At 61.8% G+C, this 113,450-nt stretch carries 104 protein-coding genes, 1 tRNA gene, 1 pseudogene and 2 riboswitches (1 of these 108 only partly in view); of the genes and pseudogenes, 42 read left to right on the top strand and 64 right to left on the bottom strand.

Annotated elements, in window-relative coordinates:
• Nucleotides 1-957 carry the 5' portion of an AraC family transcriptional regulator gene (locus BLO97_RS01250; protein ID WP_170867274.1) on the bottom strand. It extends 9 nt beyond the left edge of the window, so the window shows 957 of its 966 coding nt (coding positions 1-957); the start codon lies at nt 955-957; the stop codon falls past the left edge of the window.
• Between the two features lie 184 nt (nt 958-1,141).
• Here BLO97_RS01250 and BLO97_RS01245 point away from each other — a divergent pair, with 184 nt between their 5' ends.
• Together BLO97_RS01245 and BLO97_RS01240 are read left to right on the top strand one after the other, a co-directional pair.
• Nucleotides 1,142-2,326 (top strand): aldo/keto reductase, encoded by a 1,185-nt coding sequence (locus BLO97_RS01245; RefSeq protein ID WP_092344503.1) that lies wholly within the window; start codon nt 1,142-1,144, stop codon nt 2,324-2,326.
• A 233-nt stretch (nt 2,327-2,559) separates the two neighbouring features.
• A complete protein-coding gene (locus BLO97_RS01240) occupies nt 2,560-3,285 on the top strand; it encodes a hypothetical protein (RefSeq protein WP_170862002.1) in 726 nt (241 codons plus the stop codon).
• Here the strand turns inward: BLO97_RS01240 and BLO97_RS01235 are convergent.
• From BLO97_RS01235 to BLO97_RS01195, 9 genes and pseudogenes are all read right to left on the bottom strand, one after another.
• On the bottom strand, nt 3,282-4,073 hold the full coding sequence (locus tag BLO97_RS01235) for an alpha-hydroxy acid oxidase (RefSeq protein ID WP_092344501.1): 792 nt from the start codon (nt 4,071-4,073) through the stop codon (nt 3,282-3,284). The two genes, BLO97_RS01240 and BLO97_RS01235, sit on opposite strands and share 4 nt — an antisense overlap.
• Nucleotides 4,074-4,152: 79 nt before the next feature.
• Nucleotides 4,153-4,326, bottom strand: a complete 174-nt coding sequence (locus tag BLO97_RS01230) for an EamA family transporter (protein ID WP_139197635.1) — start codon at nt 4,324-4,326, stop codon at nt 4,153-4,155.
• A gap of 66 nt (nt 4,327-4,392) precedes the next feature.
• Nucleotides 4,393-4,586: pseudogene (locus BLO97_RS31820) on the bottom strand (hypothetical protein).
• A gap of 63 nt (nt 4,587-4,649) precedes the next feature.
• Nucleotides 4,650-4,725, bottom strand: a tRNA-Gly gene (locus BLO97_RS01220).
• A gap of 63 nt (nt 4,726-4,788) precedes the next feature.
• Nucleotides 4,789-5,349, bottom strand: coding sequence for a CDP-diacylglycerol--glycerol-3-phosphate 3-phosphatidyltransferase (gene pgsA / locus BLO97_RS01215; RefSeq protein ID WP_018608070.1), 561 nt, complete (start codon nt 5,347-5,349; stop codon nt 4,789-4,791).
• Nucleotides 5,350-5,381: 32 nt separating this feature from the next.
• Nucleotides 5,382-7,205 carry an excinuclease ABC subunit UvrC gene (gene uvrC / locus BLO97_RS01210; protein ID WP_092344499.1) on the bottom strand — a complete coding sequence of 608 codons (1,824 nt, stop codon included), beginning with the start codon at nt 7,203-7,205 and terminating at the stop codon, nt 5,382-5,384.
• A 2-nt stretch (nt 7,206-7,207) separates the two neighbouring features.
• Nucleotides 7,208-7,849 (bottom strand): response regulator transcription factor GacA, encoded by a 642-nt coding sequence (uvrY, locus tag BLO97_RS01205; RefSeq protein ID WP_003200277.1) that lies wholly within the window; start codon nt 7,847-7,849, stop codon nt 7,208-7,210.
• A gap of 126 nt (nt 7,850-7,975) precedes the next feature.
• Nucleotides 7,976-8,410, bottom strand: a complete 435-nt coding sequence (locus BLO97_RS01200; protein ID WP_092145659.1) for a GNAT family N-acetyltransferase — start codon at nt 8,408-8,410, stop codon at nt 7,976-7,978.
• 7 nt (nt 8,411-8,417) lie between these two features.
• Nucleotides 8,418-9,179 carry a carbon-nitrogen hydrolase family protein gene (locus tag BLO97_RS01195; protein ID WP_092224031.1) on the bottom strand — a complete coding sequence of 254 codons (762 nt, stop codon included), beginning with the start codon at nt 9,177-9,179 and terminating at the stop codon, nt 8,418-8,420.
• Between the two features lie 416 nt (nt 9,180-9,595).
• Here BLO97_RS01195 and BLO97_RS31530 point away from each other — a divergent pair, with 416 nt between their 5' ends.
• Both BLO97_RS31530 and BLO97_RS01190 read left to right on the top strand, forming a co-directional pair.
• Nucleotides 9,596-9,748 (top strand): hypothetical protein, encoded by a 153-nt coding sequence (locus BLO97_RS31530; RefSeq protein ID WP_003200270.1) that lies wholly within the window; start codon nt 9,596-9,598, stop codon nt 9,746-9,748.
• Between the two features lie 47 nt (nt 9,749-9,795).
• The gene (locus BLO97_RS01190) at nt 9,796-10,863 is read left to right on the top strand and encodes a 3-deoxy-7-phosphoheptulonate synthase (protein WP_092224029.1); all 1,068 of its coding nucleotides are present in this window, start codon (nt 9,796-9,798) and stop codon (nt 10,861-10,863) included.
• 225 nt (nt 10,864-11,088) lie between these two features.
• Here BLO97_RS01190 and BLO97_RS01185 read toward each other — a convergent pair whose 3' ends face one another.
• Nucleotides 11,089-12,150 (bottom strand): hypothetical protein, encoded by a 1,062-nt coding sequence (locus tag BLO97_RS01185; protein WP_256571527.1) that lies wholly within the window; start codon nt 12,148-12,150, stop codon nt 11,089-11,091.
• A gap of 325 nt (nt 12,151-12,475) precedes the next feature.
• On the opposite strand from BLO97_RS01185, the gene BLO97_RS01180 reads away from it, so the two are divergent.
• The 6 genes from BLO97_RS01180 to BLO97_RS01155 all read left to right on the top strand — a co-directional run bounded on the left by BLO97_RS01180 (nt 12,476) and on the right by BLO97_RS01155 (nt 19,408).
• Nucleotides 12,476-13,354 (top strand): esterase/lipase family protein, encoded by an 879-nt coding sequence (locus BLO97_RS01180; RefSeq protein ID WP_092145655.1) that lies wholly within the window; start codon nt 12,476-12,478, stop codon nt 13,352-13,354.
• Nucleotides 13,355-13,450: 96 nt separating this feature from the next.
• The gene (locus tag BLO97_RS01175) at nt 13,451-13,732 is read left to right on the top strand and encodes a peptidylprolyl isomerase (RefSeq protein ID WP_003200262.1); all 282 of its coding nucleotides are present in this window, start codon (nt 13,451-13,453) and stop codon (nt 13,730-13,732) included.
• A gap of 126 nt (nt 13,733-13,858) precedes the next feature.
• A complete protein-coding gene (locus BLO97_RS01170; RefSeq protein ID WP_092344497.1) occupies nt 13,859-15,727 on the top strand; it encodes an extracellular solute-binding protein in 1,869 nt (622 codons plus the stop codon).
• On the top strand, nt 15,727-16,785 hold the full coding sequence (locus tag BLO97_RS01165; protein ID WP_063321975.1) for a microcin C ABC transporter permease YejB: 1,059 nt from the start codon (nt 15,727-15,729) through the stop codon (nt 16,783-16,785). The genes BLO97_RS01170 and BLO97_RS01165 overlap by 1 nt, the downstream gene beginning before the upstream one ends.
• The gene (locus BLO97_RS01160) at nt 16,785-17,807 is read left to right on the top strand and encodes an ABC transporter permease (protein ID WP_063321976.1); all 1,023 of its coding nucleotides are present in this window, start codon (nt 16,785-16,787) and stop codon (nt 17,805-17,807) included. The genes BLO97_RS01165 and BLO97_RS01160 overlap by 1 nt, the downstream gene beginning before the upstream one ends.
• Before the next feature lie 26 nt (nt 17,808-17,833).
• Nucleotides 17,834-19,408, top strand: coding sequence for an ABC transporter ATP-binding protein (locus BLO97_RS01155; protein WP_092345078.1), 1,575 nt, complete (start codon nt 17,834-17,836; stop codon nt 19,406-19,408).
• Nucleotides 19,409-19,413: 5 nt separating this feature from the next.
• Here BLO97_RS01155 and BLO97_RS01150 read toward each other — a convergent pair whose 3' ends face one another.
• The 3 genes from BLO97_RS01150 to BLO97_RS01140 are packed head-to-tail and all read right to left on the bottom strand — an operon-like array spanning nt 19,414 to nt 21,634.
• Nucleotides 19,414-20,277, bottom strand: a complete 864-nt coding sequence (locus tag BLO97_RS01150; protein WP_092344495.1) for a class I SAM-dependent methyltransferase — start codon at nt 20,275-20,277, stop codon at nt 19,414-19,416.
• A gap of 26 nt (nt 20,278-20,303) precedes the next feature.
• Nucleotides 20,304-20,684: an antibiotic biosynthesis monooxygenase family protein gene (locus tag BLO97_RS01145; protein ID WP_092145647.1), complete on the bottom strand. Its 381-nt coding sequence runs from the start codon at nt 20,682-20,684 to the stop codon at nt 20,304-20,306.
• A 56-nt stretch (nt 20,685-20,740) separates the two neighbouring features.
• Nucleotides 20,741-21,634 carry an NAD(P)/FAD-dependent oxidoreductase gene (locus tag BLO97_RS01140; RefSeq protein ID WP_092344493.1) on the bottom strand — a complete coding sequence of 298 codons (894 nt, stop codon included), beginning with the start codon at nt 21,632-21,634 and terminating at the stop codon, nt 20,741-20,743.
• A gap of 108 nt (nt 21,635-21,742) precedes the next feature.
• Between BLO97_RS01140 and BLO97_RS01135 the strand changes: the two genes are divergently transcribed.
• The 5 genes from BLO97_RS01135 to BLO97_RS01115 all read left to right on the top strand — a co-directional run bounded on the left by BLO97_RS01135 (nt 21,743) and on the right by BLO97_RS01115 (nt 28,604).
• A complete protein-coding gene (locus tag BLO97_RS01135) occupies nt 21,743-22,390 on the top strand; it encodes a TetR/AcrR family transcriptional regulator (RefSeq protein WP_092145643.1) in 648 nt (215 codons plus the stop codon).
• Between the two features lie 175 nt (nt 22,391-22,565).
• Nucleotides 22,566-23,981: a sigma-54 interaction domain-containing protein gene (locus BLO97_RS01130; protein ID WP_092344491.1), complete on the top strand. Its 1,416-nt coding sequence runs from the start codon at nt 22,566-22,568 to the stop codon at nt 23,979-23,981.
• Between the two features lie 301 nt (nt 23,982-24,282).
• Nucleotides 24,283-25,674: a GntP family permease gene (locus tag BLO97_RS01125; RefSeq protein WP_063321983.1), complete on the top strand. Its 1,392-nt coding sequence runs from the start codon at nt 24,283-24,285 to the stop codon at nt 25,672-25,674.
• A gap of 7 nt (nt 25,675-25,681) precedes the next feature.
• A complete protein-coding gene (locus BLO97_RS01120; protein ID WP_092344489.1) occupies nt 25,682-26,458 on the top strand; it encodes a 3-hydroxybutyrate dehydrogenase in 777 nt (258 codons plus the stop codon).
• A gap of 190 nt (nt 26,459-26,648) precedes the next feature.
• On the top strand, nt 26,649-28,604 hold the full coding sequence (locus BLO97_RS01115) for an acetoacetate--CoA ligase (RefSeq protein ID WP_092344487.1): 1,956 nt from the start codon (nt 26,649-26,651) through the stop codon (nt 28,602-28,604).
• A 167-nt stretch (nt 28,605-28,771) separates the two neighbouring features.
• Here the strand turns inward: BLO97_RS01115 and BLO97_RS01110 are convergent, their stop codons facing one another.
• Nucleotides 28,772-29,887 carry a PilT/PilU family type 4a pilus ATPase gene (locus BLO97_RS01110; RefSeq protein ID WP_092224007.1) on the bottom strand — a complete coding sequence of 372 codons (1,116 nt, stop codon included), beginning with the start codon at nt 29,885-29,887 and terminating at the stop codon, nt 28,772-28,774.
• A 132-nt stretch (nt 29,888-30,019) separates the two neighbouring features.
• On the opposite strand from BLO97_RS01110, the gene BLO97_RS01105 reads away from it, so the two are divergent.
• Together BLO97_RS01105 and BLO97_RS01100 are read left to right on the top strand one after the other, a co-directional pair.
• Nucleotides 30,020-32,557 (top strand): hybrid sensor histidine kinase/response regulator, encoded by a 2,538-nt coding sequence (locus BLO97_RS01105; protein WP_092344485.1) that lies wholly within the window; start codon nt 30,020-30,022, stop codon nt 32,555-32,557.
• Between the two features lie 48 nt (nt 32,558-32,605).
• Entirely contained in the window at nt 32,606-32,881 is a 276-nt protein-coding gene (locus tag BLO97_RS01100; protein ID WP_003182808.1) for a peptidylprolyl isomerase, read from the top strand.
• 147 nt (nt 32,882-33,028) lie between these two features.
• On the opposite strand, the gene BLO97_RS01095 is transcribed toward BLO97_RS01100, so the two are convergent.
• The 16 genes from BLO97_RS01095 to cobW all read right to left on the bottom strand — a co-directional run bounded on the left by BLO97_RS01095 (nt 33,029) and on the right by cobW (nt 49,424).
• Nucleotides 33,029-33,946, bottom strand: coding sequence for a sugar kinase (locus BLO97_RS01095; RefSeq protein WP_092145628.1), 918 nt, complete (start codon nt 33,944-33,946; stop codon nt 33,029-33,031).
• A 140-nt stretch (nt 33,947-34,086) separates the two neighbouring features.
• Nucleotides 34,087-35,304 (bottom strand): amino acid deaminase, encoded by a 1,218-nt coding sequence (locus BLO97_RS01090; RefSeq protein WP_092344483.1) that lies wholly within the window; start codon nt 35,302-35,304, stop codon nt 34,087-34,089.
• A 41-nt stretch (nt 35,305-35,345) separates the two neighbouring features.
• Nucleotides 35,346-36,110 (bottom strand): IclR family transcriptional regulator, encoded by a 765-nt coding sequence (locus tag BLO97_RS01085; protein WP_063321989.1) that lies wholly within the window; start codon nt 36,108-36,110, stop codon nt 35,346-35,348.
• 165 nt (nt 36,111-36,275) lie between these two features.
• On the bottom strand, nt 36,276-36,665 hold the full coding sequence (locus tag BLO97_RS01080; protein ID WP_092145622.1) for a RidA family protein: 390 nt from the start codon (nt 36,663-36,665) through the stop codon (nt 36,276-36,278).
• A gap of 25 nt (nt 36,666-36,690) precedes the next feature.
• The gene (locus tag BLO97_RS01075; RefSeq protein WP_092145620.1) at nt 36,691-37,482 is read right to left on the bottom strand and encodes an amino acid ABC transporter ATP-binding protein; all 792 of its coding nucleotides are present in this window, start codon (nt 37,480-37,482) and stop codon (nt 36,691-36,693) included.
• Nucleotides 37,479-38,141: an amino acid ABC transporter permease gene (locus BLO97_RS01070; RefSeq protein ID WP_028236639.1), complete on the bottom strand. Its 663-nt coding sequence runs from the start codon at nt 38,139-38,141 to the stop codon at nt 37,479-37,481. The genes BLO97_RS01075 and BLO97_RS01070 overlap by 4 nt, the downstream gene beginning before the upstream one ends.
• A 9-nt stretch (nt 38,142-38,150) precedes the next feature.
• On the bottom strand, nt 38,151-38,813 hold the full coding sequence (locus BLO97_RS01065) for an amino acid ABC transporter permease (protein ID WP_018608019.1): 663 nt from the start codon (nt 38,811-38,813) through the stop codon (nt 38,151-38,153).
• A gap of 54 nt (nt 38,814-38,867) precedes the next feature.
• A complete protein-coding gene (locus BLO97_RS01060; protein WP_092223999.1) occupies nt 38,868-39,716 on the bottom strand; it encodes a transporter substrate-binding domain-containing protein in 849 nt (282 codons plus the stop codon).
• A 322-nt stretch (nt 39,717-40,038) separates the two neighbouring features.
• On the bottom strand, nt 40,039-40,380 hold the full coding sequence (locus tag BLO97_RS01055) for a YdcA family protein (protein WP_092145616.1): 342 nt from the start codon (nt 40,378-40,380) through the stop codon (nt 40,039-40,041).
• Between the two features lie 78 nt (nt 40,381-40,458).
• On the bottom strand, nt 40,459-40,740 hold the full coding sequence (locus BLO97_RS01050) for a type II toxin-antitoxin system RelE family toxin (protein WP_092145614.1): 282 nt from the start codon (nt 40,738-40,740) through the stop codon (nt 40,459-40,461).
• Nucleotides 40,730-40,978: a type II toxin-antitoxin system Phd/YefM family antitoxin gene (locus tag BLO97_RS01045; RefSeq protein ID WP_063321995.1), complete on the bottom strand. Its 249-nt coding sequence runs from the start codon at nt 40,976-40,978 to the stop codon at nt 40,730-40,732. The genes BLO97_RS01050 and BLO97_RS01045 overlap by 11 nt, the downstream gene beginning before the upstream one ends.
• A gap of 66 nt (nt 40,979-41,044) precedes the next feature.
• The gene (locus BLO97_RS01040; RefSeq protein WP_092344481.1) at nt 41,045-42,691 is read right to left on the bottom strand and encodes a phospholipase D-like domain-containing protein; all 1,647 of its coding nucleotides are present in this window, start codon (nt 42,689-42,691) and stop codon (nt 41,045-41,047) included.
• Nucleotides 42,692-42,744: 53 nt separating this feature from the next.
• The gene (locus BLO97_RS01035) at nt 42,745-43,356 is read right to left on the bottom strand and encodes a vWA domain-containing protein (protein WP_256571518.1); all 612 of its coding nucleotides are present in this window, start codon (nt 43,354-43,356) and stop codon (nt 42,745-42,747) included.
• Nucleotides 43,357-43,409: 53 nt separating this feature from the next.
• On the bottom strand, nt 43,410-44,408 hold the full coding sequence (locus BLO97_RS01030; protein WP_092344479.1) for a magnesium chelatase ATPase subunit I: 999 nt from the start codon (nt 44,406-44,408) through the stop codon (nt 43,410-43,412).
• Between the two features lie 174 nt (nt 44,409-44,582).
• Entirely contained in the window at nt 44,583-48,356 is a 3,774-nt protein-coding gene (gene cobN / locus BLO97_RS01025; protein ID WP_092344477.1) for a cobaltochelatase subunit CobN, read from the bottom strand.
• A 3-nt stretch (nt 48,357-48,359) separates the two neighbouring features.
• On the bottom strand, nt 48,360-49,424 hold the full coding sequence (gene cobW / locus BLO97_RS01020) for a cobalamin biosynthesis protein CobW (protein WP_092223991.1): 1,065 nt from the start codon (nt 49,422-49,424) through the stop codon (nt 48,360-48,362).
• A 97-nt stretch (nt 49,425-49,521) separates the two neighbouring features.
• A riboswitch (cobalamin riboswitch) is annotated at nt 49,522-49,737 on the bottom strand.
• Nucleotides 49,738-49,935: 198 nt separating this feature from the next.
• Nucleotides 49,936-50,159, top strand: a riboswitch (cobalamin riboswitch).
• A gap of 99 nt (nt 50,160-50,258) precedes the next feature.
• On the opposite strand from cobW, the gene BLO97_RS01015 reads away from it, so the two are divergent.
• From BLO97_RS01015 to cobM, 4 genes are all read left to right on the top strand, one after another.
• The gene (locus tag BLO97_RS01015; RefSeq protein WP_092145605.1) at nt 50,259-50,447 is read left to right on the top strand and encodes a CbtB domain-containing protein; all 189 of its coding nucleotides are present in this window, start codon (nt 50,259-50,261) and stop codon (nt 50,445-50,447) included.
• Nucleotides 50,448-50,458: 11 nt separating this feature from the next.
• Nucleotides 50,459-51,154 carry a CbtA family protein gene (locus BLO97_RS01010; protein ID WP_063322000.1) on the top strand — a complete coding sequence of 232 codons (696 nt, stop codon included), beginning with the start codon at nt 50,459-50,461 and terminating at the stop codon, nt 51,152-51,154.
• Nucleotides 51,151-51,555: a cobalamin biosynthesis protein gene (locus BLO97_RS01005; RefSeq protein ID WP_092344475.1), complete on the top strand. Its 405-nt coding sequence runs from the start codon at nt 51,151-51,153 to the stop codon at nt 51,553-51,555. The genes BLO97_RS01010 and BLO97_RS01005 overlap by 4 nt, the downstream gene beginning before the upstream one ends.
• 77 nt (nt 51,556-51,632) lie before the next feature.
• Entirely contained in the window at nt 51,633-52,379 is a 747-nt protein-coding gene (gene cobM, locus BLO97_RS01000) for a precorrin-4 C(11)-methyltransferase (RefSeq protein ID WP_092344473.1), read from the top strand.
• 200 nt (nt 52,380-52,579) lie between these two features.
• Here the strand turns inward: cobM and nfuA are convergent, their stop codons facing one another.
• The gene (gene nfuA, locus BLO97_RS00995) at nt 52,580-53,164 is read right to left on the bottom strand and encodes a Fe-S biogenesis protein NfuA (protein ID WP_092344471.1); all 585 of its coding nucleotides are present in this window, start codon (nt 53,162-53,164) and stop codon (nt 52,580-52,582) included.
• Between the two features lie 115 nt (nt 53,165-53,279).
• Nucleotides 53,280-55,571 carry a fatty acid cis/trans isomerase gene (locus BLO97_RS00990; RefSeq protein ID WP_092223985.1) on the bottom strand — a complete coding sequence of 764 codons (2,292 nt, stop codon included), beginning with the start codon at nt 55,569-55,571 and terminating at the stop codon, nt 53,280-53,282.
• Nucleotides 55,572-55,727: 156 nt separating this feature from the next.
• Between BLO97_RS00990 and metH the strand changes: the two genes are divergently transcribed.
• Nucleotides 55,728-59,438 (top strand): methionine synthase, encoded by a 3,711-nt coding sequence (gene metH, locus BLO97_RS00985; protein ID WP_092145595.1) that lies wholly within the window; start codon nt 55,728-55,730, stop codon nt 59,436-59,438.
• Between the two features lie 167 nt (nt 59,439-59,605).
• On the opposite strand, the gene BLO97_RS00980 is transcribed toward metH, so the two are convergent.
• Complete coding sequence (locus BLO97_RS00980) at nt 59,606-61,078, bottom strand: reprolysin-like metallopeptidase (RefSeq protein ID WP_092344469.1); 1,473 nt, start codon at nt 61,076-61,078, stop codon at nt 59,606-59,608.
• A gap of 230 nt (nt 61,079-61,308) precedes the next feature.
• Here BLO97_RS00980 and BLO97_RS00975 point away from each other — a divergent pair, with 230 nt between their 5' ends.
• On the top strand, nt 61,309-61,527 hold the full coding sequence (locus BLO97_RS00975; protein WP_072347696.1) for a DUF2970 domain-containing protein: 219 nt from the start codon (nt 61,309-61,311) through the stop codon (nt 61,525-61,527).
• A 54-nt stretch (nt 61,528-61,581) separates the two neighbouring features.
• Here BLO97_RS00975 and BLO97_RS00970 read toward each other — a convergent pair whose 3' ends face one another.
• A complete protein-coding gene (locus tag BLO97_RS00970) occupies nt 61,582-62,709 on the bottom strand; it encodes an ABC transporter substrate-binding protein (protein WP_092344467.1) in 1,128 nt (375 codons plus the stop codon).
• 503 nt (nt 62,710-63,212) lie between these two features.
• On the opposite strand from BLO97_RS00970, the gene BLO97_RS00965 reads away from it, so the two are divergent.
• The gene (locus BLO97_RS00965) at nt 63,213-64,871 is read left to right on the top strand and encodes a nitrite/sulfite reductase (RefSeq protein ID WP_092145591.1); all 1,659 of its coding nucleotides are present in this window, start codon (nt 63,213-63,215) and stop codon (nt 64,869-64,871) included.
• Nucleotides 64,855-65,349: a DUF934 domain-containing protein gene (locus tag BLO97_RS00960; protein ID WP_063322008.1), complete on the top strand. Its 495-nt coding sequence runs from the start codon at nt 64,855-64,857 to the stop codon at nt 65,347-65,349. Before BLO97_RS00965 ends, BLO97_RS00960 begins: the two co-directional genes overlap by 17 nt.
• 123 nt (nt 65,350-65,472) lie before the next feature.
• Here BLO97_RS00960 and sohB read toward each other — a convergent pair whose 3' ends face one another.
• The gene (gene sohB, locus BLO97_RS00955) at nt 65,473-66,504 is read right to left on the bottom strand and encodes a protease SohB (RefSeq protein ID WP_063322009.1); all 1,032 of its coding nucleotides are present in this window, start codon (nt 66,502-66,504) and stop codon (nt 65,473-65,475) included.
• 226 nt (nt 66,505-66,730) lie between these two features.
• Between sohB and BLO97_RS00950 the strand changes: the two genes are divergently transcribed.
• The 4 genes from BLO97_RS00950 to BLO97_RS00935 all read left to right on the top strand — a co-directional run bounded on the left by BLO97_RS00950 (nt 66,731) and on the right by BLO97_RS00935 (nt 70,669).
• Nucleotides 66,731-67,441, top strand: coding sequence for a histidine phosphatase family protein (locus BLO97_RS00950; protein ID WP_092145585.1), 711 nt, complete (start codon nt 66,731-66,733; stop codon nt 67,439-67,441).
• Nucleotides 67,442-67,492: 51 nt separating this feature from the next.
• Entirely contained in the window at nt 67,493-67,807 is a 315-nt protein-coding gene (locus tag BLO97_RS00945) for an SCP2 sterol-binding domain-containing protein (RefSeq protein WP_063322011.1), read from the top strand.
• A gap of 216 nt (nt 67,808-68,023) precedes the next feature.
• Nucleotides 68,024-69,742: a hydrogenase maturation protein gene (locus BLO97_RS00940; protein WP_092344465.1), complete on the top strand. Its 1,719-nt coding sequence runs from the start codon at nt 68,024-68,026 to the stop codon at nt 69,740-69,742.
• 63 nt (nt 69,743-69,805) lie between these two features.
• Nucleotides 69,806-70,669, top strand: coding sequence for a LysR family transcriptional regulator (locus BLO97_RS00935; protein WP_003200177.1), 864 nt, complete (start codon nt 69,806-69,808; stop codon nt 70,667-70,669).
• Between the two features lie 179 nt (nt 70,670-70,848).
• On the opposite strand, the gene BLO97_RS00930 is transcribed toward BLO97_RS00935, so the two are convergent.
• Complete coding sequence (locus tag BLO97_RS00930; protein ID WP_072347631.1) at nt 70,849-71,088, bottom strand: DUF465 domain-containing protein; 240 nt, start codon at nt 71,086-71,088, stop codon at nt 70,849-70,851.
• 217 nt (nt 71,089-71,305) lie between these two features.
• On the opposite strand from BLO97_RS00930, the gene BLO97_RS00925 reads away from it, so the two are divergent.
• The gene (locus BLO97_RS00925) at nt 71,306-71,827 is read left to right on the top strand and encodes a DUF4142 domain-containing protein (RefSeq protein ID WP_092344463.1); all 522 of its coding nucleotides are present in this window, start codon (nt 71,306-71,308) and stop codon (nt 71,825-71,827) included.
• A gap of 217 nt (nt 71,828-72,044) precedes the next feature.
• Nucleotides 72,045-72,698, top strand: a complete 654-nt coding sequence (locus BLO97_RS00920) for a Pr6Pr family membrane protein (RefSeq protein ID WP_092344461.1) — start codon at nt 72,045-72,047, stop codon at nt 72,696-72,698.
• A 59-nt stretch (nt 72,699-72,757) separates the two neighbouring features.
• On the opposite strand, the gene BLO97_RS00915 is transcribed toward BLO97_RS00920, so the two are convergent.
• The 8 genes from BLO97_RS00915 to BLO97_RS00880 form a co-directional block, all read right to left on the bottom strand.
• Nucleotides 72,758-73,039, bottom strand: a complete 282-nt coding sequence (locus BLO97_RS00915; RefSeq protein ID WP_170862004.1) for a hypothetical protein — start codon at nt 73,037-73,039, stop codon at nt 72,758-72,760.
• A gap of 96 nt (nt 73,040-73,135) precedes the next feature.
• Nucleotides 73,136-75,247, bottom strand: coding sequence for a PAS domain-containing hybrid sensor histidine kinase/response regulator (locus BLO97_RS00910; protein ID WP_092344459.1), 2,112 nt, complete (start codon nt 75,245-75,247; stop codon nt 73,136-73,138).
• Nucleotides 75,248-75,522: 275 nt separating this feature from the next.
• On the bottom strand, nt 75,523-78,621 hold the full coding sequence (locus tag BLO97_RS00905; RefSeq protein ID WP_218189600.1) for an error-prone DNA polymerase: 3,099 nt from the start codon (nt 78,619-78,621) through the stop codon (nt 75,523-75,525).
• Entirely contained in the window at nt 78,597-80,018 is a 1,422-nt protein-coding gene (locus BLO97_RS00900; RefSeq protein ID WP_092344457.1) for a Y-family DNA polymerase, read from the bottom strand. The genes BLO97_RS00905 and BLO97_RS00900 overlap by 25 nt, the downstream gene beginning before the upstream one ends.
• 7 nt (nt 80,019-80,025) lie before the next feature.
• On the bottom strand, nt 80,026-80,658 hold the full coding sequence (gene imuA / locus BLO97_RS00895; protein ID WP_063322020.1) for a translesion DNA synthesis-associated protein ImuA: 633 nt from the start codon (nt 80,656-80,658) through the stop codon (nt 80,026-80,028).
• The gene (gene lexA, locus BLO97_RS00890; RefSeq protein WP_013692700.1) at nt 80,658-81,275 is read right to left on the bottom strand and encodes a transcriptional repressor LexA; all 618 of its coding nucleotides are present in this window, start codon (nt 81,273-81,275) and stop codon (nt 80,658-80,660) included. Before lexA ends, imuA begins: the two co-directional genes overlap by 1 nt.
• 171 nt (nt 81,276-81,446) lie before the next feature.
• Nucleotides 81,447-82,418 carry a Gfo/Idh/MocA family protein gene (locus BLO97_RS00885; protein ID WP_092145569.1) on the bottom strand — a complete coding sequence of 324 codons (972 nt, stop codon included), beginning with the start codon at nt 82,416-82,418 and terminating at the stop codon, nt 81,447-81,449.
• Nucleotides 82,419-82,509: 91 nt separating this feature from the next.
• Nucleotides 82,510-83,547 carry an AraC family transcriptional regulator gene (locus BLO97_RS00880; RefSeq protein ID WP_092344455.1) on the bottom strand — a complete coding sequence of 346 codons (1,038 nt, stop codon included), beginning with the start codon at nt 83,545-83,547 and terminating at the stop codon, nt 82,510-82,512.
• Between the two features lie 205 nt (nt 83,548-83,752).
• Between BLO97_RS00880 and BLO97_RS00875 the strand changes: the two genes are divergently transcribed.
• Nucleotides 83,753-84,697, top strand: a complete 945-nt coding sequence (locus BLO97_RS00875) for a SphA family protein (RefSeq protein ID WP_072347648.1) — start codon at nt 83,753-83,755, stop codon at nt 84,695-84,697.
• Nucleotides 84,698-84,913: 216 nt separating this feature from the next.
• On the opposite strand, the gene BLO97_RS00870 is transcribed toward BLO97_RS00875, so the two are convergent.
• The 3 genes from BLO97_RS00870 to BLO97_RS00860 form a co-directional block, all read right to left on the bottom strand.
• Entirely contained in the window at nt 84,914-86,212 is a 1,299-nt protein-coding gene (locus BLO97_RS00870) for a D-arabinono-1,4-lactone oxidase (protein ID WP_175489828.1), read from the bottom strand.
• 115 nt (nt 86,213-86,327) lie between these two features.
• A complete protein-coding gene (locus BLO97_RS00865) occupies nt 86,328-86,699 on the bottom strand; it encodes a c-type cytochrome (RefSeq protein WP_092344451.1) in 372 nt (123 codons plus the stop codon).
• 174 nt (nt 86,700-86,873) lie between these two features.
• Nucleotides 86,874-87,758, bottom strand: a complete 885-nt coding sequence (locus BLO97_RS00860; protein ID WP_063322025.1) for a LysR family transcriptional regulator — start codon at nt 87,756-87,758, stop codon at nt 86,874-86,876.
• 130 nt (nt 87,759-87,888) lie between these two features.
• On the opposite strand from BLO97_RS00860, the gene BLO97_RS00855 reads away from it, so the two are divergent.
• Together BLO97_RS00855 and BLO97_RS00850 are read left to right on the top strand one after the other, a co-directional pair.
• Nucleotides 87,889-89,532: a GMC family oxidoreductase gene (locus BLO97_RS00855; protein ID WP_092344449.1), complete on the top strand. Its 1,644-nt coding sequence runs from the start codon at nt 87,889-87,891 to the stop codon at nt 89,530-89,532.
• Between the two features lie 135 nt (nt 89,533-89,667).
• The gene (locus BLO97_RS00850) at nt 89,668-91,290 is read left to right on the top strand and encodes an MFS transporter (RefSeq protein WP_092145559.1); all 1,623 of its coding nucleotides are present in this window, start codon (nt 89,668-89,670) and stop codon (nt 91,288-91,290) included.
• Nucleotides 91,291-91,331: 41 nt separating this feature from the next.
• Here BLO97_RS00850 and BLO97_RS00845 read toward each other — a convergent pair whose 3' ends face one another.
• The 5 genes from BLO97_RS00845 to BLO97_RS31525 all read right to left on the bottom strand — a co-directional run bounded on the left by BLO97_RS00845 (nt 91,332) and on the right by BLO97_RS31525 (nt 96,113).
• Complete coding sequence (locus BLO97_RS00845; protein ID WP_092344447.1) at nt 91,332-93,812, bottom strand: TonB-dependent siderophore receptor; 2,481 nt, start codon at nt 93,810-93,812, stop codon at nt 91,332-91,334.
• 97 nt (nt 93,813-93,909) lie between these two features.
• Nucleotides 93,910-94,869 (bottom strand): FecR domain-containing protein, encoded by a 960-nt coding sequence (locus BLO97_RS00840; protein WP_092344445.1) that lies wholly within the window; start codon nt 94,867-94,869, stop codon nt 93,910-93,912.
• The gene (locus tag BLO97_RS00835; protein WP_092344443.1) at nt 94,866-95,387 is read right to left on the bottom strand and encodes a sigma-70 family RNA polymerase sigma factor; all 522 of its coding nucleotides are present in this window, start codon (nt 95,385-95,387) and stop codon (nt 94,866-94,868) included. The genes BLO97_RS00840 and BLO97_RS00835 overlap by 4 nt, the downstream gene beginning before the upstream one ends.
• Nucleotides 95,388-95,501: 114 nt before the next feature.
• The gene (locus BLO97_RS00830) at nt 95,502-95,909 is read right to left on the bottom strand and encodes a response regulator (protein ID WP_063322031.1); all 408 of its coding nucleotides are present in this window, start codon (nt 95,907-95,909) and stop codon (nt 95,502-95,504) included.
• 57 nt (nt 95,910-95,966) lie between these two features.
• Complete coding sequence (locus BLO97_RS31525; protein WP_175489819.1) at nt 95,967-96,113, bottom strand: hypothetical protein; 147 nt, start codon at nt 96,111-96,113, stop codon at nt 95,967-95,969.
• 38 nt (nt 96,114-96,151) lie between these two features.
• Here BLO97_RS31525 and BLO97_RS00825 point away from each other — a divergent pair, with 38 nt between their 5' ends.
• The gene (locus tag BLO97_RS00825; protein WP_092344441.1) at nt 96,152-98,098 is read left to right on the top strand and encodes a DNA topoisomerase III; all 1,947 of its coding nucleotides are present in this window, start codon (nt 96,152-96,154) and stop codon (nt 98,096-98,098) included.
• Between the two features lie 672 nt (nt 98,099-98,770).
• Nucleotides 98,771-99,100: a hypothetical protein gene (locus tag BLO97_RS00820; RefSeq protein ID WP_063322033.1), complete on the top strand. Its 330-nt coding sequence runs from the start codon at nt 98,771-98,773 to the stop codon at nt 99,098-99,100.
• A 62-nt stretch (nt 99,101-99,162) separates the two neighbouring features.
• On the opposite strand, the gene glsB is transcribed toward BLO97_RS00820, so the two are convergent.
• Complete coding sequence (glsB, locus tag BLO97_RS00815; protein WP_092145549.1) at nt 99,163-100,071, bottom strand: glutaminase B; 909 nt, start codon at nt 100,069-100,071, stop codon at nt 99,163-99,165.
• A 288-nt stretch (nt 100,072-100,359) separates the two neighbouring features.
• Here glsB and BLO97_RS00810 point away from each other — a divergent pair, with 288 nt between their 5' ends.
• The gene (locus tag BLO97_RS00810; protein ID WP_092145547.1) at nt 100,360-100,554 is read left to right on the top strand and encodes a hypothetical protein; all 195 of its coding nucleotides are present in this window, start codon (nt 100,360-100,362) and stop codon (nt 100,552-100,554) included.
• Between the two features lie 9 nt (nt 100,555-100,563).
• On the opposite strand, the gene BLO97_RS00805 is transcribed toward BLO97_RS00810, so the two are convergent.
• Nucleotides 100,564-101,583: a hypothetical protein gene (locus BLO97_RS00805; RefSeq protein ID WP_092344439.1), complete on the bottom strand. Its 1,020-nt coding sequence runs from the start codon at nt 101,581-101,583 to the stop codon at nt 100,564-100,566.
• Between the two features lie 140 nt (nt 101,584-101,723).
• Between BLO97_RS00805 and BLO97_RS00800 the strand changes: the two genes are divergently transcribed.
• Nucleotides 101,724-102,131: a YkvA family protein gene (locus BLO97_RS00800; protein ID WP_092223952.1), complete on the top strand. Its 408-nt coding sequence runs from the start codon at nt 101,724-101,726 to the stop codon at nt 102,129-102,131.
• Here the strand turns inward: BLO97_RS00800 and BLO97_RS00795 are convergent.
• The 8 genes from BLO97_RS00795 to BLO97_RS00760 all read right to left on the bottom strand — a co-directional run bounded on the left by BLO97_RS00795 (nt 102,118) and on the right by BLO97_RS00760 (nt 108,453).
• Entirely contained in the window at nt 102,118-103,524 is a 1,407-nt protein-coding gene (locus tag BLO97_RS00795; RefSeq protein WP_092344437.1) for a saccharopine dehydrogenase NADP-binding domain-containing protein, read from the bottom strand. The genes BLO97_RS00800 and BLO97_RS00795 overlap by 14 nt on opposite strands.
• Before the next feature lie 132 nt (nt 103,525-103,656).
• Complete coding sequence (locus tag BLO97_RS00790) at nt 103,657-104,157, bottom strand: YciE/YciF ferroxidase family protein (protein WP_072407072.1); 501 nt, start codon at nt 104,155-104,157, stop codon at nt 103,657-103,659.
• 177 nt (nt 104,158-104,334) lie between these two features.
• Entirely contained in the window at nt 104,335-105,264 is a 930-nt protein-coding gene (locus BLO97_RS00785) for a ZIP family metal transporter (protein ID WP_092145539.1), read from the bottom strand.
• Nucleotides 105,265-105,368: 104 nt separating this feature from the next.
• On the bottom strand, nt 105,369-106,250 hold the full coding sequence (locus tag BLO97_RS00780) for a manganese catalase family protein (protein WP_072347677.1): 882 nt from the start codon (nt 106,248-106,250) through the stop codon (nt 105,369-105,371).
• A gap of 264 nt (nt 106,251-106,514) precedes the next feature.
• On the bottom strand, nt 106,515-106,892 hold the full coding sequence (locus BLO97_RS00775) for a con-10 family general stress protein (RefSeq protein ID WP_092145537.1): 378 nt from the start codon (nt 106,890-106,892) through the stop codon (nt 106,515-106,517).
• Between the two features lie 423 nt (nt 106,893-107,315).
• Nucleotides 107,316-107,564: a metallothionein gene (locus tag BLO97_RS00770; RefSeq protein ID WP_092145535.1), complete on the bottom strand. Its 249-nt coding sequence runs from the start codon at nt 107,562-107,564 to the stop codon at nt 107,316-107,318.
• A 33-nt stretch (nt 107,565-107,597) separates the two neighbouring features.
• Entirely contained in the window at nt 107,598-107,870 is a 273-nt protein-coding gene (locus tag BLO97_RS00765; protein ID WP_092145533.1) for a hypothetical protein, read from the bottom strand.
• Nucleotides 107,871-107,943: 73 nt separating this feature from the next.
• Nucleotides 107,944-108,453: a ferritin-like domain-containing protein gene (locus BLO97_RS00760; protein ID WP_092145531.1), complete on the bottom strand. Its 510-nt coding sequence runs from the start codon at nt 108,451-108,453 to the stop codon at nt 107,944-107,946.
• A gap of 193 nt (nt 108,454-108,646) precedes the next feature.
• On the opposite strand from BLO97_RS00760, the gene BLO97_RS00755 reads away from it, so the two are divergent.
• The gene (locus tag BLO97_RS00755; protein ID WP_092145528.1) at nt 108,647-109,486 is read left to right on the top strand and encodes an NAD-dependent protein deacetylase; all 840 of its coding nucleotides are present in this window, start codon (nt 108,647-108,649) and stop codon (nt 109,484-109,486) included.
• A gap of 19 nt (nt 109,487-109,505) precedes the next feature.
• On the opposite strand, the gene BLO97_RS00750 is transcribed toward BLO97_RS00755, so the two are convergent.
• On the bottom strand, nt 109,506-110,411 hold the full coding sequence (locus BLO97_RS00750) for a LysR family transcriptional regulator (protein WP_092145526.1): 906 nt from the start codon (nt 110,409-110,411) through the stop codon (nt 109,506-109,508).
• Nucleotides 110,412-110,579: 168 nt separating this feature from the next.
• Between BLO97_RS00750 and BLO97_RS00745 the strand changes: the two genes are divergently transcribed.
• From BLO97_RS00745 to BLO97_RS00735, 3 genes are read left to right on the top strand one after another with little or no spacing between them, the layout of a single operon-like run.
• On the top strand, nt 110,580-111,278 hold the full coding sequence (locus BLO97_RS00745) for a CoA transferase subunit A (RefSeq protein ID WP_063322042.1): 699 nt from the start codon (nt 110,580-110,582) through the stop codon (nt 111,276-111,278).
• Nucleotides 111,279-111,313: 35 nt separating this feature from the next.
• The gene (locus tag BLO97_RS00740) at nt 111,314-111,979 is read left to right on the top strand and encodes a CoA transferase subunit B (RefSeq protein ID WP_003180355.1); all 666 of its coding nucleotides are present in this window, start codon (nt 111,314-111,316) and stop codon (nt 111,977-111,979) included.
• 11 nt (nt 111,980-111,990) lie between these two features.
• Nucleotides 111,991-113,172 carry an acetyl-CoA C-acetyltransferase gene (locus tag BLO97_RS00735; protein ID WP_092145523.1) on the top strand — a complete coding sequence of 394 codons (1,182 nt, stop codon included), beginning with the start codon at nt 111,991-111,993 and terminating at the stop codon, nt 113,170-113,172.
• The last annotated feature ends 278 nt before the right edge of the window (nt 113,173-113,450 follow it).

Below are 113,450 nucleotides of genomic sequence, written 5' to 3'. Positions count from 1 at the left end.
CCGTGCGCGCTTGATGTCTCTCGAGGGAGGCGCTCCAAAGCGCCGGGCATATTCGCGGCTGAATTGGGCGACGCTTTCATAACCTACTCGCAACGCGGCGGTGCTCACGTCTATCCGCTCGGTCAACATCAGGCTACGCGCGGCTTGCAGCCGTAGCGATTTTTGATACTGAATGGGGCTTGTGCCTGTCAGCTTGCGAAAGCGGTGATGCAGCGTGGAGCTGGCCATGCCTGATCGTTCGGCGAGGTCGGCCACCTGCAACGGTTTATCGTAGTGATATTTTAGCCATTCAACGGCTCTCACGATGCCCTTATCCCGGTAACCATCGCGAGTGACGCTACGCAACAAATCCCCCGCTTCACTGAGCAGCAGCCTGCCGTATATCTCCCGCTTGATAAGGCCCGACATCAAGCCTGCTTCAAGCGGCCGTTCGATCAGCGTGGCGAGTCGAGCGAACGCATCGAGCATCTCGCTCGTCGCCACCCCGGATACGAAGCCCCGCGCCTCAGTAGCCATTTCCTGCTTTGGCGGTTCGAGGGTCAGGATCACTTCATTGAGCAGGGAAAAATCGAGCTTCAACACAACGGATAAATAGGGCGTTTGCTCGTTAGCCGCGGTAACGCGAGCCAGTGTGGGAATATCGACCGATGTGACGAAAAACGCCCCTTGCCCGAAATCACAGGCTTCCTCGCCGAACGAGATCTCCTTCGCCCCCTGCAGAATGATGGCCACGCAAGGCTCATAAATGCAGTACGTGGGCGTACCTAGCTCGGCTATTCGATAAAAGCTCAAGCCTGGAATCGACGTTTCGCAAACCTCGCTCAAGCCAATCTGCAGGGTGACTTTTTCGATAAGCCGTTGGAGCGCCTGGAAGCGTTCGGTGAACTGCACGGGATCGCGCAAGGTCAGGGAATGCACACGGCTGAAACCGAACTGCGAGAAGGAACCGCTCGTCATCACATGCCCCCCAATCTACGGAAGGTTCGAGTCTGCTGAGAATGCGTGACCAGCACAAGCGTTCGGCAGGATTGTGCAAAAGATATGGCGCATTAGGGTCACCCGGCCAACCCTCGTTGTTCTAACTTTTACGCGTACCGGCTTCGATGATCCCGTGAAACCTTGGTCGCGAAAGGAAAGTTGGATGGACAGACGAGATTTTCTTACCTATTCGGCAGTGGGTACTGTTGCAGCCGCTTTGCTGCCCGCATCGAGCATCGCAAGTTCGCTGGCTACGGCCCCGGTGCCCTCTTCGCTGAAGGAGCCTGGAAGCGTGATGCGTACCGAAGGACGGATCGTGCGCGCAGACCTGCCCGTCAATTTACCCTCGCATACAATGAGGTACATGACGCCTCAACGCTTTGGCATGGGCGGGACGCAGATCGGCAATATCTTTGCGCCGATCAGCGACGAGCAGGCGGGTTCGGTTCTGCAGGCAGCTTGGGAGGCAGGTGTAAGGCTTTACGACACCTCGCCGTTCTACGGGTTTGGCTTGAGTGAGTATCGTCTAGGCCGCTTCCTGCGCGGCAAGAATCCAGACGACTATGTGGTGTCCACCAAGGTCGGCCGCGTATTGACGGCCGCTGGTGGCCAGCGCGCGGACCATGCTATCTGGAAGTCGCCGGCGCCCTTCAACTACCGATATGACTACACCGCGGCAGGCGCGCGTCGTTCCGTGGAAGACAGCCTGCAGCGGCTGGGGCTGCCGCGTATCGATATCGTCTTTATCCATGACATCTCGCCAGATAACACCGAACTGGAAGGCGGTTGGGAAACGGCGTATCGAATTGCGCGCACAGGGGCGATGGTTGAGCTGGAAAAAATGCGCGATGAGGGGCTCATCAAGGCATGGGGCTTCGGAGTCAATACGCCGAATGCCGTGGTTCAGGCAGTAGCCGGTTACGACCCGACTCCCGACATCGTATTGCTTGCCTGCCAGTATTCCCTCCTTGACCACGGCGAGGCGTTGCGCAACACCTTTCCGGCGTTGAGCAGGAAGGGAACCAGCGCCGTGGTTGGAACACCACTGAACGATGGATTTCTGGGAGGGCGCAGCCGCTATAACTTCAGCCCGGACCTACCTGCCGGAGCGGTGGAAAAGCGCGCGCGAATCATGGCGGTTGCCAGCCGACATGGCATCGACATTCATACTGCCGCCCTGCAGTTCGCGGCCGCACATCCGCAAGTGTCTGCGATCATTCCAGGTGCCCGCTCGCCGGGACAGATCGTTTCCAATGTGCAGGCGATGAAGGTCGGTATCCCAGCAGCCTTTTGGGAAGAGCTGAAGAGCCAGAGCTTGATCGATGCTCAAGCACCGGTTCCTTCCTAAGGGTCTACGCCCGTGCTACCTGCTGATGTGAGGCTATCGTCGCTAGCCTCATTGAACCCATCCTCAGCGAAGCAGATAGCAGTCAGCCTTACTAGAGCTTTACCGAAGCACGTTTGAAAGATTTATCGCGGCAATCACTTATACCCATAACGTTGAGAATTAAAGGACCTTATTCTCCAGTAAACAAACTGCGCACGCGTTCAAACAAGAACGCGGGCCTAAGGTCGTAATAAATGAACATACGAACGTCTCTCATGATTGTCGGCGGCCTACTTGCGTTCTCCAGCAGTGGTCACTTATTCGCGGACACACTTGCGTTTAGCGTTCCATTGCCTGAGCCATTCCCGCAGATAAAGGTTCTGACGGTTCTTATAGGCATACATCTGCTCGGCATGTGCTTCGGTCTCGGCGGGGCGACGATGCTCGACCTCTGGATTTTGCGTTGGATGCGCAGGGGCAGCCTCCCCGTTGAAATCGGACGCACTTTTCACTTCATCAGCGACGCGGTCACTCTTGGACTATGCCTCCTGTGGCTCTCAGGCCTTGGTTTCCTTGCCCTTTACGCGATAGAGTCACCGGGAAAGTTTGAAAATCCTAAACTCTGGGCGAAGGTCATTGTGGTGAGCGTCCTGACCCTAAATGGAATCATCATTCACGCGTTTGTGTTGCCAGAAGTACTACGCGACATGAGTCGGCCCCTGCTCTTTGGCGTGTCCCGCAAAAAAGCAGCCTTGTTTCTCGCCTCCGGTGCAGTTTCGGGTGTGTCTTGGTACACGGCTTTTGCCTTCGGCATTTTTCGTGAGTTAAATAATAGTGTCACACTCTCTCTGTTGGTCATTATGTGGCTTACGTTGATAGTGGCCGCCGCGCTTGCAGCCATTTTACTTTATACCTTCCTGAAGCCGTTGTTAGAAGTTAGAACCCACTGGAAGGCAGATGGCGATTTAGGTGAACTTTAATTCGTTAGTTCGATGATGCTAGCGCCGGACCACTGCTTGCGGATCTGGCGTACGTGCTCCCAGTTCAAGTGGCCGCGGTCAGTGAAGTCACGCACAACGCTTGCAGACAAGACCGGCGCTCCGCGTGTCGCGTAGTTATTCTCGAAGTGAGGCATTCCATGCTTCACAAGCGTGCGCAGGAAGGTTCCAAACAACCAGCGCGGATGCGTCAACCCTTGGTAAGCCAGCGCAACGCTTGGCCGAAGAGGAGTGGAGAACCCTGCTCGCACATTATTTTCCCTATTCGCCTTCACTGGCGTGTCGACCGTAATGACCAAGGTCTTGACACCGGCCTTGCGCACACGCTCGATCAGCGGCGCAATTTGTGCTGTATCGCCGGGCAGGTAGGCCTGAAACCAGATATTGGGGGCGGCATCGACCACCTCTTCCAAGCGTATCAGCGAGGAGCTACTCATCACGAACGGCACATTGGCCGCCGCTGCCGCCTGCGCCAGAGACAGATCGCCCCGATAACCAGTCAGCGCGGCAATCCCCATAGGCGCGATGCCTACCGGCGCGCTGTAGCGATGACCAAACAGATCGACGGAAATATCTCGGGTTGATACATCCACCAAAACATTGGGCCTCAGGAAATAGTCGTCGAACACTTGAAGATTGGCATGGAGCGTCAGGTTGTCCTCGACACCGCCCTGCACGCAGGCGTAAAGCGGTTTGGGCAGCAGCTTGCGAGCGCTGATTTCGAAGTCAGCGAGTGAGAGGTGACGGGATCTCGACAGCGTGGAGCGCATCGCTTAGCTCTAGCGCGAGCGACAGGCCTGCCACTCCACCTGAAACCTACCCGGTGATCGAGCCAGCGCCCAAGGCAAGTTAGCCTGGTTGTCTACTGCCCAGCACCAACGCAATGCCCCCCAGGACCGCCACGGATGCTACGACCAGCCTGACGCCCAGGCTTTCGCCAAGAAAGACGATGCCCGCCAGCGAGGCCAGTATGGGCACGCTCAACTGCACCGTTGCGGCTTGAAACGCGCGAGAGTAACTCAAGGACTTGCGCGTGCCGGCGGCGACCTGAGCCGACGTTTGGTAATAATGAAAAACCGCAGACCACCGTTACGTATCCAGGTTCTGCGCAAGATAATCCACCAGCTCGAGCGGACTCCGGCTGTCGATCACCTTGTAGATCAAATCACGCTTGCTGCGAGGTAACTTCTTGACCACGCTCCTCGCCGAAGCCTGACGGCTTCATCTGTTCCGTGAATACGTGCCGCGAGCAGCAGCACGAGCCTGGCGTCAGTGTGGTTCAAGGCAAGACCCAATTTCTCAGTGCAAAAAAAAGCCACTCATCTGAGTGGCTTTTTTCTGAATCTTGGAGCGGGAAACGAGACTCGAACTCGCGACCCCGACCTTGGCAAGGTCGTGCTCTACCAACTGAGCTATTCCCGCGTCTTGGTGTGGCGCATTCTATAGATTCAGATTACGCCGTCAACCCTTTGATTCAAAAAAGTTTTATTTCGGCTCTACATCCGTCCGCAGATGCGGCCAGGCGGCGCGCAAGTATTGGACCATTGACCACAACGTCAGCCCAGCGGAAACCAGCAGCAACGCGTAACCCAGCAGCACCCAGAAGCTGAAATCCGACGGGTTGGCCAGCAGGATCACCAGCGCGAGCATCTGCGCGGCGGTTTTCCATTTGCCGAGGTTCGACACGGCGACCTGGGCACGGGCGCCCAGCTCGGCCATCCATTCACGGAGCGCCGAGACGACGATTTCGCGACCAATGATCACCGCCGCCGGCAAGGTCAGCCAGAGGTTGCCATGTTCCTGCACCAGCAGCACCAGGGCCACCGCGACCATCAGCTTGTCGGCCACCGGGTCGAGAAAGGCACCGAACGGCGTGCTCTGCTCAAGGCGTCGGGCCAGGTAACCATCCAGCCAGTCCGTCGCGGCGGCGAAGGCGAAGACCGAGGCGGAGGCCACGTAGCTCCAGTGGTACGGCAAATAGAACAGCAATATGAAGATCGGGATGAGCAGGACGCGTAGGACGGTAATCAGGTTTGGGATATTCATCGGCACAACTGGCTACGAGGTTGACGGGCATTCTACTCGCTATGCAGGTTTGCATAAATCGACTCTGCGAGCTTTTTACTGATACCGGGTGCTTTGGCTATCTCCTCGATGCTGGCACGAGACAGTTCCTGCAATCCACCAAAATGTTTCAACAAGTCGCGGCGTCGCGTCGGGCCGACGCCTGCCACACCTTCCAGTGTAGACGTCCGGCGCGTCTTGCCACGGCGGGCACGGTGTCCGGTGATGGCGAAACGGTGGGCTTCGTCGCGAATCTGTTGGATCAGGTGCAGCGCTGGCGAATCGCCCTTGAGAGTGAATTCATGGGCGGCATCGTTCAGGTACAAGGTCTCGAAACCGGCCTTGCGCGTCGCGCCCTTGGCCACGCCTAGCAGGATCAGGTCCGGGACCATCAACTCATTGAGCACATCGCGAGCCATGGACAACTGGCCTTTGCCGCCGTCCACCAGGAGGATGTCCGGCAACTTGCCCTCCCCGTCCTTCAGCTTGCCGAAGCGCCGCATCAACGCCTGATGCATCGCCGCATAGTCATCGCCCGGCGTGACGCCTTCGATGTTGTAACGGCGGTAGTCGGACTTGATCGGGCCTTCCGGACCGAACACCACGCAGGACGCCACGGTCGCCTCGCCGCTGGAATGGCTGATGTCATAGCACTCCAGCCGCTGCGGCGGCTCGTCCAGGTCCAGCACTTCGGCCAAGGCATCGAACCGCGCCGCCACGTGTTGGCGGTTGGCCAAGCGTGCGCCCAGCGCCTGTTCGGCGTTGGTCACGGCCAGTTGCTGCCAACGGGCTCGGGTACCGCGAACACGGTGGCTGATGGTCAGTTCACGACCACGGAGCTTGTCGATGGCTTCGATCAGGGCCGGGAAGTCCTCATGGACCACGTTGACGATCAGCTCGGCAGGCAGGTCGCGTTCCGGACTGCTGATGTAGTACTGGCCCAGAAACGCCGCCATGACCTCGGACACGTCTTCCTCGATGCCCACTTGAGGAAAGAAGTTCTTGCTGCCCAGCACCCGACCGCCGCGCACACTGATCAAGTGCACGCAGGCGCCGCCCGGGTTGATGAACGCGGCAACCACATCGACATCGCCACTGCCGCCTTCCATGCTTTGCTGGTCTTGCACGCGGCGCAGCAGGCCGATCTGGTCCCGCAGCTCGGCGGCCCGTTCGAATTCAAGGTTGACCGCCGCGTCCTCCATGGCTGCCGACAGCTCATCGGTCAGCGCATTGCTGCGCCCCTCCAGGAACATCACCGAGTGACGCACATCCTCGGCGTAGACCTGCGGCTCGACAAAGCCCACGCAAGGCGCCTTGCAGCGCTTGATCTGGTACTGCAGGCAAGGCCGGGTGCGGTTCTTGTAGTAGCTGTCTTCACATTGGCGAACGAAGAAGGTCTTCTGCAGCAGGCTGAGGCTTTCACGAATCGCCCCGGCGCTGGGATAAGGGCCGAAATACCGACCCTTGGCCTTCTTGGCACCCCGATGAATGCTCAGGCGCGGAAACGCCCCGTCGGACAGAAACACGTAGGGGTAGGATTTGTCGTCGCGCAACAGGATGTTGTACGGCGGGCGCCATTCCTTGATCAGCGTCTGCTCGAGCAGCAGGGCCTCGGTTTCATTGGCGGTGATCGTCGTTTCGATTTGCGCGATGCGCCCCACCAGGGCAGAGGTCTTCGGGGCGAGGCCGGTCTTGCGAAAGTAACTGGCCAGGCGTTTCTTGAGATTCTTGGCCTTGCCGACATAAAGCAGGCGTGCGTCGCCATCGAACATGCGGTACACGCCGGGGCGACCGCTGCAAGTGGACAGGAACGCGCTTGGATCAAACAAATCAGTCATTTTCAGGCGCTGGCATCGACCATGCCGTGGCGCACCGCCAACAGTGTCAATTCGACGTCACTGCTGATCGAAAGCTTCTCGAAAATACGATAGCGGTAGGTGTTGACGGTTTTTGGCGACAGGCACAGCTTGTCGGAGATGATCTGCACCTTCTGGCAACCGACAATCATCAGCGCAATCTGGATTTCCCGCTCCGACAGTGCATCGAAGGGAGAATCGTTGGTTGGCTGGAACGACTTGATCGCCAATTGCTGAGCGATTTGCGGGCTGATGTAGCGTTGCCCGGCAAAAACCAGACGAATGGCCTGGACCATCTCGTTCAAGCCAGCGCCCTTGGTGAGGTAGCCTGCCGCGCCCGCCTGCAACAGCCGGGTGGGAAACGGATCCTCCTCGCATACGGTCACCGCGACCACCTTGATGTCAGGGTGACTGCGCAGCAGTTTGCGCGTGGCCTCAAGGCCGCCGATGCCAGGCATCTTGACGTCCATCAACACCACGTCGGGCTTCAATTCGCGCGCTTTGATCAGGGATTCTTCCCCGGATTCAGCTTGGCCAACTACCTGCAGGCCATCGATGTCAGCCAGCATTCGTGTAATGCCCGTACGGACGAGATCATGGTCATCGACCACTAACACCCTAATCAAGCAGACACCTCACGATTTGGTCTTATTTGGGTTGCACAACACCTTAGCAAAAAGCGTCCAGCAGACCTAGCGCAAAGGAACAGATAAAAGTTACAACACATCTTTATTGGCACAACGTCCGAGGCTTCAAGCACCGGCGTCTCGCTGCATCCTCAGGAAATATTCGTCTTCGCCCACGACGCGCAGGCCCATGCGTTCGTACAACGCCCTGGCCGGATTTTCCTTGAACACCGTCAGGCGCAGCGCCGGGCGACGCTCCAGGCCCACCAAGCCCCAAACCTGTCCGATCGCCCAAGTCCCGGCGCCCTGCCCACGAAACGCCTCGTCGATCTGCAGCTCCCGGATATACAACGCCCGGGCGTCACGACTGAGACTGACAAAGCCCAAAACCTGACCGGCACGACTGATTATCCAGTTCTGGCGAATGATCCAGGCCAAGTCGAACGCTTCGTCCTGCCAGAGCAAATCATGCTTGAGGTAATAAGCAAGCATGTTGTCGCAGGTCAGCTGCCGGGCGAAGTCAATGTCCCCTGCCGTTGCCGCACGCCACTCGAAGCTCATGGACACCTCATCCAAGCACTGCCACCGGCACGACTTGTCCTGCCCAGCCGTTGACTTCGCGGCGGGCGATCACCAACAGCTCGCCCGCGCCGGGCGCTGCCGCGAGCAGCGAACCGTCCGGCCCCCAGATGGCACTGCGACCAGCCGATTCCCAGCCTCCGGTGGCGCCGCCATGATTGGCCATCAGCACGGTCATGGCATGCTGCCGGGCATATCCTTGCAGCAATGCCGTATCGGACACGTAGCCAGCCTCGGTGATCAACACCCCCGCCGCATAGAGCGTAGCGCCCTGCCCAGCTGCCGCGGCAGAATGGCTGGCGTGGGAAAAATCGGCGCATACCGCCAGGGCGATGCAATCCTGCCCCATTGTCAGCATCGAGCCACCATGCCCCGGGGCGAAGGCGACTTCTTCCCCTGGGTGCAGATGCTGCTTGCTGTAGACCCCGAGGGAGCCGTCGGCACCGAGGACCAACGCACCGATCAACACCGGGGCGTCCGCCGACAGGCGAATCGGCATGCCCACCACCGCTGTCAGGCCGAGCTCGCGGGCCAAGTCGCGCAGCGGTTGCAATATGGCATCCTCCGGCAGGATGGCCAGATCCGCCGCCAGGCCGCCTTCGTAGCCGGTGAGTGATAGCTCAGGAAACACTAACAACTGCACGCCCTGTTCAGCGGCCGCCTGCATGAAATGCTGATGACGCAGGAGGTTGGCGCGAACGTCCCCCGCGATGGAGATCGACTGGGCGGCGGCGAAGGCTGGAGCGGTCATGGATCATCCTTGGTAGGCGCTGCAAACCTGAAGTTTGTCATAAAGCCCAGCGGACTCAAGCCGGGACGAACAATTGCATGCCCTCGATAGAATTTTCTGATTGAACCGGCGCCCCGCCCTCTAGTAAGCTCAGGGCCATTCATCGGAGACAGACCATGTTCAACGCCCTCTCATCGCTTCAAACCGCCAGCGCCCCGCGCTCGGTTGCGGCTGCCTGGGCGAACAGTGTTCAAACTCCGGTCAGCTTTTATTTTGGGTATTGGTTTAGCCACTGGCGCGCCTGATACCCAACCGGCGCCCACTTTAAACGGGTCGCCTTCCAGAGTTTTCCAAACCCCCGGTCGGCCTCCCGACCGGGGGTTTTGTTTTTTCAGGCCCCACACATTTGCGACACCAGACAACTTGAGGATTGAGCCATGAACTACGCCACTTATTACCGTTACGACAGTTTTTCCGCCTGGCGATTTACCAGCCACCGCTCGGGACAGCCTGCCGCCTCCGATCGGTCACCTACCGGTGGCAAGCCTCAATTGCGGGCCAATCCGGCCAATTGTCGAACACCCCACTAGGACCGGCGCGCGGGAACGAACCCGCCGCCCGTCCAGGAAGCCAGATCATGAATTCGTCCGTCTCCGCTTTGCCGCTGTCCACGCTCAACCCTGCCAACGAAGCCCTGACCCTGCGTCTGCCGAGCTCGTTGCAACTCAAGCACCAATTGCCGCTCAGCACCGCGTTGAGCCAGCAAGTCAGCGCCCATCGCCAGGCCATCCGCGCGATCCTCGACGGTGAGGACTCCCGCCTGCTGGTCATCGTCGGCCCCTGCTCGATCCACGACCCGAAGTCCGCCCTTGAATACGCCGCCAACCTGGCTCGCGTGGCCCATGAAGTGAGCGACAGCATGCTGCTGGTCATGCGCGCCTACGTGGAAAAGCCCCGCACGACCGTAGGCTGGAAAGGCCTGGCCTACGATCCTGGCCTGGATGGCAGCGATGACATGGCCGCGGGCCTGACCTTGTCCCGGGAACTGATGCGAGAGATGTTGCAGCTTGGTTTACCTGTCGCCACCGAACTGCTGCAACCCATGGCCGCCAGCTACTTCGATGACCTGCTCAGTTGGGTCGCCATCGGCGCACGCACCACCGAATCGCAGATCCATCGGGAAATGGCCAGCGGCCTGGGCATGCCCGTGGGGTTCAAGAACGGCACCGACGGCGGGGTCGGCATCGCCTGCGATGCCATGCGTTCTGCTGCCCATCCCCATCGGCATTTCGGCGTAGACAGCCAGGGGCATCCGGCGATCATCCAGACGCCGGGCAACCCCGACACTCACCTGGTGCTGCGCGGTGGTCATCGCGGGCCGAACTACGACCAACAGAGCGTCACGCAGATACACCACGACCTGACCCGCCTCAAGATACCGGCCCGGATCATGGTGGACTGCAGCCACGCCAACAGCGGCAAAGACCCGTTGCGTCAGCCGCAGGTGTTCAATGACGTGCTGGAACAACGCCTGCAAGGCAACCGCGCCCTGATCGGCATGATGCTCGAAAGCCATCTGTTCGAAGGCTGCCAACCGCTGGGCACATCGATGCGCTACGGCGTATCGGTCACCGACGGTTGCCTGGGCTGGGAATCCACCGAGCAGTTGTTGCGCCAGGCCCATGGGAAATGGCTGTCCACTTAAGACTTTCCTGGGTTATGTGGCGAGGGAGCCCCCGCAGCCTGCGATGAGGCTGCGCTGTCGCGCAGAGCACATGCCGGTAAATCGGCAAATAATTTATCTTTAAAATCAATTAGATAAATTTTGCTCTACAAGAGTTTGCTTCCGCTTGAGTGCGAAGCGCTCACACAAAAGGGCTACTGCGCAGCCAGCGGGAGCAAGCTCCCTCGCCACGTTTTTTTCATCTACTCAACTCTGCGCCTTGGAACGCACCTGGACCGCGACCCAGTCGGATTGCTGGCTGACATCATCCAGGCGCTCGACCTGATAAAACAGACGCACCGATCGGTCGCGCTGCTCCTGCCAATACGCCGCCGGCACGACGAAGCTGACCGGCTGACCGGTCGTGTCCTCGGTGATTTCCCGCTCTTCGACATGGGCATAGTTGCCATTGCACTGGAACCAGACCAGCTCGCCCGCCTCAAGTCCAGCACCGTCAATGACGACCGTCAGCCCACCCTGAAGCTCATCGACCTCCACCACCCCCTCCGCCACCCCCAGGATCCGAGGCGCCTTCAGCGCTGGGCGCACCAGAGGGCCTATGTGCAACGACAAGGGCTCGGCGCGGCGTACCGAATGTCCGTGGCGGACGACATAAGCCAAGCTCAGTCCGTGGCCGACATGGGGCGCGATTTGCGAATGATCGATCCAGAACGATACCTCGCGACCGATGGCGTGGGCCTCTATCTCCAGCACATCGCGCCAGAGCGCCTTATCCTCCCGACTGGCGATCAGAATCAGGCGGTCCCCTACGGCCATTCTGGGATAAGGCCGGACGGTCAAACGCGTGCCTTCTGGCACCCGGGCCGGATCAAGGCTGCCACCCACCGCATCGTCGGCAACGGCGGCCAGCAGTTGCAAGGGTGCATCGCCGATCTGCAGTTGAAGGGGCTCCGAGTCCAGCGTGGCCGGCAATTGCTTGCCAGTCACTCGATAGGAAATCTCCAGCGAGCCGCCATCCAGCTCGGCGATATGCCGCTCTCGTACGACGAAAACGACGTCTCGCCCAACCTGGCGCTCCGTCACGAACCGGCTTTCTTCATGCCAGTAGGGCTGGGCGTCTGAATTGAGCCCTAGCCAACACAGCGACACCTCATCCCCACACGCCATCAGTGGATAAGGCTTCACGGTGATGACCGCTTTCCTCCAGGCGGGGTTGATCACCCCGCCCTTGGCGGCAGGCAGAGAAGGCGCCAACAGCCTCGCTGGCGATCTGAGCTGGGGTGGTTGGGCGGATCGGTAAGTAGTCATGCGTGGTTCCAGTCCTTGGATGAAGGCTCCGCCACACGACGGCGCCCGACACAGCCATTAAAACCCGACCGCCTCGCCCCCCGCAGTCAGACAAAACAACGGCATCAGTGGTCCTTGGCGCTTGAAGCTGTAGCTGCAAACCCACAAGGGCCATCGGAAGTATCCAGGCACCTTTGGCGCCGCCGGGCTTCTTGTCCGATTCTTCCCACTTTTTTTATTCCAGTTTCAGTAAGTCACTGCGGTTTCTTCCTACACCGCCCAACAAAAGCCTGCATTAGAGTGAGGTCGCAATCTCAACGTGAACCTCTTCGAAAAAGGTACGAACATGCAACGGAATGCAACCACTCAATTCCCCATCCTGCTGGTCCATGGGTTGTTCGGGTTTGACAGGATCGGCGGCTTCGAACTTTTCCATGGCATCAAACAGGCACTGCGCCTCGCCGGTGCCCGGGTGTTTATCCCCTACCTGTCGGCCACCCATTCCAATGAGGCCCGCGGCGAGCAGTTGCTGGCGCAGATGGACCTGATCCTGAGCGGTACCGACACCACCAAGGTCAACCTGATTGGCCACAGCCAGGGTGCGCTGGCCGCCCGCTATGCCGCCGCCCTGGCGCCCGGCCGGGTCGCCTCGGTGACATCGGTCAGCGGCCCCAACCATGGTTCCGAACTGGCCGACTTCCTGCACAAGGCCCTCACCCCGGGGCGGCTGCCGGGCCCCGTCGCCAGTAAAGTCGCCACGCTGTTCGCCGACTTCATCTCCTTGCTCGATGGCCAGCCTCAGCTCCCGCCAGCCGCCGTTGCCGCGCTGGCTGCGCTGACCACCGAAGGCGTCGGCGCGTTCAATGACAAATACCCCCAAGGCCTGCCAAGGCATTGGGGGGAAAGTGGCCCGAACAAGGTCAACGGTGTGCGCTACTACTCCTGGAGCGGCACGTTGCCAGATGCACAGGAAGAAGGACGCCCGGCCATGGACCCTGTGCACGCCTTCTGCCGCGCCTTTTCCGAATACTTCATTACCGAAGCCGGGCAGAACGATGGCATGGTCGGACGCTTCAGCTCGCACCTGGGCAAGGTCATTCGCTCCAACTATCCCCTGCACCACATGAGTACCCTCAACCCGGCGACCGACCCAGTACGCCGAGGTACCGACCCGACGGAGCTCTACCTGCGCCACGCCGAGCGCCTGCGCAAAGCCGGCCTTTGATCGCCGGACCCAAGGTTTTGACGCAATTTTGACAACAACCCGTTCATGAATCCGGTAGGCTCAACACCTTTAAAAATATCGAAAGGAATTTCCCCCATGGCCAAAGCCACTGCCCGCCACATCCTGGTTTCCACCGAAGACAAGTGCAACGAACTCAAGGCCCAGATCGAAGCCGGCGCCGATTTCGCCGAAGTTGCCAAGGCCAACTCCTCCTGCCCGTCCAGCCGTCAGGGCGGCGACCTGGGTTCGTTCGGCCCGGGCCAGATGGTCAAGGAATTCGACACCGTGGTATTCAGTGCCCCGATCAATGTGGTCCAGGGCCCGGTCAAGACCCAGTTCGGCTACCACCTGCTGGAAGTCACCAGCCGCCAGGACTGATCCCGATTTATCGACATGACGGCCCGCCCTTCGGTGGGCCGTTGTGTTTGGGTCACACGGGGCTGGCGATCCAGGCGCCGCTCGCGTACAACTCGTGTCATCGATCACCCGGCTTTAAGGCTGACAATGCGACTGGCGTTCCCTTCCCTGCTATTGACTGCCGTGGTCCTGCTGACAGGCGCCGTCGGCGTCGATGCAGCACCGCAACATGCCCTGACCGTCTATGGCGAACCGGCCAAATATGCCGAAGGTTTCGGCCACTTCGCCTACACCAATCCCCAGGCCCCCAAAGGCGGGACCATGCGCCGCTCGGCCATCGAGATCGGCCACTTCGACCATATCTTGCCCTACATCGACAAAGGCATCGGCGTCAGCCAGATCGACGGGCTGCTCTACTCGCCACTGGCCCAACGCTCGCTGGATGAGCCCTATACCGTCTATGGCCTTGTGGCGCAGAAAATGGAGCGGGCCGACGATGGCCTGTCGCTGCGCTTCTACCTGAACCCCAAGGCCCGCTTCGCCGATGGCAAGCCCATCACCGCCCAGGACGTGCGCTTCAGCTTCGAGCTGTTGATGACCCAAGGCAGCCTGCGCTATCGCACCCAGTTCGCGGCGGTCAAGGACGTCGTGATCGAGGAAGAACGCACCGTGCGCTTCAACTTCAAGAACAACGAAAGCCGCACCCTGCCCCTGGACATCGCCACCTTGCCGGTCTTTCCCGAACATTGGTGGAAGACCCGCGATTTCGCTAACGGTGGCGGCTACGAGCCCCCGCTGGGCAGTGGCCCCTACCGGGTAAGCAAAGTCGATTCCGGGCGCAGCATTACCTTCAAACGTAATGCCGATTGGTGGGGCAAGGATCTGCCGGTCAGTCGCGGCCTCTACAATTTCGACCATTTCAGCATCGAGTATTTTGGCGACACCGATGTGGCCCGCCAGGTGCTGCGCGGTGGCGCCTATGACTACAATCGCGAGTTCTCCGCCACCGGCTATGCCATCGGCTATGACAGCCCGGCCCTGCAGGACGGTCGCCTGCAAAAGGCTCACCTGGCCACCCAGGCTCCCCAGACCGCCCAGGGTTTCGTCTTCAACCTGCAAAAAACGCAGTTCCAAGACCGCCGTGTGCGCCAGGCCCTGGCGATGCTCTGGGATTTCGAATGGAGCAATCGCCAGATGATGCGCAACGTCTATGTGCGTCAGCAGAGTTACTTTTCCAACACTGACCTCGCCGCTCGAGAACTGCCCGATGCCGGCGAACTGGCGATCCTCGAGCCGTTGCGCGGCAAGATTCCCGACGAAGTCTTCACCCAAGTCTTCCAGGCCCCGAAAACCGACGGCAGTGGCGTGATCCGCGACAAACAACTGCAAGCCCTCGCCTTGTTGGAACAGGCCGGCTGGAAACCCGACGGCGACCGCCTGGTGAATGCCGAGGGCGAGCCGCTGAGCTTCACCTTCCTGAACAGCCAGAACGGTATCGATCGCCTGCTGCTGCCCTACAAACGTACCTTGGCGCAAATCGGCATCGACATGAGCATTCGCCGCATCGACGCCTCCCAGTACGTCAATCGCCTGATGAGTCGCGACTACGACATGATCATCACCGGCTACCCCGTCAGCACCTCGCCGGGCATGGAACTCTACAACTACTTCGGTTCGGCGGCCGCCAATGATCCAGGGGCCAACAACTACATGGCCTTGAAGGACCCGGCGGTGGACGCGCTGATCGACGGCTTGGTCAAGGCCAGCACCCAAGCCGACATGCTCCGCCATGCCCACGCCCTGGACCGGGTGCTGCAATGGAATTACTACTGGATTCCCAACTATTACCCGCCGGGCAGCTCGACCGTGTGGTGGAACCGCTTCGGCATCCCGAAAGTACAGGCCAGTAATGACGAAGCCATCGAAAGCTGGTGGGAAGTGAGCCCCACACCCTTGACCAACGAGCAGATGCGCGCCGAACTTATCAAGCGTGGCACACCCGGAGGGCGGCATTGATGTGGGCCTATATTGCGCGGCGTCTGCTGCTGATCATCCCCACGCTGGTGATTATCCTGCTGGTGAACTTCGTCATCGTGCAGGCCGCACCCGGCGGGCCGGTGGAACAGGCTATCGCCCACCTGCAAGGCATCGGCGGCGCCAGCGTCGGCGGTTCAAGCAATACCATGACCAACAGCTCCCGCGCCAGTCGCGGCCTCGATCCACAGTTGATCAAGGACATCGAAAAACAATACGGCTTCGACAAACCGGCCCATGAACGCTTGTGGCTGATGCTCAGCAGCTACGCCCGCCTGGATTTCGGCAAGAGCTTCTTCCGTGGCGCCACGGTCACCGATCTGATCCTGGAAAAGATGCCAGTGACCATTTCCCTTGGGCTCTGGGCAACATTGATCACCTATCTGGTGTCGATCCCCCTGGGCATCCGCAAGGCGGTGCATCACGGCTCGGCATTCGATGTGTGGAGCAGCACGGCGATCATCATTGGCTATGCGATGCCGGCGTTCCTCTTCGCGATGTTCCTGATCGTGGTGTTCGCCGGCGGCACCTCGCTGAACTGGTTTCCGGTGCGCGGGCTGGTGTCGGATAACTTCGAGTCGCTGTCGACACTGGGCAAGATCGCCGACTACTTCTGGCACTTGGTGCTGCCGGTCACGTCGCTGGTGATCGGCGGCTTCGCCACCCTGACGATCCTGACCAAGAACTCGTTCCTCAATGAAATCACCCGCCAGTACGTGGTCACCGCGCGAGCCAAGGGCATGAGCGAACGCCGGGTGCTGTACGGCCACGTGTTCCGCAACGCGATGCTGCTGGTGGTATCGGGTATTCCCCAGGCGTTCATCAGCGTGTTCTTCGCCGGTTCCCTGCTGATCGAGGTGATTTTTTCCCTCGACGGCCTGGGACGCATGAGCTACGAGGCCGCAGTCTCCCGGGATTATCCGGTGGTGTTCGGCTCGTTGTTCATTTTTACGCTGTTCGGCCTGCTGATCAAACTCGTCGGCGACCTCTGCTACACCCTGGTGGACCCGCGCATCGACTTCGCCGCGAGGAACGCCTGATGTTCAAGTTTTCACCCTTGGGTCGCCGACGCTTCGAGCGTTTCAAGAAAAACCGTCGGGGCTGGTGGTCGCTGTGGCTGTTCATCGGCTTGTTCATCCTGACGTTGGGCGGTGAACTGATCGCCAATGACAAACCGCTGGTGGTGAGCTACCAGGGCTCGCTGTATTTCCCGGTGTTCAAGCGCCATACCGAACAGGAATTTGGTGGGCAGCTGCCGTTCCAGGCCGACTACCGCAGCAGCTACGTGCAGAACCTGATCCACAAGGACGGCGGCTGGCTGTGGTTCCCACCGATCCCGTTCAGCGACGATACACCCAATTACGACCTCAATCAGCCGGCCCCGAGCCCACCCTCGACCGTGAACTGGCTGGGCACCGATGACCAATCCCGGGACGTGCTGGCCCGGGTGATCTTCGGTGCGCGAGTGTCGATCCTGTTCGCCCTGGCACTGACCGCCATCAGCACGCTGATCGGTATCGCCGCCGGTGCGTTGCAGGGCTATTACGGTGGTTGGGTGGATTTGCTCGGGCAACGCTTGCTGGAAGTCTGGTCCGGGCTTCCGGTGCTCTACCTGTTGATCATCCTGTCCGGCTTCGTGGAGCCGAACTTCTGGTGGCTGCTGGGGATCATGGCGCTGTTTTCCTGGCTGGCCCTGGTGGACGTGGTCCGTGCCGAGTTCCTGCGCGGGCGCAACCTGGAATACGTCAAGGCGGCCAGGGCCCTGGGGCTCAGTGATCGCAAGGTGATCATGCGGCATATCCTGCCCAACGCGATGAACGCCACCCTGAGTTACTTGCCCTTCATCCTCACCGGGGCGATCTCGACCCTCACCGCCCTGGATTTCCTCGGCTTCGGCATGCCGGCCGGCAGCGCGTCGCTGGGGGAACTGATCGCCCAAGGCAAGCAAAACCTGCAAGCGCCGTGGCTGGGGCTGACGGCATTTTTCACCCTGGCCCTGATTCTTTCCCTGCTGGTGTTTATCGGCGAGGCGTTGCGAGACGCGTTCGACCCACGCTCTTGAAAACAGCCATGAAGCGAAACCTTGAGATGAGCGACAACCTGATCGAAATCCGTAACCTGAGCGTGGCCTTCAACGACCAGACGGTGGTGCGCAACCTGTGCCTGGACATCCGCCCCGGCGAGTGCCTGGCGCTGGTGGGCGAGTCGGGCTCGGGCAAGTCGGTGACCGCCCATTCGATCCTGCAATTGCTGCCCGAGAATGAAGCCCACACCAGCGGCAGCATTCGCTATCGCGGCCAGGAGCTGGTGGGGGCCGACACCCAGGCTCTGCGGGAGCTGCGCGGCAATCGGATCGCGATGATCTTCCAGGAGCCAATGACTTCGCTGAACCCGCTGCACAGCGTCGAAAAGCAGATCGGCGAAACGCTGATGCTGCACAAGGGCCTGGGGGGCAAAGCCGCGCGCCAGCGGATTCTGGAACTGCTGACCCTGGTTGGCATTCAAAACCCTGTCGAGCGACTCAAGGCCTATCCGCATCAACTGTCCGGCGGTCAGCGACAGCGGGTCATCATCGCCATGGCCCTGGCCTGCGAGCCGGAACTGTTGATCGCCGACGAACCGACCACCGCGCTGGACGTGACCGTGCAGCGCAAGATCCTGCTGCTGCTCAAGTCCTTGCAGCAACGGCTCGGCATGTCCTTGCTGCTGATCAGTCACGACCTCAATCTGGTGCGCAGCATTGCCCAACGGGTGTGTGTGATGAAGGCCGGGGAAATCGTCGAGCAGGCGCCGTGCGAAACCCTGTTCAGCGCACCGAAACATCCCTACAGCTGTGAGCTGCTGCACGCCGAACCGGAAGGCGAGGCCCTGCCCCGGGACGACCGCGAGGAAGTGTTGCAAGTGCAAGACCTGCGCGTGAGTTTTCCCCTGGGCGGTGGGCTGTTCCGGCGCAAGGAATACCTGCGCGCCGTGGACGGTATCAGCCTGAGCATCCAGCGCGGCAAGACCCTGGGCATCGTCGGCGAATCCGGCTCCGGCAAGTCCACTCTCGGCCAGGCGATCCTGCGCCTGATCGAGTCCGAAGGCAGCATCCGTTTCCAGGGCCAGGCCCTCGATCATCTGTCGCAAAAAGCCCTGCGACCGTGGCGCAAGCAGATGCAGGTGGTGTTCCAGGACCCGTTCGGCAGCCTCAGCCCACGCATGTCAGTGCAGCAGATCATCAGCGAGGGCCTGGAGGTCCACCAGCCTTCCAGCCCCGAACAGTGTGAAGCCCGAGTGATCCAGGCCCTCAAGGAGGTCGGCCTCGACCCTTCGACCCGTCATCGCTACCCCCACGAGTTCTCCGGCGGCCAGCGCCAGCGCATCGCCATTGCCCGGGCCCTGGTGCTCAAGCCAGCGTTGATTTTGCTGGACGAACCCACCTCGGCACTGGACCGCACCGTGCAGAAACAAGTCGTCGCCCTGCTCCGTCAGCTCCAACAGAAGTACGACTTGACCTACCTGTTCATCAGCCACGACCTGGCGGTGGTCCGCGCCCTGGCCCACGACATGATCGTGATCAAGGACGGCAAGGTGGTCGAGCAAGGCGCCAGTCATGACGTGTTCGACTCACCCCAGCATCCCTATACCAAGGAGTTGTTGGCGGCGGCGCATCCGGGGTAATCCTGTCAGCTTGCAGGATTGCGTGCCGTGACGATCCACGCCGCGCCGTCCATCATCACCGACCGCTCACCAGGGAGGCCCGCGAAGGCGGAACGAACCGCGGCCCAGGCGCGGGTGCGGATGTCGTCGGACTGATCAGCTAACACAAGCGACAATGGGCCGCCCTCGAACGCCATCTTCACCGCGTCGTCGATCGCCGCGTCCCGCGTCCCGCCCTCACCGAACGGGATAGAAGCATCGAAGGGCGTGATAGCGATATCGGTGAAGCCGGCCGCCGTCAGGATGCGTGTCACCCGCCCACGGTCGCCGAACGAGAACGGACCGGGTGCTTCGGGACCGGGCGGCGCGGGTAGCGGGACGATGTCCTTGATCGCGCCCATCGGCAGGCGTAGCCAATCGTTCTCGGCCACGCCGCGCCAGCAGACGAAAGCGACTCGCCCGCCCGACCGGAGCGCGCGTCGCATATGGGTGAAGGCCCCTGTCGGATCGTCGAAGAACATGACTCCGAAGCGCGAGAACAGGATGTCGAACGCGCCCTCGGGCAGCTCGGCGCTGCTGGCGTCGGCTACCCGGAACTGGGCCGGCGTATCCTGTGGCGCCAGCGCGCGCGCTCGGCCGATCAGCGGTTCGGATATGTCCACGCCCAGCACATGGCCGCCCGCACCGACGCGGCCAGCCAGTTCCAGACTCGACGCGCCCGCGCCGCAGCCGACGTCCAGCACGCGTTCGCCCATGGCGGGCGCGGCGGCTTCGATCGCGGCCTGGCCGAATACCGCAAACATGGCGTCGAGCCGGGCCTGGTTGGCGGCCCAGTACTCACCGCTTTGGCCATTCCAGTCGGCGACTTGATGGGCATTTTGCTCTGTCATGACATCTCCTCGTCTTGAGTCGTTCTTCAGGCCACGCAAAAGCCGGGGACGGCGACCTTCTGGAACAGGTGCGGGCTGGCTACAACGGATGACGGATATGCAGGAAGTTTCGCGAGGAACGCGGGATCAGTGAAGGCGGCGCGGACCGCCTCGGTGGATTCCCACACCACATAGTTCAGGTAAGTCGGGCTATCGCCGATCGCTCGATGCAGTTGCATGGAAATGAAGCCCGGTTGCTTCGTTATGACTTCGGCAGCTGCCTTGAAAGCGTCCAGGAAGCCCGCTTCATCGGCGGGATCGACGACCATGAAGAGGTTGATAAGCACGAGAGGCGCGGCCGCGATACCGAGTTGGCGGTCAAATGGAAATTTCTCGTCTAGAGGTTTGAATGGTTTTATGGCGGGCATGGCGGCGCTCCTGTCTATTGTGCAATTGAAACTGGGGAGATCGATGCTGCTTGCCCTCAAACCAGCATCGACTGCTGAGCGGAGATGCCCGCCGTCGCGCCTTGCCATGATGCCGTGGTGACCGAGGGCATTGCGGGGTTGGCGAGGTCGCCGGCAGCGTAGATGCCGGGCACGCTGGTTTCGCGGCGCTCGTCGACCTTGAGGACGATGCCCTGGGGCGTTTCGACCGTGGCGAGACCCAGCGATTCATGCAGGCGTGCGGACGGCTTGTTGCGCGGATGCGCGAACAGGATGTCGACCGCGACAGAGGGGCCGGCGTCGAGCCTGACGGTGGCGTTATGGGTCTCGTCATGGTCGATTTCGGTGATCCGGCCATCGACGACAGGGATGCCACGGCGCGCCAGATCGGCCCGGATGTCGGGTGAAATGTCGTGACCATTGGCGAAGACCGTCAACGTGTCAGTCCAATCGTGGTACAGCCTGACGTAGTTATGCGACATTGGGCCGGACCAGACAAGGCCCCAGTGCCGACCGGCAACTTCAAAGCCGTCGCAATAAGGGCAAGGCACGATGGAGGAGCCCCAGCCTTCGGCAAAGCCGGGAACTTCAGGCATCTGGTCGGCAACGCCATAGCTCAGGATCAGGCGGCGCGCCCTGAGGGTTTCGCCCTCGCTCGTGAGGACGGAGAAATCATCGATGGCGCCGGAGACGCTCTCGGCCCGGGCATTGACCAGTTGGATCGTGGGATAGCGCGCCAGCTGCTGCCGCGCCTCGACCAGGATCTCCAGCGGTGGCTTGTGGTCGTGGCCGAGCACGCCATGGGAGTGGTCGGCGAAGCGATTGCGCGGCAGGCCGGTGTCGAGAACGATGACCTTGCGGCGGGCACGGCCGAGCTGCAAGGCGGCGGCGAGGCCGGCAAAACTGCCGCCGATGATGATGACGTCATTCATGGTGATGGGCTCCGCGCTGTGGATGAAGGGAGATTGGCTTGCAACTTTAAGATACTTTGAAGTACCGTAATTCAAGAATTAGAATACTGTCAAGTACTGGAATTTTTTATGACCGAAAACAACCAGACCCGGCGCGGCCGTCCTGCCAACGAGGCGCTTGGCCAAACTATAGTCGACGCTGCGGGCGAACTTTTTGTGGAGTTGGGTTTTCAAGCGACGACCATGGACAAGGTCGCCCAGCGGGCGAAGATCTCCAAGCTCAGCATCTATCGGCACTTCGAGAACAAGGAGGCGCTGTTCAGTGCGGCCATCGCGGCCCACTGCCATCAATTTGCACCGCAGGCCCTTATTGAAGGCGTCGGCGGTTCGGCGGCAGATCAGCTCATGGCGGTGGGAACATCCCTGCTGCGCACGTTGTTGAGCCCCGACGTGCGCAGTGTCGAAGCCATGATCATGGCCGACAAGACGAATCAAAAATCGTTAAGCAAGCGCCATTACGAAGCCGGCCCCGCCTATGTCATCGCCCAGATCGAGGCCCTGTTGCGTCAGTTGCACGCGAAGGCGGTGCTGAACGTGCCCGATCCTCTGGGGTCCGCCCGCTTGTTTGCCGCGCTTTTCAAAGGATCCGATCTCCTGATGATCGCGCGCTTCGATGAGGCCAGAGCAGAGGACGACAACGAAATCGAATCCTATTGCCGGTCGGCCGTCGCCATGTTCATCGCCGCGCACGGTGGTAACGACCACGCGGGCGGATAAGTATTTGATTGCTCCGGGCGGCTTGGCCGGGGCCGTCCATTTGGAGAGCTTCTAACCGTACAAGTTAGCTAGAAAGCAACAGCGGCGCTTCGATCCTGGAATTTCCCCCGGCATAATGCGGCTCTTGGCACCCGTCCATGGCTGCCGGCAAATCCCTCCTCTCTGGAAATGCCCGATGAACCCCACCGAAAGCCTCAAGGACTACAAGCGCGTACGCACGCTGGCGATCCGTTCGTTATTCGAGATCATCGAGCAGTCCAGCGAAGGCACGGTGATTGTCGACCGTGACGCGAACATTGTCTGGATGAACGAACGCTACGCCCGGCGCTTCGGCCTGAACTCGGCGCATGAGGCGATTGGCCGGGCGTGCGAAAGCGTGATTCCCGGCAGCCTGTTGCGCGAGGTTGTGCGCACCGGGCGCCCGATCCTGCTGGACATGCAAGACACGCCCAAGGAGCCGTTGGTGGTGATGCGCCTACCGATCCACGACAGCGCGGGTGCGGTGATCGGTGCCATCGGCTTTGCCTTGTTCGATGAGTTGCGCAGCCTGTCGCCGATGCTCAAGCGCTACCTGAGCATGCAGGAAGAACTGGCCTCCACCCGCTCGCTGCTGCGGGCGCGGCAGACCAAGTACAACTTTGCCCATTTCATTGGCACCAGCAACGCCGGCCTTGAGGTCAAGCGTCGTGCCCGGCGCAGCGCCAGCGCCGATTCGCCGGTGCTGCTGCTCGGCGAAACCGGCACCGGCAAGGAACTGCTGGCCCAGGCCATCCACAGTGCTTCGCCGCGGGCGCACAAGGCGTTCGTCAGCATCAACAGCGCGGCGATTCCTGAATCGCTGCTGGAAGCCGAATTCTTCGGCACCGCGCCAGGGGCGTTTACCGGGGCCGACCGCAAGGGCCGCGCCGGTAAACTGCAGATCGCCCAGGGCGGTACGCTTTTCCTCGACGAGATCGGCGACATGCCGCTGCCGCTGCAAAGCAAGCTGCTGCGGGTGCTTCAGGAAAAGGAATACGAACCGGTGGGTTCCAACGAGGTGCTGCAAAGCGACGTGCGGGTGATCGCCGCCACCTCCATGGACCTGGAGGCGGCGATCAAGCGCGGAGAGTTTCGCGCCGACCTGTATTACCGCCTCAACGTGCTGCCGATCCACGTTCCGCCCTTGCGTGAACGCCTGGATGATTTGCCGGCCCTGAGCGAAGCGATCCTGGAAGAGTTGCGCAGCCAGCACGAACTGAACCCCACCGCCCTCGCCCTGCTACGCCAACACGCCTGGCCGGGCAACATCCGCGAACTGCGCAACGTGCTGGAACGCGCCGCGTTGCTCAGCGACGACCTGATGCTCACGGCGGCGGACATCCGCGCGGCCATCGGCACGTTCATACCGGTAACCCGCCCGGCGAGTCCGAGCCTGGAGCCGTTGCCGCAAGAAACTTTCAGCCAGGCCCGGGCACGCTTCGACCGACAGTTGATCGAAACCACCCTCGCGCAATGCGGGGGCAAGGTGGTGGAAGCGGCCGAGCGGTTGGGGTTGGGGAGGTCGACGTTGTACAAGAAGATGGTGGCTCTGGGGATTGCAGAGTCTCAATAGAGAGACTTCATTCTCAAAATATAGACCTGTAGTTTTGGAGCGCTTTGCACTCATCGCGAGCAAGCTCGCTCCCACAGGGATAGGAGTTCCTCTGAAGTACGCGGTCAACTGTGGGAGCGAGCTTGCTCGCGATGAGGCCTGCACACTCCACAAAATTCTCAAAACAGAGACATACCTCTCATTCGCGCCCTACAATCTCAATTAATTCCCTTATATTTCAGTCAGTTACATACCTGGCACAAAACTCGCTAAAGCCCCTCCCACAGCTTCATCACAACAATAACAATCCAGGAGACACACCATGAGTGTGATCATTGCGTTGGCAGCCCTCGCGCTGCTGATGGTCGCCGCCTACCGTGGCTACAGCGTTATCCTCTTTGCCCCCATCGCCGCCCTCGGTGCCGTCCTGCTCACCGACCCGTCCGCCGTCGCCCCCGCATTCACCGGGGTGTTCATGGAGAAAATGGTCGGCTTCATCAAACTGTATTTCCCGGTGTTCCTGCTCGGCGCGGTGTTTGGCAAGCTGATCGAGCTGTCGGGGTTCTCCCGCTCCATCGTCGCCGCGGCGATTCGTCTGCTGGGGACGCGCCAGGCCATGCTGGTGATCGTGCTGGTCTGCGCCTTGCTCACCTATGGCGGCGTGTCGCTGTTCGTGGTGGTGTTCGCGGTGTACCCGTTCGCCGCCGAGATGTTCCGCCAGAGTAATATTCCCAAGCGCTTGATCCCGGCCACCATTGCCCTGGGCGCGTTCTCGTTCACCATGGACGCCCTGCCCGGCACGCCGCAGATCCAGAACATCATCCCCAGCACGTTCTTCAACACCACCGCCTGGGCCGCACCTTGGCTGGGTGTGATCGGTACGATCTTCGTGTTCAGCCTCGGCATGCTGTTCCTGCAGCGCCAGCGCAACAAGGCCCAGCGTGTGGGCGAAGGTTACGGCACCGAACTGCGCAACGAGCCGGAAACCGCCGAAGACATCAAGCTGCCGAACCCTTGGATCGCCGTTTCGCCACTGCTGGCGGTGGGCATCATGAACCTGCTGTTCACCCAGTGGATCCCACAGTGGTACGGCAAGACCCACAGCCTGGCGCTGCCGGGCATGGCGACGCCAGTGACCAGCGACATCGCCAAGCTCACCGCGATCTGGGCAGTGCAGGCGGCGTTGCTGGTGGGCATCATCATGGTCCTGATATTCGGTTTCCGGGCCATTCGCAGCAAGCTGGCCGAAGGCAGCAAGAGCGCCGTGGGCGGTGCATTGCTGGCGGCAATGAACACCGCTTCGGAATACGGTTTCGGCGCGGTCATCGCCTCCTTGCCGGGCTTCCTGGTACTGGCCGACTGGCTCAAGAGCATTCCCAACCCACTGGTCAACGAAGCGGTGACCGTCACGCTGCTGGCGGGCATCACCGGTTCCGCCTCGGGCGGCATGAGCATCGCTTTGGCGGCGATGTCGGAAAGTTTCATCAGCGCCGCCCACGCCGCCAACATTCCCCTGGAAGTGCTGCACCGGGTGGCCGCCATGGCCAGCGGCGGCATGGACACCCTGCCCCACAACGGCGCGGTGATTACTCTGCTGGCGGTGACCGGGCTGACCCACCGCGAAGCCTACAAAGACATTTTCTGCATTACGCTGATCAAGACCCTCGCGGTGTTCTTCGTGATCGCTGTGTTCTACGCCACTGGCATTGTGTGAGGTTCGTATGACAACCGCTCTTTCGGGCAAGACCGCCCTGGTCACCGGTTCTACCAGCGGCATCGGCCTGGGCATTGCCCTGAGCCTGGCCAAGGCCGGGGCCAACCTGATCCTCAACGGCTTTGGCGATGCCTCGGCGGTGATCGCCGAGGTGAAACAGTTCGGCGGCAAGGTCGGTCATCATCCGGCCGATGTCAGCGACCCGGCGCAGATCGCCGACATGCTCGCCTACGCCGAGCGCGAGTTCGGCGGCGTTGACATTCTGGTGAACAACGCCGGGATCCAGCACGTGGCCGCCGTGGAAGATTTCCCCGTGGAGCGCTGGGACTCGATCATCGCCATCAACCTGTCCTCGGTGTTCCACGCCACCCGCCTGAGCCTGCCGGGCATGCGCGCCAAGGGCTGGGGGCGGATCATCAACGTCGCCTCGGTGCATGGCCAGGTCGGCTCGGTGGGCAAGGCGGCGTATGTCGCGGCCAAGCATGGGGTGATTGGCCTGACCAAGGTGGTTGGCCTGGAAACCGCCACCAGCAACGTGACCTGCAACGCCATCTGCCCGGGCTGGGTGCTGACGCCACTGGTGCAAAAGCAAATCGATGATCGCATTGCCGCCGGCGTCGATCCGCAACAGGCCCAGCATGACCTGTTGGCCGAGAAACAGCCGTCCCTGGAATTCGTCACCCCGCCGCAACTGGGGGAACTGGTGCTTTTCCTATGCAGCGAAGCCGGCAGCCAGGTGCGCGGCGCGGCGTGGAATATTGATGGTGGGTGGCTGGCTCAATAACCCCACAATCCTCTGGCAAACGCGGTTTTGTGGCGAGGGAGCTTGCTCCCGCTGGACTGCGCAGCAGGCCCATTAGGCGGCCGCTACGCAACCGAGCGGGAGCAAGCTCCCTCGCCACAGAAGCGGTTCTCGCCATAAATAACGCCTTGTGCTGCAATGTTTATAAGCCCGAAAAAACAAGAGGCACCCCATGTCCGACATCCTCTGGCAACCCAGCCCCGAACGCATCGCCCAGTCGCGCATGAACGCCTTTCGCCAGTTCGTCAACGCGCGACATCACCTGCAACTGCACGACTACCCCGCCCTGCACGCCTGGAGCATCGACCAGCGCGAAGCCTTCTGGCAGGCCATTGTCGATTTTTTCGAGATCCACTTTCACCAAGCTCCCGACGCGGTACTGGTGGAGGGTGCGCAAATGCCCAGCGCCCAGTGGTTCCCTGGCGCCACCCTGAACTTCGCCGAGCACCTGCTGCGCCGCCGCGATGACGCCGTCGCGGTGGTGGCGCTCGACGAAAACGGCAGCCAGGAACAACTGACCTGGGCCGAACTCGCCGCCCATGTCGCTGGCCTGCAAACAAGCTTGAAAGCTGCCGGCGTCACCCAGGGAGATCGAGTCGCCGCGTGCATGCCCAACACCTGGCAAACCCTGGTCGGCATGCTCGCCACCACCAGCCTGGGGGCCATCTGGTCGTGCTCGTCACCGGACTTCGGCACCCAAGGGGTCATCGACCGCTTCGGCCAGATCGAACCCAAGGTGCTGATCACCTGCGCCGGTTATCGCTACGCGGGCAAGGTCATCGACCAGCGAACCAAGGTCAACGAAATCCTTGAACGTTTGCCGTCATTGCAGCAATTGATCGTACTGCCTTATGCCCAGCCTGACGCCTGCGTCGAGGACTTCAAGACCCCGGCCGCTGTCGCGTTGTGGAACGACTTTTATCAGAGCGGTGGCGAACCGGCGTTCGTCAGCGTGCCCTTCGACCACCCGCTGTACATCCTGTATTCCAGCGGCACGACCGGCGTGCCGAAATGCATCGTCCATGGCACCGGGGGCGTGCTGCTGCAACACGTCAAGGAACATGGCCTGCACGTCGACCTCGGGCCCGAGGATCGGCTGTTCTACTACACCACCTGCGGTTGGATGATGTGGAACTGGCTGGTGTCGGCCCTCGCCGTGGGCAGCACGGTGGTGCTCTACGATGGTTCGCCGTTCCACCCCGGTCCCGAGCGCTTGCTGGACCTGATCGACCAGCAGCGCATCAGCGTATTCGGCACCAGCCCCAAGTTCCTCGCCGCCCTGGAAAGCGAGGGCCTCAAGCCCCGCCAGACGCACCGTTTGGACAGCCTGAAAACCCTGCTCTCCACCGGTTCGGCACTGGCGCCCCATAGCTACGATTATGTGTACCGCGACATCAAGGCCGATGTCTGCCTGGCCTCGATGTCCGGCGGCACCGACATCGTGTCCTGCTTCGTCAACGGCAACCCGCTGTCACCGGTACGCCGGGGCGAAATGCAGGGCAAGAGCCTGGGCATGGCCGTGCAGGTCTGGAACGAGGCCGGCAATCCGGTCATCGGTGAAAAAGGTGAGTTGGTGTGCACCCGGCATTTCCCGGCGATGCCCATTGGTTTGTGGAACGACCCCCGGCAGGAAAAGCTTCGCGCCTCCTACTTCGCCCAGTTTCCCGGCGTGTGGGCCCAAGGCGACTACGCCGAAGAACTGCCCCACGGCGGTTTCCTGATCCATGGCCGCTCCGATGCCGTGCTCAACCCAGGCGGCGTGCGCATCGGCACGGCAGAAATTTATCGGCAGGTGGAAAAAGTCGAGCAAGTGCTGGACTGCGTCGCCATCGGCCAGCGATGGCAGGGCGATGTCCGGGTGGTGCTGTTCGTGCGCCTGCGCGATGGCGTGACGCTGAATGAAGCCTTGGCGCAACAGATCCGCCAGGTCATCCGGGCCAACACCACACCGCGTCATGTGCCGGCGAAGATCCTCGCGGTCAGTGATATTCCACGAACCATCAGCGGCAAGGTGGTGGAGTTGGCGGTGCGCAACGTGGTGCATGGCGAGGCGGTGAAGAACACCGATGCCCTGGCCAACCCCGAGGCGTTGGAGCAGTTTCGGGATCGACCGGAGCTTGCCGACTGAGCGCAACAGGCAGTTTTGTGGCGAGGGGATTTATCCCCGCTGGGGCGCGAAGCAGCCCCTGAATCTGACACCCCGGCATGTCAGACTGATTGAGCCAACTGTATCGGGACTGCTTCGCAGTCCAGCGGGGATAAATCCCCTCGCCACAGGGGTGGTCCCCGACACGATCAGTCCATAAGCCCCCACTCACCCGCCGCCGGATCGGCCGGTGGCACCGCGCCCGACTCGGTATGCAACTTCAACCGCAACCGCAGGTTGTTCGCCGAGTCGGCATTTTTCAGCGCTTCTTCCTCATCAATGGCACCTTCGACCACCAGGTTGAACAAGGCCTGGTCAAAGGTTTGCATTCCCAGTTCCTCTGACTTTTCCATGATGCCCTTGAGCTCGCCAAGCTCGTTGCGCCGGATCAGGTCGGCCACCGTCGGCGAACCCAGCATGACCTCCACCGCCGCCCGCCGCTGGCCGGTGCGGGTACGCACCAGGCGCTGGGAGACAAACGCCTTGAGGTTGTTGCCCAGGTCATTGAGCAATTGCGGCCGGCGTTCTTCCGGAAAGAAATTGATCACCCGGTCCAGGGCCTGGTTGGCGTTATGGGCATGCAAGGTGGAAATCACCAGGTGCCCGGTGTCGGCGAAGGCCAAGGCATGCTCCATGGTTTCCCGATCACGGATTTCGCCGATCAGCACCACGTCCGGCGCCTGGCGCAGCGTGTTTTTCAGGGCCGCATGGAAACTGCGGGTGTCGACACCGACTTCCCGTTGATTGATGATGGATTTCTTGTGCCGATGGATATACTCCACCGGGTCCTCGATGGTGATGATGTGGCCGCTGCTGTTGCGATTGCGGTAATCGATCAGCGCCGCCAGGGAGGTCGACTTGCCCGAGCCTGTCGCACCGACGAACAGCATCAACCCCTGTTTCTGCATGATGGTGTCTAAAAGCACTCGAGGCAGTTTCAGGTCTTCGAAGCGCGGGATGTCCAGCTTGACGTTGCGAATCACCATGGACACGTCATTGCGCTGCTTGAAGATATTGACCCGGAACCGCCCGACGCCGGCCAGGGAGATCGCCAGATTCATTTCCAACTCCCGATCGAACTCAAGGCGCTGTTCGGCGTCCATCAGAGACCCGGCGAGCCTGGCAATGTCGCCGACCTTGAACGCCTCGTTACCCAAGGGTTTGAGCACCCCCTCGAAACGCGCGCATGGCGGCGCCCCCGTGGACATGTAAAGGTCGGAACCATTCTGGCTCGCCAGGATTCGCAACAACGGATCGATTTCCATGGACTGAAACTTCCGCGAGACACCAATGAAACAAGCTGAGCCGAACATGAACCTCTTCAGACCCACCTGCACTTACGTTCCTCAAAGGATAGTAGACGCCGTGGTACAGACACGACAGCCAGGGGTCGCCTGATGCACGCGACACCCGCCGGCAGCGATATACAACGCCTGATCAGCCAGGCGGACTGGGCCCTGACCCCGCTGGGCGCTGCCCAGAACTGGCCCCAGAGCCTGCGCACCGCCGTGGACATCATGCTCCATTCGCCCATGGCGATGGCCTTGCTGTGGGGACCGCAGCTGTCCCATCTCTACAACGACGCCTTCGGCCGACTGGCCGGTGACAAGCACCCCCGGGCATTCGGCCAACCGACCCATACAGCATGGCCCGAACTCAAGAGCTCGACCGAAGGGATTTATCACCGGGTGTTGCAAGGCCAGACACACTCCTGCCGCGACCAGCAATGGCGCGTACCCTTCGCCGGCCGTCTCTGTGATGTCTGGCTGGACCTGACCTACAGCCCGGTGCGTGACGAAAGCAACAGCGTCGCCGGCATCCTGGTCACCGCCATCGAGACCAGCGAACGCCGCCGCCTGGCCATGGAGTTCGAACGCCGCTCCGAGGCCAGCCTCAAGGCCCAGCACGAAAGCGAAGAACGCCTGCAATTGGCCCTGGCCGCCGCCGATGCGCTGGGCACCTGGGATTGGGACATCAGCGAAGACCGCTTTATTGCCGATGCACACTTCGCCCTGTTGCATGGCGTCGACCCCAGCCTGTCACGCCAGTTGCCTATCAGTGCCTACCTCGAAGGCGTGCACCCCGAGGACCGGGCGATGGTTGCCCGCAGCATCAAGCACTGCATCACCCATGGCACCGAATACGCCGAGGAGTACCGACTGCTGCAGCCCGACGATGAGTTGCGCTGGGTGTACGTGCGCGGCCGTTGCTACAAGGATCGCCACGGCCGACCCAAGCGTTTTCTTGGCGCGGCGCTGGACCTGACCGAACGCAAGCGCACCGAGCAAGCCCTGCGCCAGAGCCAGACCGAGCTGCAGTTGATCATCAATGCCATGCCGATCCTCATCAGCTACGTGGACCGCGAAGAGCGTTTCCGTCTGAACAATAGCGCTTACCTGGACTGGTACGGCCTGACCCCGCAGGAGCTCTACGGCAAGACCATCCGTGAAGTGCTCGGCGAAGAGGCCTATGCCGCCCGCGCCCAGCAGATCGCCGATGCCCTGGCCGGCAAGCCGTGCAGCTTCACCGTGCAGATGGACCATCGCGACGGGCGCCCGCGCCATTCGCTGATCAACTACCTGCCTCGCCATGGCGCGGACGGTGCGGTGAACGGTTTCTACATCTTCGTGATCGACGAAACCGAGAGCCGAAAAACCGAGGAGGCCCTGCGCAACCTCAACGAAACACTGGAAGAACGCGTCATCGCCCGTACCCAGCAATTGGCCGAAGCCAATCACCGCCTGCAAAGCGAGATGTTCGAACGCGAGCGCGCCGAAGAAGCCTTGCGCCATGCGCAGAAAATGGAAGCCGTCGGCCAGCTCACGGGCGGCATTGCCCATGACTTCAACAACATGCTCACCGGCATCCTCGGCAGCCTCGACCTGATGCAACGCTACATCGCCGCCGGCCGCGCCGCCGAGATCGGGCGCTTCACCGAAGCGGCGGTTTCCTCGGCCAACCGCGCGGCGGCCCTGACCCATCGGCTGCTGGCTTTTTCCCGGCGCCAGTCCCTGGACCGCAAACCGCTGGACGCCAATGACCTGGTGCATTCGCTCGAAGACCTGCTGAGCCGTACCACCGGCGATCACATCGTGCTGCGGCTGCAACTGGCCAGCGAGCTGTGGCCGGTCAACACCGACGCCAGCCAGTTGGAAAACGCCCTGCTCAACCTGGTGATCAACGCCCGCGATGCCATGCCCGAGGGCGGCGAATTGATCATCGAAACCGCCAATGTCTATCTCGACGGTACGGACATCAACACCCTGGAGCCGGTCAAGGCCGGGGATTACGTGATGATCGCCGTCAGTGACAACGGCAGCGGCATGACCCCCGCCGTGCTGGCCAAGGCTTTCGATCCGTTCTTCACCACCAAGCCTATCGGCCAAGGCACCGGCCTGGGCTTGTCGATGATCTACGGCTTTGCCCAGCAGTCGGGTGGACACCTCAACCTGGACAGTGTGCCGGGCCAAGGCACGCGGGTGCAGTTGTACCTGCCGCGCTTGCACGCTTCGTCGACCCAACCACCCGAGACGCCAGAGACGGTCGTCGTTCCGCCGGCCATCGCCGGGGAGACCGTGTTGCTGGTGGAGGATGAACCCGCCGTGCGCATGCTGGTGCTCGACCTGTTGCAAGCCTTGGGCTACACCGCCCTGGAAGCACGGGACGCCATGACGGCCCTGCCCATGCTGGAATCGGACCAGCGCATCGACCTGCTGGTGACCGACGTCGGGCTACCGGGCATGAATGGCCGGCAACTGGCGGAAATCGCCCGCCAGCACCGCCCGGGGCTGAAAGTGCTGTTCATGACCGGTTACGCGCAGAAAGCCGCCGAACGCCAGGGGTTCCTCGAACAAGGCATGGACATGGTCGCCAAGCCGTTCACCCTGGATCTGCTGGCCAACAAGATCCGGACGATGATCAACCATGGCAACTGACTTGAGGCATAATCGCCGCCCCGTCGCACCGTTCAGGTCACCGCAGCAATGAAAGCCCAAGCCCGCCATATCCTGGTGAAAACCGCCGAAGAAGCCGAACAGCTCAAGCAACGCATCGCCAAGGGCGAAGCCTTCGATGTGCTGGCCAAGAAATACTCCACCTGCCCTTCGGGCAAACGCGGCGGCGATTTGGGTGAGGTAAGGCCGGGGCAGATGGTCGGCGTGATCGATGCGGTGATTTTCAAGAAACCGCTGCGGGTGGTGCACGGGCCGATCAAGAGCAAGTTCGGGTATCACCTGGTGCAGGTGTTCTACCGGGATTGAAACGATGGTGTGTTGCGAACACCGTCCCTGTGGTGAGGGAGCTTGCTCCCGCTCGGCTGCGCAGTAGCCGCCAATCGCTTATTGGGCCTGCTTCGCAGGCCAGCGGGAGCAAGCTCCCTCGCCACAGGGAAAGCAACTTTTGTGCCGTCAGTCCTTGGGCATCAACGCCCCCGGTACCTGGATCACCCGGCTCGCCAACAGGTGCCCTGCCTCGGCCGCCTCCGCCGGGCTGCCGCCCAGCAAACGACTCGCCAGGTACGCAGCACTGAAGGAGTCTCCCGCCGCCGTGGTGTCCACAACGCGCTCGACCCGCAAGGCAGGGACTTCATAGGACTGGCCGTCGCAACGAATCAGGCAGGCCTCGGCACCGCGCTTGAGTACCACCTCGGGGGTGCCAAGCTGCGCATAGGCGGCGAACACCGCTTCGCTGTCGGCATGACCGAACAATGCCTGCTCGTCCTCTACGGTCAGCAGCGCCAGTTCCACATAGGGCAAGACGCTGCGATACGCCACCCGCGCCGCTTCGATCGAGGCCCAGAGCCGGGGCCGGAAGTTATTGTCGAACACCACCAGCGCCCCGCGCCGACGCGCTTCGACCAGGGTTTCGATGAGTTTGCCACGCCCCTGCTCGCCGAGCACCGCCAGGGTTACGCCGCTGAAGTACAGCACCTCGTAATCCGGCAATGCGGCCAGGATCGGTGCGGCGGCCGGGGTGGTAAAACAATCGCGCACCGCCGCCTCGTTGCGCCAGTACAGGAATCGCCGCTCCCCCGCCGCGTCAGTCTGGATGCAATACAAACCCGGCAGGCGTCCAGGCAAGCGCTGGACCCGTTGCAGCCCGATGTTCTCGGCGGCCCAGTTTTCACACATGGCATCGCTGAAACTGTCATCGCCCAGGGCCGTGACGTAATCCACCGTGCCCCTGTCGCCCAAGGCGCGGGCCAGGTACACCGCGGTGTTCAGGGTATCGCCGCCGAAGCTTTGCAGCAGGCTGCCATCGGCGCGTTGTTGCAGTTCGATCATGCATTCGCCGATCAGCGCGATGCGGGGTTTGGGGTTGCTCATGGATGATCCTGATAATTCAGCGGTGTCTGGCAGGCCGCTATCGCGAGCTCGCTACCACAGGGAGATCACAGATTCTGTATTCACAACAATCCGGTGTGGGAGCAGGCTTGCTCGCGATAGCCGCGACTCGATCTCAAGCCTTAGAAACAAGTCTCCATGCTCTCGACCACCCGCAATTGCTCATCCACCAGGCATCCCACCCGCCACTTGTCGAACGTCAGGCACGGGTGTGAAGTACCAAACGAAATGATGTCGCCCACACGCAGCTCAACCCCTGCCGCCACATTCATGAACGCATGCTGGTCCATCACCGCCGTCACCTTGCAGCCACTCACATCGTCACCCGCCACCGTGTCCGATCCGGGCCGGTAGCGCTTGAGCGGCACCGGTAATCCGGCGTCGTAGGCCACGTCGCGCTTGCCCAGGGCGATCACCGCGAAGCCCGGCTCCGGCAGCGATTGCACATGGGCCCAGACTTCCAGCGCCGGGCGCAGGCCTTCGTGCAAATCGCTGCGCCGCTCCAGCACGCAGCACTGGGCTTCTTTGTAGATGCCGTGGTCATGGGCCACGTAACTGCCGGGACGCAGCACGCTGAGGAAACGCCCATGGGCATTCTGGGCTTCGAAGGATTCGGCGATCAGGTCATACCAGGCCGACCCCGAGGCGGTGATGATCGGTTTGTCGATGGCGAAGGCACCGCTGTCCTGCAACTGCACCGCCAGCCGTACCAACGATGCGGCGAATGCGCGGATGCCACTGATGGCGTGGTCGCCATGGATCACCCCTTCGTAGCCTTCGATACCGGTCAACGCCAGCGCCGGTTGACTACGAATCGCCTCGGCCAGGGCCAACACCTCAGCCTCGGTCCGGCAGCCACACCGACCACCGACCACGCCGTACTCGATCATCACGTTCAGCTTCATACCGCGCGAGGCGAAGAACGCCCCCAGGTCCGCGACGTTGTCCGGATGGTCGACCATGCAATGGAATTCGAACGCCGGGTCAGCCAGCAGATCGGCGATCAGCGCCATGTTTGGCGTGCCCACCAATTGGTTGGCCATCAACACTCGGCGCACACCATGGGCATAAGCGGCACGGGTCTGCACGGCGCTGGCGAGGGTCAGGCCCCAGGCACCGGCATCGAGCTGGCGTCGAAACAGCGCCGGGGTCATGCTGGTCTTGCCGTGGGGGGCCAGTTCGGCGCCGCTGTCGGTGACGAACGCTTGCATCCAGCGAATGTTGTGCTCCAGCGCCGCGCGGTGCAACACCAGTGCCGGCAGGCTGACGTCCTTGAGCAAATGAGCGCCGACGGTGGCCGCCCCCTTCTCTACGCCAGCATTGGGAATGACAGAAGACATGTTGGTACTCCTCGCACGCGACCGCTCGCAGCCACGGTTATCTATTCATTGATGCGCCGGGCCAGGTTGTTGGCGCTTTCGATCAGCACCCGGCGGTAGTCGGCGTAATTGTTCTTGGCGTCGGCCCGTGGGGCGACGATGCACAGGGTGGCGATGGCCACGCCGTCGGGGTTTTTGACCGGTGCGGCAAAGCAGTGGGTGAAGGTGTCGGCGACACTGTCGAAGGAGAAAAAACCATCGATGCCGGCCTGGCGGATTTCCTTGAGGAATTGCTCCAGAGGCAGGCGATCTCCGTCCGGCAAAATGAAGTCGTCAGGGTCGATCAGGTCGACGATCTGCTGGTCACTCAAATGCGCCAGCAGCAGACGCCCGGACGCCGTCCACGGGATTGGCGCATTTTCCCCGATGTCCGATGAAATGCGAAAATGCCGCTCGCCTTCCTTCATCAGCGCGACGGTGTATTTGCGCCCGTTGAGCAGGCACATCTGCGCCGTTTCCCGGGTCTGGCGCACGATCTCCTGCAAGGCCTGGTCAGCCTCGCGGCTCAGGTCGAAATGCCGCAGGTGTGCCTGCCCGAGAAAATACAGCTGGCGGCCCAGGTAGACATGGCCGTCCTTGCCCACCGGCTCGAGGATGCGGCGTTCCAGCAGCGACGCCACCAGTTCATAGACCGTGGACTTGGGGCTGCCAATGCCGCTGGCAATATCGTTCGGGCGCAGCGGCTGGCCGATTTCCTTGAGGAAGTCGAGGATATCGAACGCCCTATCCAATCCTCGGGCCCGGCGTTTGATGGTGTCTTCGGTCATGTCTTCGGTTCCTGAAGTTTCACTCATAGTCGCATGTATCTTTATTGTGGCGAGGGAGCTTGCTCCCGCTGGCCTGCGCAGCAGGCCCAATTTCTTGCGACTGCTGCGCAGCCGAGCGGGAGCAAGCTCCCTCGCCACAAAAGCGAATTCGCCAGAATATCCTGTTCACCCTTTTTTCTTGTAGGCCACACAATCGATCTCGACCTTGCAATCGACCATCATGCTCGCCTGCACACAGGCCCGGGCCGGGGCGTGTTCCGGGCTGAAGTACTCGCTGAACACCTTGTTGAAACTCCAGAAATCCCGCGGGTCATCCAACCACACGCCGCAGCGCACCACGTCCTTGAGGTCGTAACCGGCCTCTTGGAGAATCGCGATCAGGTTCTTCATGGTCTGGTGGGTCTGCTCGACGATCCCGCCGACAATGATCTCGCCGTTCACCGCCGGCACCTGGCCGGACACGTGCAGCCAGCCATCGGCTTCCACGGCGCGGGCGAATGGCCGTGGCTGACCGCCGCCTGCGGAGCTGCCGGTGCCGTAGCGCGTAATGCTCATGGGTGTTTCTCCTTACTGAATAAAATTAAAAACGGGTGTTCTTGAGGAATTCCGCCAGGCGTGGCGACTGTGGCCGTTCGAACAATTCCTTCGGTGGCCCTTGCTCTTCGATGCGGCCCTGGTTCATGAACACGATCTTGTCGGAGACCTCGAAGGCAAAGCGCATTTCGTGGGTCACCAGCAGCATGGTCATGCCGTCTTCGGCCAGGCCCTTGATCACGTTCAGCACCTCGCCGACCAGCTCCGGGTCCAGGGCCGACGTGACTTCGTCGAACAGCATCAGGCTGGGGTTCATCGCAATCGCCCGGGCAATCGCCACGCGCTGCTGCTGGCCGCCAGACAACTGGCCGGGAAAGTGATCGCGCCGCTCCAACAAGCCCACCCGCTCCAGCCATTTCTCGGCCAGGGCCACCGCTTCATCCTTGGGCAGTTTTTTCACCTTGAGCAGGCCCAGGGTGACGTTCTGCAACGCGGTCAGATGGGGAAACAGGTTGAATTGCTGGAAGGCCATGCCGGTCATCGCACGGTGCCGGGCGATGACTTTTTCGGCGTGGCGCACACGCTTGCCGTCGATGTCGTCGTAACCGATGGACTCGCCGTCGAGCATGATCTGCCCGCCCTGGAATTCCTCGAGCATGTTCACGCAGCGCAGCAGCGTGGTCTTGCCCGAACCGCTGGAACCGATCAGCGTGACCACGTTGCCGCGCTGCATGCTCAGGTCCACGCCCTTGAGCACTTCCAGCGGGCCGTATTGTTTGCGCAGGCCGCGAATGTCCAACAGCGGTTGGGTGTTGGAAGGAGTCGAAATATCAGTCATGGCAAGGCCACCCGCTTTTCAATGTGCCGTCCGAGCAATTCGATGGCGTAATTGATGATGAAAAAGAGAAACCCAGCGAACAGGTAAAACTCCAGGGTCATGAAGGTCCGGGCGATGATCTGCTGGGTGCTGAGCAGCAATTCGGCGACGCCGATCACCGACAGCAGGGTCGAGGCCTTGACGATCTCGGTGGAGGAATTGACCCAGGTCGGCAAGATTTGCCGCAAGGCCTGGGGCAACAGCACATAGCCCAGCGACTGGTAAAACGTCAGGCCGATGGCCTGGCTCGCCTCCATCTGCCCACGGGGCAAGGCCTGCAAGGCCCCGCGCACGATCTCGGCCACGTGGGAGCCGCAGAACAGCGTCAAGCCCAGCACGCCGGCCTGGAACGCGCCGATCTGCCAACCCAGGGCCGGAGCCATGTAGAAGCAGGCCAGCACCAGCACGAACACCGGTGTGCCGCGAATCAGGTCGACGTAGAAGCGAAACGGCGCGCGCATCCAGGTCCGGCCATAGGTCAGCACCAGGCCGGCCACCAGACCGATCAGCGTGCCCAACACAATCGCCAACAGCGAACACTGCACACTGGTCAGGAAACCGGCCCACAGGGTGTCCCGGGCGACCCACAACTCATGCAACCAACTGGGTGATTCGTACATGGGAGACTCCTAACGGCGGATCGCCAGGCGCTGCTCGAAATACCGCAGCACCATGGCAATGAGGTAACAGGCCGCGACATACAGGGCCGTGGTCACCAGCCAGGTTTCGATTACCCGGTAGCTCTCCACGTTGATCTTGCGGGCGTAATAGGTCAGCTCCGGCACGGCAATCGCCGCCGCCAGGGAGGTGTCCTTGAACAGCGAAATGAAGTTGTTCGACAAGGCCGGCAACACGTTGCGCAGCATCACCGGCACGGTGACGTAGGCTTTCACCTGCCACTCGCCAAGGCCGATGGCCAGCCCCGCTTCACGCTGTCCCTTGTGAATGCTCAACAGTCCGCCGCGAAACACTTCGGTCAGGTAGGCCCCGGCGTACAGCGAGAGGGTGATGACGAACGACGGCAGCTTGTCCAGGCGGATGCCCAGGCTCGGCAAGGCAAAGTAGATCAGCAGGATCAACACCAGGATCGGTGTATTGCGGATCACCGTGACATACACCGACGCCAGCACCCGCAAGACCCGATGCTTGCTCAGTAGCGCAAACGCCATCGCCAGGCCGATCACGCAACCGATGGCGATCGACACCAGCGCCAGGGAAAGCCCCAGGCCAAGCCCCGCCAGCAGCGTGTCGAAATCGCGCCAGACGGCGGCAAAGTTCAACTGATAATTCATGGTCGGCAGTACCTTCGACGAAGCGCCCGCAAGGGGCGCCCCGGGCTCACAGGGTCATTTGAATTCAACGGGGAAACCGATTGCCGGCGACGGCAGCTCGACGCCAAACCACTGCTTGAACGACGCCGCATAGGTAGGGAATTCCACGCCGGTCATGGCTTCATGCAAGGTTGTGTTGACGAAGTTCAGCCAGTCCTGGTCGCCGCGCTTGACCGCGCAGGCGTAGGTCTGTGGGCTCCAGGCGTAGGCCGGGCTGCGATAACGGCCGGGGTTCTGCACCATCAGGTATTTGACCGAGGACTGGTCGGTGGCGGCGGCATCGGCGCGGCCGGAGTTCACTGCCTGGTACATCAGGTCGACGCTGTCGTACTGGTCGACCTTGGCCTTGGGCAGCGCCTGGTGCACCAACTCCTCGGCGTAGACGTTCTGCAGCACCGCCACGGTGACGTCATCGCCCGCTGCCTTGAGGTCTTCGATTTCCTTGTACTTGCTGTTGGCCGGCAGCAGCAGGCCCACGCCTTCGCGGTAGTACGGCAGGGTGAACGCCACTTGCTGGGCGCGACTGGCAGTGACGGTGATGAACTGGCAGCTCATGTCGACTTTGTCGGTCAACAGGTTGGGGATGCGCGCATCGGAAGACTGCACCACGAACTCGACCTTCTCCGGGTCGTTGAACAGGCCTTTGGCGACCATCCGCGCGATATCGATATCAAAGCCCTGCAACTTGCCATCCGCTCCCTGGAAGTGCCACGGCGCATTGGTACTGCCCGTGCCCACGATCAATTTCCCCCGCTGCAGCACGCTATCCAGCTTGCTGTCGGCCGCCTGGGCGACACCCAGTGCAGCCGTCGTGGCCGCGAAGAGAAAAACACACGCTTTGAACAAGGAAGGTCGGCGTTGCATGGCAAGCACTCCAGATTGAGTTTATTCCGCTATACCGGAACATGGTATGTAACAACGGAATAGACAGCAGAAAGTGTGCCACAGGCTTGGAGCGGATGGGTGAGAAAAATGGAAAGTCAGGGAAATCAGGGAGATGGGAAAAACAGACCTGCGGGCAGCAGCGTCCGCATTCGAAGGGTGTTGCTACCGTTGGCTACGAGGCACGGGTAACAAGGCCCCAAACCGGGTACCCGGCGCACCGAAACGGAGCCACGCTGGAGTTGTAAATGGATACCCTGTGGGAGCGAGCTTGCTCCCACCATTGTTCGGCGGTGTACCTGGGCTATTTGCGCTTGTAGCTCTTGCTGCCGCCAGGTGTGAGGCAATAGACCCCGCCCCGGGGGCCGACACAGTAATTGCCACTGCCGCACTGGCAACCGTCGGCGGACTTGAGCAACGACTGCGGCCGGGCCTCGTTGCGAAGCCCCAGCACAGCGGAACAGGACTTCTTCGAAGCACTGATCGAGCCGTCGTTGCAGAGGAAGGTATCGCCATCACACCCGGCGATCCCGCCCTTGCGCCCGGAACAAGGTTGATTGGCGGCAAGGGCCGAAGTGCCCAGGACCAACAACAGGATCGCGACACAGGTGCGAAGTAAAGCGGACGTTCCGTGACAGCAGTTCATGGCAGCTTCCTGGCTGATAGATGGCTCTATGCTAGCACTGGAAAGAATTCCACAAACGCTATCGGGAAAATTTGGCCATCACCGCCTGGCTGCCTCGTCATAAACCTGGCCGCGCTCACGCTTACCCACTGCAATCACCGTGACGACCAACACATCATCTACCACGCGGTAAACCAATCGATAACCCGCACTGCGCAGCTTTATTTTATAAGCGTTGCCCAACCCGGTGAGACGGTCCGCTTGGACATGTGGATTCACCAGTCGCTCTTCAAGCTTTTTTTTGAATTGCTCCCTGAGTGTTGCCCCCAATTTCTGCCATTCCTTCCATGCCTTATCGGAAAATTCCAACTCATAGGTCATCGAGAGAAACCTTGATCGTTGGATCGTTTTCACGCTCGCGGCAAAGAGCAGCCAACTCCATGTCCTCAAGCCGGTCCATCATGGCTTCATATTCCCTGGCAGGGACGCAATAGAACGCGGGCTCATTACGATTGAGGATCGCTACAGATAATCCTCCACCGGCAGCAACGGTGCCCATTGGGTTTTTCTTGAGTTCAGAAATGCTGGCGACTACTTGGGAAAGCACGATATGTGTCATGAAACGAGTCCTTGAGTACTCTTAATAGCGCTAAAAATAGCACTCTAAAACACCCCTTGCCACTGCTCAGCGCCCGCAAAACCTCACCCTGGACAACATCCGCAAATCCCCCTCGCGGTAATAGTCATCACTCCAGCTGTCATCCACCGCCAGTGGCTTGACCTGCTTGAGGGCGAGTTTTTTCGCAAAGTAGCGAAAGCGGTAATGCTCATAGAAACGCAGCAATTCCAATCCGTAGCGGTCGGCCAGGTCGGTGTCGCCCTGGATGATCAGGTAGTTCTCGTCGTTGCCACTGCTGGCGGCAGCGCTGAGGTTGTGGCTGCCGCTGATGATGGTCGGCGTGTCGCTGGTGAAGTCGGTGACGATGGCCTTGGTGTGCACCAGCAGGTTGCCCTTCTGGCCTTTCATGTTTTCCTTGAGCCAGCCTTCCAGGCCGGTGTTGAGCAGTGCGGTGGCGGCGAATTCAGCGGTGCGGTCGGCATGGAAGCCGGTGATGCGGCTCTTGGTGTTTTGCAGGCCGTAGCGCAGCACGTCGTCATTGGGTTGGCCGAGCACGGCGTCAAGAATCCGGTCGGGCAAAACGAATGCGGTGACGAACAACAGGTCCTTTCGGGCCGCGTTGATGATGTCGACGAAGCGGTCCAGGTCGCCCTCTCCTGTGCGTGGCGAAAAACCGATGAACAACTGTTCCTCCGGGACCATGGGATTGTTCTGATTGATCCACTCACGGGTGGTCCCGACGTCCTGCGGTACGGCCCAGATCTGCTCGAACACCTGGCGATAGCTGTCGCTCACCCGCGGATCGTCCAGCACATGAACCACATTGGCCTGGCGGTAGACGCCGTTGGCGGTGAAGTTGGTACTGCCGCACAACACCGCCTCCGGTTGTAACGCACCGCCGCCATCGACCTTGCTCAACACAATGAACTTGTCGTGGAAAATGTTATGGGTGACCCGCCCACGCTTGTTGGCCGCCGGCAATTTTTCCAGGTTGGCTTCGTTGCGCAGCGTGGTGTCGTCGCCTGGCTCGGCGTGGTAAAGCACGCGAACCTGTGCGCCGCGCGCGTGAGCGGCGTTGACCGCGTCGACGATCACCGGCAATTCGTATTCATAGATGGCGACGTCCAGGGCCCAGTGGGCATCCAGCGCCCGGTCGATGAAGCCGGTCAAGCGCCCCAGCAAGCCATTTTCCAACCAACGACGCGGGGCATCGGGCCAGTCATCGATGGACAGGTTTTTATTGGCGCTTATCAGCGCGTCCACTTCGGGAAACTTGCGCTGGAACGCCTGGCTGGCGGCCACGGCCCGATTGAAGATCACTCGCTGGTTGATTGGCTGACCGTCGTCGCTGGTGACCGTGACGGCCAGGGATTCCCCCAGCTGTGGCGCGTCGGGACTGCCATAAGCCAGGTGCACACGGTAGTGGATCGTCACACCGGGGTTGACGGCGTAGTCGGCCCAGCGAAATTTCTGCAACGGTGCCTTGTCGCTGGGGGTGGCATGGAACTGGGGAAAGGTGTGGACCTTGTCGGGGAAGGTCAGGCTGTTGAACAGGAACAACCAGGGTTTGTCGCCCTGCTGCTTCTCGATGGCAAAGCCCAGCAAGCCCTTGCGCCGGGGTTCGGCCAGGTCCATGGCGAGCAGTACGCCGTTGGTGCCGGCATAGGCCTTGACCCGAAAATCGTCCTGGGCGTTGGTGACGAGTACGCGCATGGTTCACTCCTGTGAGGGGCTGCCTGAGCATAGTGCAGCAATCAATGCTTACCTCAGCCAGGTGACTCTTCATCAATATGCCAATACTCAGCCTGCAACTGCCCCGCCAACTGCCGGGCCCGGCCCAGGCGAATCGGGCCTCTCTCGATGTCGATCAACAGGCATGGGCAATCGAGAAGCGGCGGTGAAAGCCCCTCCTTGACTCGTCCGTCGGTCATCACCAACACCCGTTGCTGCTCCGCCGGGTAGCGCTTGCGGCGCGCCACCAGCCAGCGCCCGGCCTCGTTCAGCGCCGCCAGCAACGGCGTTCCGCCACCGGCACCCAACCCATCGAGCCAGGCGCGCAGGCCCGCCGAGGCCTTGAGCCCTTGCACCTGCCAATTGGGGAGCGTGCCGCTGGCCGTCAACAGCGCCAAGCGCGCGCGTTGTCGGTAGGCGTCGTCGAACAACTGCGCCAGCAGGCCCTTGCCGTCACTCAAGGCGCGATGACGCCGGGTCGAAGCCGACGCATCGACGATGACCAGCCACAGCTCATGGGGCGACCGATGACGACCGTGCCAGCGCAGGTCCTCACGCAGGCGCGGTCGGCCATGGAGCAACGTCCCCGGCCAGTTCACCGCACCGCTGGCCGCGGCTTTGCTGCGGCCCTGGCGTCCTTGCTCCAACTGTCCTGCACGGGGTCTGGCATTCGCCCCCGCCGTTGAACGAGGGCGAATGCCTAGGGCTTTTTTGGCCAGCTCGGCACGTCACGCCGGGCACCGGTCGGCAATGCCCGGGCCGGCAGATCACCCCACTGGCCTTGGCCTTCGTTGGGTTCAGCAGTTTTTTCCGCGCCGGTCGGCGCCTGGGACGGTGCCGGTGCCGAATGCCCGCGCCGCCGGTGCCGCAAGGCAAACTCGGCGACCGCATCGATGTCTTCATCCGCGATGGCATCGGCCCCGCGCCAGGCGGCATGGGCCCGGGCCGCCCGCAGCCAGACCAGGTCGGCGCGCAAGCCATCGACACCGGCGGCAAAGCAGCGCTCGGTGATCTGCGCCAGTGCGGCATCATCCAGCGCGATCCCGGCCAACCGGTTGCGCGCCTGCTGGCAGCGTTCACGCAACTGCTGTTGGGCGCTCTCCCACTGCGCACAGAACGCCGCCGGATCACTGTCGAAATCCAACCGCCGGCGAATGATCTGCCCGCGCTCAGTCGGCGCGGTATGACCGTCGAGGGCCACGTTCAAACCGAACCGATCGAGCAACTGCGGGCGCAGTTCGCCTTCTTCCGGGTTCATGGTGCCGATCAGCACAAAGCGCGCCGGATGCCGATGGGAAATGCCGTCGCGCTCGATCAGGTTGGTGCCGCTGGCGGCCACGTCCAACAGCAGGTCCACCAGATGATCAGGCAGCAGGTTCACTTCATCGACGTACAGCACACCACCGTCGGCCTTGGCCAACACGCCGGGAGAAAACTGCGCGCGCCCTTCCCCCAGCGCTGCGTCCAGATCCAGGGTGCCCACCAGCCGCTCTTCGGTAGCACCGAGGGGCAAGGTGACGAACTGACCGCTGGCCAGCAGGTCCGCCAGGCCCCGGGCCAAGGTGGACTTGGCCATGCCCCGCGGGCCTTCAATCAGCACACCGCCGATTTTCGGATCGATCGCGGCCAGGCACAAGGCCAGTTTCAGGTCATCGGCGCCGACCACGGCGGAGAGTGGGAAATGGGGAGTGTGAGTCATGCTGAAGGTCTCATGAATGTGCGAGGTTCCCCTGTGGCGAGGGAGCTTGCTCCCGCTGGGGCGCGAAGCGGCCCCCAGAACCTGGGGTCCCAGTGCCCTTCCAGAACGACGACTGCTGCGCAGCCGAGCGGGAGCAAGCTCCCTCGCCACAAGTGCGCGCCTGTTGTCCTCATTTCAACCATCCTCTTCAATGTCCAACAACAAATTCTCCAACGCCTCGCGGTACTCCCCCGGCGCCTGCCACATCCCCCGCTGCTGCGCTTCGAGCATGCGCTCGGTCATCTCCCGCAGGGCGTCAGGGTTGTGCTGGCGGACGAAATCCCGGGTGTCCGGGTCGAGCAGGTAGGCATCGGCCAGCAAGGCGTACTGGTGATCGTCGATCAACCGGGTGGTGGCGTCGAAGGCGAACAGGTTGTCCACCGTCGCCGCCAGTTCGAACGCGCCTTTATAGCCGTGACGCTTCACGCCGTCGATCCACTTCGGATTCGCTGCGCGGGAACGGATGACGCGGTTGAGCTCTTCTTTCAGGGTGCGGATCTTGGGCAAGTCTGGCTGGCTGTGGTCGCCATGGTAACTGGCCGCCGCGACTCCACCGAGAGTCTCGACCGCCGCCAGCATACCGCCCTGGAACTGGTAGTAATCATTGGAATCGAGCAGGTCATGCTCGCGGTTGTCCTGGTTCTGCAACACCGCTTGCACCTGGCTCAGACGCCGAGAGAACGGCTCCCGGGCGGCGGTGCCTTCATCGCTGGCGCCGTAGGCGTAACCGCCCCAGTTCAGGTATACCTCGGCCAGATCCTCGCGGCTCTGCCACAAGCGCCCATCAATTGCGCCCTGCACGCCCGCGCCATAGGCACCGGGCTTGGCACCGAAGATCCGCCAGCCGGCCTGGCGCGCCGCCGCTTCCGGCTCCAGGCCCGACGCCAACAAGGCTTCGCGTTCACCACGGACCTTGGCCGCCAGAGGGTTCATGTCGTCCGGTTCATCCAGCGCGGCGACGGCCTGCACCGCCGCATCGAACAAGCGGATCAGGTTGGCAAAAGCATCGCGGAAGAACCCGGAGACCCGCAGCGTGACATCGACCCGTGGTCGGTCCAGCAGGCTCAACGGCAGGATCTCGAAATCATCGACCCGCTGGCTGCCCGTGGCCCACACCGGACGCACGCCCATCAGCGCCATGGCCTGGGCAATATCATCGCCACCGGTGCGCATGGTGGCGGTGCCCCACACCGACAGGCCGAGCTGGCGCAGGTGATCGCCATGGTCCTGCAGGTGCCGTTCAAGGATCAGGTTCGCCGATTGGAAACCGATGCGCCACGCCGTGGTGGTCGGCAGGTTGCGCACGTCCACCGAGAAGAAATTGCGTCCGGTGGGCAGTACGTCCAGACGCCCGCGACTCGGCGCACCGCTGGGGCCGGCGGGCACGAAGCGTCCGCTCAAGGCATCGAGCAGGCCATGGATTTCCGCCGGACCACAGGCGTCCAGGCGCGGGGCCACGACGGAGCGCAGGTTTTCGATGATGCTGGCCACCGTCTCCCAGCCCGGCGCATTGAGCTGCTCGACCCCACCGTCCAGTGCTTGCTCGATCAACTGCGCGGCGAACAATTCCAGGCGCTCGCGCGTATCGCCGGCGGTGCGCCAAGGCTCGGCGCTGACCCGGCGCAACGCCTCGGGACACTCGCCGGTCCAGGGCTCGGCCAAGGCACAATCCAGCGGATCGAAACCCAGCCCGAACGCAGTGGCCAGCGCCCGCAACAGACTCGACTGCGCGCCCTTGCCGTCGCCCCGGGGAATGCGCAGCAACGCCAGCAAGGTGTCGATGCGCAGCCGTCCGCTGGGCGACTCGCCAAAAATATGCAGGCCGTCGCGGATCTGCGACTCCTTCAAGTCGCACAGGTAAGTGTCCAGGCGCGGCAGCCAGATCGCCGCATCGGCGTCGCTGTCGAGCCCGGCATCGAGTTGCAGTTCGCGGTCGATGTGGGTCTCGCGCACCAGGTTGAGGATGTCCCGTTGCAGCTCCCGGGCACGGCGCGGATCGAGCAATTGCGCCTCGTAGTATTCGTCGGCCAACAACTCGAGGTTGCGCAGCGGTCCGTAGGTTTCGGCCCGGGTCAGGGGCGGCATCAAGTGGTCGATGATTACCGCCTGGGTGCGACGCTTGGCCTGGGCGCCCTCACCCGGGTCGTTGACGATGAACGGATAGATGTTCGGTAGCGGCCCCAGCAGCGCGTCCGGCCAGCAGCTCTCCGAGAGCCCGACGCCCTTGCCCGGCAGCCACTCAAGGTTGCCGTGTTTACCGACGTGGATCACCCCGTGCACGCCATAGGTGTTGCGCAACCAGAAATAGAACGCCATGTAGCCGTGGGGCGGCACCAGGTCCGGGTCGTGGTACACCGCGCTCGGATCGACCTGGTAACCCCGGGCCGGCTGGATGCCGACGAAGGTCAGGCCCAGGCGCAGGCCGGCGACCATCAGGCGGCCGTCACGGAACATCGGATCGTTCTCGGGCGCGCCCCAGCGCTCCAGCACCGCTTGGCGATTGGCCTCGGGCAGCGCGTCGAACATGGCCTGATAGGCATCGAGGGCCAGGCTCTGGTGACATGGCCGCAGGTCGAGGCTGTCCAGGTCGTTGCTGACACCACCGAGCAACTGCTGGATCAACGCGGTACCGCTCCCAGGCAAATCAGGCGGCAGCGGATACCCCTCGGCCTGCATGGCCCGCAGGATATTCAACGCCGCTGCCGGGGTGTCCAGGCCGACGCCATTGCCGATGCGCCCATCCCGGGTCGGGTAGTTGGCGAGGATCAACGCCACACGTTTTTCTGCGTTGGGCAAACGCGCCAATGTTGTCCAGCGCCGCGCCAGCTCGGCGACAAAATCCATGCGTTCAGGCACAGCCCGATAACAGACCACGTCGCTCTGGCTGCGCTCGCTGCGCCAGGCCAGGTCCTTGAAGCTGATCGGGCGGCTGATGATCCGCCCGTCCAGCTCCGGCAAGGCAATGTGCATCGCCAGGTCTCGCGGGCCCAGGCCCTGCTCGCTTGCACGCCAGCCCGGTTCGTTGTCCTGGGCGCAGATCGCCTGGATCACCGCAATGTTGCGACGGAACGGTCGCAGGTGCGGCGCTTCCGGGCTGGATTGGGCGAAGCCGGTGGTATTGAGGATCACCCCGGCCTCCACCGCGTCCAGCCAGTCTTCGACCAGCGCCAGGCAACCGGGCTCCTTGAGGCTCGCCACGGCAATCGGCAGCGGATTGAGCCCCGCCGCTTGCAGGCGCTGACAAAACACGTCGATGAACGCGGTGTTCGCCGCTTGCAAGTGAGAGCGATAAAACAGCACCGCCGCCACCGGTTGTCCGGCCTGCCAGTCGGCTTGCCAATCGTCGAGGCTGGCGTTGGTCTTTCCTGGGTGATAGATGGCCGTGCGTGGCAGGACTTGCGGTTCGGCCCACGGATAATCGCGGCCGAACCATTGACTGCCGAGGTTGTGAAACAGGTCCAGGGCATTGCCCAGCCCGCCCTGGCGCAAGAACTGCCAGAGCCGATCGCGGTCCTCGAAGGGCACGTTGCTCAGGTCGCTGAGTTCCGGGTCCGGACGATCATCCCCCGGCACCAGGATCAGCTTCACCCCGCGCCCGGCCAGTTCCATCAGGCGCTCGATGCCGTAGCGCCAATAGCCGATGCCGCCGTGCAGCGACAACAGGATGACCTTGGCGTGGCGCAGCACGCCTTCGAAGTACAGGTCCACCGAGGCGTGGTTCTGCACCTGCATCGGGTTGGCGAGGCGAAACTGCGGATAATCGCCCGGCAACTGCTTCGCCGCTTCGGCCAGCAGCGCCAGGCTGGAGTCGCCACTGCACAGGATCACCAGCTCGGCGGGGGTTTGCCCCAGGTCGGCAATGTTGTCATCCGACACGAAACCGCCGGGCTGGGTCCTGAGCAGGTGCATGGCTTAGGCGCCGAGGGCGGCGCGCAACTGCGCTTCGAGCAGCGCGGCGTCGAGCGCCTGGCCGATCAGCACCAGGCGGGTGACCCGCGCTTCGTCGGCGCCCCACTGACGGTCGAAATGCTTGTCGAAACGCGTGCCGACCCCTTGGATCAGCAGACGCATCGGCTTGTTCGGGATCGCCGCGAAACCCTTGACCCGCAGTACGCCGTGCTGGACCACCAGTTGCGTCAGCGCGTCGAGCAACAGGCTTTCGTCGGCCTGGGGCAGCTCGATGGAGATAGAATCGAAGGCGTCATGATCGTGGTCGTCATCGTCGCCGTCATGGTGGTGATCGTGATGGCTGTGGCGGCCGTCGATGTGTTCTTCGGAACCGGCGCCCAGGCCAATCAGTACGTCCAGCGGCAGGCGACCGCTGCTGGCCTCGATGACCTTGACCGCCGGCGGTAGCTCTTCGGCGACTTCCAGGCGAACCTTGGCCAGGTCTTCAGGGCTGATCAGGTCAGCCTTGTTGAGGATCACCAGGTCGGCGCTCGCCAACTGGTCGGCGAACAGTTCGTGCAGCGGCGATTCGTGGTCCAGGTTCGGATCGAGTTTGCGCATGGCATCGACCTGGTCCGGGAAGGCCGCGAAGGTGCCCGCGGCCACGGCCGGACTGTCGACCACGGTGATCACTGCGTCGACGGTGCAGGCACTGCGGATTTCCGGCCATTGGAAGGCCTGGACCAGCGGCTTGGGCAGGGCCAGGCCGGAGGTTTCGATGAGGATATGGTCGAGGTCGCCACGCCGGGCCACCAGTTCGCGCATCACCGGGAAGAATTCTTCCTGCACCGTGCAGCACAGGCAGCCGTTGGCCAGTTCATAGACGCGGCCGTTGGCTTCTTCTTCGGTGCAACCGATGGAGCACTGCTTGAGGATCTCACCGTCGATGCCCAGTTCGCCGAACTCGTTGACGATCACGGCGATACGCCGGCCCTGGGCGTTGTCGAGCATGTGCCGCAGCAAGGTGGTCTTACCCGAGCCGAGGAAGCCGGTGACGATGGTGACGGGGAGTTTGGCCAGTGTTTTCATCGGATGCCCTTTGGCAAGGTGGCGGGCAAACGGGACGACAACCGCTGGCACAGGCGCGCGCGGAAGATTTCGCCACCGGATCACCCCGCCCGGTTGTAGTGAGAATCTGTGTCGAGGCAGGTCTCCTGGCTGACGGCGGGCCAATCTTTCGACTGGCAATTGCTGCGCCTTCCCGTGCGCCCGTTTAATAAGGGCATGCACAGTGGCCTTGCAGAAACAGCACCGTTCACAGTTGCGGGGGCAGCCGCGGCTTGGACCGCGTTCCCTTCTTAGCTCCGGCACGTGCCGAAGAACCTCGAAGGCGCAAGGCTACGCAGGGTGTGGGGGCGGGTCAATCTCCGCAAGTAAGATGCAGGATGCTGTTGTGGCGAGGGAGCTTGCTCCCGTTGGGCAGCGCAGCGGCCCCCAGCTCTTTACGGTCGCTGCGCAACCGAGCGGGAGCAAGCTCCCTCGCCACAACAGCCCGCTCGTCGGCCCTTGTACATTGACGGCCCCGCCCCGCCCATGCTCTCCTGTGCGCCTAGTTACGGGTGCCCTTCACAGGGTGAAACGGGAAACCGGTGAATCGTGCGCTTTACTCCAAGGCCACGTCAGTCCGGTGCTGCCCCCGCAACGGTAAGCGAGCGAAGCGTCTGAACCACTGTGTCCCAGGACATGGGAAGGTGACGCTTGCAGGCCAGGCGCAAGCCCCGCCCCTCGCGAGCCCGGAGACCGGCCCATGACTCATGCACCAACAACCCGCGGTGGGCGGGCGCTGTTCGAATCCTGGCGGGCCTTCGCCTGGGGTTTCATTGCGCTCGAATCACCCACTGAACAAGAACAGAGGGAAGCGCCATGTCGACCATCAGCAGCACCGCCCGCACCGCCAGTAGCACCACCACCCTGAGCCAACGCCTGAGCGCCGCGATCTTCGCTTCGATCCTGGGTGCGAGCCTGGTCTATTTTGCCGGGTTCTCTCACATCGAAGCGGTCCACAACGCCGCCCACGATACCCGTCACAGCGCCGCATTCCCTTGCCATTGAGACCTGACGCCATGATCAAGCGTATCGCGCAGACCGCTGGTTTCAGCGGCTTGCTGGCCGCCCTGCTGCTGACCCTGCTGCAAAGTTTCTGGGTATCGCCGCTGATTCTCCAGGCGGAAACCTTCGAGAAGGCCCCGGCGACCGAGGTCCATGAACACGCCGACGGGGCGGCTCATACCCATGATGCCGAGGCCTGGGAGCCGGAAGACGGTTGGCAGCGCGTGCTGTCCACCACTGGCGGCAACCTGGTGGTCGCCGTGGGTTTTGCCCTGATGCTGGCGGGCCTGTACACCTTGCGCGCACCGACTCGCACGTCCCAAGGCCTGCTCTGGGGCTTGGCCGGTTATGCCACTTTCGTCTTGGCGCCGACGCTTGGCCTGCCGCCGGAACTGCCTGGTACCGCAGCGGCCGACCTGGCCCAACGGCAGATGTGGTGGATCGGCACCGCGGCGTCCACGGCGGTGGGCATCGCCCTGATCGCCTTCGGCAAGCATTGGCTGCTCAAGTTGCTGGGCGTGGCGACGTTGCTGGTGCCCCACGTCATCGGCGCGCCCCAGCCCGAAGTCCACTCGATGCTGGCGCCCGAAGCGCTTGAAACGCAATTCAAGATCGCCTCGCAAGTGACCAACGTCGCGTTCTGGCTGGCCTTGGGCCTGATCAGCACATGGCTGTTTCGCCGTGACGGCCAAGCCCGCCACGACGCATGAGCAACGGGCCGATGCTGGTGGTCGGCCTTGGCTGCCAACGCGGTTGCCCGGCCAGCACGCTGCGGGCCTTGCTCGACGAAACGCTGCAGGCCCACGGCATCGAACTTCATCGGGTACGGGCCCTGGCCAGTATCGACCTCAAGCGTGACGAACCAGGACTGCTGGATCTGGCCGGGCAACTGGCCCTGCCGCTGACCTGCTTCAGTGTCGAACAGTTGGCCGGCTACGAGCAGCGGCTCAGTCACCGCTCCGAGATCGCCTTCCAACGAACCGGTTGCTACGGCATCGCCGAAAGCGCCGCCCTGGCCTTGGCCGACCAATTGGGCACGACGCCCGCGACGCTGCTGATTACTCGCCAAAAAGGGCCCAAGAGCACGTTGGCATTGGCGGTCGTGGCGTAAATCCCGATAATCGGCGCCCAGGATCATGAGCGATCTTCATCTGGGCGACGCTCACCCACCTTTCACAGGAGCCGGTCATGACCGTTTACTTCATCGGCGCCGGCCCCGGCGACCCGGATCTCATTACCGTCAAAGGCCAGCGACTGATCCGCCACTGCGCGGTGATCATCTACGCCGGTTCCCTGGTACCAACCGCCGTCCTTGAAGGCCATTGTGCCGAACAGGTGATCAACAGCGCCGAGCTGCATCTGGAACAGATCATCGAATTGATCAAGAGCGCCCATCTCAAGGGGCAGGACGTGGCCCGGGTGCATTCCGGCGACCCAAGCCTGTACGGCGCCATTGGCGAGCAGATTCGTTGCCTGCAGGAACTGGGCATCCCTTTCGAAATCATCCCGGGCGTGACCGCGACCTCAGCCTGTGCTGCTTTGCTGGGTGCAGAACTGACCTTGCCTGACGTCTCCCAAAGCGTGATCCTGACGCGCTACGCGGACAAGACCGCGATGCCCGCCGGGGAGGAATTTGCCAGCCTGGCGCAGCACGGAGCGACCATGGCGATTCACCTGGGGGTCAATCATCTGGAAAAAATCGTCAGTGAACTGCTGCCCCACTACGGCGCGGATTGCCCGATCGCGGTGATTCACCGGGCAACATGGCCGGATCAGGATTGGGTGCTGGGTACACTGGCAGATATCGCCGAGAAGGTGCAGGCCAAGGGTTTCCGCCGAACGGCGCTGATCCTGGTGGGGCGTGTGCTGGGCAATGACGTGTTCAGCGAATCATCGCTGTACCGTGCCGGGCATGCGCATCTCTACCGCCCTTGACGCAACCGGCTGGAGCCAACCCGAGTCCCCTGTGGGTCCAGGCTGACGACTGAAACTATTGTGGCGAGGGAGCTTGCTCCCGCTGGACCGCGAAGCGGTCCCCCTGCAACTCATGTGCCCATCACGAAGAGCACATCGGTTGCCTTGCGATTGCTTCGCAATCGAGCGGGAGCAAGCTCCCTCGCCACAGCGAACACCTATCAGTAGTAGGCGTTTTCTTTCTGGGTATGGTCGGTCACGTCGCGTACGCCCTTGAGCTCCGGAATGCGCTCGAGCAAGGTGCGCTCGATGCCTTCCTTCAAGGTGACGTCAGCCTGGCCGCAGCCCTGGCAGCCGCCGCCGAGCTGGAGCACGGCGATGCCGTCTTCCACCACGTCGATCAGCGAAACCTGGCCGCCGTGGCTGGCCAGCCCCGGGTTGATTTCGGTTTGCAGATAGTAATTGATGCGCTCGTTGACCGGGCTGTCGGCATTGACCATCGGCACCTTGGCGTTTGGCGCCTTGATGGTCAGTTGACCACCCATGCGGTCAGTGGCGTAGTCGACCACCGCATCGTCCAGGAAGGCTTCGCTGAACGAGTCGATGTACGCGGTGAAGCTCTTGAGCCCCAGCGCGGTGTCTTCGGGTTTTTCTTCCCCCGGCTTGCAGTAGGCAATGCACGTCTCAGCGTACTGGGTGCCGGGCTGGGTGATAAAGATGCGGATCCCGATACCCGGGGTGTTCTGCTTGGACAGCAGGTCGGCCAGGTAATCGTGGGCGGCATCGGTAATGGTAATGGCGGTCATGGAAACTCCTCGCAGGCTTGCCGGCAGTTTACGCCAATCATCGCGCCGGACAAAGTCCCAGTATTTTTGTCAGGAAAGCGTCCGGCGGCACGGAGTTTGCCGCCGGAGCTGTCGATCAGAGGTTCTGGTAGCGATTCATGTCCAACACGCCGCTTTCCAGGGGCTCCGTCTCCTGGATGTACTGGCTCAGGTCGTGGAAGTAGTACCAGAACTGCGGGTGGCTGCGACGAATGCCCCAGCGCTCGACAATCCGCTCGAACGCCGGTGCATCCTGGGCGCCTTGCATGGCCTCGACGAATGCCGGCACTTGCCCGGCCGGAATGTTGAACATGAAGTTCGGATAGCTGCTGAGCACGCCCGGGTAGACCGTGAGTGTGTCCAGCCCCGGCTGGTATCGCGCCTCCTCGCCCAGCAGGAACGCCACGTTGCTATGGGCTCGGTTGCGCAGCAGGCTGTAGACTTCACGATGACCACTGGCGGTTTCGACGCGCAGCAGAGTCGCTTCCGGCAGTTGGTCGATCACCTTGAGCCCCGCCGCAGGGCGCGACACCAGCCGACTGAGGGCCTGTTCGGCGTTTTGCAGCGCCGGGTCGATGTTCGGGCGCGAGCAGTAGGCGCCGTCGCAGCGGTTGATCGGATCGGGGCGGGCATTCAGCTCGCCGTACCGGGCCAGCAGTTGCTGGGTGAAATCGCCCTTGGGGTCGCGCTCATCAAGCTTGAGGGCGGTCGGTTTGTCATCGTCGATGGCCTCATAATCGAGCCACATCTTGAATTTGCCGCCGGCCTGGTACCAGTCGTCAAGATAGCCTTCCCGGGAGTCGGCCGGCATCAGGCGCAGGAAGTTCTGCTCCGCACCGTTGCGGATCAGATCGAAATACAGCCGGGTCTGGGCCTGGTGGGACACGTTGCCGAATACATCGAAGTTCACCGCCAATTGGTAATAGGTGCGCTCCAGCAACGGGAAGTCGAACAGCCACATCGTCTGCGGCACTTCGCCGATCAAGCCCTTGTTGACCGAGGCACTGTCGAAGTGCCGGAAAATGCTCAACAATGCATTGTCATTCCCGGCCCACAGCGTCGACCAACTCGGCGCCGGCGCATCGGCATAGACGTCGCGGCGCAAGGCTTCGTACTCGTTGCGCTTGTCCCGGTAGTCGAGCCACAAGCTGAGGACGCTGCCCACGTCGTCGTTCTGCCCCGGCATTGCCAGCAGCGGCGTGGCCTGGCCGCGGTAGTTCGGATCTGTAATGTACAGGTCATGTTCGGGGGCCTGGAACAGCGCCCAGAAATTGTCGCGGATCACGTCCGTGGCAATCTGGCCCCGGCACACCGGCCCGCGAATGAAGGTGCGCACAAAATACTCGGCGTTATCGAGCATGAACTGGTAGCGAGCCTGGGCCGGGATCGCTTCGAAGGTGGAAAATGGATTGGCCCGGCGCTCCGGACCGTAGCCCGGCAACGCGGTCACCTGCCATTTGCCGCTGTAGAACAGGCTCTTGATGCGCCCCATCTTCGCCGCGCTCAAGCCGTAGGTGATATGGGTCTTGTGCACGATCACCCCTTGCACCGGCCAGAGCCGGTAATAGACGCGGGTGCCAGGGTCATCATTCGGACGGCGGGTATTGATCAGGTCGATCGGCTGGCCGGTGGGCGTGCGCGAACGGACCCACTGGAAGAAATGCCCCGGCTCGCCGTCCTTGAAATAGATGTGCGCCAGGAACCAGTGCTCGAACAACCAGCGGCCCACCAGGCTTTCCCGGGCGCCAGGGGCGTTGAGCAGGTTTTCCCATTGCACCACCTGCAAGGCTTCGGCGGCACTCGGGGCCAGGGCCTGCTGATCGATGGGGGCGCCTGCGGCCAGCCAGCGTTGCAGGGTCTGGTATTGCTGGTCCGTCAGGCCGGTGACGGCCAGGGGCATGCCTTCCTTGGGATGGGCGCCGGCGTATTCGTTGAATTGATCCGGCATCGCGCAGCTGTTTTCGCGATTGAGGCCCAGCACGATCTCTTCCGGCAGCTTGGCGTTGGGCTGCAACGGCGTGCGGTGGCCCAACTCCAGCATGCGCGCCATCAGGGCAGCCTGGCTGCCTTGGGCATCGAGCACCGAATAGAAGCCCTTGCGCTGCCAGGCGCGCTGGCCGGAGGCGTCATAGAACAAGCGGGTCGGCTCGGCCGCCTGGCGCCGCTCGCCGTCGTACACCGACAGCTTGCTCGCGCCCCGTGCCGCGCCTTCGCCGCTGCCCAGGTTCAACTGGCAAGCGGAGTCGTAGCAGGCATGGCAGGCCACGCATTTTTCCGTGAAGATCGGCTGGATGTCGCGGGTGTAGGAGATCGCTGGAGCGCGGCTCCCGGCGGCTGCGGTAAAACACAACAGCAGCAACAGACTGCCGAATAAGACGCGGTACGGCATGTCTCGGGTCCCTAAGAGATAGTCCGGCGATTCTACCGGGCCAGCATCGCCTTGCAAACATGAGCGATATTCATGCAAAAGCCCATCATGATCAAATCCTGCACAGGTTTGCTATCATCCTGGCCTTCGTAATGGTCTTTTTTTCCAGGTAGTCCTATGTCCGATCGCAGCGCTCGCCTTTATCTTCTCCAGCAAGCCCTCAAGGAGCGCATCCTGATCCTCGACGGCGGCATGGGCACGATGATCCAGAGCTACAAGCTCGAAGAGCAGGACTACCGTGGCAAGCGTTTCGCCGACTGGCCGAGCGACGTCAAGGGCAACAACGACCTGCTGGTGCTGAGCCGCCCGGACGTGATCGGCGCCATCGAAAAAGCCTACCTGGATGCTGGCGCCGACATCCTGGAAACCAACACCTTCAACGCCACCCAGGTGTCCCAGGCCGACTACGGCATGCAAGGCCTGGCCTACGAGCTGAACCTGGAAGGCGCGCGCCTGGCCCGTAAAGTGGCTGACGCCAAGACCCTGGAAACCCCGGACAAGCCACGTTTCGTTGCCGGCGTACTCGGCCCGACCAGCCGCACCTGCTCGCTGTCGCCGGACGTGAACAACCCCGGCTACCGCAACGTGACCTTCGACGAACTGGTGGAGAACTACACCGAGGCCACCAAGGGCCTGATCGAAGGCGGTGCCGACCTGATCCTGATCGAAACCATTTTCGACACGCTCAATGCCAAGGCAGCGATTTTCGCCGTGCAGGGTGTTTATGAAGCGTTGGGCGTCGAACTGCCGATCATGATCTCCGGCACCATCACCGATGCGTCCGGTCGTACCCTGTCCGGCCAGACCACCGAAGCCTTCTGGAACTCCGTGGCCCACGCCAAGCCGATTTCCGTGGGCTTGAACTGCGCCCTCGGCGCTAGCGAGCTGCGCCCGTACCTGGAAGAGCTGTCGAACAAGGCCAACACCCATGTCTCGGCGCACCCGAACGCCGGCCTGCCCAACGAATTCGGTGAATACGACGAATTGCCGGCCGAGACCGCCAAAGTCATCGAGGAATTCGCCCAGAGCGGCTTCCTGAACATCGTCGGCGGTTGCTGCGGCACCACCCCGGCGCACATCGAAGCCATCGCCAAGGCCGTGGCCGGCTATGCCCCGCGACCGATTCCAGAGATTCCCCGGGCCTGCCGCCTGTCGGGCCTGGAACCGTTCACCATCGATCGCAGCTCGCTGTTCGTCAACGTCGGCGAGCGGACCAACATTACCGGTTCCGCCAAGTTCGCCCGGTTGATCCGCGAGGACAACTACACCGAAGCGTTGGAAGTGGCACTGCAGCAGGTCGAGGCCGGCGCCCAGGTGATCGACATCAACATGGACGAGGGCATGCTCGATTCGAAGAAGGCCATGGTGACCTTCCTCAATCTGATTGCCGGCGAACCGGACATCTCCCGCGTGCCGATCATGATCGACTCCTCCAAGTGGGAAGTGATCGAGGCCGGCCTCAAGTGCATCCAGGGCAAGGGCATCGTCAACTCCATCAGCATGAAGGAAGGCGTCGAGCAGTTCATCCATCACGCCAAGCTGTGCAAGCGCTACGGCGCCGCCGTGGTGGTGATGGCGTTCGACGAAGCCGGCCAGGCCGACACCGAGGCGCGCAAGAAGGAAATCTGCAAGCGCTCCTATGACATCCTGGTCAATGAAGTCGGCTTCCCGCCGGAAGACATCATTTTCGACCCGAACATCTTCGCCGTCGCCACCGGTATCGAAGAGCACAACAACTATGCCGTGGATTTCATCAACGCCTGCGCCTACATCCGCGACGAACTGCCCTACGCGCTGACCTCCGGCGGCGTGTCCAACGTGTCCTTCTCGTTCCGAGGCAACAACCCGGTGCGCGAGGCGATCCACTCGGTGTTCCTGCTGTATGCGATCCGCGCGGGCCTGACCATGGGCATCGTCAACGCCGGCCAACTGGAGATCTACGACCAGATCCCGGTGGAACTGCGCGACGCCGTGGAAGACGTGATCCTCAACCGTACCCCCGAAGGCACCGACGCCCTCCTCGCCATCGCCGACAAGTACAAGGGCGACGGCAGCGTCAAGGAAGCGGAAACCGAGGAATGGCGCGGCTGGGAAGTGAACAAGCGCCTGGAACATGCCCTGGTCAAGGGCATCACCACCCACATCGTCGAAGACACCGAAGAATCGCGACTGTCGTTCGCCCGACCGATCGAGGTCATTGAAGGCCCACTGATGGCCGGCATGAACATCGTCGGCGACCTGTTTGGCGCCGGTAAGATGTTCCTGCCCCAGGTGGTGAAATCCGCCCGGGTGATGAAGCAGGCGGTGGCCCACCTGATTCCGTTCATCGAGGCGGAAAAAGGCGACAAGCCGGAAGCCAAGGGCAAGATCCTGATGGCCACGGTCAAGGGCGACGTGCATGACATCGGCAAGAACATCGTCGGCGTGGTGCTCGGTTGCAACGGCTATGACATCGTCGACCTGGGCGTGATGGTGCCGGCGGAGAAGATCCTGCAGGTAGCCAAGGAACAGAAGTGCGACATCATCGGCCTGTCCGGCCTGATCACCCCGTCCCTGGATGAAATGGTGCATGTGGCGCGGGAGATGCAGCGCCAGGATTTCCACCTGCCGCTGATGATCGGTGGCGCCACCACCTCCAAGGCCCACACGGCGGTAAAGATCGAGCCCAAGTACAGCAACGACGCGGTGATCTACGTCACCGATGCCTCCCGTGCCGTGGGCGTGGCGACCCAGTTGCTGTCCAAGGAACTCAAGCCGGCTTTCGTCGAGAAAACCCGCCTGGACTACATGGACGTGCGCGAGCGTACATCCAACCGTAGCGCTCGGACCGAACGCCTGAGCTATGCAGCGGCCATCGCCAAGAAGCCGCAGTTCGACTGGAGCAGCTACCAGCCGGTCAAGCCGACCTTCACCGGCGCCAAGGTGCTGGATAACATCGACCTGAACGTCCTGGCCGAATACATCGACTGGACGCCGTTTTTCATCTCCTGGGACCTGGCCGGCAAGTACCCACGCATCCTCACCGACGAAGTGGTCGGCGAAGCCGCCACCGCACTGTACGCCGATGCCCGGGCCATGCTGCGCAAGCTGATCGACGAGAAACTCATCAGCGCTCGCGCGGTGTTCGGCTTCTGGCCGGCCAACCAGGTGCATGACGACGACCTGGAAGTCTACGGTGACGACGGCAAGCCCTTGGCGCGCCTGCACCACCTGCGCCAACAGATCATCAAGACCGACGGCAAGCCCAACTTCTCCCTGGCCGATTTCGTCGCGCCCAAGGACAGCGGCGTGACCGATTACGTCGGCGGTTTCATCACCACCGCCGGCATCGGCGCCGAAGAAGTCGCCAAGGCCTATCAGGAGGCCGGCGACGACTACAACTCGATCATGGTCAAGGCCCTCGCCGACCGTCTGGCCGAGGCCTGCGCCGAATGGTTGCACCAGCAAGTGCGCAAAAATTATTGGGGCTACGCCCAGGACGAGAGCCTGGACAACGACGCCCTGATCAAGGAGCAATACACCGGCATCCGCCCTGCCCCCGGTTACCCGGCCTGCCCGGACCACACCGAGAAAGCCACCCTGTTCCGCCTGCTCGATCCCGAGGCCAGCGAACTGAAGGCCGGACGCAGCGGCGTGTTCCTCACCGAACACTACGCCATGTTCCCGGCAGCGGCGGTCAGCGGCTGGTACTTCGCCCATCCCCAGGCGCAGTACTTCGCCGTGGGCAAGATCGATAAGGACCAGGTCCAGAGCTATACCGCGCGTAAAGGCCAGGAGTTGAGTGTGACGGAGCGTTGGTTATCGCCTAATTTGGGGTATGACAGCTGATATAAGATCTTGGCCCAAACAGACCGCAGCCTTCGTCAACTGCATGGATACATAATCCTGTCGTTGCCGAAGGCTGCGATTTTCAGGACTCAACTGTCGTCTTTCGAAAGCCCAGCAGCGCTTCCAACGCAAAACACCGCGATAAAATACTGACGCCACCGCTTTATTTACTTCTTCACCGAGACAATTATATTTATCGGTTCCTTCCAATCGGAATTAGCCCTTCGAGCCTCCAACTGCAACAATCCATTATAGTATCCCGCCGGAAGCGCTACGTTATCCCGAACATCGTATTGTATTTCAAGCCCAACCATGGGGCCGAGCGCTCCGAGAAAACGCTTACTGTTCATATTTTCCCGCCAACCATTTTCCTCTTGAACGCGAATCCCCCGTAACTTAACGACCACTTCATTACCTACCGCATTGAACAACTTCACCCTCAGCATCGTGAACTTTTCATCTGTTCCTGGCGCCAGCTCTGTAGGACCCACATCGGCTGACAGAGCAACAATCCCACCCATATAAAGTCGCTCTATTCCAGGAATCCGGATGTAAGTAGACGCCTGATTATGGAGGCCACTGACGACAAGCATACGCAGACCTGGCAGTTCCGGTTTATAGCCCGTCAATCGCGCCGTACTCTCACGCCAGACGCGTGCCATGTCGGCCGTCCTTGCATCCCCTATCGGCAAGCCGTAAGTATCATTGACGGCAGGTGTCGAATAGTAGAGGGATCGACTACCGGTACACATATTGGTTTTGGTTTTGCCGTTATTGTAGCCATAGTTGTAGTCCGAACCGTTTGCCTCTTCGCAATGGTCCCCTCCGACGTTATGCCCTATCTCATGGGTAAAAGTGGTGGATGCATACCAGGCGCTGACGCTTGAATATCCACGAAAATAGGCTCTTCCCTGCTCTTGGTTGGTACCCGTCGCAATGGCTGCGTTCACATCGGTTTTGTACCGGTCCCGATAGGGGCTGAGAAGATCTTGCCAATTGGTCAATCCCTCGTTACTGGTATTGTAAGGCACATCAAAAACGCTGACGGCACCGAGTCGCAATGAAACTTCCCCGACGCGCGAGTTTCGTAAGCTGAGATTGACCATTTCAACCTGTGCAAGCGCGTGAGCAATGGGATCGACCTCCAGCTGATTCAGCGCATTGGCAGAATAAGCGAAGAGCATATCAATATAAGAGTGCCCGTCACTGGCCGCCTCCGGAGGAGCAGGATCTTCCCGTGATTTGACCGTATCGTTTTCCAATAAGTCTTCAGCTGGCTCGGCGATGAATGTAAGGCGCCCCTGGGGATCAACTTTTAACAAGCCGTGCTTATCGGGCTCATTGACGACCCCAACGACCGCTCCATCTGGAGACCGAACCACCACCAACGACCCCGTCTCACCATCACGGGCATACAAATTGCCACTTTCAATCGTATAGCCCTGCTCAACGTGTATCGCCGAACGTTCAAAGCGGGCATCGCCAATCGCATTGGCATAAACACTCGCCGACGTCGGTTGAGGTGTGTTCTCTTGGCTTTCGGTTGCCGCATTGCTTACCGGCAACCCCAAGAGGAAAACCAGCGTAGCCGTAGCCCAACGGTAAAAAACCGTGGCCGTGAACGAGCTTCGGACGTTCATGGCTGATATCTCCGCAAGTGACAGGAGTCATCAGCGTGATCCAATCCCACCGAAGCGGATACTGACAGAAGTACCAGTAGCGACACGGGTCAGGAAGGCTTAGGTTGACTGATTTTCTGTCTGCCAAGGCGTTGGGGGAAAACCGGGCGCCAGAGATCCATGACTGAGGCCACCGCGGATCGAGATCTTTTGTCTATGCTTGTCCCACACACATGACAGACGAGGGATTTATGGACGATCCAACCGACAATAAGCCACCCACTCTGTTGCAAATGCTGCACAGCGTGGGGGCGGCGGCCTTTGGCGTGCAAAGCGGGAAAAACCGCGCCCGGGACTTTACCCATGGAAAGCCAAGTCACTTCGTGATCCTCGGCATCCTGTTTACGGTCATTTTCGGGTTGACGTTGTATGGGATCGTTAATTTGGTGTTGTACTTTGCGGGTGTGTGAACACTTAGTATCCACAGATCATTATGGACAGCTTGCCTGCAATCCGGGCCGAGGCTAGCGACGCCCCAGCCCATCGAGCGAAAAGGCATAGCGCTCGCCATCCGGGTGCGACACCAGGCTGAAGCGCTTGAAATCCAGGCGATAGTCCTTGGCAGGATCCATGTTCAGCCACGCTCGAGCGCGGGCCGGATCGAGCGATTGCATCAGGTCGATCTGCTGGTTGTAGCCGCCATGACGCGCGAGGTCAGTGCCCCGGGCGTGATCATGGAGTAGCACCATGGCCCACCCTCCCAAACTGAAGTGCCCGGTGAACAGCACGCTCAAGCGCCCGTCGATGCGGGCCTGGAGCGCCGCCCTGGAACTGTTCATGGCGCTGAACAACACATCCTTGCCTGGCTGGCGACCCGCCTCCTCGAACGCCTGCATGGCGCCCAGGGCCATCTCATCGTTGGCGGACCACACCAACGCGGTCTGCGGATACCGCTTGGCCAGTTGGCTGGCCTGCTCGTAGGAGCGCTCGCGATTCCACTCGCCATAGACCAACTGGCGCAGGTGTACCTGTGGATGCTCCGCCAGCGCCCGGTACAGACCTTTCTCACGCAGTTGCGCCGAAGGCGTGGACTTCTTTCCGGAAAATGCCAACAGGTCGAGGGTTTGCCCAGGCGCCAGCGGCCCATGCTGGCGCAACAGCTCGGTGAGCATCAGGTAGCCACTGCGCTCGTCGTCGGGCACCAGGCTGCCAAGCAGTTCGGCAGGCGGCGCGCCTTGCTGTGCCAGCAGGCGGGTCTGGTCGCTGGTCAGCGTGTTGTTCACCAGGAACAGCTTGATCCCGCTACCCTGGGCCAATTGCAGGATGCGCGGGGCAACATACTGTTCGTTCACCAGCACCAGGTAGTCCGGACGGTCAACCGACGTGATGACGTCTTGAGCCTGGCGGATCATGCGCTCGGGATCGCGCTCGGCGTACTCCACGCGCAGGCGCAACCCCAAGCCATTAGCCGCGGCCTGCATGAACTCGCTATAGCTGACCCAGAACGTCTCGGTCGAACGCCCCGGATTGAGGAACACCACCGAAGTCGCAGCCCTCACCTGGGCTGAAGGAGAAACAGCGCCGGCGGCGTGCACCGGTAACCAGAATGACAGGCATAACAACGCTACCAGCCTGCAGATAAACTTAAACATCCCGCCCGCCCTGAATAATACGCCACCCAGTATAACGACCCGGGTGGCGAACGGGCACATGAACGCGAGACCTTCATGTAGCTGGCAACGGCTCGAACCTATTGATGACTGACCCAGAACACTGCGGTGCCCACCACCAGGATAATCAGGAACAAAATGGCCCAGGCATCAACGGTACTGTCGCTTTTCCTTGCTTTGGTCGGATTGCTCATTGCATCGCCTCTTGTCGGTTTTGTAGGTGATTGCATAGGGACTCGACCACAGTTAAGACGATGATTGCCCGCACGACAAATGTGGGTTAGGCAATAATCAATCTCATTAGTCGATTTGGTTCTTTACATATACTCAAACATCACTTTTGCGCATAACTCAAAACAGGTATCTTGCACCGGCTCCTCTAGGAGTGCGCGGCCGTGCGCGCAGAATTGCCGAGGCAGAACCCGATTCCAGCGAGCCAACATGCAGCTGTTTCTGATCGGCCCAAGCCTGAGACCGAGACTTATATGTACGTATATGACGAGTACGATCAGCGGATCATCGAGGACCGCGTCAAGCAGTTCCGTGATCAGACCCGACGCTATCTGGCAGGCGAGCTGAGCGAAGAAGAATTCCGCCCTCTGCGCTTGCAGAATGGCCTGTATATCCAGCGCTTCGCCCCGATGCTGCGGGTGGCTGTGCCTTATGGCCAGCTGACTTCGCGCCAGGTGCGCAAGCTGGCGCAAATCGCCCGCGATTACGACAAGGGCTACGCCCACATCAGTACCCGGCAGAACGTCCAGTACAACTGGCCAGCCCTGGAAGATGTGCCCGAGATCCTCGCCGAACTGGCCACCGTGCAGATGCACGCGATCCAGACCAGCGGCAACTGCCTGCGCAACGTCACCACCGACCAGTTCGCCGGTGTCGCAGCCGACGAGTTGATCGACCCGCGCCCGTGGTGCGAGATTGTCCGCCAGTGGACGACGTTCCACCCGGAATTCGCCTACCTGCCACGCAAGTTCAAGATCGCCATCAACGGCTCGACCTCTGACCGTGCGGCCATCGAAGTCCACGACATTGGCCTGGAGACGGTCTACAACGCGGCCGGCGAGTTGGGCTTCCGTGTACTGGTGGGCGGTGGCCTGGGGCGTACGCCGGTGGTCGGCGCGTTCATCAACGAGTTCCTGCCGTGGCAGGACCTGCTGAGCTACCTCGACGCCATCCTGCGGGTATACAACCGCTACGGCCGTCGCGACAACAAATACAAGGCGCGGATCAAGATCCTGGTCAAGGCCCTCACGCCTGAAGTGTTCGCCGAGAAGGTCGAAGCCGAGATGGCTCACCTGCGTGGCGGCCAGACCACCCTGACCGAAGCAGAAGTCCACCGTGTGGCCAAGCATTTCGTCGATCCAGACTACAAAGTCCTGAGCAACCAGAACGCCGAGCTGGCTGCCCTCGACAAGGAACACCCTGGCTTCGCCCGCTGGCGCACCCGCAATACCCTGGCCCACAAGAAGCCGGGTTATGTCGCGGTGACCCTGTCCCTGAAGCCAACCGGCGTCGCGCCGGGCGACATCACCGACAAGCAACTGGACGCCGTGGCCGACCTGGCCGAGCGCTATAGCTTCGGCCAACTGCGCACCTCCCATGAGCAGAACATCATCCTGGCGGACGTTGAACAGAGCCAGTTGTTCACCCTCTGGGGCGAGTTGCGCGAGCAAGGTTTCGCCACCCCGAACATCGGCCTGCTGACCGACATGATCTGCTGCCCGGGCGGCGACTTCTGCTCCCTGGCCAACGCCAAGTCGATCCCTATCGCCGAATCGATCCAGCGTCGCTTCGACGACCTGGACTACCTGTTCGACATCGGCGAGCTGGACCTGAACATTTCCGGCTGCATGAACGCCTGTGGTCACCACCACGTCGGCCACATCGGCATCCTGGGCGTGGACAAGAAAGGCGAAGAGTTCTACCAGGTCTCCCTGGGCGGCAGCGGTAGCCGCGACGCCAGCCTGGGCAAGATCCTCGGCCCGTCGTTTGCCCAGGACGATATGCCTGACGTGATCGAGAAGCTGATCGACGTTTACATCGAACAACGTACCGAAGACGAGCGTTTCATCGACACTTACCAACGTATTGGCATCGACCTCTTCAAGGAACGCGTCTATGCAGCGAATCATTAAGAACAACGAGGTCATCGACGAAACCTGGCACCTGCTGCCCAAGGACGCGACCCTCGATGGCATCTCCAACTGTGACGACCTGATCGTGCCCCTGGCCTTGTGGCGCGATCATGCCCACGCCCTCAAGGCCCGCGACGGCGGCCTGGGCGTGTGGCTGGACGCCGACGAGGAAGCCGAGGAAATCGGCGAGGACGCCAACCAGTTGCAGGTCATCGCCTTGAACTTCCCGGCCTTCACCGACGGGCGCAGCTACTCCAACGCCCGCCTGCTGCGCGACCGCTATGGTTTCAAGGGTGAGTTGCGGGCGATTGGCGACGTACTGCGCGACCAGTTGTTCTACATGCGCCGCTGCGGCTTCGACGCCTTTGCCTTGCGTGCCGACAAAGACCCCTTTGAGGCCCTCGAAAGCCTCAAGGACTTCTCGGTGACCTACCAGGCTGCCACTGACGAACCGCTGCCGCTGTTCCGTCGTCGCTGAGACAGCCCTATGAAAAAGCCCTGAGCCGGGTGTACCGGTTCAGGGCTTTTTCATTTGATGGTCCTACCACCGTGGCGGCCCAGCCCGCTCCCACAGGGGCAGTGCGAGGGCGGGCTACGCGGATTACCAGAACCGCTGCTGGGTCAGGCGGCTCCACCAACTGAGCAGCACACGATCCACCGAACCGCTGGCCGCCATGCCGATGCGTTCCTGCAGGCTTTTGCGTTCGGCGTAGTGCAGGTGGTACAGCTCGGCACCCTTGGCGCGTTCGGCCAGGTATTCATCGCTGGTTTTCAGCTCGTCCACCAAGCCCTTGCCCTGCGCCGCGACACCCAACCAGACCTCACCGGTCGCCACTTCATCGATGGCCAGTTGCGGGCGGTAGTTGGACACGAAGTTCTTGAACAGCTCATGGGTAATGTCCAGGTCTTCCTGGAATTTCTCCCGGCCCTTCTCGGTATTTTCGCCGAACACCGTCAACGTGCGTTTGTATTCCCCGGCCGTCAACACTTCGAAATCGATGTCGTGTTTCTTCAGCAGCCGGTTGACGTTGGGCAATTGCGCGACGACGCCGATGGAACCCAGGATCGCGAAGGGAGCGCTGATGATCTTCTCGCCGATGCACGCCATCATGTAGCCACCACTGGCCGCGACCTTGTCGATGCAGACCGTCAACGGCACGCCGGCCTGACGGATCCGCGCCAGTTGCGACGAGGCCAGGCCATAGCTGTGGACCATGCCGCCGCCACTTTCCAGGCGCAGCACTACTTCATCCTTCGGCGTCGCCAGGGTCAGCAGCGCAGTGATTTCATGACGCAGGCTCTCGGTGGCCGAGGCCTTGATGTCACCGTCGAAATCCAGCACGAACACCCGGGGCTTGGCCGCCGGTTTGTCCTTGTTTTTCTTCCCGGCCTTTTCAGCCTTGCCTTCGGCCTTGCGCAGCGCCTTGAGCTGATCCTTGTCCAGCAGCGTCTGTTCCAGGCGCTCACGTAGCCCCTTGTAGAAATCGTTGAGTTTGCTCACCTGCAACTGACCGGTCGACTTGCGCCGCCCCTTGCTGCGCAACGCAGCAAAACTGACCAGCACCACCAGGATGGCGATCACCAGCGTCACGGTCTTGGCCAGGAAACCGGCGTACTCGATGAAAAACTCCACAGCAACTCCTTAAATGCAATGTGCCACTGAACACAGGCGCGTAACGGTCCCAGCATACCCATGCGGCTGCGTCGCGACCAGTCATGAAACCGGTGGTTACGTTAACGCGAGCGAGGCAGGACAAGGCTGCAACGGGCATTTCAAACAAGCGTATGTTTTTTCATTGACAGCTCACCGCCATCCCCATAACCTCGCCAAACCTTCAACGTACCGGGATGACGCGGACGTGGGCAGTATCTATCTGATTCGACATGGCCAGGCCTCCTTTGGTGCGGACGACTACGATGTCCTTTCACCCAATGGCGTGCGCCAGGCGCAAGTGCTCGGCGGCCACCTGGCGGAGCTCGGTGTCGTGTTCGATCGCTGCCTCTCGGGTGACCTGCGTCGCCAACAGGATACCGCCATCGGCGCGCTGGAACAGATGTCCGCCGCCGGGTTACCGGTTCCCGGGCTGGAAACCGACACCGCGTTCAACGAGTTCGATGCCGACGCGGTCATTCGCGCCCTGCTGCCGGACATGCTTCCCCAGGAGCCCGAGGCGCTGCATATCCTGCGCAACGCTGCGCAGAACCGCGCCGAATTCCAGCGCATCTTCGCGCTGATCGTCGAACGCTGGCTCAGCGGCCAGTATGACCCGCCGGGCCTGGAAAGCTGGCTGGGTTTTGTCGAGCGGGTCCACGCGGGCCTGCAGCGCATCCTGGAGCAAGCCGACAACACCCACAAAATAGCCGTGTTCACCTCCGGCGGCACCATCACCGCCCTGCTCCACCTGATCACCCAGATACCGGCCCGACAGGCCTTCGAACTGAACTGGCAAATCGTCAACACCTCGCTCAACCACCTGAAATTCAGGGGCCGCGAGGTGGCCCTGGCTTCCTTCAACAGCCATGCCCACCTGCAACTGCTGAAGGCCCCGGACCTCATCACCTTTCGCTGAGTCCGGATTACTGTAGACCCTTGCTGTACCACCCAAATAAGGATCGAAACCATGACCTCCGTAGCCGACGCCGTACAAGCCATGAAAGCCAAGTTCAACCCAGCCGCCGCTGCCGGCCTGGATCTGGTATTCGGTTTCCGCATCGACGATACCAAGAATTTCTCGCTGGTCGTCAAGGACAACACCTGCGAACTGCAGGAAGGTGAAAACCCGGACGCCCAGGTGACCCTGGTGATGGACGGCGAAACCCTGCAAGGCATCGTCGACGGCAGCACCGACGGCATGCAAGCGTTCATGAGCGGCAAGCTGCGTACCGAAGGCGACATGATGCTGGCCATGAAACTGTCCGAGCTGTTCCCTGGCTGAGACTGCGCTCGCGTTTTTCGCGGGCCTCTGATTGCAAACGAATCCCGCCCCCGTGGCGGGATTCGTGTTTCTGCCCTGCGCTGATTCTGCCTTGCACTCACAACCTTGATCCCTGTCAGTTGTCGCTCCTCCCCCAGCCGCTAATGTAGCGCTTCCATCAAGCCAGGGACGGCTCATCGGGAGCCGGCGCCTGCTCATCTCACGGAAGAGAGACTCATGCCCACACTGAAGATCATTTTGCTGTCGAGTGCCTTCAACGGCCTGACCCAACGCGCCTGGCTGGACCTGCGCGAGGCCGGCTATCGCCCTAGCGTCGTGCTGTTCACCGATCCGGCCTCGGTCTGCCGGCAAATCGAAGAAAGCGGCGCCCACCTGGTGATCTGCCCGTTTCTCAAGGACCGTGTACCCGAGCAGTTATGGCGCAATCCGCGGCGCCCGGTGGTGATCATTCATCCCGGAATTGTCGGCGACCGCGGCGCCAGCGCCCTGGACTGGGCGATCACTCGGCAGCCCGAGCGCTGGGGCGTCACGGCATTGCAGGCGGTAGAGGAAATGGACGCCGGGCCAGTCTGGGCCACGTGCGAATTCGACCTGCCCCAAGGCCTGCGCAAATCCGAGCTGTATAACGGCCCGGTCAGCGACGCCGCCATTCGTTGCATCCGCGAGGTCGTGGAGAAGTACCTCGACGGTTTCATCCCGGTACCACTGGACTATGGCCGTCATGACGTGGTCGGACGCCTGCAACCGAACATGACCCAGGCCCATCGCACCTTCAGTTGGCACGACAGCAGCGGTTTCATCAAGCGCTGCATCGACGCGGCCGACGGTCAACCCGGCGTACTCGCGAGCCTGGCCGGCGAACAGTTTTACCTGTACGACGCCCATCCGGACGTTCGCCACGGCCTGCCCGGCGAACTGCTGGCCGTGCGTGACGATGCGGTGTTGGTGGCGACAGGGGATACAAGCCTGTGGATCGGCGCCCTGCGCCGCAAGCCGCAGCCCGGCGACCAGACCTTCAAGCGTCCGGCGCGCCATGTTTTGTCGAACCTCCTCGAAGGCGTCCCGGTGCTCGACGGTTCCCTGGCCCGCCAGCCGTTCAGCGATGAGTCTTATCAGCCCATTCGCTACCGGGAATGCGGCCATGTGGGAGAGCTGACGTTCGAGTTCTATAACGGGGCGATGAGCACTGAGCAATGCCAGCGCCTGGTGGCGGCATTGCGCTGGGCCAAGTCCCGGGACACCCAGGTGCTGTTGATCCGCGGCGGGCGCGGGAGCTTTTCCAACGGCGTGCACCTGAACGTTATCCAGGCCGCCGCCGAACCCGGCCTGGAGGCCTGGGCCAACATACAGGCCATCGATGACGTTTGCCTTGAGTTGTTCAGCGCACGGCAACTGGTGGTCAGCGGTCTGACGGGTAACGCCGGGGCCGGCGGTGTGATGTTGGCTCTGGCGGCCGATATCGTGCTGGCGCGCCGTGACATCGTGCTCAACCCGCACTACGCGACCATGGGCCTGTACGGCTCTGAATACTGGACCTACAGCCTGCCCCGCGCGGTCGGGCCGGACATGGCCTGGAAACTCACCCGGGACTGCCTGCCGATCAGCGCCCTCCAGGCATTGCGCTACGGCATGGTCCAGGAGATCGGACCACGCTGCCCCGACGAGTTCGGCCTGTGGCTGCTGCAACGAGCCAACAGTGCGCTGCTCGATCCGAACTATGAAAGCATCCGGGTTCGCAAGGCCGAGCGGAGCCTGTCAGCGATCCAGGCGTGCCGCGAGGGTGAGCTCGCGCAGATGCGACATGACATGGTGGACAATCGCCACGGCTTCGCCGACAAGTGCCGTGGTTTCGTCTTCAAGCACAAGGCCTGCCGCACGCCAGAACGCCTGGTCGCCCCTTGGGCACGAACGGCACAGGTCCAAGCCGTCCAATAATGTCCGGTATCGGCGAGGCGCGGCAGCTCTTACAATGCCCGCTTCCCCCGTATCGGCCTGAACATGGACATCGATCTCGCCCGCACCTTCCTGGAAATCGTCCGCCACGGCAGCCTCGCTGCAGCGGCCGAAAAGCTGCACGTGACCCAGACGGCGATCACCGCCCGGGTCCAGAAGCTCGAAAGCCAGCTTGGCTGCGCGCTGTTCGTACGCAATCGTGCCGGCGCGCGCTTGACCAGCGATGGCGAGGCGTTTGTGGTCTACGCCAACCAGCTCGTGCAGACCTGGGAAGCGGCCCGTCGGGACCTGCCACTGCCCGAGGGCTATCGCAACGTCTTGCACCTGGGGGGCGAGGTCAGCCTGTGCAATCCCTTGATGCTCGCCTGGGCCGGCGAGCTGCGCCAGAAAATTCCCGGCCATGCCCTGCGCATGGACATCCGCGACGGCGAGAAACTGCTACAACAGCTGGAGCTGGGTCTGCTGGACGCGGCAGTGGTCTATCAGCCCGAATACTGGCCGCGCCTGCAGGTAGAACAGCTGTTGGAAGAGAAACTCATCCTGGTACGCCTGGCCGCCCGTCCCGAGCCCTACGTGTACATCGACTGGAGTGCTGACTTCCGGCGCCAACACGACACCGCGCTACCGGACAAGGCCAAGGCCGCCGTGACCTTCAACCTCGGCCCCCTGGCCCTGCAGTACATCCTGGAAAACGGCGGCAGCGGCTACTTCCGCACCCGAGTCGTGCAGAGCTACCTGGACAGCGGCATCCTGGAACGGGTGCCCAAGGCACCGGAATTCAACTACCCCACCTACCTGGTCTACTCCCGCGATCGGGATTCAGCGGCGTTGCAGCAGGCATTCGAGGTATTGCGAGAGATCGTCAAGACCGGCAGCGACTGGTCGCAGCGTTGGGATCCACTGACCTGATAAATCCCCTTGCCACAAAAGTGTAAAACCTGCCAAAGCGTTTTTCCGGGTGCCCCGTGTCGAATGGTTTTGGGGCTGCTGCGCAGCCCAGCGGGAGCAAGCTCCCTCGCCACGGGTTCATTGAGTTTCGCCCTACACGTTCAGGGCCCTTCAAAAAGGGCCCCTCAGGCAGGCCAGCCTCACGGCTCCTTCAATTTGTCTGCAATCTTATCCTTGAGCAGCAAGCGTTTCTTCTTGAGCGTCTCCAGGACATCGTCGGACAGACCCGGCGATGATGGTTTTTCAGCGTCAACGACCTCGGCATCAAGTTGGGAATATTTCTGAAGTAACGAGTCGAGCCTCGGATCCTCGCTGCGTTTTTGCTGGATGTGGTCTTTTGTGCAGTTCAGGTCCTGGCACAAATCGTGGGACACCGGCATGGAACACCTCCTTCAGTGGGTCGGTGGAAGACGCCTTTACAGCGCTCATCGATGATCAGGATGGCCTCGTCGACGGGGTTCTGTCGACCGCCAATCCGACCAGCGGTGACCGTTCGTCGTGCCGGATCGCTTGGCGATCAAACCTTTGCCGGTACGTCTCCCTCCATTAAACAGAGACGACAAGAATCGCTCGTTCAACTTGTGTGGAGACTTACCTATGGACAGATTCACCCTGCGTCAACTCGGCCTGGCAGTTGCCCTGAGTACCAGCACGGGCATGGCATGGGCCGCGACTTCCAACGACTTTGTCGATAACGCGGCGGCCGGTGGAATTGCAGAAATCGAGACCAGCAGACTGGCCTTGGAAAAAAGCCAATCGGCGGACATCAAGGCATTCGCCAACAAGATGATCACTGACCACACCAAGGCCAACGAAGAGCTGAAAGCCCTGGCGCAAAAACATGACATCGAGGTACCCGACGACACCACGTTGATGAAAAAAGCCAAGGCGAAGATTCTCGACGTGCGCGATGAGTCTTTTGATGCGGCCTATGCCAACAACCAGGTCAAGGCCCACGAAGAAACCATCGTCCTGTTCAAGAAAGAAGCCGAAACCGTTACCGACGATAAGAAGGCTGGCAATACCGAACTCAAGGCGTTCGCCCAGAAGATGCTGCCAGACCTGCAACATCACCTGGAAGAAGCCAAGAAACTGCAGGCTGCTCATCCGAGCAAGTAATCCTGAGGCACAGAATAAGGGCCGTCTTCATGAAGATGGCCTTATTCAACCCAAGTCCATCGGTGTTCATGGCTACCGCTGGTCAGCACTGTCATTTCTGACAGTAGAATATTGCAACCCACGCTCCTAGGGTCTTGCTCAAGACCATCCTGCTGATACAAGCATCCAACCTCTTGGGGCTTTGCAGTCGCAGGTGCCGCGAAGCAGGAGCCAAGTCATGAGCGATGAACCGGTGTTAACGCAAAGCGCTGGCGGTATCGCGGTGAAAATTGCCGCACTGCTGGGATGGTTCGCATTGATCCTCCAGCTCTACCTGATCCTGACTTCGCGCTGGCAGGGCGGCAAGAGCCTGTGGGGCGGAGTAGACATCTTCTTTAGTTATTTTACGGTGCTGACCAATATCCTGGTGGCAGTGGTACTGACCTGTGCGGCCACCTCAGGGGATTCGGCGCTGCGGCGATTCTTTCTCAAGCCCACGGTCCAGGGCGGTGTAGCCGCTGCCATCATACTCGTGGGGGTGGCGTACAACCTGCTGCTGCGCAATGTCTGGAACCCCCAGGGCTTGCAGTGGGTGGCCGACGAATTGCTGCATGACGTGATGCCGGTGCTGTTCGTGGTCTATTGGTGGTTCTGCGTGCCCAAGGGCACTTTGCAATGGCAAGATGTCTGGCCGTGGCTGATCTATCCGCTGGTCTATTTCATCTACGCCTTGGTGCGTGGTTACTTTGTCGGCGCCTACCCCTATCCCTTTATCGAAGTGGACACGCTGGGTTACCCCCGGGTGTTCCTTAATGCGGTGATGGTACTGCTGGGATTCGTCGTGGTGTCTCTGGTGCTGATTGCCTTGGACCGCTGGAAAGGCAGGCACTGAGGCAGCCCAAGCGCCAAACGACTCATCAGCACCACTGTTCCGACAAATCGGGTTAGCGGTTAACCACCGTCGGTGTCGATATCCGCATCCGTGCTTTCGCCGGACTTCGGCCGATCTGGATCCGGCTCGAAGCCAGGGCTGAAGGTATTGTCGTTGTCCCGATGAAGATTCTTCTGATCGACCTCCGGGGCCGCGCTCTGGGCCTGGTCAGTCCCGGCGGGGCTGACGGACTGGGTGTCCGATGAGTCCGCCGCAAGCTTGGGATCGATCGCCGGGTCATTGCGCGGGGACGGGGTTTGCGTCTGGCCTTGTTGCTGGGTGTTTGCGGGATCGTCGTTCATAGGCACCTCGTTCATGACAGGGCCGGATGGATGACCGGTCTTGAACATTCGAAGGTGACGCGACGGCTTCGGTTCCATTTGTTTGCAGCGCCGCGATCAACCGCCCAGCACACGCCTCACCATCCGGGTCAGCGCGTCCGGGCCGTAGGGTTTGCTCAACAAATGGGTATCGGGGCTCAGTTGATGATTCCGGGAGATGATGTCCCGGGTGTGCCCCGAGGTGAACAGCACCGGGACCGGCGGTTTCTGCACCTTGGCCCAGGCGGCCAGGTCGGAACTCTTGATCAGGCCGGGCATGACGACGTCGGTGAAGATCAGGTCGACCGAGATGCCTTCCAGCAGCAGCTTCATCGCCTCATCGCCGTTGGCGGCCGTGAGGGTCCGATAGCCGGACTGTTCCAGCAGTTCCACCGACGCGCTGCGCACCTCGTTGTTGTCCTCCACCACCAGGATCGTCTCTTGCCTGCCGGACTGAAGCATGTCGTGTTGCTCGGCTTCGCCCGCTTCGGGTGCAAGGCTTCGAGGGAAATACATCCGTACTCGCGTGCCCTCGCCCAGGTCGCTGGAGATCTCGATATGGCCGCCACTCTGCTTGACGAACCCGAACACCATGCTCAGTCCAAGCCCCGTGCCCTGGCCATCGGTCTTGGTGGTGAAAAAGGGTTCGAACACCTGCTTCAGGATCTCGGGTGGCATGCCGGCACCGCAGTCGATCACCGACAGCCGGACATAGTCGCCGGCCGAGATCCCCTTGCCGGCACAGAACGCTTGATCGAGCACGATGTTCTCCCCAATCAGGCGGATGGTGCCCTCGCCGCCCATGGCATCGCGCGCATTGATCGCCAGGTTCAACAGGGCGTTTTCCAATTGATTGCGATCGACGTGAATGCACCAGGGCTCCTGGGGCAAGCTCACGTCAATCTGGATGGTTTCGCCCAAGGCCCGTTGCAACAGTTCACCCATGCCATCATAGATGCGTCGTGGGTTGTAGACCGCCGGTGACAATGGCTGGCGCCGGGCAAAAGCCAGCAGTTGCGATGACAACTTGGCCCCCCGCTCCACGGCTTCGATGGAGGCACTGACCCGCCGTTGCACGTTGACGTTGTCCCGTTCGTGGCGGGCCAGCAAGTGCAGGTTGCCGGCAATCACTTGCAGCAGGTTGTTGAAGTCATGGGCCACGCCGCCAGTGAGACCGCCAATGGCCTCGAGCTTTTGCGACTGACGCAACTGCTCTTCTGCCGCCAGCCGCGCCTGCACCTCGTCGGCGACCCGCTGTTCCAGGTCGCGGGTGAATTTGAGCAGCGAAGCTTCGGCTGTCTTGCGTTCATTGATGTCAATCAGTACACCTGGAAAACGCAGGGGCTTGCCCGTGGCATCGAATTCGCAGCGACCGCTGGCCAGCACCCAAAGGTAATCACCGCCCAGGCGGCGCACCCGATATTCAGCGCTGTAGGGGATGCCCGTGCGCAAGGTCAGTTCGATCCGCTGGTTGACCTCTTCGAGGTCATCGGCGTGGATGCGCTGGCGGGCAATTTCGATGGGCAGTGCGTCCAGTGAACAGTCTGGCGGGTAGTTGAAGGTACGGGCGAAACGCTCATCGCCCGACAGTGTGTCGGCCTGGATGTCCCAGACGAACGACCCCAGCAATGGTCCGGCCGAGAGGGCCAGTTGGATGCGCTCGTTGACGGCTCGGTAACTGCGTTCGGCCTCTTGCCGGGCGCGCTCGGTCAACACGAGCTCGGTGGTTTCCACCACAATCGCCAGCACGCCCGCCGGGGACTGGTCGTCATCGGGCACCGGGCTGTAATAGAGGTCCATCCACACATCTTCAGGCTTGCCATCGCGTAGCAGGACCAGCTCTTTGCTGCGGTAGGACAAGGTGCCGCCGGCCAGGCAGACGTCCAGCACATGCCGATTGAATTCGGCGACCTCCGGCCAACCCAACTCCACTGCACACCCCAGCAGGTAAGGATGGCGGCCACCGGCAAACTCGGCATAGGCATCGTTGTAGATCATGAAGCCCTGGCGGCCCCACAACATCACCATCGGCAGGGGCGAAGCCAGCAACAACTGGACGGCACTGCGCAGGCTGGCGGACCAGTGCTCGATGGCGCCCAACTCGGTCCGGCTCCAATCGAACGCCCGGATACGCCCGGCCATTTCACCGCCCCATCCAGGGCACCCGTGATTTTGGGATAGAAACTGCATGATCGATTCTGAACCTCAAAATGCCTGCAGGGAGTCGGCATCCACAAACCCCTTGGGATCAGAGCTTCGAGCGCTGGGTTGGCGTTTGGTTTCATGCTGGTCGATCCAGGCCCGATCCTGTGGTGAGGGAGCTTGCTCCCGCTCGGCGGCGCAGCCGTCGTAAACCGGCTGATGCGGTGTGCCTGATGGATTGCATAAACCATTTTTTGGGGGGCTGCTACGCAGCCCAGCGGGAGCAAGCTCCCTCGCCACAAAAACGGCGGTGTTGCTGGGGCTCAGCGAAAGTCACGGCTTTGCACCTGGATACCCGCCAACAACTCGGTCAGGTCGCTCAAGCGCCCGGCGATCAGGTGGCGGACCTCGCCGACGCTTTCCCAGCGCCCGTCGACCTTGAGCAGTTGCGAGCCCACCAAGGTCTTGCGCTGGCGTTCGGCCAAGTCGCGCCAGACCACCACATTGAGGTTGCCGAATTCATCTTCCAGGGTGACAAAGGTCACACCGCTAGCCGTGCCCGGGCGTTGGCGACCGGTAACCAGCCCGGCGACGCTGACGTTGCGGCCATGCTCCACCTCTTGCAGCTCCCGTGAGCTGCGGCAGCGCCGTGCGCGCAGTTCGGGGCGCAGCAGGGCCAATGGATGAGGGCCCAGTGTCGTGCCGAGCGTGGTGTAATCGGCAAACAGGTTTTCCCCCAGCGTAGGTTTTGGCAGGGCCACGGGCGGTTCCTCCTGGCAGGGCAAACCGGCGAACAAGCCCAGTTGTTTCTGCACCCCGGCCACTTCCCAGCGGGCACGATGGCGATCACCAGCCAGGCCCTGCAAAGCCCCCGCATCGGCCAATTGCGCCTGGGCCCGGGCATCGAGCTGCGCGCGCTCGCCCAAGTCAGCCACGTCGCTGAAGGGCCGATGCCGGCGGGCCGCTTCGATACGGCGGGCATCCTCTTCGCGAAAGCCCTTGATCATGCACAGCCCCATGCGGATCGCCGGTTGTCGACCGTCCATGGGCTCGAGGCTGCAATCCCAATCGCTGGCGCGCACGTCCACCGGGCGGATCGACAGTTGATGCCGGCGGGCATCCTGGAGGATCTGGTCCGGGCTGTAGAACCCCATGGGCCAACTGTTGATCAGGGCACAGGCGAACGCCGCCGGTTCGTGGCATTTGAGCCAACTGCTGGCGTAGGTCAGCAAGGCGAAACTGGCGGCGTGGGATTCCGGGAAGCCGTAATTGCCGAAGCCTTTGATCTGTTCGAAGATTTGCGCGGCGAACTCAGCGGTGTAGCCGTTTTTTTTCATCCCCTGCGCCAGGCGTTCCCGATGGGGCTCCAACCCACCGTGACGTTTCCAGGCCGCCATGGAGCGACGCAATTGGTCTGCCTCACCCGGGGTGTAATCGGCCGCGACGATGGCGATCTGCATGACCTGCTCCTGGAACAAGGGAACACCCAGGGTGCGGTTGAGCACTTGCTTCAACGCTTCAGAGGGATAAGTCACCGCCTCTTCTTTGTTTCTGCGGCGCAGGTACGGATGCACCATCCCACCCTGGATCGGCCCGGGGCGTACGATGGCCACTTCGATGACCAAATCGTAGAACGTCTTGGGCCTCAGCCGAGGCAACATCGACATCTGCGCCCGGGACTCGATCTGGAACACACCGATGGTGTCGGCGCGACTGATCATTTCGTAGGTCGCCCGATCATCCTTGGGCAGCGACGCCAGGGCGTAGCGCTGGCCCCGATAGCGCTCGATCAAGTCGAAACAGCGACGAATCGCACTGAGCATGCCCAGGGCCAGGATGTCCACCTTGAGTAACCCGACCGCGTCCAGGTCGTCCTTGTCCCACTGGATGATGGTGCGTTCGGCCATGGCGGCGTTTTCCACCGGCACCAGGGTGTCCAGGGGTTGCTCGGAAATCACGAAGCCACCAGGGTGCTGGGACAAATGCCGGGGAAAACCGATCAATTGCCGGGTCAGGCTCAGGACCCGGCGCAACACCGGGCTGTCCGGGTCGAAGCCACCTTCACGCAAACGCTCCACTGGCGGCGCCTCGTCGCTCCAGCGGCCACAGCAATCGGCCAGGGCGTTGACCTGGTCCGGCGGCAAGCCCAGGGCCTTGGCCACATCGCGCACCGCCCCGGCGCCGTGGTAACTGCTGACCACCGCCGTCAATGCCGCACGATGACGACCGTAGCGCTGGAACACGTACTGCAGCACTTCCTCGCGACGATCGTGTTCGAAGTCGACGTCGATGTCCGGCGGCTCGTTGCGCTCCCGGGACAGGAAGCGTTCGAACAACAGGCTGGTAAGGCTGGGATCGATTTCGGTGATGCCCAAGGCGTAGCACACCGCCGAGTTGGCCGCCGAACCACGCCCTTGGCAAAGAATATGACGGCTGCGGGCGAAGCTGACGATGTCCTGTACGGTGAGGAAATAGCTGTCATAGCCCAGCTCGGCGATCAGGCTCAGCTCCTTGTCGATCTGTGCCCGCACTTTGTCTGTCACGCCATCCTTCCACCGCTCGCGCATGCCGCGCTCGGTCAGCTCCCGCAGCCAGGACGCCGGATCATGCCCCGCGGGCACCAGCTCACGGGGGTATTGGTAACGCAGTTGGCCGAGGTCGAAGGTGCAACGCCGGGCGATGTTCAGGGTTTCATCGAGCAAGGCCCGCGGATAGAGATCGGCCAGATCCTTGCGGCTGCGCAAGTGACGCTCGCCGTTGGGGTGCAAGCGCTGGCCAGCCTCGGCCACCGTGACGTGGTGGCGGATGGCGGTCATGGTGTCCTGCAGGGCACGACGGCCGCGCACGTGCATGTGCACATCACCACTGGCCACAACTGGAAGACCCAAGCGTTCGGCCAGCGCCAACGAGTCTGCCAATCGGCGGCGGTCGTCCTGTGCGCAATGCAACTGGACCGTCAGCCACAGGCGCCCGGCAAAGATCGACTGGAGCCAACGGCCGTGTTCCTCGGCGTCCTTGCCCTCGGCTATCCATAACGCCAGCAGCCCCGACAAGGGCTGGTCGAAGTCCTCTCGCACGATGCGATAGTGGCCTTTCTCGCTGCGCCGCCGGGCGCGGGTGATCAGCCGGCACAAGGCTTGATAGCCTTCCAGGTCTTCCACCAGCAACACCAGTTTCGGGCCGTTCTCGACCTGGATTTCGCTGCCGACGATCAGTTGCAGCTCCAGCTCCTTGGCCGCCTGCCAGGCCCGGACGATTCCGGCCAAGGTGCATTCGTCGGTGATCGCCAGGGCCTGGTAGCCCTGCTGCTTGGCGCGACGGCACAACTCCAGGGCACTGGAGGCGCCGCGCTGGAAGCTGAAGTTCGACAGGCAATGCAGCTCGGCATACTCAACGTTCATGCGAACCAGCCCTGCAGCCACAGCGGCCCGCCCTCGCCCACCGGTCGATAGGCCCAGCCACGTTGTCCGCGGCGGGTTTCGATCAGGTAATAGTCACGGCGCACATCCGCGCCGTCCCACCAACCGGTCTCGATGCGCTCGGGGCCCATGAGGATGTGCGCCTGACCTTGCGCCAATGCCTGGGGCTCCTCCAGCAGCCAGCCGGGACGCTGCACGCCGTCGCGCACCGGACAAGCCTGGGAGCGGGGCTGGGAGGTCATCTGCCAGGCGCACTCAGGCCGATGGTCGTCGCGAAACCCCAGGCCCTGCACGGCCTCATCCCCCAGCCGGGCCCGCAAGCGTTCGCGCAGTTGCTCCCAGGGCAATGATTGCTGGGGACGTTCGTCGAACAGCTCCAGGCGCTGGGGCACGAAACTCGGCAGGTCCTCGGCACACAAGCGAAAGCCCCGCACCGGGGCCTCGACCTGCACCTGTTCCAAGCGACCGCGGGCCAGTTCGAAGAGCATCGCCGGGGCCCGCTCGGCGCTGAGCAGGCCGACCTTGATCACTGTATCCGGCAACCCGGCATGCTCCAGGTGCAGGTCAAAGCGCTGCACGCCGCTGTCGCGCCCGCAGAGGAAGGCCGACAAGTCACCGGTCAGCCGGCGCAACGGGAACAACAGCGCTTGATGGGATTGCACGTCATAGTTGAGCTCGATGCGCACATCAAAACGGTCCGGCGGCAGGTAGAACGACAGCGCCAGGGTGCGATGGCCCATCAACGCGTCGAGGTGCTTGAGCACTTGGGCCTCGAAGCGCCGCGCCAGGGTCTGCCGGGGCAAGGCCTGGACCTGGCTCAAGCGGCGCAGGCCCATGCGCGACAGCGCCGTGGCGACGTCGGGTTCCAGGCCGATACGCTCCACAGGCATGTCTCCCAGGCACTGTTGCAAGGTCTCGGCGTCGGGCACCACCAGGGCATCATAGGCATTGGCCAACACCCGTGCCGCCACCGGATTGGGAGCGGCGACGATGCGATGACGAAAGCCCAGCTCGGTCAGCTCGGCCCGCAAGCGCGCCTCGAACACCGGCCAGGGGCCAAACAGGCCAAGGCTCGACTCGATCTCGAACAGCAGCGTACGCGGGTAATGCACGCTGACCTGGGCGCTGAAACGGTAGGCCCAGGCCGCCAGGAACTGTTGCCAGTGTTCGATTTGCGCCGCGTCGTATTCGGCGGTGGCAAAGCCTTTGCTCAAGGCCTGGGCGGCGGTCATGGTCTGGCCAGGACGCAAGCCCAAGGCTCGTGCCGGCGCATTCACCGCTTGCAGCACCCGACGCTGGGCCGGACCGGTCAGCAATGCCAGGGGCTGATCGGGATCGGGGCGCTGACGCAGCGCAGCGTCCAGCGCCAATTGCGGGAAGAGAATACAGACCCAGCGCATCGCAACCTCAATGCCCGGTTTGTGTGGCGAGCGTGGCAAAGGCAATCGGCGCCGAACGAGCCAACCCGCCGCGGCATTTGAGCACGCGCAATTGCGCCGGCCGGGTATCGATGGCGATGCGCAGCGCCGCTGGCGACGGATTGATGGCCTCCTGGATCGAGCGCCAGGCGAACGCCAGGGTCTGGCCGGTTTCCGCCGCCACTTGCAAACGGCGCAAGGCCCGGTCATCCGCCTGGCGGGGCCAACACAGCACCGCGCCACAACTGCCAGAACGCAAGCATTGTTCGGTGGCCCACAGGGCATCGCGCTCATCGGCGCGGATTACCGACAACTGACGCAGGTCGACGCCAGCGTTCTGCCAGGCCTGGGGATAGGGCACGAACGGTGGCGCCACCAGCACGATCCGCTCCCCCGCCGCCGACAGCCGCGCCAGGGTCGGCCACACCAGTTGCAACTCACCCACGCCCGGCGCGGCGATGAGCAGTTCCGTCAAGGCCGCCTCCGGCCAGCCACCACTGGGCAACGCCGCGTCCAGTGCCGCATGGCCGGTGGGTTGCGGGCTGGCGGCTGGCGGCGCAGGCCGGCCCTTCCAGACCTGGCCGCCGTTGAACAGCGTGTCCAGCGCAACGACAGCGCCCATCAGCCTTGCCTCACCAAGCCACAGAACACCCCTTCTATCGCCAGGTCCTGGTCGGCCTCGACGATGATCGGCTGGTAAGCCGGGTTGCGCGGCAACAAACGCACCCGCTCGCCAATGCGCTCGAAGCGCTTGATGGTGACTTCGCCATCCAGGCGCGCCACGACAATCTGGCCGTTGGCGGCCTGCGGCGTGCGCTGCACACCCACCAGGTCACCGTCGAGAATGCCGTCCTCGATCATCGAATCGCCCTGGACCCGCAGCAGGTAATCCGGCGCCTTGGTAAAAATCGCCGGGTCCAGCATCAGGCGACTGTGGACCTCGGCATCGGCGCCGATCGGCAGCCCGGCAGCCACTCGCCCCAGCACCGGCACGTCCAGCAGCTCGGGTCGTGGTGGCTGGTTCAGCAAGCGAATGCCCCGGGCCTGGTGCGGATTGACCTCGATGAAACCGGCTTCGGTCAGCGCCAGCACATGCTTGCGCGCCACACTGCGGGAGGCAAAACCGAACGCCTCGCTGATTTCAGCGAGGCTGGGAGGCTGGCCCTGATCGGCGATGCGTTCGCGGATGAAGGTCAGGATGGCGGTGCGGCGAGGAGTGAGAGTCGTCATGGAGTACATTTGTACTCTTTAAGGATTTTTCTGACAAGCGCCGCCAGTCAGTTCACAGTTTGCCTGTACCCATCATTGTGGCGAGGGAGCCTGCTCCCGCTCGGCTGTGCAGCGACCGTGGGAACAGCGCGCCGGTGAAGGGACGCCGTTCGACATGAGTTATGCCCGCGCGGGCTCGCCTCAACGGCGTTGGAGAATGCGGTCCATCACCCAGTCGGTCTTCAAGGCCTCTTCGGCCACGGCGGGATGCTTCGACTCACCACGGATATGGGCATTCATGCCGAGTACATGGTGCCACTGGATATGCTCAGGATGATGAGGAATGTCGAGGCTGACGGAGGTATCCGTGCACAGTTGCAGCGGCGCCTCATCGAACACCGAGAAGCTGATCCGCCCCTGGCTGCCAATCACCTCCACGCGGTCCTCACGTCGGTCAGCGACGAAGTTCCAACAGCCCATGCCTGTGGCTCCGCAGGCAAAACGCCAATTGGCCACGACCGCATCTTCTGCCTGATACAAGCCGTTCTGGCGAGCGGCGAGACCTGCCACTTCGACGATGTCCCCCAACAGGAACTGGAACAGATCAAGGCCATGGCAGGCCAGGTCCGTGAAATAACCTCCGCCTGCAATCGCCGGATCGGTACGCCAGTTGGTCGCGCCGTTGATATCCGCCAATGACGCGGGCTTAGTCAGCGTCCAGGTCAAATGCCGGATGTCACCGATGCATCCTTGCTCGATCCATTGCCGCACTTTGCAAAAGCGCGGCAGCGAGCGCCGGTAGTACGACACAAACAGCTGCACCCCGGCGCTGTTGAATACTCGCTGCATTTCCCGGCTCTGCGCGACATTGAGGGACATGGGTTTCTCGACACAGCAATGCTTGCCGGCAGCAGCCACCAGCAGGCTATAGCTGAAATGACTGTCGGGCGGCGTCGCAATGTAAACCGCATCGACTTCGGGATCATCGATCAGTGCCTGCGCGTCGGTGTAGAACCTGGCGATGCCGTGGCGTTCAGCATAATCGGACACGGCCTCCAGACGTCGCCCCATCACCGCAACCAGCGCTGAACCGGGCGCCTTGTAGAAGGCCGGCCCACTTTTGCGTTCCGTCACGCTGCCACACCCGATCATGCCCCAGCGTACCGTTTTCATCGTTTGACTCATGGAATCAAGGCCACCGGCTGCGCAATGAAGCCCCTCAAAAAAGGCAGGAGTTTAATCAGCCCCGGGCTGAATGTCTTGGCTACAACGTTTGCCCTTCGTTGCGAAACGCGCTCGGGCTCATGCCGGTCCAGCGCCGGAACGCCCGGCGGAAGCTGCGCACATCGCTGTAGCCGACTTCTTCGGTGATGCGCTCGATGGACAGCTCGGGATTGGCCAACAGGTTCAGGGTGCGGCTGCGACGCACCTGTTCGAGCAAGGTTTCGAAGGTCAGGTTGTGCTCGCTCAGGCGCCGACGCAGGGTGCGGCTGCTCATGTTGAGATCACCGGCGATTTTCTCGATGTGGCTGCCACGGGTCAGGTCTCGGGCAATTGCCCGTTCCACGGTCTGGATCAGGTCAATCTTCTGGTGAACTTCGATGGCTTCCTGTTCCAGCAAGGCCAATGCCTGGCGCAGGGCCAACGAGTGGTGATTGGGCAAACGCATATCCAGCCAGCGCACGTCGATCAGCATGCGATTGTGTCGGCAACCGAAGTGCACATCCGGTCCCAGGATCCGCTGATATTCCTGGGCATAGGACGGCGCGGCGTGCATGAACTCCACGGCCAGGGGCTTGAAATCGGGCCCCGCCAGGGCCCGGCCATAGACCATCAGGCTGGCGAAGAACTCTTCCACGGCAAACACCTGGATCTCGGCGAAAGGCAGCCGGCAGGTCGCCTCGACCATGATCCGGCCAGTGGCTTCTTCGACGCTGGTCACCGCGATGCCACCGGTGGTGTGCTGGTAACGAACCCCCAGGGCAAAGGCATCGCGCAGGGTTTCGCACAATGATAGGACGTGGCCCAGCAGGCCGAGGGTGCCAAGCACGTTGCGGTCCCCCACCCACAACCCCAGCCCCTGCTCGGGCAACAGCTTGAGCGCCCGTTGAATCATGACCACGGCCTGGCGGTGGGAAATGCGCTGGGCGGGATCTTGCAGATCATCAAGGCCGAACCCCAGGCCGCGACACAGGCTGGCGGCATCGAAGCCCTTGTCCGCCACAACCTCGGCCAGGGTCTGTAGCAGGAATGGCGATACCAACGCCAATTCATAGGTCGGGTCGATGACTTTCATCTGCATGGGCGGGTTCCGGAGGACGTTAGGTCGCGTTTTTGTAACCGGTTATTTCACAAAGTTAGCATGCCCCGGCGGATCGTGGGGCACAAAAATCTGGCCGCCCAAGTCCCCTGTATGGCCGCCAATACCCTGCCCTGTTGGCGGCGAACGGCTTATTTGTATGGCTCGGACTTTCGGTGCATCTCCAACAATAATAATGAGCCCCCACATGAACCCGATCCGCACGACATTCGCCTTGCAATTGACCCTCGGCCTGGCCTGCGGCGGTGCCCTGCCCGCCCTGGCTACCGAATCGGGGGTGGACAACATCGGCCCGGGCACCGACGGCTTTTTTGTGTTGCCGCTGGAGGTCGACAGCCTTCCGGACCACATGGTCGCGTTCAACCTCTACTACAACCATTACAAGGCCCGGAAATTCAACATCAGTTCATTGGGCGGCGAACTGCCGGATGTCGAAATCGAATCCACGGCAGTGGTCCCGCGCATCGATTACCTGAGCCCGTTGCGGGTGGCCGGTGGGCGCGCGGGGATCTACATCGCCCAACCCTGGATCAAGCAGGAAGTCTCGGTATTCGGCCTGCACGACACCCGCGAAGGCATGGGCGACACCACGATTTCGCCCATCGTGCTCTGGGACATGGGCAAGAACCTGACCCTGGCCGCGGCGGTGGAAATCACCGTGCCGACCGGCGAATACAGCACCGATCGACTGGCCAATACCAGCAACAATTTCTACACCTACAAGCCGCTGTTTTCCTTCACCTGGCTACCCACGGAAAACACCGAGGTGTCGATGAAAACCACCTACAGCTTCAACCGCAAGAACAAGGACACCGACTACCGCTCGGGGCAGATCTTCCACTTCGATTATTCCGCCAGCTACCGCGTGACCGACAACGTGATGCTGGGGCTCAACGGCTACTACCTCAAACAGACCACCGACGACAAACAGTACGGCCGCACCGTGCAATTTGCCGGGCAGGACGTCGACGACGGCGTACGCGGCCAGGTCTTTGCCATCGGCCCGGCGCTGCACCTGACCTTCCTCAAGTACGCCAGCGCCGAAATCCGCTGGGCCAAGGAGTTTGCAGTGGAGAACCGCACCGAGGGCGAAATGCTCTGGGCCAAGGTCAGTATTCCGTTTGCGTTCTAGAGTGTTTCACAGCACCTGTGGCGAGGGAGCTTGCTCCCGCTCGGCGGCGTAGCCGTCGTAAACCGGCTGACGCGATCTGTCTGGAAAGCAGTGTTATCCGATTGGGGCCGCTGCGCTGCCCAGCGGGAGCAAGCTCCCTCGCCACAGGTTTTGTGCCTGACAGGAATGACTGATGCACCGCCATCGCGAGCAAGCTCGCGCCCACAGGTTCTTCCTTCAGCTCAAACCCAGAATCGATGAAAGATGCCCATTGAGGAACTTGCCGCTGGGGTCCAGCGCCTGGCGCACCTCGGTGAATTCCGTCCAGCGCGGGTACAGCGCCTGGAGTGCCTTGGCGTTCAGGGAATGCAATTTCCCCCAATGCGGACGGCCCTGGTATTTCCAGAAGATCGGCTCGATGGCGGCAAAGAAATTGTGATGGTCCATCTGATAATGCTGGTGCACCGAGATCGAGCAACTGTCCCGGCCTTCGAACATGCTCAGGGCAATGTCGTCGGCCTTCACGTAGCGGTACTCAATGGGAAACCAGGTGCGCAGGTCCTTGTCACGGATCAGCGCCAGAATCTCCCGCAGGCACGCCGGACCGTATTCGGCCGGCACCGAGTACTCCATCTCGTTGAAGCGCACAGTGCGCGCGTTGGCGTAGATGTCATGGGAGTCACCGACCCGGTCGTCGAAATCGGCCACCAGCCGCAGGCTGTTGAGCAGCGCTCGCCGGATCGTTGGAAAGTCGCTGCCGTACTTGTCGAGGTTTTCGATCAGGCTGACGAAATCGTTGCCGCCCTCCTCCTCGGGGCTGATCGGCGGCGTGGCCGGATCCGTGGTTTCGTTCAGGGTGATCGACAACGCATAGTCGGAATGGGTGACGACCTGCATTTCCCAGTGCTGGTTGTCCCGGGTGTTGGTGCCCACGTCCTCGAGCAACTCCTCGGTTTTCGCCACCCACTGGTGCTCGCGCAAGCGATAGGCGGCGCGGTTCTGCAGGCGCACGCGAGTCACCAGCCCCAGCGCGCCAAGGGACACCCGGCCGGCCTTGAACACTTCTGGATGACGCTGGGCATCGCAATCGAGGACCGCGCCGCTGGCCGTCACCAGTTGCAGGCCGACCACTTGGGACGCGTACGAGCCGAAGGCATTGCCAGTGCCGTGGGTCGAGGTGGCGATGGCACCGGCCAGGGTCTGGTAATCCACGTCGGCCATGTTCGGCAGTGCCTGGCCGATGGCCTTGAGCGCCGGACCCATGCGGGACATGGGCGTGCCACCGCCGAACTCGGCTTGCAGGCTGGCGGCATCATGAGCCAACAGGCCGCTGAAAAAACTCAGCGACAACAAGGTGCCGTCAGTGGGCACCAGGGCGCTGAAGGAATGCCCGGAACCCACCGGACGAATCCGCCCTTCGGCGCGCCTCACCACGTTCACCAGTTCATCGAGGTCCTTGGGGGCCAGGCGCGCCGCCGGCAAGCAGCTCTGCGCACCGGACCAATTGCGCCAGGGGATCAGCCGCGGCGCGCGCATCAACTCGGCCAGGGCGCCCTGGCTGCCCAGGGCCGTAAAGGCCGCGACAACGCCGGCCTGTTGCAGCAACCGACGCCGTGAGTAATCCATCGTCATGCCGTAGTACCCGTAGTTATTATTGGAAGTGATGACCGGACATGAAGGCGATCAGGGCCAGGAACTGTTCTTCGGAACAGTGCATGCACAAGCCCATCGGAGGCATGCCGTTGTAGCCGTTGATCGCGTGATCCAGCAGGGTGTCGGCGCCCTGGGCCACCCGTGGCGCCCAGGCGTTCGTATCGCCGGTCAACGGCGCCCCGGCACCGGGGTTGGCATGGCAGAGCTTGCAGCTGCTGTCGTAGACCTGAGCCAACGCCGCGTCGGCGGGCATCGCCGTGAATACCGTGGGCACGGGCGGCTTGGCCTCATCGCCACACGCGGCAAGCAACGCGCCGAACGATACGACGGCAGCGGTTCGAAGCAGGAAGGAAGGCGTGATTGCCGACATAAGGCCCCTCTTGGCGGCGCAAGGGTTGCGCCTTTCTTGTTGTGGGTCTGGCAGTTCCCACACTAAGGCACGCCACCGCGTTGGCTTGAGGTCATTGGGGGCCATAAAAGGGGGCTTGGGCGGCCAGCACTTGCACAGCCCTCTGTGGCGAGGGAGCTTGCTCCCTCGCCACAGTCAGGGCAGCAGCAGCGCCTGCTCGCGCTCGCACAACTGCACCACGTAATCCCACAGCACCCGCAGGCGTACGGACTTGTGCAGTTCGCGGCGGGTGCTGATCCAGTAGCTGCGGCGAATGGTTTCGTCCGGCAGCAACGGCACCAGCGTCGGGTCGCCGCTGGCCATGTAGCAAGGCAGCACGGCAATCCCCAGGCCGGAGCGCGCAGCCTGCTGCTGGGCGATGACGCTGGTGCTGTGGAACACCACCCGCGGGTTGCGGCAAAAGCTGTTGAGGAACATCAGTTCCTGGCTGAACAAAAGATCATCGACATACCCGATCCAGGCATGGCGGGCCAGGTCCTCGCGGCTGCGCAGCGCTGGCGAGCGGTCCAGGTAGGCCTGGCTGGCGTACAGCGCCAAGCTGTAGTCGGTGAGTTTGCGGGTGACCAGCAGGTCGGCCGCCGGGCGTTCGAGGTGAATGCTGATTTCCGCCTCACGGTTGAGGATGCTGACAAAGCGTGGCACCGCCACCAGTTCCACTTCCAGCCCCGGATAGCGCTGGAACAGCCCCTCCATGCGGCAGGCGAGGAACATGATGCCCAGCCCTTCGGTCACTCCCAGGCGGATCTTGCCCAGGGGCGCACTGGACTGGGTGATGTCCTCCTGGGCCAGCAACGCCACGTTCTCCATGGCTTCGGCGTGCTTGAGCAGCGTCTCGCCGGCCGGGGTCAGTTCATAGCCCTGGGCATGCTGGACAAACAGCGCGGTGCCGAGGCTTTTCTCGATGGCCTCGATGTGCCGTGCCACGGTGGCGTGGGTGGTGTTCAGGCGCCGTGCAGCCGTCAGCAGACGCCCGCTGCGTTGCAGCTCCAGGAAATAACGCAGGTCATTCCAGTCGAACATGAGGCGATCCTTGAACGCGCCTGAAGGCATGACTGTTTATAAACGCACAGCCGCTGCGCAAAAACTAACATTCTTTTGACGAAAACTAACAACTAGGATGGGTCCCACAACAACAAGAATGAGGTCGCGAATGCAACCTGTCGTCGATGAATACGATTACGTGATCGTGGGCGCCGGCCCTGCCGGATGCCTGTTGGCCAATCGGCTGTCGGCCCATCCGCAACACCGGGTGCTGCTGCTCGAAGCCGGCGGGCGCGACAACTATCCGTGGATTCACATCCCGGTCGGCTACCTGTTCTGCATCGGCAACCCACGCACCGACTGGTGCTTCAAGACCGAAGCACAGCCTGGCCTGCAAGGCCGCGCCCTGAGCTACCCCCGCGGCAAGGTCCTGGGTGGCTGCTCTTCCATCAACGGCATGATCTACATGCGCGGCCAGGCGGCGGACTACGACGGCTGGGCCGCCGAGGGCAATTCTGGCTGGGCCTGGAACGACGTGCTGCCACTGTTCCGCCAGAGCGAAAACCATTTTGCCGGCGCGTCCGAATTTCACGGCGCCGCAGGGGAATGGCGGGTCGAACGCCAGCGCCTGTCATGGCCGATTCTCGATGCGTTCCGCACCGCCGCCGAACAGAGCGGCATCCCCAACGTCGACGATTTCAACAGCGGCGACAATGAAGGCTGCGGCTACTTCCAAGTCAACCAGAAAGCCGGGGTACGCTGGAACGCGGCCAAGGCGTTTCTCAAGCCGATTCGCCACCGCGCCAACCTCACGGTGTTGACCGACGTCGAGGTCGACCGCGTGTTGCTGCGTGACGACCGCGCCCACGCCCTCAGCGCGCGCTGGCAAGGCAAGGGCATGACCTTCAAGGCCCGCAAGGAAATCGTCCTGTGCGCCGGGGCCGTGGGATCGCCGGGGATCCTGCAACGTTCCGGGATCGGCCCGCGCAGCCTGCTGCAACGCCTGGGCATCGGCGTGACCCATGAACTGCCCGGTGTCGGCGGCAACTTGCAGGACCACCTGCAACTGCGGCTGATCTACCAGTTGGAAAATGCCCGCACCCTGAACCAGATCGCCGGCACCCTGTGGGGCAAGATGGGCATGGGCCTGCGCTACCTGTACGACCGCAGCGGCCCGCTGTCCATGGCCCCCAGCCAACTCGGCGCGTTTGCCCGCTCGGGGCCGGAACAGACCTCGGCCAACCTCGAATATCACGTACAGCCATTGTCCCTGGAACGCTTCGGCGAACCGTTGCACAGCTTCCCGGCGTTCACCGCGTCGGTCTGCGACCTGCGCCCGCAAAGCCGTGGCCGGGTGGACATCCGCTCCGCCGACCCGCACGAAGCGCCGCTGATCCAGCCCAACTACCTGAGCCATCCCGAAGACCTGCGAGTCGCCGCCGACGCCATCCGCCTGACCCGCCGCATCGTCGCGGCCCCGGCCCTGAGCGCGTTCAAACCGGTGGAATACTTGCCGGGCCCCAGCCTGCAAACCGAAGAGGAACTGCACCAGGCCGCCGCCCGGATCGGCACGACGATTTTCCACCCGGTCGGCACGTGCCGCATGGGCCAGGATCGTGACGCGGTGGTGGATGCACAACTGCGTGTCCACGGCATCAAGGGCCTGCGCATTGCCGACGCCTCGATCATGCCGCGCATCACCTCGGGCAACACTTGCTCGCCAACATTGATGATTGCCGAGAAGGCGGCGCAGATGATGCTCAATCCCGCGATGAGGAACACCGACGTCGAAAAAGCACCTGCTACGGTCTGAAGAACAACAGAAACACCTGTGGGAGCGAGCTCCCAAAAGGTGAGGAGTCGATTCAAGGAAAGTGTGTCAAATCAGGAGACGCCACCCCGGCGTCGCAGTGGAACAACAAAAACAATCACTGTGAGGGATACCGCTATGTCCGAGCATGTTCAGCCCCTGGAAGCCACGCGCAGCGTCGGCACCAGCCAGGAAACCCAGAAAGTCATCTTCGCCTCGTCCCTGGGGACGGTGTTCGAGTGGTACGACTTTTTCCTCTACGGCGCCCTGGCGGCGGTGATCAGCAAGCAGTTCTTCGCCGGGGTCAACGACACCACAGCATTCATCTTCGCCCTGATGGCCTTCGCCGCCGGTTTCATCGTGCGGCCGTTCGGGGCATTGGTGTTCGGTCGGTTGGGGGACATGATCGGGCGCAAGTACACATTCCTGGCGACCATCATCCTCATGGGCGTGGCGACGTTCTGCGTCGGCCTGCTGCCCAACTACGCCAGCATCGGCATTGCCGCGCCGATCATCCTGGTGGTGCTGCGCATGCTCCAGGGCCTGGCCCTGGGCGGTGAGTACGGCGGCGCGGCGACCTACGTTGCCGAGCACGCGCCAATGGGCAAGCGCGGTTTTCATACCAGCTGGATTCAGTCCACGGCCACCCTCGGGCTGTTGTTGTCGCTGCTGGTGGTGCTGGGCTGCCGCTATTTCACTGGCGACCAGTTCGAGGTCTGGGGCTGGCGCATTCCGTTCCTGCTGTCGATCCTGCTGCTGGGCATTTCCACCTGGATCCGCCTGAGCCTGCACGAATCACCGGCCTTCTTGAAAATGAAAGAAGAAGGCAAGAGCTGCAAGGCGCCGATTCGCGAATCCTTCGGCAAGTGGGAAAACCTTAAGGTGGTGTTGATCGCCCTGTTCAGCATCAACGCCGGGCAAGCGGTGACCTTCTACGCCGCGCAGTTCTACGTGCTGTTTTTCCTCACCCAGTTCCTGAAGATGGACCCGGCCCTGGCCAACAGCCTGCTGATTGTCAGCGTGGTGATCGGCGCACCGTTCTTCATCTTCTTTGGCTGGCTGTCGGACAAGGTCGGGCGCAAACCGGTGCTGATGATCGGCCTGCTGCTGGCGACGGCGCTGTACTTCCCGATCTTCAAGACTCTGGCCCATTACGCCAACCCGGCCATCGACCAGGCAAGCCGCCAGGCACCGATCACCGTGATCGCCGACCCGGCCACCTGCACCTTCCAGTTCGACCCGGTGGGCAAGGCGCGTTTCGACAGCCCGTGCGACAAAGTCAAGACCTTCCTGGTCAAGCAAGGCCTGCCCTACAGCAGCGTCGCCGCCCCAGCCGGCAGCACGGTGCAGGTCAGCGTCGGTGACGTGAAACTCGAAGGTTACGACGAAGCCGCCCTGCGCGGCGCGGTGACCCTGGCAGGCTATCCGCAACAGGCCGACGCCCAGCAGATCAACCGGCCGATGATCGTCGCCTTGATCGTGGCGCTGATCATCATCTCGGCGATGTGCTACGGACCGCTGGCAGCGTTGATGGTCGAACTGTTCCCGACCCGCATTCGCTACACCTCCATGTCCCTGCCCTATCACATCGGCAACGGCTGGTTCGGCGGTTTCCTGCCCACCGTATCGTTCGCCCTGGTGGTCTACACTGGGGATATTTTCTATGGGCTGTGGTACCCGGTGGTGATCACCGGGGTGAGCCTGGTGGTGGGCATGATCTGCCTGCGGGAAACCCGGAGCGTGGACCTGGACAAGAACTGAGGAGAAACCGTGGCGAGGGCGCTTGCGCCCTCGCCACCGGATCAGAAGCGCGCTTTCATGGACAGGGTGAAGTTGCGCGGCTCGCCATAATAGTTACCAAAGCCCTCGGTCCCGATGGTGGCGTAGTAGCGCTTGTCGAACAGGTTGTTGCCATTGAGTGCCAACGACCAGGTGTCATCGATGCGGTAGCCGAGGCGACCGTTCCACACCGCATAACCGGCCTGGGTGATCTTCTCGCCCGTCGCTGGCGACACTCGGAAGTTGTCGCTTTGTGCGTTGACGCCTGCGCCGACGCTGAACCGTTCCAATGCCCCGCCGAGGGCATAATCGCCCCACAGCCGCAGCACATGGCGCGGCACATAGCTGTTGAACGAACCACCGTTGAGGCTGGTGTCAATGTCTTCGAGGGTCTTGGTCTGGGTGTAGGTGTAGCCGGCCAGCAGTTGCAGGCGCTCGATGACTTCACCGCTGATCTCGGCTTCGAAACCTTGGGCGCGGACCTTGCCGGCGTTCTCATAGCAGAAACCGTCCGAGGACGAACAGCTTGAGATGTAGTCGGTCTGGGCCTGGTCCTTCTGCAGCGTGCGGAACAGGTTGAAGGCGCTGTTCAGGCGCCCCTCGAACCATTCGCCCTTGATCCCCAGTTCGTAGCTTTCACCCACCAGGGGCTTGAGTGCCGAACCGCTTTCGGAGCGGTAGTTGCCTTGGGGCGTGAAAATGTCCGAGTAACTGGCGTAGGCCGTCAGGTGTTCGTTGAGGTCCAGCAACACGGCGGCAAACGGAGTGACCTGGCCCGTCTCCGTGCTCTTGGCGTGTTCCGAACCGCCGGTGAGGAACACCGAGTCGGTCTTGGAGCTGTACCAGCTTACCCGGCTGCCCACCACGAACGTCAAGGGATCCGCCAGCTTCAGGCGCAGGGTCGAATACATCCCTTGCTGCTCGGTAACGGTCTTGACCGGACCACCGCGCGTCGAGTTTTCGATGAAGTAACTGTCGTCCGGTTCGGGAATATGACGATCCGGATCGAACACATTCTGTTTCTCTGGCAGCAATGCCACCGAGAAAAAGTCATCTTTGTCCGAGCGACTGGCGTTGAAGCCGATGACCCATTCGTGCTGCTGCCCAAAGGCATCGAACTTGCCGTCCAGATACGCATCGAGGCCGTAATCGACCTGGTCGTAATCGTACATGCTGCCCAGCATGTTGGTGGTCGAGATGCCTGGCGTCACCGAGCCCGATGCAAACGCGTATTTGATGTCCTGGGTGTTTTTCGTATAGACACCGGCCACCTTCACGGCCCAGTCGTCGTTAAGCTGATGCTTGAGATCGCCGAATACCGTGGTCCGCTGGCTACGCCAGGTATTCCACGACGGATCCAGGCAAGTGGAGCGGCTGAGCTTCAGATCGCTGCCATCCCTGTAGCGAGGCAGCCCGCCCCAGCAGGGGCTTGCATCGACGTCTTCATAGGCAACGCCCAGGCCGAGCGTCGTATCGGGGCTCAGGTCGAAGTCGAGCGCGCCGTAATAGATCTGGTCCTTGCGACGGGCATCGTCATAAAAATAATGCCGGCTCTGCTCGGCGATCACCGCCCTGCCCCGCACAGTACCGGAATCATTCAGTGGGCCACCGGTGTCGACCTGCCCACGGTAGTTGTCCCAAGTACCGCCCGAGAGACTGAGTTCGGTCTGGGCCGTGGCCAGGCCGCGTTTGCGGACGAAATTGACGCCGCCGGAGGTACCACCCGAGCCCTTCATCATCCCGGCCGCACCGCGCAGGACTTCGACACGGTCGTAATACGCCATGTCACTGCTGAAACTATCGGCCTGGACATAGCTGTTGCCCATGTCCAACGGGACGCCGTCATATTGATACTGGCCGGACATCCGGAACCCACGGGAATAGAAATATTTTCCGCCCATGGTCGAGTCGTAGACGGTAATGCCGGGCGTCTTTTCCATCACTTGATCGATGGTGTTCAGGTTTTGGTCATCGAGCATCTTGCGGGTGATCACCGTCACCGATTGTGGCGTTTCGCGCAGCGAGTGCTCGCCTTTGCCAATGGTGACCGCCCCTGTCGTGTAGGAGCCACTGTTCTCGGTGGTCGCGCCGATCCTCTGTCCGTCGATGGTGGTGACGCCCAGTTCCATGGCCGAACCGTTGCCGGGCACGGGGCGGCGCAGCACATACGTACCGTTGGCCTGGAAGTCGGCTTGCAGGCCGCTGCCACCCAGAATGCGCGCAAATCCGTCAACCACGCCAAACGAACCGCTCAGGCCAGGCGATCGCAGGCCCTGGAGTTGCCGGGCATCGAACGAAATGGCGACCCCGGCAGCGCTGGAAAAACGGGTCAGGACATCCACCAGGCTGCCGGCTCCGATATCGTAGGCCTGCACCCAACGCTGCTGCGCCGAAGCCTCTGGAACCGGGCTGGCATTCACGGCCCCGGCGCTGCCCGTAGCGGCTGCCAGCAGGCCGATTTTTACTGCAAACACCAGACGACCTGGCGCGCTCACCCAAGACATGCTTCCCCTCCCCAAAACGGTCGTTAAAAACTCACTGAGGAAGAGCCGAACGATGCGGATGAAAAGTGCAGAACAATTTTTTTATCGCGCCGTAGCGTCAGCGTCGGTCGCCACTCGATACCTGGACCCAGAAACGGCTGTATCGGGTCACTCGCAACGAAAAACCACTCTCCAGTGCCGCCAGGGCGAGGTCCGTGTCATCGACGGGAAACACACCCGACACCTTCAAGTCGCCAATGGCCGGATCACAACGCAGCACACCGTTGCGGTAACGCGAAAGCTCCTCCAGCAGCGCCGCCAGGGGACGGTCAATGGCAATGATGCTTCCCTTCTGCCAGGCACCCACCGACACATCGTTGCCGCGCAGCGTACGCAGTGACCGATCATTGAAGTCCAGGCGTTGGCCGGCTTCGACCCGCCGCCTTGATCCAATAGCCGGCAGACTGACCTCGACCGCTTTCTCCAGCACCGCCACCTCGCCGCCTTGCGCCTGGCCACGGACTATAAAACGCGTCCCCAACGCCAGTACTTCGACAGGCCCCGTGGCCACCTTGAAAGGACGCCGCAAGGGATCAACCGCCGTCGTCACGAGAATCTCCCCCCGCAACAGCTCCAGTCGCCGCTGGTTTGCATCGAAACGAACATTGACCGACGTGTCGGTGTTGAGCAGTAGCGTGCTGCCGTCCGCCAGTTGAAACTCACGGCGCTCGCCCACCGTGGTGCGGTAATCGCAAAACAGATTCTGAGTCGCCTGGCTGCGCCAGCCCAACCACCCCAGGCCACTGGCGGACGTCAGCAGTAACACGCTGCGCAATACCTGGCGACGGGATCGGTTGTGGGTATCACTCAAGGTCGGCGCCGCCAGTGCACCCGGCACACTCGCCATCTGTTCGGCCACCGCCGTCATTCTTTGCCAGGCCTGGCCATGCAACGGATCGGCGCTCAGCCAGGCATTCCACCCGGCCCGATCCGCGTCGGTCGTGATGCCCGAATGCAGCTTGGCGTACCACTGCGCGGCGGCACGAATGGCCCTCAACTCTTCGGGCGGCAGGTTCATGACAGCTGCAATTGAATTTGCATCAGGCAGCAATGTTCCATGGCCTTGGCCATGTGGTTATTGACCGTGCGGACACTGACGCCCAAGCGCTCGGCAATTTGCGGATACGTCAGGCCATCGAACTGCGACAGGATGAACGCCTGCCTGATACGCGGCCCCAACCCCAGCAGCAAGCGGTCGATTTCCATCAAGGCCTGGAGCAGGATGGCTTGGTCTTCCAGCGATGGGTGCTGCTCTTGCGGCATGGCGGCCAATGCTTCGAGATAGGACTGTTCCAGTGAACGGCGGCGGAACAGATCGATCAACAGCCCTTTGGCGATCATCGACAGGTACGGTCGCGGTTCACGAATGTCCAATGCGGTGCGAGCCTTGAGGACGCGCACGAAGGTGTCCTGGGTGAGGTCCGCTGCATCGAAGGCGTTGCCCAGGCGCTTGCGCAACCAGCCCTGGAGCCAACTGTGATGATCGCTGTACAGAACGTCGACGGCACTGCGTAAGGACAGATCGTTGGCGGACATGGCAATGGAATAATTCGCGACTGATAATGACTCGCATTGTCATGGGAGCCATCGCCGCTTGCAACCCAAACATGAGTGCGACGGGTCGATCACAACCCGTCGTTCTGGGATCGATCAGTGCAGAGAGTGGCTTTTCACCGTACTTTCCACCAGATCCAGCATCTGTCCCAACGCCCAAGGCTTGGCGATGAAGGACGCGTGGTGCTTGATCCCGGCGCTTTCCGGCGTCTCGAAACCGGACATGATCAGCAGCGGTATCTGCGGCCAGCGGTCTCCGGTCAGGTTGGCCAGGTCCGCGCCATCAATCTTGCCGGGCATGGTGATATCGGTGAGCAGCAGATCGACGTAATCCGCGCTCTCCTCCAGAAATGTCAGCGCTGCGTCGGCGCTTTCCCGAGGCTCCACGACAAACCCTTCCTCCTCGAGGATTTCACAGAGGAACTCCAGGATGGTCGGATCATCTTCCACAACGAGAATCAAACGTGTAGTCGCCTGGCCGTTGCCATTTGGCATCGAATTCATGAAAGTGACTCTCCTTGACCTCATAAACCTGCTTTGCGGGTTTCAACCGCCTTGAAGTTATGAGCCATCCCCCTGCGAGAAATTCATTCTGCGTGCCAACAGGCCGCCGAATGTCATGCCAGACACCCCCTGGCAATGCAGCGCAACGTTTTTATCTGTATATCCATACAGATAAAACTTGCCCTTGCGCGCATCCATGACCATGCTACAGCCCCATGAAATCTGCTCAGGAAAAGGGCGCTATGCAGCTGTACCTGTGTGAAAAACCGTCCCAGGCCAAGGACATCGCTGCCGTGCTCGGTGCCACGCGCCGTGGCGACGGTTGCTGGCTGGGCCCTGGCATCACGGTCACCTGGTGCATCGGCCACCTGCTGGAAACCGCCCCGCCCGACGCCTACGATGCGCGCTACAAGCGCTGGGTACTGACCGACCTGCCCATTGTGCCGGCGCAATGGAAAATGACCGTCAAGCCGAAAACCGCCAGCCAGTACAAGGCGGTCAAGCGCCTGCTGGGGGAGGCAAAGGAATTGGTGATCGCCACCGACGCCGACCGCGAAGGCGAAATGATCGCCCGGGAGCTGGTGGAACATTGCCGTTATCGCGGACCGATCCGGCGGCTATGGCTGTCGGCCCTGGACGAAGCGTCGATCCGCAAGGCCCTGGCCGCCCTCAAGCCGGGAGTCGAAACCTTCAACCTGTATCACTCGGCGCTGGGTCGCTCCCGGGCCGACTGGCTGATAGGCATGAACATGAGTCGCCTGTTCACCCTGCTGGGGCGCCAGTCCGGCTACCAGGGCGTGCTGCCGGTGGGCCGCGTGCAAACACCGACGCTACGCCTGGTGGTGGATCGCGACCGCAGCATCGCCGACTTCGTACCGGTCGCCTATTGGGCCATCGACGTGCAGCTCAGTCACGAAGGCATGGCCTTCACCGCCCAGTGGCGCGCCGACCCGGATGCCTGCGACGATCAGGAACGCTGCCTGAACCAGGCCCTGGCCCGAGACGCGGCCCAGGCCATGCGCAACGCCGCCACCGCCCGGACACTGAAGGTGCGTACCGAGCGCCTGCGCGAAGCGGCGCCGTTGCCCTTCGACCTGGGCACCCTGCAAGAAGTCTGCTCGAAGAAACTCGGCCTCGGCGCCCAGGAAACCCTGGACATTGCCCAGTCGCTCTACGAGACCTACAAGCTCATCACCTACCCTCGCAGCGATTGCGGTTTCCTGCCCTTGAGCCAGCACAGCGAAGTACCCGCCATCCTGGCCGCCCTCGCCCAGGCCGACCCCAGCCTCGCGCCGTTGCGCGAGCACCTGCAGCCGCAGCGTAAATCCCGAGCCTGGAACGACGCCAAGGTCAGTGCGCACCACGGCATCATTCCCACCGCCGCCGCCAAGAATCTCGACAAACTCGCCGGCAAGCAGCGTGCGGTCTATACGCTGATTCGCGCACGCTATCTGGCGCAGTTCCTGCCCAACCACGAATACGACCGGACCCAGGCCGACTTCGACTGTGCCGGCCAGGCGCTGCGCGCCGTGGGTAAGCAGATCGTCGAACCCGGCTGGAAACGCGCACTGCCCGAAGCACTGGCACCGGCAAAGGGCCGTGAAGCGCCGGCACCGCAAACCTTGCCGGCACTGGCCGAAGGTCGCGATTGCACGGTGGACGAGGTGAAACCCAAGGACCTGTGGACCCAGCCGCCCAAGCCCTTCACTGAAGGCGACTTGATCAAGGCGATGAAGAACGTCGCCAAACTGGTGGAGGACCCGCTGCTCAAGCAGAAGCTCAAGGACACCACCGGCATCGGCACCGAAGCGACCCGAGCCTCGATCATCCAGGGGCTGCTCGACCGCGGTTACCTGGTGAAGAACGGCAAGGCCCTGTCGGCCACCCCGGCGGCCTTCAGCCTGATCGACGCCGTGCCCCGGGCCATCGCCGACCCGGGCACCACGGCCATCTGGGAGCAGGCCCTGGACATGGTGCAAAGCGGCGAAATGAGCCTGGAAGAATTCGTGACCCGTCAAGCCGCCTGGATGAGCAAGCACGTCGCCCGCTGCCAGGGCATGAGCCTGACCATCAGCGGCCCGGCCAGCCCCGCCGGGCGTGGCGCAACCCCGTGGAAGAACAAGCGCAAGCCGGCCAAGCGCAAGGCAGCCGGTGCACCGCGCAAGGCGAGCAAGGCCAAGGCCACCTGAGCCTATGATGCCAAACACAGACCCTGTGGCGAGGGAGCTTGCTCCCGCTGGGGCGCGAAGCGGCCCTAAACCTGGCGGCACGGTGGATCAGGGTAATCGAGGGGATTTGACAGAGGGCCGCTACGCAGCCCAGCGGGAGCAAGCTCCCTCGCCACAGGGCTCGGCTCAAGCCCAATTGCTCATACCCAAACCATTTTGTCCGACAATATGTAGTGACCAAAAATAATCACTACAAAACCGTTGACGCCTCCGATTTGCCCTTGCATGATGCAGACGTCTCCCCGATCGGGAGTACAGGCAACTGTTTGAGCAAGCTCGTCTGACCGCCGAGCTGTTTTTTGGATAAGGGACTGCCCACAAGGCAGATTGAAGGTGCTGACCTGGCCTGACCGTCCGGTAACAAGGACGAGAAACGTCGGTGAAGATCCTCATGACGCACGTGGTTCAACCCTCGAAAGTTGACACTGACTGAAGATTCTTCGCTGTTTCTCTTCGTTGTAGCGCATTTGCGTAGCAGCCCTTCGATAACACTACACAACCGATGCACGACCCCGTCGAAGTTCGACGGAAGCATGCTGACGGCCTGGTTTCGGTAGCAGGCAGGTACTTACCGAGTAGCGAAGTTTTTGCGAACCACCAGACAGATCAACCAAATGGTCAAGGGGCTTACACATGAATCTGAATAATCAACCATCTATTGATGAACTGGCTCGCATATTCGCAGCACACAAAGACACGCTCGACAGCCATATCCTGTGGATCAGCAAGACTGGCCAGGTGCATATGGACTGCCTGTCGCCCTACACCCGCGAAGACGAGTTCGAAAAGAACACGCATGAGCTGGGTGCCCGGCTGAAGATGTACCGCCGTGGCCAGGGCTATGTTGGCAAGAAGGCTGCGGCCGACAAAGACTTCATCGGTCGCGTGTTGCAAACGCTGACCCAGGCCTGGCAGTCGATGCAGAACACTTCCGAGGTCCGGGTCATCGACCGCCTCTGCTGATATCCCCTGACAAGAAGGCCCGCTCCTGAATCAGGAGCGGGCCTTTTTTGTGCGGCAGGAAACTAGAACACCGACCAGCCAATCCGCTGACTCATCAATTCCAGCGCCGCCATGCCGGCCAGAGAGTTGCCGGCGGCGTTGAGTTCAGGCGACCAGACGCATACGGTGAACCGCCCCGGCACCACGGCGACAATCCCGCCACCGACACCGCTCTTGCCTGGCAGGCCGACGCGATAAGCGAAATTGCCGGCCTCATCGTACAAGCCGCTGGTGGCCATGATGGAGTTGACCTGCTGGGTCTGCCGGGCGCTGAGGATCTGCTCGCCGCTGTGCTTGCAGAACCCGTCGTTGGCCAGGAAGCAGAACGCCCGCGCCAGGTCGACACAACTCATCCGCAGGGCGCAGTGGCTGAAATAACTGCGCAGCACCGCTTCCACGTCGTTATGGAAGTTGCCGAACGATTGCATCAGGTACGCCATCGCTGCGTTGCGAGCGCGGTGCTGGTATTCCGATTCGGCCACCTTGCCGTCCACCATCACCTGTGGGTTACCCGACAGACGGCGCACAAAATCGCGCATCGACAACGCCGGGGCGGCGAAACGCGACTGGTTGATATCGCAGATCACCAACGCGCCGGCGTTGATGAACGGGTTGCGTGGTCGACCACGTTCGAATTCCAGCTGCACCAGGGAATTGAACGGTTGGCCGGACGGCTCATGGCCCAGGCGCTCCCAGATCGCTTCGCCGGAATGCCCGATGGCCTGCACCAGGCTGAACACCTTGGAAATACTCTGCACCGAAAACGCTGTTTCGGCGTCGCCGGCGCAGTACAACTCGCCGTCGTTGCCATACACGGCAATACCCAACTGGTTAGGCGCCACAGTGCCCAGGGCCGGAATGTAATCGGCCACCTTGCCCTGACCGATCAGGGGGCGAACCGCATCGAGGATCTCGTTCAACAGTGCTTGCATATGCGCGGGGTCCAGTCATTCCCCGTTCGAGTGCGGGGATACAGACGCTAGACGCTGGTGGGCGGCGTCAGAGCACACTGAATTGCCCGCAAAATCCCGTGGCGAGGGAGCTTGCTCCCGCTGGGGCACGAAGCGACCCCTGACCCAGCCACTGCATTCCCTTGATGGGGCTGTTTCACAGCCCAGCGGGAGCAAGCTCCCTCGCCACAAGATGCTGGGTTTTCACCAGCGCTTATCGCGAAATCAAGCGGTCTATAGTTGAGGGGATCAACCGATAGGAGGAACGCCATGCGTCAGATCGTGCAAAAAGAACCCTGGTGGGCCTCGCCGCCCAGGCCCGGGCAGGATGAAAGCGAGCTGGAATGGGGCTGGCTGGTGATCTACAGCGAAGGCGAGCCGCGCTTCGAATTCGTAAAAGAGCGTCCCACGGACGAACAGATCCGCCAGCGCAAGGGGTGTCGCGTCACCCTTGGGTCAGAATGAGCCAGCCCGTCACGGCTTGATGTCCGGCAATGCCACCGCTCGATTGGCCAGGTCCGCCTCCACCAGGTTGCCTCCCACTTCCTCGTCCAGGTAATACACCGGCGCCATTACCCCGCTGAGGGGATGCTTGAGCGACTTGAACCACGCCTCATCGAACGCAGCACTCAGGCTTTTGCGGATCTGCGCCTCCATTTCCGGCCGCTCGCCCTCGTGGATGATCGCACGAATGCCCGCCACGCCCACCGAGATCAACGCCCCGGCCGCCTTCCCGGCAACGGCCGCCGCTGCACCGGTTGCCCCTCTCGTGGCGAACTGGGCCTCGATTTTTTCGCTGGTGCGCTGCGCCACCGTGGCGATCACCGCCTCAGAGGGTCCGGCACCTGTGGTTGCAGCCTTGTTGACGTGATCGATCAGCGCCGCATAGGCCGGCAGGGTGTTCAACGGTTCGGTGTGAACCATCTCGTACAACGAAGCATCACGCGCCGCGGGCGGACCTAGGCGGATGGCCGGGATGCCGTGCAAGCGCCGGTTCATCAGTTCGTTCGGGATGCGATGCCGCAGGGCGATGACCTGGACCTGCTGATTGAGCTGGCGCAGGTAGTAGCCTATGGCGTTGGCCCTGATCGCCTCGGGATCGATTTCCACTGCCACCGGTTCCAGCACCTGCTCGCGATATTGTTCCTGCAGGTAAACCGCCAGGCGCCTGGCCGAAGAATCCGTCTCGCCCTCGGCGCTGGCGGCGTACCAACTGACCTTCACCGCCAGCCACTCCTGGGTCCAATAGCTGCTGAACCAGGGAATGAATTCAACCTCGGTGCGCTTATAGACCAACGTGCGCCAATGCTCCATCGACCCACGGGCGTAAAGTGCCGCCTGTTCTACGGCGCTTTTCGATGCTGCGATGATCTGCTGGTCCACCTGTCGCCAAGTGGCCTGGTCAATCGTCACCGTGGCAGCCTGTTGACCGCGCTGTGACGTGGCGCACCCCGCCAGAACGAGCACAACGGCCAACATCAGCGAACGCAGCACGATCGCGCCACCCCGGATTCATGTCATCCACCACGGGATTGAGTATAGGTGCAGAGCAGCAAAACCTGCGGGCCAAGGCAGGCTTATCCGGCGTTTGCGGTTACCCTGGCCTGGTATCTCGGTCTTAGCAGGTTTATTGAATGGCAACGCTCCTCGAACGTCTTCGCCACTGGGCCACGGCCCTGAAGCGCCAGACCATCACGCTGTGGTTCTGCTATCGCCATCAGCAGACGCCATGGCTGCCCAAATGGATCGCAATCATCGTGGTGGCCTACGCCCTGAGTCCTATCGACCTGATTCCGGATTTCATCCCGGTGCTGGGTTATCTGGATGACGTGATCCTGTTACCGATGGGCATCTGGCTGGCCATTCGATTGATGCCGCCGGCCATACTGGCCGAGTGTGAAGCCAAGGCCCTACAGTGGCAGGAGAACGACGGTCAACGCCCGGTGAACAAGATGGCAGCGGCACTGATCGTGCTGGCATGGGTGGCAGCGCTGGCGGCCACGGCGTGGTGGTTTTCAGGGGCCCGGGTCAAAAACGGGTGAACTGCTCGAACTGCCACTCGAACGCAGCCCGGTTGCGGAGAGCTTCGTAGAGGGTGCCGGTTGGTCGCCAGTCGGTGCACTTGCCCACCAGGGTGCCGAGGTAAGGCCTGGCCACTTCCAGTACACGCTCATGGTCCATCTGCTCCGGCTCGACGATACCGCGATCCGGATGCTCCACCGCCCACACGATTCCCGCCAGCACGCCCGCAGCCACCTGCAGGCTGGTGGCATTGTTGAAGGGCAACAGCGCGCGTGCCTCATCGATGCTCAACACCGAGCCGAACCAGTAGGCATTCAGTTCGTGCCCCATCAGCAGGACACCCAGCGCATCGACGCCGCCGCCGTCGATTTCACCGTTGAGGATGCGTTGCCGGGGCTGGCCCTGCCAGCCGTGCCCGATCAGCTCGTGCATCGATAACAAGGCATCGTTGCACGGATGGTAGGCGTAATACAGGGTCGGCCTGTAGATCAACTGGCGTTGATCTTTCACGGTCAGCAGGTCGGCGGTCGAGGCCGTTTCGTGATGGGTGATCATCAGGCCCAGGCAGGGCCCGCCCAGCGGTGTCCAGGTCTTGACCCGTACGCTCGCGCTCGGCCGTTCCAGGTAAATGGCGTTGCGACTCCCGAAGCGATGGCGCCTGGCAGACGACGGCCAACTGCGCTCGTGGGTGCCCCAGGCCAACTCCGCCGGTTGGCAGCCCTCACTGATGACCCCTTCCACCGACCATGTGTTCACAAACTCATCGTCCTGCTTTATTTGCTTGGAGCACTGAGTATCACGCTCGGCAAAATGGATCACTCTGATGCCCGTCTCCATGCACAACCGGGCCCAATCCACACCCTTGCTATTGTGTGGCAGCGGATGATTCAGTTGCACCGCCAGCTCCACCAGCCCGGCCTTGAGCAAATGGGTGATCAGGCCGGGATTGGCGCCATGGGCCACCACCGCCGTCGGCCCCTCGCCCAGTTTTTTTCGCAAATCCAGGACCTGATGGCGCAAGGCGTAGTTGGTACGACGCGATAGGCTCAACTGCGGATCGTCGTAGCCGCCCGCCCAAGGCTCGACGCAGGTATCGAGGTACAGCGCGCCCTTCTCGAAGGCATAGGCCATCAGCGCCAGCGAACTGACCGCCACCGACAGGTTGACGATGAAGTCGCCGCGCCTGACGAAGCGATCCAGGATTTGCTCGAAGGTCGACTCAGTCAGCGCCTTGGGAACGAAACTGATGCCTCGCTCCTTGAACCAGATGTGCTTCTCGATAACAGGCGCAATGACCGTGATGTGCTGGACCGGGACATGATCCTGTCCCAATAGCAACGGCAAGGTTGCCCGGGTGATTGAACCGAACCCGATGAAGATCAGATGCCCGGTGAATGGGACCCGGTGTTCCATGAGCTGCCTCCGGGGAGAACGCAAACAATGGAGCCATGAGATACCGGCATCGAGTCTTTGGCTACTGTCAGAGTCGACAGGCGCTTGGCGCAGGCCTTGTCGATCCTGCGCCAGCCCCCGACTGGCCGGTCGTCAAGAGTCCATCGTCGCGGCCTGGTTACCGCCCTGCTCGGCGATCTTGGACAGTTTCTCGTCGGTGGCCTTTTCTTCCTTGAGCGTCGCCAGCAACAGCCCGACCACTTCATCGCCGAGGTTCAAGTGCTTGGCCATGGCAATCAGGGTGCCGTAACTGGCGATCTCGTAATGCTCGACTTTTTGCGCCGCGCCGATCAACCCGGCATCGAGTACCGCCCCTTTCTCGATTTCCTCGAGCAGTTCCTTGGACTCTTCCACCAACCCTTCCATGGCTACGCACTTCATGCGCTTGAGCTTGATGCCGGCCACTTCGATGAGGGTGTCGATGCGTTCGATCTGGCCTTGGGTTTCTTCCAAGTGATCGTTGAAGGCTTGCGCCAGCAAAGGGTTGGTCGCAGCCCTGGCCATGCGGGGCAATGCGCGGGTGATCTGCTTCTCGGCGCTGTAGATATCGGACAGTTCGTGAATGAACAGGTCGGTCACTGTTTTCCTGGCCATTTTCAATCATCCTCCGGTCAAGAAAAGGCGCCGCATTGGCGGGCCTCAAAGGGTAGATGAGGGTGGAGCCGGCATCCGCTGCTTCACCTGTCATCAACACTGACCCGAAGAAAATTTCAGATGTTCAAGAAATTTTTCGAAGCGTGGACGGAGGGTATCGAGACGGTCGAGCAGCCTTCAGCCGAGCGCCGTGTCGAGAAACATCATCACCGCAAACCCCATCATCAGGCCCAGCGTCGCCGGCGTTTCATGGCCGTTACGGTGGGTCTCGGGAATCACTTCGTGGGACACCACGAAGATCATCGCCCCTGCCGCCAGCCCGAGGCTGATGGGGTAGGCAACCGCCACACCCGATGACATGCCCAGGCCAATCACCGATCCCAACGGTTCCATCAGCCCGGACCCCACTGCAATCAGCGCAGCACGCAAGGTGCTGATGCCCGTGACCCGCAGCGCCATCGCAATGGCCAGTCCTTCGGGGATGTCCTGGATGGCGATGGCAGTGGTCAGGGGCAAGCCGACCTTGAAATCGCCGTCGGCAAAACTGACGCCGATGGCCATGCCTTCCGGCAGGTTGTGCAAGGTGATGGCGAGCACGAACAGCCACACACGATTAATGCGCTTGACCTCGGGACCGCGCCGCCCGCTCAATTCGTGTTCGTGGGGCACGAAGCGGTCGAGGCCGATCATCAGGGCTACACCCAAGCCCAGGCCAAGCACGACGACAAACGCGGCCAGCAACTGATTGCCACAAATCACCTGCGCGGCTTCGATGCCCGGCAGAATCAGAGAGAAAGAGCTGGCGGCGAGCATCATGCCGGCGGCGAAACCCAGCATGATGTCCTGGGTGCGTGACGAGATATCGCGCAGCACCACCGCCATCAATGCGCCCAAGGCCGTGGCGGCGAAACCGGACGTTCCGCCCAGGACCGCGTAGCCCAGATTGTGCCGATCAGCGCCGACCAAGGCGTTATAGCCGCTGTAGAGTAACAATGCGGTGATCACCGCAAGCCCCAGCCAGAAACTCACGCCCAACAGCAGATTGTCTTGTACAGGACCCAGCCAGGTGCGCCAGGGGGATCGGATCCGGGAAGTGGGCTGGTCCATCGAATGTCCTTAATGCTCTGTGGGCATAACCAGTCTGAGCGTTGCATGGCGGGAACGCTCAGACGCAAAGGTTCAGGCGAGGGAGTCTCCTCCCTCGCCGTTGTTTACAGTTTGTCACCTTGCATCCCTGAACCCAAGTCGGCACCTGTGGTGGGGTTGCTTTCCGGGTTGGACATCGTCCGTGCCTTCATGTCCATCAGCAGCGCTTCGTCCTTTTCACTGAGCTGGACGCTGGCCAGGCCATCGCCGCCATCCACCGCCGGCGCTGGATTTTCGACGAACTCCCAATCGTCGCCCTGATTCCATGGGCCGCGCACGGTAGGTTCGCCTTGGGACATATTGAAGTACACGTTGGTGAACTCCGGCATGCCCGGCAATTTGCCTTGGGGGAAATTGGGCTGGATCGAATGCAGGGCTTTTTCGAACGACAATTGGTGGGCGATTTCGCGGGTCATCAAAAAGCCCAGCGCTTCCTTCACACCGGGATCGTCAGTGACATTCATCAAGCGCTCATAGACGATTTTCGCCCGCGCCTCGGCCGCGATATTGGAACGCATGTCCGCTGTCGGCTCGCCGATGGTGTCCACATAGGCGGCGGTCCAGGGCACACCGGCGGAGTTGGTCAACGGCGAACCGGCGCCATACAGGAGGCTGGTGATGTGGGAATCATTGCCGGCACCGTTGATGTCCCGGTACAACTGGCCCTCCTTTTCCACGCCCTCGGCCATCTTGCCCTTGGCACCTTTGTTCAACATCACGATGATCGAACCGATGACTTCCAAGTGACTGAGCTCCTCGGTGGCGATGTCCATCAGCAAATCCTTACGGCCTGGATCGTCCTCGGACAAGGCCTGGGTGAAGTAGCGCGACGCCGCCGCCAGCTCACCCTGGGCACCACCGAACTGTTCAAGCAGCAAGTTGGCAAGCCCGGGATTAGGTTCGGCGACACGCACGGTGTATTGCAGTCTTTTATTATGTAAAAACATGATAAAACCCCTCGATCAGACATAAACCATGGAGACACTGCCAGCAATAACAGGCCCACAAGACATCAGAAAAAGTTAAGAGAATTTGATTTTATTTTTTATTCGATAAATAAGATGAACGGTAATGAAAAAACAATACCGCACATCTCATTTCGAATAAAAAGGAAAGCTTGTAAAGCCAGGCGAAACTTTATATCCGCATTCAATTATTGCCGCCCATGGGGCCCCATGCCATGGGCACGGGGCCTGTCTGTTCAGCGGGCATTACGAGTCACGACCGCCGCCACGGCTGTTTTCGCCGCCCTTCCTACCGGCTTCGGAGGCCTTTTCCCGGTCATTGGCAAAATTGCCGCCCGAAGCCTGGCCACCCTTGCGGCCCGCTTCCGAGGCGCGCTCAGGATCGTTGGCGAAATTACCGCCCGATGCCTGCCCGCCTTTGCGGCCAGCCTCCGCAGCGCGTCCAGGGTCGTTGGCAAAGTTACCGCCCGATGCCTGCCCCCCCTTGCGACCTGCTTCGGAGGCGCGTTCCGGGTTATTGGCAAAGTTGCCACCGGACGCTTGTCCACCTTTTTTCCCGGCTTCCGATGCCTTCTCACGATCGTTAGCGAAATTGCCAGGATTGTTATTTCCTGTATTAGCCATTTCATTCACCTCGTTAGTTAGTGTTTAACGAGCCTCGCTGGCTCGTATGTACTATGAGAATTGGACTTCGCCAAGGTTTGAAAGAAATTCAGCGAACGGCGACGAACGGTCAGAAGGCGAAAATTCAAATCCATTCAACTGCTGAGCATTACAACTCGCTATCAAACAAGCGATGAGTCATAAATTATCTTAAACACCTTAGCAGCTAGTTATTACATTCAATTGAAAGCAGTGCGTGTCTTTCCACGCTGTCCGCCAAAGGTCGGGCGGCGCCGGCACCCTACTGCACCGGTCTCGTCACCCTGGCCTCGCGCCGTTCCAGGAAGCCAAAACTCGCGGGCTGCCGGTGTTGTCCTGCACCACCGCACTGACCGGCTTGCGGCGTCCGGATACCCTGTCGCCGATACCCGGATTCAAGAATGCTCAGGGTGAAATCGGATCGCTTGCCGGAAACGTCTCCTCCAGCGCGTCGTCCAGCTGCTTATTGGTGACGTCCCGCTCGCCCACCTTGCCACTGCGTTCGCAATGGCAGTCTGGCGCCGGACACGGTTCACCGTTGGGGTGTTGTTCGGCGCAGGCCTGGCTGCAGTAGGCTTCGCCGTCATGATTGAAAACCCGTTGCGGATCTATCTCACACTGGCAATCGGGGCAACCGCACTTTAATTCGCTCATGCTCTTTCTCCCGGGATAGGGGTCGAGGCGCCGTCAGGAAGACCCGACCATCAGCTGGACTTCGAGATTCGCCGCCGCAACGCCGTGTTTGGCCACGTACACATCAGCAGTCCAGCCCTTGGTCAGGTTGTGATAGGACTGCGTGCCCAAGGCCGTGCCGCTGTTCCATTCAAGGATGTCGCCAATATCGATGTCGTTGGCCGAACTCAGCTCGAGCACGGTATGGCCGTCCTCTTGCGCCACATACACCCCCACCATTGCGCTCTGTCGATTGATGGCCCGTACTTCACCCGTGGTCTGCTTCATACGTTTCCTCTTCTCGGCCGCTTCAAGGAGCACTCGACACGCCATCCGGTCGCTCTTTAACACTCAGCCGTATTCAGCGCTTGGCTTCGGTGTGCGGATTGGCCGAACGCTCCAGGAACGCCTGGGTAATTTCCGGCAAGTGGTCGCGCAACCACTCGGCCATGGCGATTTCCTGGGGCAGGATCTGTTCGCACGCCCGTTGCGTTTCCACATCCCCGGCTACTTTCGCCGCCTCGATCAGCACGGTGTAGGAGGCGATTTCAAGGTTCTCGAACACATAGCCGCTCATGGCCCCCTTGACCACTTCGTCGCTCATTGTCATGCCGCCCACCGCCTGACCAAAGGCCATGAGCTTGCCGGCCAGGTCCTTGAGCGTCGACGTACTGCCGCCCAGGCGTTGGATGCATTGTTCGACCAACTTTTGTTGGCCGAGGGTTTCCTGCAAGTGCTCCTCGATCCGGGCCTTGAGCACCGGATAATGCTCCAAGCGCTCGGCCTGGGCCTTGAGCATTTTTTCCGCTTGCTGCTCCATGGCATGGGCATCGTTGAGCCAGTCCAGCAGGTTCTCTTTAGGCGTTGCCATTTCCTTCTCCTTAGCCGTGGTCGCTACTGCAACGCAGCGCGACGGTTCTGAAGTACCGCACATAAAAGTGGATAGCGCGGCGTCGGGGAAAGTTTGAAAAGACCACGGGCCAGGGCGACGAAAGGCGCTGGGACCGTTTTCCTGCGCAATTGCAGTGCTAATCTCAACGGCTCCAGGCCCACGGAGACACCCAATGCCCGACGACCTTCACCTTGCACCGTTCGATCGGTTACTGGAGCACATGGCCGGGCGTCGTTTCCTGGTGCTCACCGGCGCCGGCATCAGCACGCCTTCGGGGATTCCCGACTACCGCGACAGCGACGGCGTACGACGGGGTCGACAGCCTATGATGTACCAGGAGTTCCTCGCCCAGGCCGAAGCACGACGGCGCTACTGGGCGCGGGCGATGCTGGGCTGGCCACGGGTGAGGCAGGCCAGGCCGAACGTGGCCCATGACGCCTTGGCCCAACTGCAGGCGCAGCAGCGCATCACCGGGTTGATCACGCAGAATGTCGATACGCTGCATGACCAGGCCGGCAGCCAGGACGTCATTGAACTTCACGGCAGCCTGCACCGTGTGTTGTGCCTGGATTGTGGCCAGCGCAGCGAGCGGCAGCAGATCCAGTTGTCGATGGAAGCGCAGAATCCTTACCTGGCCGGTGTCGACGCCGTGCAGGCGCCCGACGGCGATACCCTGCTGGACCCGGCGTTCGAGGCGCGCTTTCAAGTGCCCAATTGCCCCCATTGCGGCGGCGAGCGGTTGAAGCCCGACGTGGTGTTTTTCGGCGAGAACGTCGCCCCCCTCACCGCGACCCGCGCCATGCAAGCCGTCGAGCAAGCCGACGGCCTGCTGGTGGTGGGCTCGTCGCTGATGGCGTATTCGGCGTTTCGCCTGTGCCGGGCCATCAAGGACCAGGGCAAGCCGTTGCTGGTGATCAACCGGGGCAAGACCCGGGCCGATGAGTTGCTGGACCTCAAGCTTGAAGAGCCGTGTGAGCAATTACTGCCATTGCTGGCGCAACACCCGCGCTAACCACACCACTCCCACAGGGTCAGTGTTGGCCTGTGGTCAACGAGCCCAACTCCTGATCCCTGAGCGTATCGAACAACGCCTGCGCCGCCGCCGACAGTTCATGCCCCGGTTTGGTCAGCACCCCGATGGCTCGCTCGATCACCGGATCACTCAAGGTGATGCAGCGGGCACCCAGCTCATGCATCTGCCCGACGCACAGCGCCGGCACGGCACTCACCCCCAGCCCGCTGGCGACCATCCGCCCGACGGTCGCCAACTGGTGGCTCTCGAACTCCACAGGCAGTTTCATGCCCCGGGCCTGCAAATGCTCCTCCAGCATCACCCGTACGGTGGATGGCCGTTGCAGCGTGATGAAGGGCTGTTCCAGCAGGGTTTCCCAGTGGATTTCGTCGCGCTGGGCAAGCGGTGAGTCCAGCGGCACTACCGCGACGAAGCGATCGAGATACAAAGGTGTGAACGCCAATGACGCACCCTGCATCGGCTCGAACGCCACACCCAATTCGACATGACGATCGCGGACCATTTCCAGCACCTGTTCGTTGATCACATCGTTGACCGTGACGTTGACATTCGGAAAGCGGGCGCGGAAGGTCTTGAGGATCGGTGGCAGCAGGTTGCCAGCGAACGAAGGCATTGCCGCCAACGTCACGCGACCACGCTGCAAGGTGAAGCGTTGACGCATTTCGTCTTCGGCATTGTCCCAATCGGCAACTAGCCGTCGGGCCAGTGGCAACAAGGACTCACCTTCGGGCGTCAGCGCCACGTTGCGGGTATTACGGCTGAACAAACGACCGCCGAGGCCTTCTTCCAAGGCCTTGATGGTCAGGCTAAGGGCCGACTGGGACAGGTGCAGCCGTTCGCAGGCCACGGCAAAGCTCAGGCTCTGGGCCACCGCGAGGAAGGCTCGGATCTGCTTGAGGGTCATGGGGATCGCTTCGCTCCAGGGGCAAGCCGTAAGTTTCGAGCCGCCAGTGGATGGCGGCGACTGTTGAGTTTTATCAATCAATCCAACCTAAAAATCAACTTAACAAATATATGACTTAGCGCAACACTGCACTCCATTGCGACCCCATCAAGAATAAAAGAGGTGTCTATGGCAGGTTTCGACAAACGCGTGAGTTCTTATGAAGAAGCGTTGGAAGGCTTGAAAGACGGCATGACCGTCATCGCCGGCGGCTTTGGCCTGTGCGGTATCCCGGAAAACCTGATCGCCGAGATCAAGCGCAAGGGCATCCGCGACCTCACCGTGGTGTCCAACAACTGCGGCGTCGACGGCTTCGGCCTCGGCGTACTGCTGGAAGACCGGCAAATCCGCAAGGTGGTCGCCTCCTACGTGGGCGAAAACGCCCTCTTCGAGCAGCAACTGCTGAGCGGCGAAATCGAAGTCGTGCTCACCCCACAAGGCACCCTCGCTGAAAAAATGCGCGCCGGCGGCGCCGGCATCCCGGCGTTCTTCACCGCCACGGGCGTCGGCACGCCGGTGGCCGAAGGCAAGGAAGTGCGTGAATTCCATGGCCGCCAGTACCTGATGGAAGAATCCATCACCGGCGACTTCGCCATCGTCAAGGGCTGGAAGGCCGACCATTTCGGCAATGTCATCTATCGCCACACCGCGCAGAACTTCAATCCGCTGGCCGCCACGGCGGGCAAGATCACGGTGGTGGAAGTCGAAGAAATCGTCGAGCCCGGCGAGCTGGACCCGACGCAGATCCACACCCCTGGCATCTACGTCGACCGGGTCATTTGCGGCACGTTCGAAAAACGCATCGAACAGCGCACCGTGCGCAAGTGATCCCCTGCCCCCGGCCCGAATGAAGGAATAACACCATGGCACTTTCCCGCGAACAAATGGCTCAACGCGTCGCCCGCGAAATGCAGGACGGCTACTACGTGAACCTGGGCATCGGCATTCCGACCCTGGTCGCCAACTACATTCCCGAAGGCATGGAAGTCATGCTGCAATCGGAAAACGGCTTGCTCGGCATGGGCGCATTTCCCACCGAAGCCGAAGTCGATGCCGACATGATCAACGCCGGCAAGCAAACCGTCACCGCGCGCATTGGCGCGTCGATCTTTTCCTCGGCCGAATCGTTTGCCATGATCCGCGGCGGCCACATCGACCTGACCGTACTGGGTGCGTTCGAGGTGGATGTCGAAGGTAACATTGCCTCGTGGATGATCCCCGGCAAGCTGGTCAAGGGCATGGGTGGCGCGATGGACCTGGTGGCCGGCGCCGAGAACATCATTGTCACCATGACCCATGCGTCCAAGGACGGCGAGTCGAAACTGCTGCCGCGTTGCAGCCTGCCACTGACCGGCGCCGGGTGCATCAAGCGGGTGCTGACCGACCTGGCCTACCTGGAAATCCAGGATGGCGCCTTCATTTTGAAAGAACGTGCCCCAGGCGTCAGCGTCGAGGAAATCGTCGCCAAGACCGCCGGCAAATTGATCGTGCCGGACCACGTGCCTGAAATGCAGTTCGCTGCCCAGTGAGGAGAGATTCGATGCAAGAAGTCGTGATTGTCGCCGCTACCCGTACCGCCATCGGCAGTTTCCAGGGTTCGCTGGCTTCCATTCCCGCGCCGGAACTCGGTGCAGCGGTGATTCGGCGCCTGCTGGAGCAAACCGGCCTGTCCGGTGAGCAGGTCGATGAAGTGATCCTCGGCCAGGTGCTGACGGCGGGCTCCGGGCAAAACCCGGCTCGCCAGGCGTCGATCCTCGCTGGCCTGCCGCATGCGGTGCCGGCGTTGACCCTGAACAAGGTCTGCGGCTCGGGACTCAAGGCGTTGCACCTGGGCGCCCAGGCGATTCGTTGTGGCGACGCCGAAGTGATCATTGCCGGTGGCATGGAGAACATGAGCCTGGCCCCGTACGTGTTACCGGCCGCCCGCACCGGCCTGCGCATGGGCCACGCGAAAATGATCGACAGCATGATCACCGATGGCCTGTGGGATGCGTTCAACGATTACCACATGGGCATCACCGCCGAGAACCTGGTGGACAAGTACGGCATCAGCCGTGAAGAACAGGATGCCTTTGCCGCCGCGTCCCAGCAGAAAGCCGTCGCCGCCATCGAGGGCGGCCGCTTCGCCGATGAGATCACACCGATCCTGATCCCCCAGCGCAAGGGCGATCCCGTGGCGTTCGCCACCGACGAGCAACCGCGCGCCGGCACCACCGCCGAATCCCTGGGCAAGCTCAAGCCGGCCTTCAAGAAGGACGGCAGCGTCACTGCGGGCAATGCGTCCTCGCTCAATGATGGCGCCGCCGCAGTGATCCTGATGAGCGCCGAAAAAGCCAAGGCCCTGGGCCTGCCGGTGCTGGCGAAAATCAGTGCCTACGCCAATGCCGGCGTCGACCCGGCCATCATGGGCATTGGCCCGGTCTCGGCCACCCGTCGCTGCCTGGACAAGGCCGGCTGGTCGTTGGACCAACTGGACCTGATCGAAGCCAACGAAGCCTTCGCCGCCCAATCGCTGGCGGTAGCCCGGGAACTGAAATGGGACATGGACAAGGTCAACGTCAACGGCGGCGCCATCGCCCTGGGTCACCCCATCGGTGCGTCGGGCTGCCGCGTGCTGGTGTCGCTGCTGCATGAAATGATCAAGCGCGACGCCAAGAAAGGCCTCGCCACCCTGTGCATCGGCGGCGGCCAGGGCGTGGCCCTGGCACTGGAACGGGCCTGACCGGCAAAGCGTTCAACAGGGGTGGCCCGGACCCACGAACATCCGCGCAACCCCTGGCAACAAACGGCGCAACTTAGGTTGCGCCGTTTTTTTTGGTTTTGCGCATGATTGGCCGGCCTCATCGCGAGCAAGCTCGCACACAGAGGGCCGCGGTGTACCGTCGATTGCGTGCTCAACCCAATCCCCGTGGCGAGGGAGCTTGCTCCCGCTGGGGCGCGAAGCGGCCCTGAAGCCTGACGACTCGGTGTCTCAGGCAAAGGCTTGGGTCTGCTGCGCAG

This window comes from Pseudomonas sp. NFACC05-1 (assembly GCF_900100135.1).
Classification (GTDB): domain Bacteria; phylum Pseudomonadota; class Gammaproteobacteria; order Pseudomonadales; family Pseudomonadaceae; genus Aquipseudomonas; species Aquipseudomonas fluorescens_Q.
This window is presented reverse-complemented; position numbering and strand designations above follow the sequence as displayed.

What these genes read in the sequence shown, in the direction of transcription:
- BLO97_RS00975 (WP_072347696.1), top strand. Translation starts at nt 61,309, where the DNA reads ATGGACGATCCAACCGACAATAAGCCACCCACTCTGTTGCAAATGCTG.
- BLO97_RS01185 (WP_256571527.1), bottom strand. Translation starts at nt 12,150, where the DNA reads ATGACTACTTACCGATCCGCCCAACCACCCCAGCTCAGATCGCCAGCG.
- BLO97_RS01040 (WP_092344481.1), bottom strand. Translation starts at nt 42,691, where the DNA reads ATGCGCGTACTCGTCACCAACGCCCAGGACGATTTTCGGGTCAAGGCC.
- imuA (WP_063322020.1), bottom strand. Translation starts at nt 80,658, where the DNA reads ATGGGCGCTGTCGTTGCGCTGGACACGCTGTTCAACGGCGGCCAGGTC.
- BLO97_RS00945 (WP_063322011.1), top strand. Translation starts at nt 67,493, where the DNA reads ATGACCTCCGTAGCCGACGCCGTACAAGCCATGAAAGCCAAGTTCAAC.
- BLO97_RS00760 (WP_092145531.1), bottom strand. Translation starts at nt 108,453, where the DNA reads ATGGCAACGCCTAAAGAGAACCTGCTGGACTGGCTCAACGATGCCCAT.
- lexA (WP_013692700.1), bottom strand. Translation starts at nt 81,275, where the DNA reads ATGTACTCCATGACGACTCTCACTCCTCGCCGCACCGCCATCCTGACC.
- BLO97_RS00980 (WP_092344469.1), bottom strand. Translation starts at nt 61,078, where the DNA reads ATGAACGTCCGAAGCTCGTTCACGGCCACGGTTTTTTACCGTTGGGCT.
- BLO97_RS01130 (WP_092344491.1), top strand. Translation starts at nt 22,566, where the DNA reads ATGAACCCCACCGAAAGCCTCAAGGACTACAAGCGCGTACGCACGCTG.
- BLO97_RS01005 (WP_092344475.1), top strand. Translation starts at nt 51,151, where the DNA reads ATGAGCAACGGGCCGATGCTGGTGGTCGGCCTTGGCTGCCAACGCGGT.
- BLO97_RS01080 (WP_092145622.1), bottom strand. Translation starts at nt 36,665, where the DNA reads ATGAGCATTACGCGCTACGGCACCGGCAGCTCCGCAGGCGGCGGTCAG.
- BLO97_RS00830 (WP_063322031.1), bottom strand. Translation starts at nt 95,909, where the DNA reads ATGAATTCGATGCCAAATGGCAACGGCCAGGCGACTACACGTTTGATT.
- BLO97_RS00940 (WP_092344465.1), top strand. Translation starts at nt 68,024, where the DNA reads ATGCCCACACTGAAGATCATTTTGCTGTCGAGTGCCTTCAACGGCCTG.
- BLO97_RS00765 (WP_092145533.1), bottom strand. Translation starts at nt 107,870, where the DNA reads ATGAAGCAGACCACGGGTGAAGTACGGGCCATCAATCGACAGAGCGCA.
- BLO97_RS01065 (WP_018608019.1), bottom strand. Translation starts at nt 38,813, where the DNA reads ATGAATTATCAGTTGAACTTTGCCGCCGTCTGGCGCGATTTCGACACG.
- BLO97_RS01150 (WP_092344495.1), bottom strand. Translation starts at nt 20,277, where the DNA reads ATGACAGAGCAAAATGCCCATCAAGTCGCCGACTGGAATGGCCAAAGC.
- BLO97_RS01125 (WP_063321983.1), top strand. Translation starts at nt 24,283, where the DNA reads ATGAGTGTGATCATTGCGTTGGCAGCCCTCGCGCTGCTGATGGTCGCC.
- BLO97_RS01235 (WP_092344501.1), bottom strand. Translation starts at nt 4,073, where the DNA reads ATGCGCTCCACGCTGTCGAGATCCCGTCACCTCTCACTCGCTGACTTC.
- BLO97_RS00780 (WP_072347677.1), bottom strand. Translation starts at nt 106,250, where the DNA reads ATGTTTTTACATAATAAAAGACTGCAATACACCGTGCGTGTCGCCGAA.
- BLO97_RS00970 (WP_092344467.1), bottom strand. Translation starts at nt 62,709, where the DNA reads ATGTTTAAGTTTATCTGCAGGCTGGTAGCGTTGTTATGCCTGTCATTC.
- BLO97_RS01055 (WP_092145616.1), bottom strand. Translation starts at nt 40,380, where the DNA reads ATGAACTGCTGTCACGGAACGTCCGCTTTACTTCGCACCTGTGTCGCG.
- BLO97_RS00825 (WP_092344441.1), top strand. Translation starts at nt 96,152, where the DNA reads ATGCAGCTGTACCTGTGTGAAAAACCGTCCCAGGCCAAGGACATCGCT.
- BLO97_RS00745 (WP_063322042.1), top strand. Translation starts at nt 110,580, where the DNA reads ATGGCAGGTTTCGACAAACGCGTGAGTTCTTATGAAGAAGCGTTGGAA.
- cobN (WP_092344477.1), bottom strand. Translation starts at nt 48,356, where the DNA reads ATGCACCTGCTCAGGACCCAGCCCGGCGGTTTCGTGTCGGATGACAAC.
- metH (WP_092145595.1), top strand. Translation starts at nt 55,728, where the DNA reads ATGTCCGATCGCAGCGCTCGCCTTTATCTTCTCCAGCAAGCCCTCAAG.
- BLO97_RS00965 (WP_092145591.1), top strand. Translation starts at nt 63,213, where the DNA reads ATGTACGTATATGACGAGTACGATCAGCGGATCATCGAGGACCGCGTC.
- BLO97_RS01165 (WP_063321975.1), top strand. Translation starts at nt 15,727, where the DNA reads ATGTGGGCCTATATTGCGCGGCGTCTGCTGCTGATCATCCCCACGCTG.
- BLO97_RS01170 (WP_092344497.1), top strand. Translation starts at nt 13,859, where the DNA reads ATGCGACTGGCGTTCCCTTCCCTGCTATTGACTGCCGTGGTCCTGCTG.
- BLO97_RS01015 (WP_092145605.1), top strand. Translation starts at nt 50,259, where the DNA reads ATGTCGACCATCAGCAGCACCGCCCGCACCGCCAGTAGCACCACCACC.
- BLO97_RS00785 (WP_092145539.1), bottom strand. Translation starts at nt 105,264, where the DNA reads ATGGACCAGCCCACTTCCCGGATCCGATCCCCCTGGCGCACCTGGCTG.
- BLO97_RS01200 (WP_092145659.1), bottom strand. Translation starts at nt 8,410, where the DNA reads ATGAGCTTCGAGTGGCGTGCGGCAACGGCAGGGGACATTGACTTCGCC.
- BLO97_RS01100 (WP_003182808.1), top strand. Translation starts at nt 32,606, where the DNA reads ATGAAAGCCCAAGCCCGCCATATCCTGGTGAAAACCGCCGAAGAAGCC.
- BLO97_RS01140 (WP_092344493.1), bottom strand. Translation starts at nt 21,634, where the DNA reads ATGAATGACGTCATCATCATCGGCGGCAGTTTTGCCGGCCTCGCCGCC.
- BLO97_RS00845 (WP_092344447.1), bottom strand. Translation starts at nt 93,812, where the DNA reads ATGTCTTGGGTGAGCGCGCCAGGTCGTCTGGTGTTTGCAGTAAAAATC.
- BLO97_RS01190 (WP_092224029.1), top strand. Translation starts at nt 9,796, where the DNA reads ATGAATTCGTCCGTCTCCGCTTTGCCGCTGTCCACGCTCAACCCTGCC.
- BLO97_RS01060 (WP_092223999.1), bottom strand. Translation starts at nt 39,716, where the DNA reads ATGCAACGCCGACCTTCCTTGTTCAAAGCGTGTGTTTTTCTCTTCGCG.
- BLO97_RS00860 (WP_063322025.1), bottom strand. Translation starts at nt 87,758, where the DNA reads ATGTTCGACTGGAATGACCTGCGTTATTTCCTGGAGCTGCAACGCAGC.
- BLO97_RS00880 (WP_092344455.1), bottom strand. Translation starts at nt 83,547, where the DNA reads ATGCAGATGAAAGTCATCGACCCGACCTATGAATTGGCGTTGGTATCG.
- BLO97_RS01245 (WP_092344503.1), top strand. Translation starts at nt 1,142, where the DNA reads ATGGACAGACGAGATTTTCTTACCTATTCGGCAGTGGGTACTGTTGCA.
- BLO97_RS00790 (WP_072407072.1), bottom strand. Translation starts at nt 104,157, where the DNA reads ATGGCCAGGAAAACAGTGACCGACCTGTTCATTCACGAACTGTCCGAT.
- BLO97_RS00775 (WP_092145537.1), bottom strand. Translation starts at nt 106,892, where the DNA reads ATGGCTAATACAGGAAATAACAATCCTGGCAATTTCGCTAACGATCGT.
- BLO97_RS00960 (WP_063322008.1), top strand. Translation starts at nt 64,855, where the DNA reads ATGCAGCGAATCATTAAGAACAACGAGGTCATCGACGAAACCTGGCAC.
- BLO97_RS01105 (WP_092344485.1), top strand. Translation starts at nt 30,020, where the DNA reads ATGCACGCGACACCCGCCGGCAGCGATATACAACGCCTGATCAGCCAG.
- BLO97_RS00835 (WP_092344443.1), bottom strand. Translation starts at nt 95,387, where the DNA reads ATGTCCGCCAACGATCTGTCCTTACGCAGTGCCGTCGACGTTCTGTAC.
- BLO97_RS01050 (WP_092145614.1), bottom strand. Translation starts at nt 40,740, where the DNA reads ATGACCTATGAGTTGGAATTTTCCGATAAGGCATGGAAGGAATGGCAG.
- BLO97_RS01155 (WP_092345078.1), top strand. Translation starts at nt 17,834, where the DNA reads ATGAGCGACAACCTGATCGAAATCCGTAACCTGAGCGTGGCCTTCAAC.
- BLO97_RS00770 (WP_092145535.1), bottom strand. Translation starts at nt 107,564, where the DNA reads ATGAGCGAATTAAAGTGCGGTTGCCCCGATTGCCAGTGTGAGATAGAT.
- BLO97_RS00935 (WP_003200177.1), top strand. Translation starts at nt 69,806, where the DNA reads ATGGACATCGATCTCGCCCGCACCTTCCTGGAAATCGTCCGCCACGGC.
- BLO97_RS01175 (WP_003200262.1), top strand. Translation starts at nt 13,451, where the DNA reads ATGGCCAAAGCCACTGCCCGCCACATCCTGGTTTCCACCGAAGACAAG.
- BLO97_RS01090 (WP_092344483.1), bottom strand. Translation starts at nt 35,304, where the DNA reads ATGTCTTCTGTCATTCCCAATGCTGGCGTAGAGAAGGGGGCGGCCACC.
- BLO97_RS00750 (WP_092145526.1), bottom strand. Translation starts at nt 110,411, where the DNA reads ATGACCCTCAAGCAGATCCGAGCCTTCCTCGCGGTGGCCCAGAGCCTG.
- BLO97_RS01095 (WP_092145628.1), bottom strand. Translation starts at nt 33,946, where the DNA reads ATGAGCAACCCCAAACCCCGCATCGCGCTGATCGGCGAATGCATGATC.
- BLO97_RS01075 (WP_092145620.1), bottom strand. Translation starts at nt 37,482, where the DNA reads ATGACTGATATTTCGACTCCTTCCAACACCCAACCGCTGTTGGACATT.
- cobM (WP_092344473.1), top strand. Translation starts at nt 51,633, where the DNA reads ATGACCGTTTACTTCATCGGCGCCGGCCCCGGCGACCCGGATCTCATT.
- BLO97_RS01030 (WP_092344479.1), bottom strand. Translation starts at nt 44,408, where the DNA reads ATGACTCACACTCCCCATTTCCCACTCTCCGCCGTGGTCGGCGCCGAT.
- BLO97_RS00910 (WP_092344459.1), bottom strand. Translation starts at nt 75,247, where the DNA reads ATGCAGTTTCTATCCCAAAATCACGGGTGCCCTGGATGGGGCGGTGAA.
- BLO97_RS00870 (WP_175489828.1), bottom strand. Translation starts at nt 86,212, where the DNA reads ATGCGCGCGCCGCGGCTGATCCCCTGGCGCAATTGGTCCGGTGCGCAG.
- BLO97_RS31530 (WP_003200270.1), top strand. Translation starts at nt 9,596, where the DNA reads ATGAACTACGCCACTTATTACCGTTACGACAGTTTTTCCGCCTGGCGA.
- BLO97_RS00795 (WP_092344437.1), bottom strand. Translation starts at nt 103,524, where the DNA reads ATGGAACACCGGGTCCCATTCACCGGGCATCTGATCTTCATCGGGTTC.
- glsB (WP_092145549.1), bottom strand. Translation starts at nt 100,071, where the DNA reads ATGCAAGCACTGTTGAACGAGATCCTCGATGCGGTTCGCCCCCTGATC.
- BLO97_RS01110 (WP_092224007.1), bottom strand. Translation starts at nt 29,887, where the DNA reads ATGGAAATCGATCCGTTGTTGCGAATCCTGGCGAGCCAGAATGGTTCC.
- BLO97_RS01160 (WP_063321976.1), top strand. Translation starts at nt 16,785, where the DNA reads ATGTTCAAGTTTTCACCCTTGGGTCGCCGACGCTTCGAGCGTTTCAAG.
- BLO97_RS00735 (WP_092145523.1), top strand. Translation starts at nt 111,991, where the DNA reads ATGCAAGAAGTCGTGATTGTCGCCGCTACCCGTACCGCCATCGGCAGT.
- BLO97_RS01135 (WP_092145643.1), top strand. Translation starts at nt 21,743, where the DNA reads ATGACCGAAAACAACCAGACCCGGCGCGGCCGTCCTGCCAACGAGGCG.
- BLO97_RS00800 (WP_092223952.1), top strand. Translation starts at nt 101,724, where the DNA reads ATGGCAACGCTCCTCGAACGTCTTCGCCACTGGGCCACGGCCCTGAAG.
- cobW (WP_092223991.1), bottom strand. Translation starts at nt 49,424, where the DNA reads ATGAAAACACTGGCCAAACTCCCCGTCACCATCGTCACCGGCTTCCTC.
- BLO97_RS01045 (WP_063321995.1), bottom strand. Translation starts at nt 40,978, where the DNA reads ATGACACATATCGTGCTTTCCCAAGTAGTCGCCAGCATTTCTGAACTC.
- BLO97_RS31525 (WP_175489819.1), bottom strand. Translation starts at nt 96,113, where the DNA reads ATGGTCATGGATGCGCGCAAGGGCAAGTTTTATCTGTATGGATATACA.
- BLO97_RS01085 (WP_063321989.1), bottom strand. Translation starts at nt 36,110, where the DNA reads ATGACCGAAGACACCATCAAACGCCGGGCCCGAGGATTGGATAGGGCG.
- BLO97_RS01070 (WP_028236639.1), bottom strand. Translation starts at nt 38,141, where the DNA reads ATGTACGAATCACCCAGTTGGTTGCATGAGTTGTGGGTCGCCCGGGAC.
- BLO97_RS00900 (WP_092344457.1), bottom strand. Translation starts at nt 80,018, where the DNA reads ATGCGCTGGGTCTGTATTCTCTTCCCGCAATTGGCGCTGGACGCTGCG.
- BLO97_RS00915 (WP_170862004.1), bottom strand. Translation starts at nt 73,039, where the DNA reads ATGAACGACGATCCCGCAAACACCCAGCAACAAGGCCAGACGCAAACC.
- BLO97_RS00930 (WP_072347631.1), bottom strand. Translation starts at nt 71,088, where the DNA reads ATGCCGGTGTCCCACGATTTGTGCCAGGACCTGAACTGCACAAAAGAC.
- BLO97_RS00850 (WP_092145559.1), top strand. Translation starts at nt 89,668, where the DNA reads ATGTCCGAGCATGTTCAGCCCCTGGAAGCCACGCGCAGCGTCGGCACC.
- BLO97_RS00875 (WP_072347648.1), top strand. Translation starts at nt 83,753, where the DNA reads ATGAACCCGATCCGCACGACATTCGCCTTGCAATTGACCCTCGGCCTG.
- BLO97_RS00885 (WP_092145569.1), bottom strand. Translation starts at nt 82,418, where the DNA reads ATGAAAACGGTACGCTGGGGCATGATCGGGTGTGGCAGCGTGACGGAA.
- nfuA (WP_092344471.1), bottom strand. Translation starts at nt 53,164, where the DNA reads ATGACCGCCATTACCATTACCGATGCCGCCCACGATTACCTGGCCGAC.
- BLO97_RS01010 (WP_063322000.1), top strand. Translation starts at nt 50,459, where the DNA reads ATGATCAAGCGTATCGCGCAGACCGCTGGTTTCAGCGGCTTGCTGGCC.
- BLO97_RS01115 (WP_092344487.1), top strand. Translation starts at nt 26,649, where the DNA reads ATGTCCGACATCCTCTGGCAACCCAGCCCCGAACGCATCGCCCAGTCG.
- BLO97_RS00740 (WP_003180355.1), top strand. Translation starts at nt 111,314, where the DNA reads ATGGCACTTTCCCGCGAACAAATGGCTCAACGCGTCGCCCGCGAAATG.
- BLO97_RS01240 (WP_170862002.1), top strand. Translation starts at nt 2,560, where the DNA reads ATGAACATACGAACGTCTCTCATGATTGTCGGCGGCCTACTTGCGTTC.
- BLO97_RS00990 (WP_092223985.1), bottom strand. Translation starts at nt 55,571, where the DNA reads ATGCCGTACCGCGTCTTATTCGGCAGTCTGTTGCTGCTGTTGTGTTTT.
- BLO97_RS00840 (WP_092344445.1), bottom strand. Translation starts at nt 94,869, where the DNA reads ATGAACCTGCCGCCCGAAGAGTTGAGGGCCATTCGTGCCGCCGCGCAG.
- BLO97_RS00755 (WP_092145528.1), top strand. Translation starts at nt 108,647, where the DNA reads ATGCCCGACGACCTTCACCTTGCACCGTTCGATCGGTTACTGGAGCAC.
- BLO97_RS01145 (WP_092145647.1), bottom strand. Translation starts at nt 20,684, where the DNA reads ATGCCCGCCATAAAACCATTCAAACCTCTAGACGAGAAATTTCCATTT.
- pgsA (WP_018608070.1), bottom strand. Translation starts at nt 5,349, where the DNA reads ATGAATATCCCAAACCTGATTACCGTCCTACGCGTCCTGCTCATCCCG.
- BLO97_RS00855 (WP_092344449.1), top strand. Translation starts at nt 87,889, where the DNA reads ATGCAACCTGTCGTCGATGAATACGATTACGTGATCGTGGGCGCCGGC.
- BLO97_RS00925 (WP_092344463.1), top strand. Translation starts at nt 71,306, where the DNA reads ATGGACAGATTCACCCTGCGTCAACTCGGCCTGGCAGTTGCCCTGAGT.
- BLO97_RS00865 (WP_092344451.1), bottom strand. Translation starts at nt 86,699, where the DNA reads ATGTCGGCAATCACGCCTTCCTTCCTGCTTCGAACCGCTGCCGTCGTA.
- BLO97_RS00820 (WP_063322033.1), top strand. Translation starts at nt 98,771, where the DNA reads ATGAATCTGAATAATCAACCATCTATTGATGAACTGGCTCGCATATTC.
- BLO97_RS01195 (WP_092224031.1), bottom strand. Translation starts at nt 9,179, where the DNA reads ATGACCGCTCCAGCCTTCGCCGCCGCCCAGTCGATCTCCATCGCGGGG.
- BLO97_RS00810 (WP_092145547.1), top strand. Translation starts at nt 100,360, where the DNA reads ATGCGTCAGATCGTGCAAAAAGAACCCTGGTGGGCCTCGCCGCCCAGG.
- BLO97_RS01120 (WP_092344489.1), top strand. Translation starts at nt 25,682, where the DNA reads ATGACAACCGCTCTTTCGGGCAAGACCGCCCTGGTCACCGGTTCTACC.
- uvrC (WP_092344499.1), bottom strand. Translation starts at nt 7,205, where the DNA reads ATGACTGATTTGTTTGATCCAAGCGCGTTCCTGTCCACTTGCAGCGGT.
- BLO97_RS00920 (WP_092344461.1), top strand. Translation starts at nt 72,045, where the DNA reads ATGAGCGATGAACCGGTGTTAACGCAAAGCGCTGGCGGTATCGCGGTG.
- BLO97_RS01180 (WP_092145655.1), top strand. Translation starts at nt 12,476, where the DNA reads ATGCAACGGAATGCAACCACTCAATTCCCCATCCTGCTGGTCCATGGG.